At 63.5% G+C, this 113963-nt stretch carries 105 protein-coding genes and 1 pseudogene (1 of these 106 running past the window's edge); 42 read left to right on the top strand and 64 right to left on the bottom strand.

Annotation, left to right across the window (positions count from 1 at the left end; all coding sequences use genetic code 11):
- The 11 genes from LB541_RS13140 to LB541_RS13090 form a co-directional block, all read right to left on the bottom strand.
- A protein-coding gene (locus LB541_RS13140) for a carbohydrate ABC transporter permease (RefSeq protein WP_140498792.1) crosses the window boundary here: on the bottom strand, positions 1–715 show its 5' portion. The gene continues 152 nt to the left of window position 1, outside the view; 715 of the gene's 867 nt are visible here — the first part of the coding sequence; its start codon is at positions 713–715; the stop codon falls past the left edge of the window.
- Entirely contained in the window at positions 716–1783 is a 1068-nt protein-coding gene (locus LB541_RS13135; RefSeq protein ID WP_140498794.1) for an ABC transporter ATP-binding protein, read from the bottom strand.
- 10 nt (positions 1784–1793) lie between these two features.
- Positions 1794–2873, bottom strand: coding sequence for an ABC transporter ATP-binding protein (locus LB541_RS13130; protein ID WP_224618613.1), 1080 nt, complete (start codon positions 2871–2873; stop codon positions 1794–1796).
- 36 nt (positions 2874–2909) lie between these two features.
- Entirely contained in the window at positions 2910–4436 is a 1527-nt protein-coding gene (gene glpD, locus LB541_RS13125; RefSeq protein WP_140557749.1) for a glycerol-3-phosphate dehydrogenase, read from the bottom strand.
- Between the two features lie 124 nt (positions 4437–4560).
- A complete protein-coding gene (locus LB541_RS13120) occupies positions 4561–5328 on the bottom strand; it encodes a DeoR/GlpR family DNA-binding transcription regulator (RefSeq protein ID WP_140515319.1) in 768 nt (255 codons plus the stop codon).
- A gap of 128 nt (positions 5329–5456) precedes the next feature.
- Positions 5457–6866, bottom strand: coding sequence for a pyridoxal phosphate-dependent decarboxylase family protein (locus LB541_RS13115; protein WP_140557751.1), 1410 nt, complete (start codon positions 6864–6866; stop codon positions 5457–5459).
- A 99-nt stretch (positions 6867–6965) separates the two neighbouring features.
- On the bottom strand, positions 6966–7697 hold the full coding sequence (locus tag LB541_RS13110; RefSeq protein WP_140498804.1) for a peptidase: 732 nt from the start codon (positions 7695–7697) through the stop codon (positions 6966–6968).
- A gap of 133 nt (positions 7698–7830) precedes the next feature.
- On the bottom strand, positions 7831–8625 hold the full coding sequence (locus LB541_RS13105) for a transglutaminase domain-containing protein (RefSeq protein ID WP_140557753.1): 795 nt from the start codon (positions 8623–8625) through the stop codon (positions 7831–7833).
- Between the two features lie 7 nt (positions 8626–8632).
- The gene (locus LB541_RS13100; protein WP_140498807.1) at positions 8633–9574 is read right to left on the bottom strand and encodes an alpha-E domain-containing protein; all 942 of its coding nucleotides are present in this window, start codon (positions 9572–9574) and stop codon (positions 8633–8635) included.
- 139 nt (positions 9575–9713) lie between these two features.
- Entirely contained in the window at positions 9714–11126 is a 1413-nt protein-coding gene (locus LB541_RS13095; protein ID WP_181165357.1) for a circularly permuted type 2 ATP-grasp protein, read from the bottom strand.
- 170 nt (positions 11127–11296) lie between these two features.
- Entirely contained in the window at positions 11297–11533 is a 237-nt protein-coding gene (locus LB541_RS13090) for an Lrp/AsnC family transcriptional regulator (protein ID WP_010909609.1), read from the bottom strand.
- A 264-nt stretch (positions 11534–11797) separates the two neighbouring features.
- Here LB541_RS13090 and LB541_RS13085 point away from each other — a divergent pair, with 264 nt between their 5' ends.
- A complete protein-coding gene (locus tag LB541_RS13085; RefSeq protein ID WP_224618611.1) occupies positions 11798–12217 on the top strand; it encodes a DUF4864 domain-containing protein in 420 nt (139 codons plus the stop codon).
- Between the two features lie 4 nt (positions 12218–12221).
- Here LB541_RS13085 and tgt read toward each other — a convergent pair whose 3' ends face one another.
- The 7 genes from tgt to coaD all read right to left on the bottom strand — a co-directional run bounded on the left by tgt (position 12222) and on the right by coaD (position 16799).
- On the bottom strand, positions 12222–13352 hold the full coding sequence (gene tgt, locus LB541_RS13080) for a tRNA guanosine(34) transglycosylase Tgt (protein WP_224618609.1): 1131 nt from the start codon (positions 13350–13352) through the stop codon (positions 12222–12224).
- Positions 13345–13614: a hypothetical protein gene (locus tag LB541_RS13075; protein WP_224618605.1), complete on the bottom strand. Its 270-nt coding sequence runs from the start codon at positions 13612–13614 to the stop codon at positions 13345–13347. Before LB541_RS13075 ends, tgt begins: the two co-directional genes overlap by 8 nt.
- The gene (gene queA / locus LB541_RS13070; RefSeq protein WP_224618603.1) at positions 13604–14692 is read right to left on the bottom strand and encodes a tRNA preQ1(34) S-adenosylmethionine ribosyltransferase-isomerase QueA; all 1089 of its coding nucleotides are present in this window, start codon (positions 14690–14692) and stop codon (positions 13604–13606) included. Before queA ends, LB541_RS13075 begins: the two co-directional genes overlap by 11 nt.
- Positions 14692–15141, bottom strand: coding sequence for a DMT family transporter (locus tag LB541_RS13065; RefSeq protein ID WP_140515312.1), 450 nt, complete (start codon positions 15139–15141; stop codon positions 14692–14694). The genes queA and LB541_RS13065 overlap by 1 nt, the downstream gene beginning before the upstream one ends.
- A gap of 12 nt (positions 15142–15153) precedes the next feature.
- Entirely contained in the window at positions 15154–15666 is a 513-nt protein-coding gene (locus tag LB541_RS13060) for a peptidylprolyl isomerase (protein ID WP_140498821.1), read from the bottom strand.
- A 27-nt stretch (positions 15667–15693) separates the two neighbouring features.
- Positions 15694–16188: a peptidylprolyl isomerase gene (locus tag LB541_RS13055; protein ID WP_224518951.1), complete on the bottom strand. Its 495-nt coding sequence runs from the start codon at positions 16186–16188 to the stop codon at positions 15694–15696.
- Positions 16189–16298: 110 nt separating this feature from the next.
- Entirely contained in the window at positions 16299–16799 is a 501-nt protein-coding gene (gene coaD / locus LB541_RS13050) for a pantetheine-phosphate adenylyltransferase (RefSeq protein ID WP_140498825.1), read from the bottom strand.
- A 194-nt stretch (positions 16800–16993) separates the two neighbouring features.
- Here coaD and LB541_RS13045 point away from each other — a divergent pair, with 194 nt between their 5' ends.
- A complete protein-coding gene (locus tag LB541_RS13045) occupies positions 16994–17146 on the top strand; it encodes a hypothetical protein (RefSeq protein WP_140498827.1) in 153 nt (50 codons plus the stop codon).
- 67 nt (positions 17147–17213) lie between these two features.
- On the opposite strand, the gene gyrA is transcribed toward LB541_RS13045, so the two are convergent.
- Both gyrA and LB541_RS13035 read right to left on the bottom strand, forming a co-directional pair.
- Positions 17214–20012: a DNA gyrase subunit A gene (gene gyrA, locus LB541_RS13040; protein WP_224618600.1), complete on the bottom strand. Its 2799-nt coding sequence runs from the start codon at positions 20010–20012 to the stop codon at positions 17214–17216.
- A gap of 183 nt (positions 20013–20195) precedes the next feature.
- Positions 20196–21026 (bottom strand): helix-turn-helix transcriptional regulator, encoded by an 831-nt coding sequence (locus tag LB541_RS13035; RefSeq protein WP_140584367.1) that lies wholly within the window; start codon positions 21024–21026, stop codon positions 20196–20198.
- 87 nt (positions 21027–21113) lie between these two features.
- On the opposite strand from LB541_RS13035, the gene LB541_RS13030 reads away from it, so the two are divergent.
- A complete protein-coding gene (locus LB541_RS13030) occupies positions 21114–21650 on the top strand; it encodes a hypothetical protein (protein ID WP_140498831.1) in 537 nt (178 codons plus the stop codon).
- A gap of 173 nt (positions 21651–21823) precedes the next feature.
- A complete protein-coding gene (locus tag LB541_RS13025) occupies positions 21824–22453 on the top strand; it encodes a MarC family protein (RefSeq protein WP_140498833.1) in 630 nt (209 codons plus the stop codon).
- 5 nt (positions 22454–22458) lie between these two features.
- Here LB541_RS13025 and LB541_RS13020 read toward each other — a convergent pair whose 3' ends face one another.
- Genes LB541_RS13020 through LB541_RS13010 form a run of 3 tightly spaced genes read right to left on the bottom strand, consistent with a single transcriptional unit; the run spans position 22459 to position 23873 of the window.
- Positions 22459–22884, bottom strand: a complete 426-nt coding sequence (locus tag LB541_RS13020; protein ID WP_140498836.1) for an OsmC family protein — start codon at positions 22882–22884, stop codon at positions 22459–22461.
- Between the two features lie 22 nt (positions 22885–22906).
- Positions 22907–23320, bottom strand: a complete 414-nt coding sequence (locus tag LB541_RS13015; protein ID WP_140525355.1) for a DUF2306 domain-containing protein — start codon at positions 23318–23320, stop codon at positions 22907–22909.
- 40 nt (positions 23321–23360) lie between these two features.
- Positions 23361–23873, bottom strand: a complete 513-nt coding sequence (locus tag LB541_RS13010; RefSeq protein ID WP_140498840.1) for a single-stranded DNA-binding protein — start codon at positions 23871–23873, stop codon at positions 23361–23363.
- 236 nt (positions 23874–24109) lie between these two features.
- Here LB541_RS13010 and LB541_RS13005 point away from each other — a divergent pair, with 236 nt between their 5' ends.
- The 8 genes from LB541_RS13005 (at position 24110) to LB541_RS12965 (ending at position 32582) form a co-directional block, all read left to right on the top strand.
- Complete coding sequence (locus LB541_RS13005; protein WP_140656346.1) at positions 24110–24424, top strand: ArsR/SmtB family transcription factor; 315 nt, start codon at positions 24110–24112, stop codon at positions 24422–24424.
- A complete protein-coding gene (locus LB541_RS13000) occupies positions 24421–24924 on the top strand; it encodes an SRPBCC family protein (RefSeq protein ID WP_140515306.1) in 504 nt (167 codons plus the stop codon). The genes LB541_RS13005 and LB541_RS13000 overlap by 4 nt, the downstream gene beginning before the upstream one ends.
- 31 nt (positions 24925–24955) lie before the next feature.
- On the top strand, positions 24956–25561 hold the full coding sequence (locus LB541_RS12995; RefSeq protein WP_140498846.1) for an ATP-dependent Clp protease proteolytic subunit: 606 nt from the start codon (positions 24956–24958) through the stop codon (positions 25559–25561).
- Positions 25562–25657: 96 nt separating this feature from the next.
- Complete coding sequence (locus LB541_RS12990; RefSeq protein WP_140525407.1) at positions 25658–25939, top strand: hypothetical protein; 282 nt, start codon at positions 25658–25660, stop codon at positions 25937–25939.
- A 708-nt stretch (positions 25940–26647) separates the two neighbouring features.
- Complete coding sequence (uvrA, locus tag LB541_RS12985; RefSeq protein WP_140515305.1) at positions 26648–29569, top strand: excinuclease ABC subunit UvrA; 2922 nt, start codon at positions 26648–26650, stop codon at positions 29567–29569.
- A gap of 28 nt (positions 29570–29597) precedes the next feature.
- Positions 29598–30068: a GNAT family N-acetyltransferase gene (locus LB541_RS12980; protein ID WP_140498852.1), complete on the top strand. Its 471-nt coding sequence runs from the start codon at positions 29598–29600 to the stop codon at positions 30066–30068.
- 42 nt (positions 30069–30110) lie between these two features.
- A complete protein-coding gene (locus tag LB541_RS12975) occupies positions 30111–30923 on the top strand; it encodes a DUF72 domain-containing protein (protein ID WP_224618598.1) in 813 nt (270 codons plus the stop codon).
- Positions 30924–31430: 507 nt separating this feature from the next.
- Positions 31431–32582, top strand: coding sequence for a GGDEF domain-containing protein (locus LB541_RS12965; protein WP_140525359.1), 1152 nt, complete (start codon positions 31431–31433; stop codon positions 32580–32582).
- A 51-nt stretch (positions 32583–32633) separates the two neighbouring features.
- Here the strand turns inward: LB541_RS12965 and LB541_RS12960 are convergent, their stop codons facing one another.
- From LB541_RS12960 to urtA, 6 genes are all read right to left on the bottom strand, one after another.
- Positions 32634–32810, bottom strand: coding sequence for a hypothetical protein (locus tag LB541_RS12960; protein ID WP_140498860.1), 177 nt, complete (start codon positions 32808–32810; stop codon positions 32634–32636).
- Between the two features lie 230 nt (positions 32811–33040).
- On the bottom strand, positions 33041–33736 hold the full coding sequence (gene urtE, locus LB541_RS12955) for an urea ABC transporter ATP-binding subunit UrtE (protein ID WP_140557767.1): 696 nt from the start codon (positions 33734–33736) through the stop codon (positions 33041–33043).
- Between the two features lie 69 nt (positions 33737–33805).
- Entirely contained in the window at positions 33806–34552 is a 747-nt protein-coding gene (gene urtD / locus LB541_RS12950) for an urea ABC transporter ATP-binding protein UrtD (RefSeq protein ID WP_140625083.1), read from the bottom strand.
- A gap of 6 nt (positions 34553–34558) precedes the next feature.
- Entirely contained in the window at positions 34559–35788 is a 1230-nt protein-coding gene (gene urtC / locus LB541_RS12945; RefSeq protein WP_140584353.1) for an urea ABC transporter permease subunit UrtC, read from the bottom strand.
- Positions 35785–37401, bottom strand: coding sequence for an urea ABC transporter permease subunit UrtB (gene urtB / locus LB541_RS12940; RefSeq protein ID WP_140669988.1), 1617 nt, complete (start codon positions 37399–37401; stop codon positions 35785–35787). Before urtB ends, urtC begins: the two co-directional genes overlap by 4 nt.
- Positions 37402–37507: 106 nt before the next feature.
- Positions 37508–38818, bottom strand: a complete 1311-nt coding sequence (gene urtA / locus LB541_RS12935; RefSeq protein ID WP_224618596.1) for an urea ABC transporter substrate-binding protein — start codon at positions 38816–38818, stop codon at positions 37508–37510.
- Positions 38819–39131: 313 nt separating this feature from the next.
- Here urtA and LB541_RS12930 point away from each other — a divergent pair, with 313 nt between their 5' ends.
- A complete protein-coding gene (locus LB541_RS12930) occupies positions 39132–39530 on the top strand; it encodes a hypothetical protein (protein WP_140498872.1) in 399 nt (132 codons plus the stop codon).
- 66 nt (positions 39531–39596) lie between these two features.
- Here LB541_RS12930 and LB541_RS12925 read toward each other — a convergent pair whose 3' ends face one another.
- The 3 genes from LB541_RS12925 to LB541_RS12915 all read right to left on the bottom strand — a co-directional run bounded on the left by LB541_RS12925 (position 39597) and on the right by LB541_RS12915 (position 42214).
- Positions 39597–41168 (bottom strand): GMC family oxidoreductase, encoded by a 1572-nt coding sequence (locus tag LB541_RS12925; RefSeq protein ID WP_140564484.1) that lies wholly within the window; start codon positions 41166–41168, stop codon positions 39597–39599.
- Between the two features lie 47 nt (positions 41169–41215).
- Positions 41216–41746 carry a gluconate 2-dehydrogenase subunit 3 family protein gene (locus tag LB541_RS12920; RefSeq protein ID WP_140515296.1) on the bottom strand — a complete coding sequence of 177 codons (531 nt, stop codon included), beginning with the start codon at positions 41744–41746 and terminating at the stop codon, positions 41216–41218.
- A 72-nt stretch (positions 41747–41818) separates the two neighbouring features.
- Complete coding sequence (locus tag LB541_RS12915) at positions 41819–42214, bottom strand: VOC family protein (protein WP_140498876.1); 396 nt, start codon at positions 42212–42214, stop codon at positions 41819–41821.
- A 246-nt stretch (positions 42215–42460) separates the two neighbouring features.
- On the opposite strand from LB541_RS12915, the gene LB541_RS12910 reads away from it, so the two are divergent.
- Positions 42461–42766: a ribbon-helix-helix domain-containing protein gene (locus LB541_RS12910; protein ID WP_140498878.1), complete on the top strand. Its 306-nt coding sequence runs from the start codon at positions 42461–42463 to the stop codon at positions 42764–42766.
- 71 nt (positions 42767–42837) lie between these two features.
- Here the strand turns inward: LB541_RS12910 and LB541_RS12905 are convergent, their stop codons facing one another.
- From LB541_RS12905 to LB541_RS12895, 3 genes and pseudogenes are all read right to left on the bottom strand, one after another.
- Complete coding sequence (locus LB541_RS12905) at positions 42838–43560, bottom strand: DeoD-type purine-nucleoside phosphorylase (protein WP_140525366.1); 723 nt, start codon at positions 43558–43560, stop codon at positions 42838–42840.
- Between the two features lie 159 nt (positions 43561–43719).
- Positions 43720–43923 (bottom strand): annotated as a pseudogene (locus LB541_RS12900) (IS5/IS1182 family transposase); the annotation flags it as partial.
- An 82-nt stretch (positions 43924–44005) separates the two neighbouring features.
- Positions 44006–44848 (bottom strand): oxidoreductase, encoded by an 843-nt coding sequence (locus LB541_RS12895; protein WP_140515294.1) that lies wholly within the window; start codon positions 44846–44848, stop codon positions 44006–44008.
- Positions 44849–44897: 49 nt separating this feature from the next.
- Between LB541_RS12895 and LB541_RS12890 the strand changes: the two genes are divergently transcribed.
- On the top strand, positions 44898–45524 hold the full coding sequence (locus tag LB541_RS12890; RefSeq protein WP_140498884.1) for a TetR/AcrR family transcriptional regulator: 627 nt from the start codon (positions 44898–44900) through the stop codon (positions 45522–45524).
- A gap of 55 nt (positions 45525–45579) precedes the next feature.
- On the opposite strand, the gene cckA is transcribed toward LB541_RS12890, so the two are convergent.
- Positions 45580–48156, bottom strand: a complete 2577-nt coding sequence (cckA, locus tag LB541_RS12885) for a cell cycle histidine kinase CckA (protein ID WP_140898481.1) — start codon at positions 48154–48156, stop codon at positions 45580–45582.
- 244 nt (positions 48157–48400) lie between these two features.
- Between cckA and LB541_RS12880 the strand changes: the two genes are divergently transcribed.
- On the top strand, positions 48401–49138 hold the full coding sequence (locus LB541_RS12880) for a flagellar biosynthetic protein FliO (RefSeq protein ID WP_181169945.1): 738 nt from the start codon (positions 48401–48403) through the stop codon (positions 49136–49138).
- A gap of 134 nt (positions 49139–49272) precedes the next feature.
- Here the strand turns inward: LB541_RS12880 and dksA are convergent, their stop codons facing one another.
- Positions 49273–49689, bottom strand: a complete 417-nt coding sequence (gene dksA / locus LB541_RS12875; RefSeq protein ID WP_140498888.1) for an RNA polymerase-binding protein DksA — start codon at positions 49687–49689, stop codon at positions 49273–49275.
- A 271-nt stretch (positions 49690–49960) separates the two neighbouring features.
- Between dksA and LB541_RS12870 the strand changes: the two genes are divergently transcribed.
- The 4 genes from LB541_RS12870 (at position 49961) to LB541_RS12855 (ending at position 53765) form a co-directional block, all read left to right on the top strand.
- A complete protein-coding gene (locus tag LB541_RS12870) occupies positions 49961–50464 on the top strand; it encodes a SixA phosphatase family protein (RefSeq protein ID WP_224618594.1) in 504 nt (167 codons plus the stop codon).
- Positions 50465–50526: 62 nt separating this feature from the next.
- Positions 50527–52005: a YcjX family protein gene (locus LB541_RS12865; RefSeq protein WP_224618592.1), complete on the top strand. Its 1479-nt coding sequence runs from the start codon at positions 50527–50529 to the stop codon at positions 52003–52005.
- A complete protein-coding gene (locus LB541_RS12860; RefSeq protein ID WP_140498894.1) occupies positions 52002–53123 on the top strand; it encodes a YcjF family protein in 1122 nt (373 codons plus the stop codon). Before LB541_RS12865 ends, LB541_RS12860 begins: the two co-directional genes overlap by 4 nt.
- Before the next feature lie 90 nt (positions 53124–53213).
- Positions 53214–53765, top strand: coding sequence for a hypothetical protein (locus LB541_RS12855; RefSeq protein ID WP_140761822.1), 552 nt, complete (start codon positions 53214–53216; stop codon positions 53763–53765).
- 86 nt (positions 53766–53851) lie between these two features.
- Here the strand turns inward: LB541_RS12855 and LB541_RS12850 are convergent, their stop codons facing one another.
- On the bottom strand, positions 53852–54118 hold the full coding sequence (locus LB541_RS12850) for a hypothetical protein (RefSeq protein ID WP_140547541.1): 267 nt from the start codon (positions 54116–54118) through the stop codon (positions 53852–53854).
- 263 nt (positions 54119–54381) lie between these two features.
- Here LB541_RS12850 and LB541_RS12845 point away from each other — a divergent pair, with 263 nt between their 5' ends.
- Positions 54382–56217, top strand: coding sequence for a monovalent cation:proton antiporter-2 (CPA2) family protein (locus tag LB541_RS12845; protein WP_140515288.1), 1836 nt, complete (start codon positions 54382–54384; stop codon positions 56215–56217).
- A gap of 12 nt (positions 56218–56229) precedes the next feature.
- Positions 56230–56775 (top strand): DUF924 family protein, encoded by a 546-nt coding sequence (locus tag LB541_RS12840; RefSeq protein ID WP_140584347.1) that lies wholly within the window; start codon positions 56230–56232, stop codon positions 56773–56775.
- Here the strand turns inward: LB541_RS12840 and folK are convergent.
- The 3 genes from folK to folP are packed head-to-tail and all read right to left on the bottom strand — an operon-like array spanning position 56767 to position 58495.
- Positions 56767–57294, bottom strand: a complete 528-nt coding sequence (folK, locus tag LB541_RS12835) for a 2-amino-4-hydroxy-6-hydroxymethyldihydropteridine diphosphokinase (protein ID WP_140656374.1) — start codon at positions 57292–57294, stop codon at positions 56767–56769. The two genes, LB541_RS12840 and folK, sit on opposite strands and share 9 nt — an antisense overlap.
- On the bottom strand, positions 57278–57637 hold the full coding sequence (folB, locus tag LB541_RS12830; RefSeq protein WP_140498905.1) for a dihydroneopterin aldolase: 360 nt from the start codon (positions 57635–57637) through the stop codon (positions 57278–57280). Before folB ends, folK begins: the two co-directional genes overlap by 17 nt.
- Positions 57638–57640: 3 nt before the next feature.
- A complete protein-coding gene (folP, locus tag LB541_RS12825; RefSeq protein WP_140557791.1) occupies positions 57641–58495 on the bottom strand; it encodes a dihydropteroate synthase in 855 nt (284 codons plus the stop codon).
- 135 nt (positions 58496–58630) lie between these two features.
- Here folP and LB541_RS12820 point away from each other — a divergent pair, with 135 nt between their 5' ends.
- Together LB541_RS12820 and LB541_RS12815 are read left to right on the top strand one after the other, a co-directional pair.
- The gene (locus LB541_RS12820) at positions 58631–59248 is read left to right on the top strand and encodes a DUF922 domain-containing Zn-dependent protease (RefSeq protein ID WP_181168435.1); all 618 of its coding nucleotides are present in this window, start codon (positions 58631–58633) and stop codon (positions 59246–59248) included.
- 240 nt (positions 59249–59488) lie between these two features.
- Positions 59489–60964, top strand: coding sequence for an MDR family MFS transporter (locus LB541_RS12815; RefSeq protein ID WP_224618582.1), 1476 nt, complete (start codon positions 59489–59491; stop codon positions 60962–60964).
- Between the two features lie 11 nt (positions 60965–60975).
- On the opposite strand, the gene LB541_RS12810 is transcribed toward LB541_RS12815, so the two are convergent.
- The 3 genes from LB541_RS12810 to LB541_RS12800 form a co-directional block, all read right to left on the bottom strand.
- Entirely contained in the window at positions 60976–62010 is a 1035-nt protein-coding gene (locus LB541_RS12810; protein WP_140674544.1) for an NAD(P)/FAD-dependent oxidoreductase, read from the bottom strand.
- A gap of 331 nt (positions 62011–62341) precedes the next feature.
- A complete protein-coding gene (locus tag LB541_RS12805; protein ID WP_137931040.1) occupies positions 62342–62662 on the bottom strand; it encodes a 2Fe-2S iron-sulfur cluster-binding protein in 321 nt (106 codons plus the stop codon).
- A 98-nt stretch (positions 62663–62760) separates the two neighbouring features.
- Positions 62761–63129: an Hpt domain-containing protein gene (locus LB541_RS12800; protein WP_140525377.1), complete on the bottom strand. Its 369-nt coding sequence runs from the start codon at positions 63127–63129 to the stop codon at positions 62761–62763.
- Between the two features lie 272 nt (positions 63130–63401).
- Between LB541_RS12800 and LB541_RS12795 the strand changes: the two genes are divergently transcribed.
- Both LB541_RS12795 and LB541_RS12790 read left to right on the top strand, forming a co-directional pair.
- Positions 63402–69554 carry a kinesin gene (locus LB541_RS12795; RefSeq protein ID WP_224618580.1) on the top strand — a complete coding sequence of 2051 codons (6153 nt, stop codon included), beginning with the start codon at positions 63402–63404 and terminating at the stop codon, positions 69552–69554.
- A gap of 97 nt (positions 69555–69651) precedes the next feature.
- A complete protein-coding gene (locus tag LB541_RS12790) occupies positions 69652–70266 on the top strand; it encodes a 3'-5' exonuclease (RefSeq protein WP_140674540.1) in 615 nt (204 codons plus the stop codon).
- Between the two features lie 32 nt (positions 70267–70298).
- On the opposite strand, the gene LB541_RS12785 is transcribed toward LB541_RS12790, so the two are convergent.
- From LB541_RS12785 to LB541_RS12770, 4 genes are all read right to left on the bottom strand, one after another.
- Entirely contained in the window at positions 70299–70898 is a 600-nt protein-coding gene (locus LB541_RS12785; protein WP_224618578.1) for an ABC-type transport auxiliary lipoprotein family protein, read from the bottom strand.
- A gap of 94 nt (positions 70899–70992) precedes the next feature.
- Positions 70993–72366 (bottom strand): MCE family protein, encoded by a 1374-nt coding sequence (locus LB541_RS12780; RefSeq protein WP_140498920.1) that lies wholly within the window; start codon positions 72364–72366, stop codon positions 70993–70995.
- Between the two features lie 14 nt (positions 72367–72380).
- The gene (locus LB541_RS12775; protein ID WP_140498922.1) at positions 72381–73199 is read right to left on the bottom strand and encodes an ABC transporter ATP-binding protein; all 819 of its coding nucleotides are present in this window, start codon (positions 73197–73199) and stop codon (positions 72381–72383) included.
- A 1-nt stretch (position 73200) separates the two neighbouring features.
- Positions 73201–74388, bottom strand: coding sequence for an ABC transporter permease (locus tag LB541_RS12770; RefSeq protein WP_140525381.1), 1188 nt, complete (start codon positions 74386–74388; stop codon positions 73201–73203).
- Positions 74389–74465: 77 nt separating this feature from the next.
- On the opposite strand from LB541_RS12770, the gene dgcA reads away from it, so the two are divergent.
- Positions 74466–75449 carry an N-acetyl-D-Glu racemase DgcA gene (dgcA, locus tag LB541_RS12765; RefSeq protein WP_140557799.1) on the top strand — a complete coding sequence of 328 codons (984 nt, stop codon included), beginning with the start codon at positions 74466–74468 and terminating at the stop codon, positions 75447–75449.
- On the opposite strand, the gene LB541_RS12760 is transcribed toward dgcA, so the two are convergent.
- Positions 75420–76634, bottom strand: a complete 1215-nt coding sequence (locus LB541_RS12760; protein WP_140664274.1) for an MFS transporter — start codon at positions 76632–76634, stop codon at positions 75420–75422. The two genes, dgcA and LB541_RS12760, sit on opposite strands and share 30 nt — an antisense overlap.
- Before the next feature lie 129 nt (positions 76635–76763).
- Positions 76764–77546, bottom strand: a complete 783-nt coding sequence (locus tag LB541_RS12755; RefSeq protein WP_181168637.1) for a UDP-2,3-diacylglucosamine diphosphatase — start codon at positions 77544–77546, stop codon at positions 76764–76766.
- A 150-nt stretch (positions 77547–77696) separates the two neighbouring features.
- On the opposite strand from LB541_RS12755, the gene LB541_RS12750 reads away from it, so the two are divergent.
- From LB541_RS12750 to LB541_RS12740, 3 genes are all read left to right on the top strand, one after another.
- Positions 77697–78476: an SDR family oxidoreductase gene (locus LB541_RS12750; protein WP_224618576.1), complete on the top strand. Its 780-nt coding sequence runs from the start codon at positions 77697–77699 to the stop codon at positions 78474–78476.
- Between the two features lie 161 nt (positions 78477–78637).
- Entirely contained in the window at positions 78638–80962 is a 2325-nt protein-coding gene (locus LB541_RS12745; protein WP_140498933.1) for an NADP-dependent malic enzyme, read from the top strand.
- 77 nt (positions 80963–81039) lie between these two features.
- Positions 81040–82236 carry a DUF2865 domain-containing protein gene (locus LB541_RS12740; RefSeq protein ID WP_224618574.1) on the top strand — a complete coding sequence of 399 codons (1197 nt, stop codon included), beginning with the start codon at positions 81040–81042 and terminating at the stop codon, positions 82234–82236.
- Here the strand turns inward: LB541_RS12740 and gltX are convergent.
- Entirely contained in the window at positions 82154–83527 is a 1374-nt protein-coding gene (gene gltX / locus LB541_RS12735) for a glutamate--tRNA ligase (RefSeq protein ID WP_140525387.1), read from the bottom strand. The two genes, LB541_RS12740 and gltX, sit on opposite strands and share 83 nt — an antisense overlap.
- Before the next feature lie 199 nt (positions 83528–83726).
- Complete coding sequence (locus LB541_RS12730; protein ID WP_224618572.1) at positions 83727–85532, bottom strand: ABC transporter ATP-binding protein; 1806 nt, start codon at positions 85530–85532, stop codon at positions 83727–83729.
- Here LB541_RS12730 and LB541_RS12725 point away from each other — a divergent pair.
- A complete protein-coding gene (locus LB541_RS12725; protein ID WP_181169335.1) occupies positions 85429–85881 on the top strand; it encodes a hypothetical protein in 453 nt (150 codons plus the stop codon). The two genes, LB541_RS12730 and LB541_RS12725, sit on opposite strands and share 104 nt — an antisense overlap.
- A gap of 27 nt (positions 85882–85908) precedes the next feature.
- Here the strand turns inward: LB541_RS12725 and LB541_RS12720 are convergent, their stop codons facing one another.
- The 3 genes from LB541_RS12720 to LB541_RS12710 form a co-directional block, all read right to left on the bottom strand.
- Positions 85909–86322: a GNAT family N-acetyltransferase gene (locus LB541_RS12720; protein ID WP_140525389.1), complete on the bottom strand. Its 414-nt coding sequence runs from the start codon at positions 86320–86322 to the stop codon at positions 85909–85911.
- Positions 86323–86370: 48 nt separating this feature from the next.
- Entirely contained in the window at positions 86371–88047 is a 1677-nt protein-coding gene (locus LB541_RS12715; protein WP_140515270.1) for an NAD+ synthase, read from the bottom strand.
- 62 nt (positions 88048–88109) lie between these two features.
- Complete coding sequence (locus tag LB541_RS12710; RefSeq protein ID WP_140525391.1) at positions 88110–88826, bottom strand: DNA-3-methyladenine glycosylase I; 717 nt, start codon at positions 88824–88826, stop codon at positions 88110–88112.
- A gap of 87 nt (positions 88827–88913) precedes the next feature.
- Here LB541_RS12710 and LB541_RS12705 point away from each other — a divergent pair, with 87 nt between their 5' ends.
- Both LB541_RS12705 and LB541_RS12700 read left to right on the top strand, forming a co-directional pair.
- Positions 88914–89474, top strand: a complete 561-nt coding sequence (locus tag LB541_RS12705) for a DUF1003 domain-containing protein (RefSeq protein WP_140625066.1) — start codon at positions 88914–88916, stop codon at positions 89472–89474.
- Entirely contained in the window at positions 89471–90058 is a 588-nt protein-coding gene (locus LB541_RS12700; RefSeq protein ID WP_140498949.1) for a DedA family protein, read from the top strand. The genes LB541_RS12705 and LB541_RS12700 overlap by 4 nt, the downstream gene beginning before the upstream one ends.
- A 22-nt stretch (positions 90059–90080) precedes the next feature.
- Here the strand turns inward: LB541_RS12700 and LB541_RS12695 are convergent, their stop codons facing one another.
- Both LB541_RS12695 and LB541_RS12690 read right to left on the bottom strand, forming a co-directional pair.
- On the bottom strand, positions 90081–90440 hold the full coding sequence (locus LB541_RS12695; RefSeq protein WP_140557810.1) for a diacylglycerol kinase: 360 nt from the start codon (positions 90438–90440) through the stop codon (positions 90081–90083).
- Positions 90441–90517: 77 nt separating this feature from the next.
- Entirely contained in the window at positions 90518–90937 is a 420-nt protein-coding gene (locus tag LB541_RS12690) for a GFA family protein (protein ID WP_224618569.1), read from the bottom strand.
- Positions 90938–91263: 326 nt separating this feature from the next.
- Here LB541_RS12690 and LB541_RS12685 point away from each other — a divergent pair, with 326 nt between their 5' ends.
- Complete coding sequence (locus LB541_RS12685) at positions 91264–92334, top strand: GGDEF domain-containing protein (RefSeq protein WP_140656395.1); 1071 nt, start codon at positions 91264–91266, stop codon at positions 92332–92334.
- A 46-nt stretch (positions 92335–92380) separates the two neighbouring features.
- Here LB541_RS12685 and LB541_RS12680 read toward each other — a convergent pair whose 3' ends face one another.
- The 3 genes from LB541_RS12680 to LB541_RS12670 form a co-directional block, all read right to left on the bottom strand.
- Positions 92381–93754: a class II 3-deoxy-7-phosphoheptulonate synthase gene (locus LB541_RS12680; RefSeq protein WP_140515265.1), complete on the bottom strand. Its 1374-nt coding sequence runs from the start codon at positions 93752–93754 to the stop codon at positions 92381–92383.
- 135 nt (positions 93755–93889) lie between these two features.
- Positions 93890–97387, bottom strand: coding sequence for a transcription-repair coupling factor (mfd, locus tag LB541_RS12675; RefSeq protein ID WP_224618567.1), 3498 nt, complete (start codon positions 97385–97387; stop codon positions 93890–93892).
- 11 nt (positions 97388–97398) lie between these two features.
- A complete protein-coding gene (locus LB541_RS12670) occupies positions 97399–97686 on the bottom strand; it encodes a succinate dehydrogenase assembly factor 2 (RefSeq protein ID WP_140498959.1) in 288 nt (95 codons plus the stop codon).
- Between the two features lie 92 nt (positions 97687–97778).
- Here LB541_RS12670 and recG point away from each other — a divergent pair, with 92 nt between their 5' ends.
- Positions 97779–99887 carry an ATP-dependent DNA helicase RecG gene (gene recG, locus LB541_RS12665; RefSeq protein ID WP_140879621.1) on the top strand — a complete coding sequence of 703 codons (2109 nt, stop codon included), beginning with the start codon at positions 97779–97781 and terminating at the stop codon, positions 99885–99887.
- Here recG and LB541_RS12660 read toward each other — a convergent pair.
- From LB541_RS12660 to LB541_RS12645, 4 genes are all read right to left on the bottom strand, one after another.
- The gene (locus tag LB541_RS12660) at positions 99839–100591 is read right to left on the bottom strand and encodes a DUF502 domain-containing protein (RefSeq protein WP_140557815.1); all 753 of its coding nucleotides are present in this window, start codon (positions 100589–100591) and stop codon (positions 99839–99841) included. The two genes, recG and LB541_RS12660, sit on opposite strands and share 49 nt — an antisense overlap.
- A 93-nt stretch (positions 100592–100684) precedes the next feature.
- Complete coding sequence (gene glmS, locus LB541_RS12655; RefSeq protein WP_140560900.1) at positions 100685–102508, bottom strand: glutamine--fructose-6-phosphate transaminase (isomerizing); 1824 nt, start codon at positions 102506–102508, stop codon at positions 100685–100687.
- 174 nt (positions 102509–102682) lie between these two features.
- Positions 102683–104041, bottom strand: coding sequence for a bifunctional UDP-N-acetylglucosamine diphosphorylase/glucosamine-1-phosphate N-acetyltransferase GlmU (gene glmU / locus LB541_RS12650; protein ID WP_140515262.1), 1359 nt, complete (start codon positions 104039–104041; stop codon positions 102683–102685).
- Positions 104042–104198: 157 nt separating this feature from the next.
- Positions 104199–104945 (bottom strand): cytochrome c biogenesis CcdA family protein, encoded by a 747-nt coding sequence (locus LB541_RS12645; protein WP_140498969.1) that lies wholly within the window; start codon positions 104943–104945, stop codon positions 104199–104201.
- A gap of 157 nt (positions 104946–105102) precedes the next feature.
- Between LB541_RS12645 and LB541_RS12640 the strand changes: the two genes are divergently transcribed.
- From LB541_RS12640 to LB541_RS12610, 7 genes are all read left to right on the top strand, one after another.
- On the top strand, positions 105103–105480 hold the full coding sequence (locus LB541_RS12640; protein ID WP_140525400.1) for a hypothetical protein: 378 nt from the start codon (positions 105103–105105) through the stop codon (positions 105478–105480).
- A 346-nt stretch (positions 105481–105826) separates the two neighbouring features.
- Complete coding sequence (gene topA, locus LB541_RS12635) at positions 105827–108448, top strand: type I DNA topoisomerase (protein ID WP_224618564.1); 2622 nt, start codon at positions 105827–105829, stop codon at positions 108446–108448.
- 6 nt (positions 108449–108454) lie between these two features.
- Positions 108455–110773 carry a ribonuclease R gene (gene rnr, locus LB541_RS12630; protein WP_224618563.1) on the top strand — a complete coding sequence of 773 codons (2319 nt, stop codon included), beginning with the start codon at positions 108455–108457 and terminating at the stop codon, positions 110771–110773.
- Positions 110773–111219: a DUF983 domain-containing protein gene (locus tag LB541_RS12625; RefSeq protein WP_140633479.1), complete on the top strand. Its 447-nt coding sequence runs from the start codon at positions 110773–110775 to the stop codon at positions 111217–111219. Before rnr ends, LB541_RS12625 begins: the two co-directional genes overlap by 1 nt.
- A gap of 73 nt (positions 111220–111292) precedes the next feature.
- Positions 111293–112033 carry an NUDIX hydrolase gene (locus tag LB541_RS12620; RefSeq protein ID WP_224618561.1) on the top strand — a complete coding sequence of 247 codons (741 nt, stop codon included), beginning with the start codon at positions 111293–111295 and terminating at the stop codon, positions 112031–112033.
- Positions 112034–112056: 23 nt separating this feature from the next.
- A complete protein-coding gene (locus tag LB541_RS12615) occupies positions 112057–113232 on the top strand; it encodes an MFS transporter (protein WP_140501562.1) in 1176 nt (391 codons plus the stop codon).
- Between the two features lie 149 nt (positions 113233–113381).
- Positions 113382–113840, top strand: coding sequence for a hypothetical protein (locus LB541_RS12610; RefSeq protein WP_140501560.1), 459 nt, complete (start codon positions 113382–113384; stop codon positions 113838–113840).
- The last annotated feature ends 123 nt before the right edge of the window (positions 113841–113963 follow it).

Below are 113963 nucleotides of genomic sequence, written 5' to 3'. Positions count from 1 at the left end.
TCGAATTGCCCGGACCGCCGCCGGTGACGACGAAGGGCTCGGTGTAGATCATGAAACTGTCCATGAAACGCAGCAGCACCGCGATCAGAAGCACGCGCTTCATCTTCGGCAACTGGATGTAGCGGAACACCGCCCAGCGCGAGGCGCCATCGATCTTGGCCGCCTGGTAGAAGGCGTCGGGGATCGAGACCAGGCCGGCATAGCAGAGCAGCACGACGAGGCTGGTCCAGTGCCAGACGTCCATGATGATGACGGTGACCCAGGCGTCGAACGGATCCTGCACGTAATTGTAGTCGATGCCGAGCGCGTTGACGTAATAGCCGAGCAGGCCGATATCGTTGCGGCCGAACACCTGCCAGATCGTGCCGACGACATTCCACGGGATCAAGAGCGGCAGCGCCATCAGCACCAGGCAGACCGGCACGCCCCAGCCCTTTTTGGGCATGTTGAGGGCAATGAAGATGCCGAGCGGCACTTCGATCGCCAGGATGATGAAGGAGAAGATCAGGTTGCGCACCATGGCTTCCCAGAAGCGATCGGAATGCAGCAACTCCTCGAACCATTCGGTCCCCGCCCAGAAGAAGACGTTATTGCCGAACGTGTCCTGTACCGAGTAGTTGACGACGGTCATCAGCGGGATAACGGCCGAGAACGCCACCAGCACGAGCATCGGCAGCACGAGGAACCAGGCCTTGTTGTTCCAGGGCTTTTCCATTTACGCCCCCATCTCGACACGCCAGGAATCGGCATAGATGTTGATGCCGGCTGGATCGAACCGCACTTTTGGATCGGCGGGAACGGTTTCGTCCTCGCCGATGACGGCGGCGATCTCGCGGCCTTCCAGACTGGCGCGCACGACCTTGTGGCGGCCCACATCCTCGACCTTGCTGACGTGGACGGCCATGCCATCGCGGCCGAGCCTGACATATTCGGGACGGATGCCGAGTTCGACGACGCCGCTTCCGGCCTTCGGCGCGCCTGGCAATTGGATGCGCTGGGAACCAAGCGTCGCTGTCTTGCCATCGATCGCTACCGGCATGACGTTCATGCCGGGCGAGCCGATGAAGTAGCCGACGAAGGTGTGGCGCGGCCGCTCGAACAGCTCGGCCGGCGTGCCGATCTGCACGATGCCGCCATCATACATGACGACCACCTGGTCGGCGAAGGTCAGCGCCTCTGTCTGGTCATGCGTGACATAGACCATGGTGTAGCCGAAGCGGCGGTGAAGCTGCTTCAATTGCGAGCGCAGCACCCACTTCATGTGCGGGTCGATGACGGTCAGCGGCTCGTCGAACAGGATCGCATTGACATCCGAGCGCACCAGTCCGCGGCCGAGCGAGATCTTCTGCTTCTGGTCGGCGGTCAGGCCCCTCGCCTTCTTCCTGGCCCAGTCTGCCAGGTCGATCATGTCGAGCGTCTCGCGCACCTTGCGGTCGACGTCGGCCTCCGGAACGCCGCGGTTGCGCAGCGGGAAAGCCAGGTTGTCGTAGACGGTCATCGTGTCGTAGATGACCGGGAACTGGAACACCTGCGCGATGTTGCGCTCCTGCGTCGACAGTCTCGTGACATCCCTGCCGTTGAACAGCAATTGGCCGTGCGAGGGGTGGAGCAGGCCGGAAATGATGTTGAGCAGCGTGGTCTTGCCGCAGCCGGATGGGCCTAGCAGCGCATAGGCGCCACCGTCCTCGAAAGTGTGGTGCACCTCCCGCAGCGCGAAATCCGCATCGGTGCGCGGGTTCGGCAGATATGAGTGCCTGACATGGTTGACGTCGATGCGCGCCATCGTTTTCTCCTCAGGCCGCCAGCTTTGCCGCGGCCACGGCGACGCCGTGTTGGTCGAAAACCATGATGTGACGCGGGTCGATGAACACTTCGACCGCTTCGTCGGTCTCGAAATCGCGGATGCCATGGGTCAGCATCACCCAGCGCGCGTCGGCGAAATCAAGATGGATGAAGCTTTCCGAGCCGGTGATCTCGGTGATGGTGACCTTTGCCCGCACCGGCACGGCACTCGCATTCGGACGCTCGAGCGACAGATGGTGCGGCTGGAAGCCGATCGTGTAATTGCCGTCGGCAATGCCGACAAGTTCCGGCGGCACCGGCAGCTTGACGCCGCCCTCCAGCAGGAAATCGGGCCCGTTCTTGGCCAGCACAATCGTGTTGAGCGGCGGATCGGCGAAGGTCCTGGCCGTCACCAGGTCGACCGGTTTGCGGAACACTTCGATGGTCGGGCCGAACTGGGTGATGCGGCCTTGCGACAGCGTCGCCGTATTGCCGCCGAGCAGCAGCGCCTCGTGCGGTTCGGTCGTGGCATAGACGAAGATGGTGCCGGCGGCGGCGAAAATCCTCGGCAGTTCGGCGCGCAGTTCCTCGCGCAGCTTGTAGTCGAGATTGGCGAGCGGCTCGTCGAGCAGCACCAGGCTTGCGTTCTTGACGATGGCGCGCGCCAGTGCGGTGCGCTGTTGCTGGCCACCGGACAGGCTGAGCGGCGTGCGGTCGAGATAGGGCGTCAGCTTGAGCAGGGCAGCGGCTTCACGTACCTGGCTGTCGATCTTGGCCTTCTCGACTCCCGCCACCCGCAGTGGCGAAGCGATGTTTTCGTAGACGCTCATCGCGGGGTAGTTGATGAACTGCTGGTAGACCATGGCGATCTTGCGCTTTTGAACAGGCTGGCCGGTGACGTCCTTGCCGTCGAACCAGACCGAGCCGGAAGTCGGCGCGTCGAGGCCCGCCATCAGCCGCATCAGGCTGGTCTTGCCGGACAGCGTCGGCCCGAGCAGCACGTTCAGCGAGCCATGCTGGAGCGTCAGCGACACGTCGCGGATATGCTCCACCGCGCCGACCGTCTTGGTGACGTTCCTCAGTTCCAGCATGATGCCTCCTCCCAGGCCGTGTGCATCAGCAGCCCTTCATTCCGCGGCCGCGACGTGGCGGCGGCTTATGCCGCGCATGAATTCATCCAACGCCGCCGTCTGCTCGCGGCTGAAATGCAGGCCGCGCTTGGTCCGACGCCACAGCACATCTTGCGATGTGACGGCCCATTCGTTCTCGACGAGGTAGCGCACCTCGGCCTCGTAAAGGTCCGCGCCGAAATTGCGGCCGAGGTCGGCATTCGATTTGGCAAGGCCAAGCAACATCTGCGCGCGCGTGCCGTAGAGCCGCGTGAGCCGGCGCGCCAAACGCTGGTCGAGAAAGGGATAGGCGCTCTTCAGCCTCGCCACTTGCGCATCAAAACCGGTCGCCGCGAAATCGCCGCCCGGCAGCGGCGCATTTGCCGTCCACGGCTTGCCGCGCCTGCCGAGAAAGCCTTCGATCTTCTCCAGCATCGATTCCGACAGCCGGCGATAGGTGGTGATCTTGCCGCCGAACGTGTTGACGATCGGGGCTGTGCCCTCGCCGCCATCGGCCTTCAGCACATAGTCGCGTGTCGCCTCCTGCGCCTTCGAAGCGCCATCATCATAAAGCGGACGCACGGCCGAATAGGTCCAGACGATATCCGAGCGCCTGACGGGTTGGGCGAAGTACTCGCTTGCCGCCGCGCAGAGATAGTCGATCTCGGTGTCGCTGATCTTCACGTCGTGCGGATCGCCGGGATAGTCCTGGTCGGTGGTGCCGATCAGCGTGAACTCGTCCTCGTAAGGAATGGCGAAGATGATGCGGCCATCCTTGTTCTGGAAGAAATAGGCGCGTGGATCGTCGAATTTCTTCGCGATGACGATGTGACTGCCCTGCACGAGGCGGACATTGTGCACATCGTTGAGGCCGACGACGCCGGAAAGCACATGATCGACCCAGGGGCCCGCGGCATTGACCAGCAGCCGCGCCTTGACCTCTTCGGTCTCGCCGGTCCGCAGATTTTCGATCCTGATCGTCCACAGCCCGCCTTCGCGGCGCGCCCCGACCACCTTGGTGCGGGTGCGGATGGTCGCGCCCCGGTCGGCGGCGTCACGCGCGTTCAGCGTCACCAGCCGCGCATCGTTGACCCAGCCGTCGGAATATTCGAAGGCCTTCTTGAACAATGGTTTCAATGGCTTGCCGGCAGGGTCGGTGGCCATGTCCAGGGTCCTGGTCGCCGGCAGCAATTTGCGCCCGCCAATATGATCGTAAAGGAAAAGGCCGAGCCTGATCAGCCAGGCCGGACGCAGGCCCTTGGCATAGGGCAGCACGAAGCGCATCGGCCAGATGATGTGCGGCGCGTTCTTCCACAGTACCTCCCGTTCCATCAGCGCTTCGCGCACCAGGCGGAATTCGTAGAATTCGAGATAACGCAGGCCACCATGGATCAGCTTGGTCGAGCCTGAGGAGGTCCCGCTGGCGAGATCGTCCATCTCGGCCAGAAATACCGAAAACCCGCGGCCGGCGGCATCACGGGCAATGCCGCAGCCATTGATGCCACCGCCTATGACGAAAATGTCACGGATCGAAGATGCGTCCACCAATTCCTCCAGCGATTTCGCATTGCACCATTTGGCTCTTTTGCGAAACCGTGGCGGAATTATTTCGAACTCATAACGAATGTCAAACGAAATATCACAAGCTCGTGAAAGCGCTGCAACGTCCTCAATCGAGCGAGGTTTCGATCAGTTGAACCTCGGCCTCCTGGCAGATCTTGCGCACCGAGGGGATATCGCAGCGGTCGGTGATGAAGGTGTTGACCTGCGACAGATGGCCGATGCGAACCGGCGCCGTGCGCTCGAATTTGGTCCGGTCGGAGACCAGGATGACGTGCCTGGCATTGGCGATAATGGCTTGCGCGACCTTGACCTCGCGGAAATCGAAATCGAGCAAGGCCCCGTCATGGTCGATCGCCGAGGCGCCGATGACGGCGTAGTCGACTTTGAACTGCCTGATGAAATCCACCGCCGCCTCGCCGACGACGCCGCCATCCGAGCCGCGAACCACCCCGCCCGCGATCACCACCTCGATCGAAGGATAGATGCGCATCCTGTTGGCAACATTGATGTTATTGGTGATGACCATGAGGCCGCTGTGATCCAGCAGCGCCTTGCTGACCGACTCCGTCGTGGTGCCGATATTGATGAACAACGAGGCGTTGTCCGGAATCAGCCTGGCGGCCGCGCTGCCGATCGCCTCCTTCTCCTCGGCGGCGATCTTGCGCCTGGCTTCGTATTCCATGTTCTCGATGCCGGAAGGAAACAAGGCGCCGCCATGGATGCGCGACAGCAACCGCTGGTCGCAAAGATCGTTGAGGTCCTTGCGGATGGTCTGCGGCGTGACGTTGAAGTGGGTGGCCAGATCGTCGACCAGAACGCGGCCGTGATCCTTGGCCATTTGGACGATTTCGGCATGGCGCGGCGACAGATACATCTGAAGACCTTTTGCTTTCGTTTTTCTTGATCATAGACGAAAACGAAAGCAATGAAAAGGCGTAAGCCGGCTAATGGAAACCGCATGATAGCAAAGGCAAACTTGGTCGCAGTTCCGACTCAGCAGCCTCAGGTTAATCCGCGCGCGATTTCGGTGATGGCGGCAAAAGCCGAATCGACATCCGCCGCGGTCGCCTCGAACTGGCCGACCTGGAAGCGGATGGCGACGCGCCCGTTCACCCTGGTCTGTGTCAGGTAGATGCGTCCGTCATCATTGATCGCATTGACAAGCCGGAGATTGTGCTCGTCGGCATCGGCTCCCTCCGCCTTGTGCCGGAACGAAAACAGCGACAGCATCGGCTCGGTGACGATCTCGAAATCCGGCTCGTCGGCCAGGCGCGCTGCCAGGCCTTCGCTCCAGGCGACATGGTTGCGGATCATCGTGCGCAGGCCTTCCAGTCCATAGGCACGCAGCAGGAACCACAGTTTCAGCGCGCGGAAGCGGCGGCCGAGCGGCACCGACCATTCGGAATAGTTGATGATGCCGTCATGACCGTGCGTCTTCAGATAATCCGGCTTGATGGCAAGCGTCCTGACATGGCTTTCGGGGTCGCGCAGGAACTGGATCGAGCAGTCGAACTGCGCGCCCAGCCATTTATGCGGGTTGAAGACGATAGAATCCGCCTGCTCCACACCGGCCCAGAAATGCCGGTATTCCGGGCAGATCATCGCCGATCCCGCCCAGGCGGCATCCACGTGAAGATAGACCCCGTGGCGTTTGGCGATCGCGGCGACGCCGGCGATATCGTCAGTGCCACCGGTGCTGGTGCCGCCGACGCAGGCGACGATACCCGCCGACAGCAAGCCTGCCTTCTTGTCGGCGACGATCGCCGCCTCGAGGGCCGCTATGTCCATGGCGCGAAAGCGGCCGGCGACCGGAATGCGCACGAGATTGTCCTCACCGATACCGGCCACCCAGATCGCCCGGTCGATCGAAGTATGCACCTGATCCGACGAGTAGATGCGCAACCGCGCCTGCCCCGCCAGGCCCTTTTTGTTGCCCTGCCAGTCGAGCGCGCGTTCGCGCATCGTCAGTACCGCCGCCAGCGTCGCGGAGGAGGCAGAATCCTGGATGACCCCGGAAAAGCCTTCCGGCAGGCCGAGCGCCTGGCGCATCCAATCGACAGTCCGCGTTTCGAGCTCCGTCGCCGCCGGCGAGGTCTGCCACAGCATGCACTGCGCGGCCATCGCAGAGACCAGATACTCAGCCACCACAGAAACTGGTGCCGCGTTGGCCGGAAAATAGGCGAAGAAGCGGGGATGCTGCCAATGCGTCATGCCCGGCAGGATCTTCTCCTCGAAATCGGCGAAGATCCTGTCCATCGGCTCCGCGTCTTCGGGCGGCGAGGCTTCTATGCTCCTGAATATGTCGCCGGGCTCGACCAGCGGCCGCACCGGGCGCTGGCGCAGCGTTTCGCGGTAGTCGGCGGCCCAGTCGGCGGCCCGCCGCGACCATTGCCGGAAATCGTCACTGTTCATCCTGTCCTCCCGACATGATCGCTTCACCGGCGCCCTTCGCCCCGGTTGTCAAAAACCACTGTTAAACATTTGCAACCACCGGAGAAATCCGGCGCGTCCTTATCCCGGAAAATCCGGCAGACTGGCAAACGCCGTCTTCAAGGCGCTCGACCATCCCTCGGAGATCGTGCGGTAGTACGGGTCGTCATGACCGATCCGTTTCTTCAACCCGACCTGGAAGGCATCCTTTTCCAGGAAAAGCAGATCCAGCGGCAGCCCAACCGACAGGTTCGACTTCAGCGTGGAATCGAACGATACCAGAAGCAGCTTCACGGTCTCCGCGAGACTCATCGACCGGTCATAAGCGCGAATGATGATCGGCTTGCCGTATTTGGTCTCGCCGATCTGGAAAAAGGGCGTGTCATCGGTCGATTCGATGAAATTGCCCTCGGGATAGATCATGAACAGGCGCGGTGCGCTGCCCTTTATCTGGCCGCCCAGGATGAAGGAGGCGTTGAAGTAGGAATCGGCCTTGTCGCCGGCGGGCGAGGAATGGGCGATGACGTCCTTGACGGTTTCGCCGACCAGCCGCACCGTCTGGTACATGGACGGCGTTTCGAGCACTGCCGCGTGCCGGTCGCCAACCGCCTTGGTGCGCTCGTCGAGCACGCTGATCACGGCTTGCGTCGTCGCCAGATTGCCGGCCGACATCAGCACGATGACGCGCTCACCGGGATCTTCCCAGACATGCATCTTCTTGAAGGTGGAGATCGAGTCCATGCCGGCATTGGTGCGCGTGTCCGACATGAACACGAGCCCGCGATCGATCTTGAGGCCGACGCAATAGGTCATGGTTTACTCTTCCGGCAGCGAACCGTAAAAACCGCGTCGCGTCGGAACGGATCCATGCGGCGCGCTCAGGTCCTTGTTTTCATGCATGTCGTCACCCAAACCAAGGTGGCGTTGGACGACCTGCATCGGGTGACTACTGCTCCACCGTGACGGTGACGGCAAGCCGCTCTTGCGCCTCTCCCAGCAGAATCCCCGAAACCGGCGACGCATCGCGATAGTCGCGCCCCGTCGCCACTCTCACATAGCGCTCATCAGGAGAGATACCGTTGGAGGGGTCGAAGGCAACCCAGCCGAGGCCCTGAACATGTGCTTCGGCCCAGGCATGGCTTGCCGCCTGCTCGATGGCCGCGTCCATCATCAGATAGCCGCTGACATAGCGTGCCGGGAAACCCATGGCGCGGGCGGTGGCGGCAAAGATATGGCTATGATCCTGGCAGACCCCGGTTTTCAGCGCGAGAGCCTCTTCAGCCGGGGTCGTCGCATTGGTGGTGCCCGGCGCATAGGCGACCCGCTCGGAGATGATAGCCATCAGACGGTGCAGTCTTTCGATATCGGTGCCCTTGCCGGCTGTCTCGGCGAGTGCGCGAATGCCATCGCCGATCATGGTCAAAGGCGTCTCCTGTGCGAACAGCCAGAGCGGCGCGAATCCCTGATGCGGCCCACAAACCCCCGATGTATCGCGCGTCACCACCTCGCCTGACGCCTCGACCGTAATGAAATCATGGTCACCCTCGACGCTCAACAATCGGGTGTCATTGCCGTAGTGGTCGGCAAATCGCACTTCCTCGCGCGCGCCTTCTACCTTCAGGGCCCAGGACAGCACGGTCTGCGTGCGCCCGCTCACCGGAAGCAGCCGCAGCCGCTGCAGCAGGTACTGCACCGGTGCGTCGTAACGGTATTCGGTCCGATGGGTGATCTTGAGCCGCATGGCCTCCTCAATAGAACCTGTAATCCTGCGCGATCTCGTCGCCGAGCCTGGTGTTGTCGCGAATGAAGCCGGCAAGGAATTCATGCAGGCCGGCGTCGAAAATATCCTTGATCGAGCCTGCCTGCAGCATGGCCTGGGTCTTTTCCGCCGTCGCATGGCAGGGATGGCGCCCGCCATAGTCGTCGCCGAGGAACTTCAGGTGCTCGGCCAGGAAGCGATAGCAGAAGGTCAGCGATCGCGGCATGCGCACATTGAGGATCAGATAGTCGGCGATGTTGGTCGGCTTGTAGTCGGCGTCGTAGACCCATCGGTAGGAGCGGTGCGCCGATACCGAGCGCAGGATCGATTCCCACTGGTAATTGTCGAGCGTCGAGCCGACCCAGGAGATCGACGGCAAGAGCACGTAGTACTTCACGTCGAGGATGCGCGCCGTATTGTCGGCGCGCTCGACATAGGTGCCGAGCTGCGAGAAATCGAAGATCTCGTTGCGCAGCATGGTGCCGTAGAACGAGCCGCGGATCAGCGCCGTTTCGCGCTTGATCGCATCGAGCACGTTTGGCAGGTCACGCTCGTCGATCGGCCTTGCCAGCATGCGCTTCAGCGCCATCCAGGCCTCGTTGATGCTTTCCCAGGTCTCCCGCGTCAGCGCGGTACGCACCATGCGGGCATTGTTGCGTGCCGTCTCGATCGACGACATCGTGCTCGACGGGTTCGACGTGTCGCGCAACAAGAAGTCGGCTACATCGGCCGCCGTATAGTCCTGATACTTCTGCGTGTAGGCGACGTCGGAGCCGGCGCTGAGCAGCACCGAATTCCACTCTTCCGACGCGCTCTGCGTGCGCGTCAGCGCCATGCGCAGGCCCGCATCGACCAGGCGCGCCATGTTTTCCGCACGCTCGATATAGCGGTTCATCCAGTAGAGCCCGTTGGCGGTACGGCCGAGAAGCATGGAGTGGCCCTTCGGGCTAGTGAGTAGGGAATAGTGAGTAGCGAGTAGGGAATGTTCGAGTTTCGATTGGATACGGCATTGTTCTGTCCCCTCTGATACCAACTACTGCCTACTGCCTACTGCCTACTGACTACTCATCTCAATCATCCAGCACCCAGGTATCCTTCGTGCCGCCGCCTTGCGAGGAATTGACCACCAGAGAGCCCTCCTTGAGCGCGACGCGCGTGAGCCCGCCCGGCACGATCTGGATGCGGTCGGAGACCAGCACATAGGGTCTCAGATCGACATGGCGCGGCGACAGGCCCTTTTCGGTCAGGATCGGACAGGTCGAGAGCGCCAACGTCGGCTGGGCGATGTAATTGGACGGCTTGGCCTGCAGCTTCTTGGCGAAATCCTGGCATTCGTTCTTGGTCGCCGCCGGTCCGACCAGCATGCCATAGCCGCCTGAACCGTGCACTTCCTTGATCACCAGCTCATCGATGTGTTCGAGTACATATTTCAGGCTGTCCGGCTCCGAACAGCGCCAGGTCGGAATATTGCCGAGGATCGCCTTGCGGCCGGTGTAGAATTCGACGATCTCGGGCATGTAGGAATAGATCGCCTTGTCGTCGGCGATACCGGTTCCCGGCGCATTGGCGATCGTAATGTTGCCGGCCCGGTAGACATCCATGATGCCAGGCACGCCGAGCGCGGAGTCCGGCCGGAAAGTCAGCGGATCGAGGAAGGCATCGTCCACCCGGCGATAGAGCACGTCGATCTGCTTGTAGCCTTCGGTCGTGCGCATCGCGACATGACCGTCCACCACGCGCAAATCCTGCCCCTCGACCAGTTGCACCCCCATCTGATCGGCCAGGAACGCATGTTCGAAATAGGCGGAGTTGTAGCTGCCGGGCGTCAGCACGGCGATGGTCGGCGTGCCCTTGGCGTTCTGCGGCCGCACCGCCGCCAGCGACTGGCGCAAAAGCTGCGGATAGTTCTCCACCGGCCGCACCTTGATTTGTTGGAACAACTCGGGGAAGAGCTGCATCATCGTCTCGCGGTTTTCCAGCATGTAGGAAACGCCCGATGGGGTGCGCGCATTGTCCTCCAGCACGTAGAACTCGTTTTCGCTGATGCGCACGATGTCGACGCCGATGATGTGGGTGTAGACGCCGGCGGGTGGCCTGACCCCGATCATCTCGGGCAGGAAGGCTTCGTTCCTGGCGATCAGGTCGCGGGGAACGCGTCCGGCCCGCAGGATTTCCTGGCGGTGATAGATGTCGTCGAGAAAGGCGTTCAGTGCCTGCACGCGCTGCTCGATGCCTTGCGTGAGGCGGCGCCACTCATTGCCAGAAATGATACGCGGAACGATGTCGAAGGGGATAAGCCGCTCGGAGGCTTCCTGCTCGCCATAGACGGCGAAGGTGATGCCGGTTTTGCGGAAGACGCGTTCGGCGTCCTGCATTTTCTCGGTAAGCCTGGCCGGGTCCTGCTCTTTCAGCCAGCGATCGTAAGCCGAATACGGTCTTCTAAGTCCGGAGACCTCCGGAAGCATTTCATCGAACGCTGCCAATCGCATACTCCCCTGTGACGCCATTTCACTGGCGCCGCTGGAGAAAATCAAGCGTAATCGGTGATTTGAGGGATGCGGACGATCAGTATGTCGCCCCTGCCTAAAATTGAGGCAGCTGAAATATGAGCTTGGTCAGGCTTTGCCTCATGCTCGGGCAATGGGTTCCGACGCTAGAAGGCGCGAAAAGTGACGACGGTGAACGTGTCCTTGATGCCGGGAAGAATCTGCACCTTCTCGTTGACGAAGTGGCCGACATCCTCCTCGTCGTCGACATAGAACTTGGCGAGCAGGTCGTAATTGCCGGCAGTGGAGTAGATTTCCGAGGCGATCTCGGCGTCGGCGAGCGCGCTGGCAACCTCATACGACTTGCCCAGCTCGCATTTGATCTGCACGAAAAACGCCTTCATGGCTCCGCCCTGCTAAACGTCCAATCCAAGCGGCCCTTCTGGCAGACTGGAGGCGGGCTTTCAAGCGCTGGAACGGTACTTAGCCGGTTCGAGCGTTGGCCACGCCTCCCGCAATTCCGCCAAGGCTGCCTGGACTTCGTCGCGCAACAACACTGAATATTCGCCGCCGGTGAAACCCTGAAGCGCCACCAAACGTATGTTAGGATGCCTGCACGGGCAGGATCTTTCGAAAGGCAAGTTCTCGAAAGACAAGGGAAACAGGCTATGCGCCGCACGCTTTTCGCATTCGCATTCCTTCCTCTCCTCCTGCCCTTGTCGGCGTTTGCCGGCGAGGCTGAGATCAAGGCGGCGCAAGCGGCCATTGACGGCCAGCTGAAAGCGTTCCTCGCCGACGACGGCGTCACCGCCTACAGCTTCGCCGCACCGAACGTGAAGCGGATCTTCCCGACCGTCGACACCTTCATGAACATGGTGACCAACGGCTACGCGCCGGTGCGCAACCCACGGAGCTACTCGTTCGGCAAGGTCGAGGAGACGGGTCCGACCTCGATCATCCAGCAGGTGCTGATCGTCGGCCCTGACGGCAAGGACTACGAAGCTGTCTACACGTTGGAGCGACAGCCCGACGGCACGTTCCAAATCACCGGCTGCAGCCTGCGCGCGTCGAATTCGCTGAGCACCTGAACCGTCACAGCGCCGGGATATCGCCCCTCGCCCAGCCCTCGGTAATTTCGGCAGCGCGTGCCTCGAAAGTGCCGGTCTCTATCGCGGCGCGTATGTCCTGCATCAGCTTCTGATAATAGGACAGATTGTTCCAGGTCAGAAGCATCGCACCGAGTGCCTCTTGCGAGCGCACGAGATGGTGCAGATAGGCGCGGGAATAATCGCGTGCCGCCGGGCAGTCGCTTTCCTCATCGAGGGGGCGCGGATCGTCGGCATGGCGGGCGTTGCGCAGATTGACCTTGCCGCGCCTTGTATAGGCAAGCCCATGCCGGCCGGCCCGCGTCGGCATCACGCAGTCGAACATGTCGATGCCGCGCGCCACCGATTTCAAGATGTCGTCCGGCGTGCCGACCCCCATGAGATAGCGGGGTTTGTCATCAGGCAGTTCCGGGCAGGTGATGTCGAGCATGTCGAGCATGACCGCCTGCGGTTCACCGACGGCAAGACCGCCAACCGCATAGCCTTTCAGATCCATCGCGCTCAGCGCTTGCGCCGAACGCACGCGCAAATCCGCATTGTCGCCGCCTTGCACGATGCCGAACATCGCCTTGCCGGGCTGGTCGCCGAACGCCGTCTTGCAGCGCTCAGCCCAGCGCAGCGACAATTCCATGGCGCGCTCGATCTCCTTGAGCGCGGCCGGTAGCGCCGTGCATTCGTCGAGTTGCATCTGGATGTCTGAATCGAGCAGGCCCTGGATCTCGATCGAACGTTCCGGCGACATTTCGTATGCAGCGCCATCGATATGGGAGCGAAATGTGACGCCCTTCTCGGTCAATTTCCGAAGCTTTGACAGCGACATCACCTGGAAGCCACCGCTGTCGGTCAGGATCGGATGCGGCCAGCGGGCGAATTCGTGCAGGCCGCCAAGCTTCGCCACACGTTCGGCGCCGGGCCGCAGCATCAAATGGTAGGTATTGCCCAGAATGATGTCGGCGCCGACGCCGCGCACCTGATCCATGTACATCGTCTTGACCGTGCCGCCGGTGCCGACCGGCATGAAGGCAGGCGTGCGGATTTCGCCGCGCGGCATGCTGATCAAGCCGCGCCGCGTCTTGCCTTCGGTCGCCAGCACCTTGAAGGTGAACGTCTCAGCCATTGAATTCCTTGTCGTGTGCCGGTGCGCCCGGAGCCTGTTCGTCCAGCGACTGGCGACAGTGGATGCAGCCGCGCATGAATTTTGGCCAGGGCGGCACGGCGATTGCCGGATCGATCTTCTCGGGCAGCAGGTCCCACAAATCGGGATGATGCCAGCAAAGATCGTGCCCCGATGCATTGCGATGCTGGCGAATGCCGGCGCGCAATTTTTTGACTTCGGCGATCAAACTGTCGCGGTCCAGCCTGTCGAGGTCATCGTCCATCGCTCATCTCCGCTCGATACAGCAGGCTTGCATCTCCGTAGGAGTAGAATCTGTAATCGTGCTCAATGGCGTGCGCATAGGCGGCGCGCATCGTCTCGAGGCCGCTGAAAGCCGAAACCAGCATGAACAGCGTCGAACGCGGCAGATGGAAATTGGTCATCAGCATGTCGGCGGTGCGAAAACGGTAGCCGGGCGTGATGAAGATGTCGGTCGGCCCGGACCATGCAGCCAGCGCGCCATCCTCTCGCGCCGCGCTTTCCAGCAGGCGCAGCGAGGTCGTACCGACGGCAATGACGCGCCCACCCCTCGCCTTCGCCGCATTCAACGCGTCGGCTGTTGCCTCGCTGACCGAGCCGATCTCCGCATGCATCTTGTGGTCGGCGGTGTCGTCCGCCTTCACTGGCAGGAACGTGCCGGCGCCGACATGGAGCGTGACGAAGCGGCGTTCGATCCCCTTGGCGTCGAGTGCGGCAAACAGCTCCGGCGTGAAATGCAGGCCCGCCGTGGGTGCTGCGACGGCGCCTTCCTCCCGGGCATAGATGGTCTGGTAGTCGGCCCGGTCGCGCTCGTCGTCGTCGCGCTTCGAGGCGATATAGGGCGGCAGTGGGATGTGGCCGACCGCATGCAGCGCCTCGTCGAGGAAAGGGCCCGACAGGTCGAAGCCGAGCAGCGCCTCGCCCGCCTCGCCCTTTTCGATCACCGTAGCGTCAAGCTGGCCGAGGAAGCACGAATTGCCGTCATGGCCGAAATGGATGCGGTCGCCGACGGCAACGCGCTTGCCCGGCCGCATGAAGGCCAGCCAACGGTCCGGCGCCATCCGCATGTGCAATGTGGCTTCGACCTGCGCCGCCGCCTCGCCGCGCCGCCTGATACCTTTGAGTTGCGCCGGGATAACCTTGGTGTCGTTGAAGACCAGCACGTCGCCGGCCTGGAGCAGGGAAGGCAGGTCGCTGACCGCCCGGTTCGAAACCCCCTCGACGGGCCTGACCACCAGCATCTTTGCGCTGTCGCGCGGCTCTGCCGGGCGAAGCGCGATACGCTCTTCCGGCAGGTCGAAATCGAACAGATCGACACGCATCAGAAGAGCCTGATAAGCAGCGCCCCGGCCAGAAGCAGCACCGCGCCGGCCACGCGGCCGAGCGAGATTTCACGAACCGCGACGCCGAGGAACCCGACGCGGTCGATCAGCATGCCCGCCAGCAACTGGCCCGCCACCAGGAACGCCATCAGTGCGGCGGCGCCGATGCGTGGCGTCAGGATGGTGGACAGTGTGACGTAGAAGCCGCCCAGCATGCCGCCGGCGATGAACAGCCAGGGCGCGGGCGCCTTCCAGTCGAGCGAGATGCCTTGCAGCCTCACCACCGCGACGGCAATGATGCCGAGCACGATGGCGCCCGACAGGAACGAAAACGCGGCAGCCGCGACCGGGAGCCCCAGGCCGCGCGCCAACTGCGAATTGATCGGCGCCTGAATGGCAATGAAGGCGCCGGACAAGATGCCGAGAAGCGACCAGACGACGCCCATCATTGTCCTGCCGCCTTACTTGACGTCGGCCGCGACCTTCAGCGACACGATCTTGTCGGGATCCTGCACCGGCTCGCCGCGCTTGATCTTGTCGACATTGTCCATGCCTTCGATGACCTGGCCCCAGACCGTGTACTGGCGATTGAGGAAGGCTGCATCGTCGAAGCAGATGAAGAACTGCGAATTGGCCGAGTTCGGATTCTGCGAGCGCGCCATCGAGCAGGTGCCGCGGCTGTGGTTGGCATTGGAGAATTCGGCCTTGAGATCCGGCTTGTCGGAACCGCCCATGCCAGCGCGGGAAGGCGCGAAAGAGGGCTTGCTCGAATTGCCGAACTTGACGTCGCCGGTCTGCGCCATGAAGCCCTCGATGACGCGGTGGAAGACCACGCCGTCATAGGCGCCTTCGCGGGCCAGTTCCTTGATGCGGGCGACATGGCCGGGCGCCAGGTCGGGAAGCATTTCGATGACGACCTTGCCCTTGGTCGTTTCCATGATGAGCGCGTTTTCGCGATCCTTGATGTCGGCCATGTCTGATATCCTTTTCAAAAAACAGAACTATTTGTCGGCGGCGATGCGCACCTTGATCATCCGGTCGGGATCGGTGACCGTGCCGTTGTCGGCCTCGTCGCCCTTCTTGATGTGGTCCACGAGTTCCATGCCGCTGACGACATTGCCCACGATGGTGTACTGGCCGTCGAGCGGCGGCGCCGGCGCGAACATGATAAAGAACTGCGAGTTTGCCGAATTCGGATCCTGCGAGCGTGCCATGCCGACCACGCCGCGCTTGTAGTGCTCGGTCTGCGAGAATTCCGCCGGCAGGTCCGGCAGGTCGGAGCCGCCGGTACCGACAGCCTGGGCGTTGAAGCCCTTGTTCATGTTGCCGAATTTGACGTCGCCTGTCTGCGCCATGAAGCCGTCGATGACGCGGTGGAAGGCGACGTTGTCATAGGCATGCTCGCGCACCAGCTTCTTGATCTGCGCGACATGCTTGGGCGCGAGATCGGGACGCAGTGCAATGGTCACGTCGCCGTCCTTCAACGTTATGATCATGGTGTTTTCCGGGTCGGCGGCATAGGCTGAGACCGATGCGGTCACGAGACCGGCAAGCACGACGAGGAACGAGGCGAGCTTTTTCAGCTGCATGGTCTTCTCCGAGAAACCTATTTTGCGAATTTAGCGGTGAGCGCACCGGCGACCGCGGCCGGCACGAAGGGGCGGATGTCGCCGCCCATCGAGGCAATCTGGCGGACAAGTGTGGCGGTAATGGTTCTAACCGAGGGGCTGGCGGGCAGAAAAACCGTTTGCAGCTCAGGCGCCATCGTTTCGTTCATGCCGGCCATCTGCATCTCGTAGTCGAGATCGGTGCCGTCGCGCAGGCCGCGGATCATGATCGAGGCTCCCTGTTTCCTGGCCGCATCGATGACCAGCCCGTCGAAGGCGACCACCTTGATGCGTGTGCCGTCGCGGCCGAATTCGGCCTTGGTCGCGGCCTCGATGAGTTCGACCCGCTCCTCGAAGGAAAACAGCGGCTTCTTGCCGGGATGGATACCGATCGCCGCATAGACGATGTCCGCCACGGCCAGCGACGCCTTCAGCACGTCGAGATGGCCGTTGGTCAACGGGTCGAAGGAGCCGGCATAAAGGGCGATGCGCTCGGTCATGCCGGTGCTTCTAACGGGCGCGCGGACGGAAGGCAAATCTCATTGATGCGATCCCCTTGAACCTTTTTGCAGGGATGAACGACAGATGAATGCGCCGATCACGAACGCTTCACGCAGCGTTCACTACCTTGCCCCTTTAAGAAGATGAAACCAAAGTCCCATGTAAGCGTTGTAGAGCGCAGGAGAACACGCACATGCTGATCTACATGCTCGCCACTGCAATGACCGTCGCCATGCTGATCGCCACTGTATTCGGGCTGCATCAGGAGGCCCAGCGCGTCCGCATCAAGACCAACGCCAAACGCTTCGAAGGGTTCGGGCCCCGCAAGCCTCACCGTCACTATTGAGTTAGCCTGAATTTGTTGCGACGCGCCGGCCGATTGGCCGGCGTTGCCATGTCTGTCCAAGCCAGACTTATTGCGCATCATCCAGGCCGGCATCGGCCGCCGGATCGATCTCGGCACCAACCTCGACGATTTCTTCCTCGTCCGATTGCGGCTCGGAAATCCGCTCGACCGAAACCACCTTCTCGCCTTCCGCCGTGTTGAAAATGGTCACGCCCTTGGTGGCGCGGCTGGCGAAGCGGATGCCATTGACCGGCACCCGGATAACGGTACCGCCGTCGGACACCAGCATGATCTGGTCGTCATTGCCGACCGGGAAGGTTGCCACCAGCCTGCCGATCTCGGCCGTCTTCGACACGTCGGTGGCCCGAATGCCCTTGCCGCCGCGTCCGGTCAGACGGAAATCATAGGACGATGAGCGCTTGCCGTAGCCGTATTCCGTCACCGTCAGCACGAACTGCTCATGCGCCTTGAGGAACTCATAGCGCTCGTCCGACAGCTCCGCCTCCTCGCCGACCTCTTCGTTGGTCAACGCGATCTCTTCCTCCTCACCTGCCGGAATGCCGGCGGCCAGGCGCCGTTCGGCCACCACGCGCTTCAGATAGGCGGCGCGTTCGGCCGGCGGCGCATCGACATGCTCGATGACAGCCATCGAAATGACGCGATCGGTTTCGGCCATGGCGATGCCGCGCACGCCGACCGAGTTGCGGCTCTGGAAGACGCGCACATCGCCGACGGAAAAGCGGATGCACTGGCCGGAGCTGGCGGTCAGAAGCACGTCGTCATTGTCGGTGCAGGTCTCGACGCCGAGGATCTCGTCGCCCTCCTCCTCCAGCTTCATGGCGATCTTGCCATTACGGTTGACTTGGACGAAGTCAGAGAGCTTGTTGCGGCGCACCGTGCCGCGCGTGGTGGCGAACATCACGTCGAGCTCGCCCCAGCTTGTCTCGTCCTCCGGCAACGGCATGATTGTGGTGATGCGCTCGCCCTGCTCCAGCGGCAGCATGTTGATCAGCGCCTTGCCGCGTGACTGCGGATTGCCGATCGGCAGGCGCCAGACCTTCTCCTTGTAGACGATGCCGCGCGAGGAGAAGAACAGCACCGGCGTGTGCGTATTGGCCACGAACAGGCGGGTGACGAAATCCTCTTCCTTGGTCGACATGCCCGAGCGACCCTTGCCGCCGCGGCGTTGCGCCCGGTAGAGCGACAACGGCACGCGCTTGATGTAGCCGGAATGGCTCACCGTCACGACCATGTCTTCGCGCTGGATCAGGTCCTCGTCTTCCATGTCCGCGCCGCCTTCGCTCAGCTCGGTGCGGCGCGGCGTGCCGAATTCGTCGCGCACGGCCGCGAGCTCGTCCTTGACGATCTGCTGGACGCGGGCGCGGGACGACAGGATATCGAGATAATCGACGATCTCGGCGCCGATCGTGTTCAACTCGTCGGCGATTTCGTCGCGGCCGAGTGCCGTCAGGCGCTGCAGGCGCAACTCCAGGATCGCGCGCGCCTGTTCCTCGGACAGATTGTAGGTGCCGTCCTCGTTGATGCGGTGGCGCGGGTCGTCGATCAGGAGGATCAGCGATTCGACGTCGCCGGACGGCCAGCGCCGCTCCATCAACTGCTCGCGCGCGGTCTGCGGGTCCGGCGCGGTGCGGATCAGTTTTATCACTTCATCGATGTTGGCGACGGCGATTGCGAGGCCGACCAGCACGTGGGCCCGGTCGCGCGCCTTGCGCAGCAGGAACTTCGTGCGTCGGGTGACCACCTCCTCGCGGAAGGACACGAATGCTCTCAGCATGTCGGTCAGCGTCAGCAGTTCGGGCTTGCCGCCATTGAGCGCCACCATGTTGGCGCCGAAAGAGGTTTGCAGCGGCGTGAAGCGATAGAGCTGGTTGAGGATGACGTCGGCCACGGCGTCGCGCTTCAGCTCGACGACGACTCTATAGCCCTGGCGGTCGCTCTCGTCGCGAATGTCGGAAATGCCCTCGATGCGCTTGTCGCGCACCAGTTCGGCCATCTTCTCGATCATCGACGACTTGTTCACCTGGTAGGGAACTTCGGTGATGATGATCGATTCGCGGTCATTGCCGCGGGCCTCGATGTTGACCTTGCCGCGCATGACGATGGAGCCGCGGCCGGTCGAATAGGCGCTGTAGATGCCGGAGCGGCCGAGCACGATGCCGCCGGTCGGGAAATCCGGCCCCGGAATGATTTCCATCAGCGTCGGCAGGTCGATGGCCGGATTGTCGATGATCGCGATCGCGGCGTTGCAGACTTCGCCCAGATTGTGCGGCGGGATGTTGGTGGCCATGCCGACGGCGATGCCGCCCGAGCCATTGACCAGCAGATTGGGAAAGCGCGCCGGCAGGACCTTCGGCTCGCTGCCGGAAGCATCGTAAGTGTCCTGGAAATCGACCGTATCCTTGTCGATATCCTCCAGCAGTTCATGCGCGACCTTGGTCAGCCGCGACTCGGTGTAGCGCATGGCCGCCGGCGGATCGCCGTCGATCGAGCCGAAATTGCCTTGCCCGTCGATGAGCGGCACGCGCAGCGACCAGTCCTGCGCCATGCGCACCAGGGCGTCATAGATAGAGGCGTCGCCATGCGGATGGTATTTACCCATCACGTCGGCGACCGGGCGCGCCGACTTCACATATTTGCGGTTCCAGTGATAGCCGCTCTCATGCGCGGCGAAGAGAATGCGGCGATGCACCGGCTTCAGGCCGTCGCGCACGTCGGGCAGCGCGCGGCTGACGATCACGCTCATGGCGTAATCGAGATAGGATCGCTGCATCTCCTCGATGATCGAAATCGGCTCGATGCCGGTGGGGCCGCCGTCGGCGCCGCGCGGTGTTTTTTGGTCGGTCAAATCGGATCACAATCTAAACAGGAATCACTTGCCGTATATATAGGAAGCCGGGCCGAAACTCCAATGTCGACGGCACTTTTCCAGTGTCGATTTTGGCGGTGATTTCAAAAGGATACCGGTGATTGCGACGATATGGCCGATGTGCTTTTCGGAGCCGTCGACGCAAAGGCCCGCCATCTCGTGTTAGCGGCGGCCCGCGCGGCGGGCGCGATAGCTGCCGGGCGTCTCGCCCATTTCGCGCCGGAAGCGGCGATTGAAAGTTGACAGGTCGTTGAAGCCCGCCTCGAAGGCGATCGTCGAGATCGCCTTGTCCGAAGCGTGGAGCCGCACTGCTGCCCGGTGCAGCCTGGTCCTCAGCAGAAACCGGTAGGGGGTCATTCCGGCAATCTGCCGGAATGTGCGCAGGAAATGATACGGACTGGTCGCCGTCTCCCGGGCCAGCACGGCCAGCGAAAGCGGCTGATCGGCATCGATCTCGATACGCCGAACCGCCTCCGCGACCCGTTTTTGGTCGCGGCCGCTGGGTGTCCGCGCCATCTTGGTGCGCCCTGAGCTTGCGGCGACTGCTGCGCTGGCAATGCGCAAGCCGAGTTCCTCGAAAGCAGCGGTTTCGCCCACATCGCGCGCGGCCTCCGCTTCGGCCAGCAGCGGCATCAGCGCCGGCAGGGGCGGCAAGCGCGGCGTCTTGAAGGCCAGCATTCTGGCGCCCGGTACGTCCTCCACGATCCGTTCCATATAGGCCGGAGCAAAATGGAAGGAGAGGCAGCGGTCACCGGCGCCGTGCTCGTGGCCGCATTCGTAGCATGTGCCGGGATTACCGAGCAGCACCGCGCCTGGCGCGAGCATCGCGGTACCCTGGCTGGCGCGATAGCGGAAGGTGCCGCTGGTCACCGCGGCGACGCAGAATGTCCGGTGCTCCTCCTCGAACGGCCGGTCGCCGGCGCCGGCCGTGCACACCACGTCCGACACCTGCCAGCCTGGCCCCGAGGCAATGATCCTGTGGCTCGTCGTCATAGCCTGAAAGATAGCAATTTTTCCCAAGCGCAGAACCCTGCCCCGGCCTATCGCTTGCGGCCTCCTGACAGCATGAAGGCACCAGCCATGACCAACCAGCCCACTTTTACCGAAGCCCTGCACAGCGACGGGCCAGCCCCCGGCTTTGCCGAGAATTTGGATCTCTACGGCCGCTTCGTCGGCGCCTGGACTTTCGATGCCAGCCGTCATCTCGAGGACGGCACCGTGCTGACCGGACGCGGCGAGGTGCATTTCGGCTGGGTGCTGGAAGGCCGCGCGATTCAGGACGTCTGGATCCTGCCCGCGCGCGATGCCGGCCCCTCGCCTTCTCTCGGCAAATGGACCTTTTATGGCACGACCTTGCGCGTCTACGATCCCGGCGCAAATGCCTGGCATATTTTCTGGAGCGATCCGCGCAACCAGTATTACAGCCGCCAACTCGGTCGCGCCGAAGGCGACACGATTGTCCAAGTGGGCGCCGACGGCACCGGTTCCTCCGTACGTTGGAGCTTTTCACGAATAACCGAAAATTCCTTCCGCTGGCTCGGCGAGCGCTCGCACGACAATGGCGCGACATGGCGGCTCGAAGTGGAGTTCCTGGCGCGGCGCTCTGGCCGTACCTGATCAAGCAAGCCCGCGACGCAAACTCAGGCACTCCCTGCGTTCTTTCGCGTCTCCCTCGGCCCAGCCGGCTTTCGCAGAGTTCGCGAGCCGCCTCTCCCCAGCCGGTTTCCTCCGTCCCTGCTTTGCTCTACCAATGTCGGGATGCGGGCTCGGCCCGGCGGGAGGGGTGAGAGATGCCGAGTTTCGACAGCCTGTTCAACGCCTTCGTCACCATTCTGGTGACCATCGACCCGCCCGGGCTGGCGCCGCTGTTTCTGGCGATAACGCGCGGCATGAACCGCGAGGAGCGCCAGCAGGTCTCGGTCCGCGCTTCGGTCATCGGCTTCCTGGTGATGGCGCTGTTCGCCGTTGCCGGCGCCTCGATCCTGTCGGTGTTCGGCATCACGCTGCCGGCCTTCCGTGTCGCCGGCGGCTTTTTGCTCTTCTTCATCGCTTTTGAAATGGTGTTCGAGCGCCGGCAGGACCGTAAGGAGAAGATCGGCGACGTGGCCATCACCAAGGACATGATCCACAACATCGCCGCTTTCCCGCTGGCGATCCCGCTGATCGCCGGCCCCGGCGCGATTTCGGCGACTGTGCTGCTCTCCGGCTCGTTTCAGGGCTTTGGCGCCCAGGCGGCACTGGTCGGCATCATCTTCGTCTGCCTCGCCATCACCTATCTCGTGTTCGTGCTGTCGGAGCGCATAGACCGCATCCTCGGCCAGACCGGCCGTTCGATCCTGACCCGCCTGCTCGGCGTTATCCTGGCGGCACTTGCCGTCCAGTTCGTGGCTGACGGCATCAAGGCGCTGATGGCCTCATAGGCCGCTTATTTTGCCGTCGTGTCGATAATTTCGAAATCGTGGGTAATGGCGGCGGTCTTGGACATCATGGCCGAAGCCGAACAGTATTTTTCGATCGAGAGATCGATCGCCCGCTTCACCTTGTCGGGCGACAGCGCCCTGCCCTTGACGATGAAATGCATATGAATGCGGGTGAACACCTTGGGATCGGTCTCGGCTCGGTCGGAATCGAGCTCGACCACACAGTCCTCGATCGCCTCGCGCCCCTTTTCGAGGATATGGACGACATCATAGGCCGAGCAGCCGCCGGTGCCGATCAGCACCAGTTCCATCGGGCTCGGCCCCGGCGTTCTCCCTTCAGGGCCGAACGCGGTCCCCAGTACGACCTTATGGCCTGTGCCGGACTCGCCGACGAAGGTGCGTTCCTCGACCCATTTGATGCGTGCTTTCAACTGATATTCCTTCCACTCGGGATCACGGTCTGGCTTGCGCGACGCCGAAGACCACGTCGTGCAAGATTCTGCCGGGCACCAGCGTAAAGACACCGGCACCCACCAGTGCAAAGATATACAACGCAATCATCGCCTTGCGGTGCTTGGCGACGCGGTGATTGCGTGCATGCCAGACCGCCAGCGGCACCGTGACCAGCACCAGGATCGACAAGAGATGGATCGGGCTGAAAGGGCCAATGAGCCGTATCTGCTGGATCCAGAAACTCGAGATGGCGACGGCCAGCATCAGCGCCGCCCAGAGATAGCCCATCGCGCGGTGGCGCAGCGTGCCTTTCGGCAGCGCCAGCTGCACGCCGCCTATCGCCAGCGCGGCAAAGGCCGCGAGCGCATGCCATGGGATCGGAGGACGTGCCGATAGGAGCGGTCCGAGCGACATCGCGCCCTCTCCTCAAATGCCCGTCACGCCGTGTCGATGCTCAGAACGGAATTTCGTCGTCCAGCTCGCGCGACGAACCGCCGCCGCCCTTGGGAGCGCCGCCGCCACGATTGAAGCCTTCGTTCGGGCCGGACTGGCCGAAATCGGAACCACGGCTGCCGCCGCCGGAATAACCCCCGACCTGGCCGCCCTCACCCTGGCCGCGCGCGTCCAGCATCTGCAGCTCGCCGCGGAATCTCTGCAGCACGACTTCCGTCGTGTATTTGTCGGCACCGGTCTGGTCTTGCCATTTGCGTGTCTGCAACTGGCCCTCGACATAAACCTTCATGCCCTTCTTCAGATACTGCTCGGCAACCTTGGCGATGCCCTCATTGAAGATGACGACATTGTGCCACTCGGTCTTTTCCTTGCGCTCGCCGGAATTCTTGTCGCGCCAGCTTTCCGATGTTGCGATGCGGATGTTGACGACCGGCTCGCCCGAATTCAGGCGGCGGATCTCCGGATCCGCTCCGAGATTGCCGACCAGAATGACCTTGTTGACGCTACCCGCCATGATACTTCTCCGCGCTCGTCCGAAACAAATTTTTGTCGCAGCACCTTACAGGTTGCGCACACCCGTTGCCTGCTGTGGCTGCCTTTTCCCACAAGGTTTTTGTTCTCTTTTCGTTCCTATATGCATCGCCGCTCATTGTCAAGGAATAACAGTAATGCCGGAGCCGCCAGCTTCCCTTCATATGGGCCGTAAAACATCGCTTGCCAAACCGATAAGTATCGACTTATGCTTTCGCCATGATCGAAGCGGAGATTTTCCGGGCGCTGGCCGACCCCACCCGACGCGCCGTCTATGAACGCCTCGCCACCAGCGAGATGACGGTGTCGCAGCTGCGCACCGGCATGACGGTGTCGCAGCCGGCTGTGTCGCAGCACCTGGCGGTGCTGCGCAGCGCAGGCCTGGTGGTCGAGCGGCGGGCGGGCCGCAACGCCTATTACCGCGCCGATCCGCAAGGGCTCGACCCGCTGCTTGGCTGGATCGAACGCTACCGGACGTTCTGGCCCGAGCGCATCGAAAAACTAAGGACGGTTCTCAAGGACATGGACCAATGACGCACGCACCAGTGACCGACGAAAGCCCTGCGCGGACCGCCCCCGACGCGATCGAGTTCGAGTGCGATCTCCCCGAGCCGCCGGAAAAGGTATGGCGGGCGCTGACCGTGCCCGAATTGCTTGCGGCCTGGATGATGCCCAACGACATCAATCCTGAGATCGGCAGCAATTTCGCCTTTGCCGGGCCGGATGCGCCGATCGAATGCGAGATCCTCGATGCCGAGCCCGGAAAAAGGCTTCGCTATTCCTGGCGGGAACAGCCGCGGCCCGACGAGGAACGGAACCCGCTCGACAGCATCGTCACCTTCACGCTCGCCCGCACCGTTTCGGGCGGCACGCATCTGCATATTATACATGAAGGCTTTGCCCGTGCGGCGACATCCGCCGCCAGGCCCATGGTGACCATGGCAGGCGCCGGCTGCCGGCTTTCATTCGCTGCGCGTGCCTCCGGCCGCCGCCCCGCAGCCAATTCATTTTGCCTTCTGCAGCGCGCCGCTTGAGTGGCCGACACATGAAAAACGGAGAGAGACGATGACCGGTTTTGCCAATCTGGTGCCGATGGTGATCGAGCAGTCGAGCCGCGGCGAGCGCGCCTTCGACATTTTCTCGCGGCTGCTGCGCGAGCGCATCGTCTTTATCAACGGCGAGATCAACGACGGCATGTCGGCGCTGGTCTGCGCCCAGCTTCTGTCGCTGGAATCGGATAATCCCGACAAGGAGATCTCGCTTTACATCAACTCGCCTGGCGGCGTGGTGACCAGCGGCTTCGCCATCTACGACACGATGCAATATGTCAGCTGTCCGGTGTCGACGGTGTGCATGGGCTTTGCCGCCTCGATGGCTTCGTTCCTGCTGATGGCTGGCACGCCGGGACGGCGCATCGCGCTGCCCAACGCCAGCCTCGTCCTGCACCAGCCGCTGGGCGGCTTCCAGGGTCAGGCATCGGACATCCAGCGTCACGCCGAAGGCATTCTGCGCACCAAGCGGCAGATGACCGAGCTCTATGCGCGCCATTGCGGCCGCACCTATGAAGAGGTCGAGCGCACGCTCGACCGGGACTATTTCATGACCGCCGAGGAAGCGAAGGCATGGGGTCTCGTCGATCATGTCTACGACACCCGCAAAAAGGCGGCGTGACCGGCACAAGCACGATGAATTGCGACGGCCCCGCCGTCCGGCGATTTGATGACCGCCGGTCTGGCCACCTCGGCGGGGCGGCGCTATAACCGACCGATGATCGACAGCCGCTTATTCCGACCTTGGCGTCTTGCCGTCACTATTTTCGCCGGTGCGCTCATGCTGGCCGGCGACGCCTTTGCCAACGACAGCCAGAAAGGCAGCCTGCCCGGTGTGGCCGGCGATTATCGCATCGCCAAGCCGGCCCCGCAGCCCGAACCCGATGACGCCTTCCCCGCCAACGGCAACGGCCGGTTCAAGATCGGCGATACCGATGTCAGGATTTCCGGCAGCATCACGGTCGATGTCGGCGCCGGCGGGATCAAACCGCCGCGGTAGCTGACATGTCGGGGCCGTCAGTACCTGCGCGTTCCCCCAAAAGAGCAGCCCCGCCGTGCTTTTAGCAAACGGACGGGGCTTTTCTGGATCTATAATCCAATCTTTCGCCGGGAATGTTTTACCGGCTTTCGATTTCGGATGCTTCGCGGCGTTCAGCCGACGATCCGACCAGTAGTCTCTGATTTTGGTGCATCCGGCAGGGTCACGTCGGAAGGCGCTCGCGTCTCCCTGGCATTCATGCCTGCCGCGGCTCCAGTCACTGCTGGAGCCTCAAGGGACTGTCCGGTGGCGTCATGCTCCACTCCTGTGTCCATTGCGACAATCGTCGTCAGAAGCACTGATCGCAATAGCCCGCGGCGTCTCGCAGACCGCCTTTGGGCGGCGAGGCCATCGAAAGACAGCCGGCTTCATTGACGTGTGGAGTCTGCTCCCCTCAGCCAGGGACGTCAACCGCTCGATGTCCGATCGGAAAAAATGTGATCGAGCGACATATCCCCTGATGGGAACCACGCCGCCTGCTCCACCGCTTTTGTCAGGAGCGTGTTCGGTCTTTGTTCTTTCCGCTTGCCCGTTCGTGCGAAAGACGGTTAAACGACTTGGTCGAGAATTGTGGCGTCTCTCGACGCGGCGGCAAAAATACCTACATAGGGGACGGCCGGGGAAAACCCGCCGATCCCACAAATTCCAGATCTGAGGCGGCGACCGGCAATGGCCGACCATAAATATCTTTCCATTCGCGGGGCGCGCGAACACAATCTGAAGAATGTCGATCTCGACCTGCCGCGTGACAGCCTGATCGTCATGACGGGCCTGTCGGGCTCCGGCAAATCGTCGCTTGCCTTCGACACCATCTATGCCGAAGGCCAGCGCCGCTATGTCGAGAGCCTGTCGGCCTATGCGCGGCAATTCCTCGAAATGATGCAGAAGCCGGATGTCGACCAGATCGACGGCCTTTCGCCGGCCATCTCCATCGAGCAGAAGACCACTTCGAAGAACCCGCGCTCGACGGTCGGCACCGTCACCGAGATATACGACTACATGCGGCTTCTATTCGCGCGTGTCGGCGTACCCTATTCGCCCGCCACCGGACTGCCGATCGAGAGCCAGACGGTGTCGCAGATGGTCGATCGCGTGCTGGCGGTCGAGGAAGGCACGCGCCTGTTCATCCTGGCGCCGATCGTGCGCGGCCGCAAAGGCGAGTACCGCAAGGAATTGCTCGAGCTGCAGAAAAAGGGATTTCAGCGCGTCAAGGTCGACGGCGTCTTCTATGAGATCGCTGATGTGCCGCCACTCGACAAGAAATACAAGCACGACATCGACGTGGTCGTGGACCGCATCGTCGTGCGTGGCGACCTCGCAACGCGCCTTGCCGATTCCATGGAGACCGCGCTGAAGCTCGCGGAGGGGCTGGCGGTGGCGGAGTTCGCCGACAAGCCGCTCGATGCCAGTCAGACGGGCGAGGATTCGGTCAACAAGTCGAAGAACGAGACGCATGAGCGCATCCTGTTCTCGGAAAAATTCGCCTGTCCGGTCTCCGGCTTCACCATTCCCGAGATCGAGCCCAGGCTGTTCTCGTTCAACAACCCGTTCGGCGCCTGCCCGACCTGCGACGGGCTGGGCAGCCAGCGCGCCATCGACCCCAATCTGGTCGTCCCCGACGAGAACGTCTCGCTGCGCGACGGCGCCGTCAGCCCATGGGCGAAATCGACTTCACCCTACTACGTGCAGACGCTGGAGGCTCTCGGCAAGGCTTACGGCTTCAAGCTCGGCGACAAGTTCAAGGATTTGACCGGGGAAGCCCAGGAAGCCATCCTGCGCGGCACAGGCGAGCGCGAGATCACCTTCCAGTATGATGACGGCCTGCGCTCCTACAAAACGACCAAGACCTTCGAGGGCGTCATCCCCAACCTCGAGCGGCGCTGGAAAGAGACCGAATCCGCCTGGATGCGCGAGGAGATCGAGCGCTTCATGTCGGCCACCCCCTGCCCGGCCTGTCGTGGCTACAGGCTGAAGCCGGAAGCGCTGGCGGTGAAGATCGCCGGCAAGCACATCGGCGAAGTGACCGAACAGTCGATCCGCAAGGCCGACCAGTGGTTCACCGACCTGCCGGCGCAGCTCAACGACAAGCAGAACGAGATCGCCGTGCGCGTGCTCAAGGAAATCCGCGAGCGGCTGCGCTTCCTCAACGACGTCGGCCTCGATTATCTCACCCTGTCGCGCAATTCCGGCACGCTGTCGGGCGGCGAGAGCCAGCGCATCCGGCTGGCATCGCAGATCGGCTCCGGCCTCACCGGCGTGCTCTACGTGCTGGACGAACCGTCGATCGGCCTGCACCAGCGCGACAATGCGCGCCTGCTCGACACGCTGAAGCACCTGCGCGACATCGGCAACACGGTCATCGTGGTCGAGCATGACGAGGATGCCATCCTGCATGCCGACTACGTCGTCGACATCGGCCCGGCCGCCGGCATCCATGGCGGCGAAATCATTGCCCAGGGCACGCCTCAGCAGGTGATGGCCAACCCGAATTCGATCACCGGCAAATACCTTTCGGGCGAGCTCGAAGTGGCGACACCTGCGGTTCGCCGCGAGGCGAAGAAGAACCGCCGCCTGAAAGTCGTCGGCGCACGCGGCAACAATCTGAAGAACGTCACCGCCGAAATTCCGCTCGGCACCTTCACCGCCGTCACCGGCGTATCGGGCGGCGGCAAATCGACCTTCCTGATCGAAACACTTTTCAAGGCGGCCTCGCGCCGCATCATGGGCTCGCGCGAGCATCCGGCCGAGCACGACCGCATCGAGGGCTTGGAGTTCCTCGACAAGGTCATCGACATCGATCAGTCGCCGATCGGACGGACCCCGCGCTCCAACCCCGCCACCTATACCGGCGCCTTCACGCCGATCCGCGACTGGTTCGCGGGCCTGCCGGAAGCCAAGGCGCGCGGCTACCAACCGGGCCGCTTCTCCTTCAACGTCAAGGGCGGCCGCTGCGAGGCCTGCCAGGGCGACGGCGTCATCAAGATCGAGATGCACTTCCTGCCCGACGTCTACGTCACCTGCGACGTCTGCCACGGCAAGCGCTATAACAGAGAGACGCTCGACGTGCTGTTCAAGGGCAAGTCGATCGCCGACGTGCTCGACATGACAGTCGAGGAAGGCGTTGATTTCTTCGCCGCGGTGCCCGGTGTGCGCGACAAGCTCGACACGCTGAAGCAGGTCGGCCTCGGCTACATCCATATCGGCCAGCAGGCAACCACGTTGTCGGGCGGCGAGGCGCAGCGGATAAAACTCGCCAAGGAGCTGTCGCGCAAGGCGACCGGCAAGACGCTCTATATCCTGGACGAGCCGACCACTGGCCTGCACTTTCACGATGTCGCCAAGCTGCTGGAAGTGCTGCACGAACTGGTCGACCAGGGCAACACGGTGGTGGTGATCGAGCACAATCTCGAAGTGATCAAGACCGCCGACTGGGTGCTCGACCTCGGCCCCGAGGGTGGCGATGGCGGCGGCGAGCTGGTCGCCTCCGGCACGCCGGAAGCGATCGTGCGCGAAAAACGCAGCTACACCGGCCAATTCCTCAAGGAATTGCTGGAGCGACGCCCCGGAGGCAAGCGCGAAGCAGCGGAGTGATGGCGGGCTGGCGTTGGGAATCTCCGGAATGAAGATCAGGAAAGCCCTCGCCCCGGATGTCACCGCCGTCATGACTCTGACCACGGATGCCTACGCGCCCTACACCGCGCTGTTGGGCGCGCCGCCGATCCCGGTCACCGAAGACTATGCGCCGCGCATCGAACGCGGCGAGGCTTGGCTGCTGGAGAGCGGCGGCGACCTGGCCGGGCTGATCGTCCTGGAGCGGCACGAAGACCACGCGATGATCTTCTCCGTCGCGGTGGCGCCAGGATTTCAGGGCAAGGGCTTCGGCATCGCATTGTTGAAACATGCGGATCAGCAGGCGCGCCTGTGGGGCGTGCCGGAGGTGCGGCTCTACACCAATGCGAAAATGGAGCGCAACATCGCGCTCTATTTGGCCTACGGCTATCGCGAAACGGGTCGCCGGCCCAATCCCTATCGGCCAGGATGGGTGCTCGTCGACATGGCCAAGCCGGTCGACGAGGTCACGGCGGCCTGATTTTTCTGAACGCGGCCAGATTTCTGAAACGGGAGGACGACAATGAGCAAATCGGGAACAATCCGCGCCGGCATGGGCGGCTGGACCTTCGAGCCATGGGACACGTCCTTCTACCCGGAAAAACTCCCCAAGGCCAAGCAGTTGCAATACGCCAGCCGGCAGGTACCGAGCATCGAGGTCAACGGCACCTACTATTCCAGCTTCAAGGAACCGACCTTCGTCAAATGGGCCAATGAGGCACCCGAGGGTTTCGTCTATTCGCTGAAGGGCAACCGCTTCGTCACCAACCGCCGCGTGCTGGGCGAAGCAGGTGAATCGATGATGCGTTTCCTTGGCTCCGGCGTCGCCGCGCTGGGCGACAAGCTTGGACCGATCCTTTGGCAGTTCGCGCCGACCAAGAAATTCGATCCCGACGATTTCGAGGCGTTTCTGAAGTTGTTGCCGGAAAGCCAAGACGGTATCGCGTTGCGCCACGCGCTCGAAGTTCGCAACGACAGTTTCATCGTGCCGGAATTCCCGGCGCTCGCGCGCAAATACAAGGCGGCCATCGTCTATGCCGATCACGCAAAATATCCTGATATCGCCGATATCACCGGCGATTTCATCTATGCGCGGCTGCAGACCGGCTCGGATGACAATCCCGACTGCTACACGCCAAAAGGCCTCGATGAATGGGCGGCGCGGGCCAAGGTCTGGGCGGAAGGCAAGCGGCCAACCGGTTTGCGGCGCGCCGACCCTGCCACCGACGCACCGGTGCAACCGCGCGACGTGTTCGTCTACTTCATCACCGAGGGCAAGGTGCGCGCGCCCTTCGGCGCCATGGCGCTGATGAAGCGAGTGACAGAAACCAGCTAAGCGGCAAGCCTCTGCGGCTATCTCCATTTGCATGAATTGCCGGCGTCAATAGCCTCTGTCGGAACCTCAAGGCGTCATCGTCGTTTTGCCTTGGTGGCGGGTTCCCGCGCGGGAAAACCAGCAGAAAAGCGAGGAAGGATGGCTGTCATCCTTATCGGTGCGTTTCTCATCGTCGCCGGCGTTGTGTATACGGCGGGCGCAGCTCTCAGGCGTGGACGGCTCAGCGATCCGGCACCTGCAGCTTCGGATCGACGGATGCCAGATCTCGCAACGCAGGCCCCGACGCTTGAGCCACGCCGGCGCGGCCTCGGTTTCCTAGGCGTGTCACAGAATTGGCCGGGTCTGCTGATGATGGCGGTCGGTGCCGTTCTGCTCCTGTCGGCGGTAGTCCTCTAACGCCGTGCAAGCTTGGCTTTTTCGCCGCGATCGTAACCTTATCGACACTTCCTTGCGTCATGACTCCAGCAACGTCAGGCTGCAGGGTCGTCGCGGGCAAGGAACGAGGGCATGTCGCTCGACTACAACTCACTTCTGCTGGCGGTCGGTTTCTCCGCTGCCTGCCTGAGCCTGACGTTGTTCGGCACATGGCTCACCGCCCGCACCGACAAGTTCCTGCTCACCTGGGCGCTCAGCGCCATGCTGGTGGTGGGCGAGGTCTTCACCTATGACGCCTATATCGACGCGCCCAGGCGCGGCCTCGGCATCGCCACCTTCACCTTGCTGCTGGTCGGCTTCTCCATGATGCTGGGCGCCGCATACCAATTCAGAAGCGGCGGCTCGCCGATCCCCAGAGTTTTGATCGGCAGCGGCATTTCGCTCGCAGTGGCGCTGCCGCCCATGGCTCTCGGCTATGACGGGCTCGGCTTCATGTTCGAGAATCTGTTCGCGGCCCTGCTCCTGTTCGCAACCGCCGCCGAATACTGGAAGGGCCGCGCCGAGGCCCCAGCGCTTACCATCGGCGCCGCCGCACTCTATTCAGCGACCGCCATGTCCTTCCTGCTCTGCGCGACGGTTTTGGCATGGGACGGCAAGCTGATCCTGAGCCATGCGCCAAGGAACTGGGCCGAGGATCTCAGCCTCATCGTCGTCATCGCCAGCATGACCGGCATCGGCGCCTTGTCGCTGGCCCTCAACCAGGGGCGTCTAGCGGGGCATCACCGCCGCAACGCGCTGACGGATCAGCTGACCGGCCTGCTCAACCGCCGCGCGCTGTTCGACCTCTTTGGCGATTCTCCCGTCGGCGCCTTTACCGCCGTGGTCGTGTTCGACCTCGATAGCTTCAAGGCCATCAACGACCAGTTCGGCCACGCGACGGGCGATGAGGTGCTGAAAGTGTTCGCCAAGGAGCTTGCCGGCAACCTTCGCCCGACCGATGTCGCCGCGCGCATGGGGGGCGAGGAGTTCGCGGTGGTGCTGAAGCGGACTTTGCCCGAAACAGTGGAAAACACGGCCGAGGCGATACGAACCTCGTTCGCCGCGCGCCGCATCGACACCGAGAACGGTCCCCTGACGTGCACCGTCAGCGCCGGCTTTGCTTTCGGCACCAAAGAGGGCCTGAGCTTCGACAAGGTGCTCAGCGCCGCCGACAAGGCGCTCTATGCCGCCAAGCGCGGCGGCCGCAACCGCGTCACCGCCTCTCCATTCCGGCGCGCTAGCTGACCAAGCGCATCAATGCCGTGCCCATCATTGTTGAATGGCCGAATGCGGCTTTTACGCCGCCATGACAATTTCATTGAAGGCATCGAGGTCGACATAGAAGACCTTGGTGATCTCCTCGATCAGCTCGTCGTGGTCATAGCCCTGGGACTTCAGAATGTTGATGGCTGTGATGATGTCGACGCGCTCTGTGAGCCGCCGCTTCTGGTAGTCCTCGACGTAACGTTCCATGGCTGCCCCTTGGCCTGTATGCCCAAACGCGTTGAACGACAGAGATCGCAGGGAGGATGCTAGGAACGCATGCTTGCGCGGAACTTGCCCGTCGCCCACCTCGATCTGCGACAAACCAGACTGATACGGAAACGGCCGACTCACAAAGCCATCAGAAGACTAGCATGTAGTATTGAGCGTGCCAGCGGGTGTTGAAGAAAGATTGAGCAATCTTTCATCAGGAGATGGATTTACACCGTCAGGAACTTCCTGACATCCGCCCGGTCGAGATCTTCGGCAGGACCAGTATGGACGATCTGGCCGCGGTCCATGATGTTGACCTCGTCGGCGAGTTCGCGGCAGAAGTCGAGATATTGCTCCACGAGAAGAACCGCAATGCCGGCCTGGTCGCGCAAATAGCGGATGGCGCGGCCGATGTCCTTGATAACGGACGGCTGGATACCTTCCGTCGGCTCATCGAGCACCAGAAGCTTGGGCCGCATCACCAGCGCCCTGCCGATGGCGAGCTGCTGCTGCTGGCCGCCGGAGAGATCGCCGCCGCGGCGGCCAAGCATCTGCTTGAGCACCGGAAACAATTCGAAGACATGCGCCGGCACGTTGCGGTCGGCCCGTTTCAGGGGCGAGAATCCCGATTCGAGGTTTTCCCGCACGCTGAGCAGCGGAAAGATCTCCCTGCCCTGCGGCACGAATGCGATGCCCGACCGGGCGCGGTCATACGCCGCGCTCCGGTCGAGCGCCTTCCCCTCGAAGGCAACGCTTCCGCTCGTCAGCCTGTGGTGGCCGACGATCGATCTCATCAAACTGGTCTTGCCGACGCCATTGCGGCCGAGCACGCAAGTGATCTTGCCGGCGCCCGCCTTGAGCGACACGCCGCGCAGCGCCTGGGCGGCGCCGTAGTGGAGCGTGGCATCGGAAACTTCGAGCATGTCAGCGCCTTCTCCAGAACCGAAGGAAGGCAAGATCGAAGCGATGGAATTGCACCCGCCAAACCATGCTCATCTCCCCAGATAGACTTCGACGATGCGTTCATCGGCAGATACGAAATCGAGCGTGCCTTCTGAAAGCACCGAGCCCTCATGCAGGCAGGTGACCTTGACGCCGAGCTCGCGCACGAAATGCATGTCATGCTCGACGACGATCACTGAATGGTCGCGGGCGATCTCCTTGAGCAGGCGCGCGGTTTCCTCGGTTTCGGCGTCGGTCATGCCGGCGACCGGCTCGTCGACCAGCAGCAGCTTCGGGTCCTGCGCCAGGAGCATGCCGATCTCCAGCCACTGCTTCTGCCCATGGCTGAGATAGGCGGCGAGCTCGTCGCGTTTGTCGCCGAGCCGGATGGTCCCGAGGATGTCATCGATCCGCCGCGTCTCGGCGGGCGAGCGTCGATGGAACAGCGCCGGGAAGATCGAGCGCGGCCCCTTCAGCGCCAGCATCAAATTTTCCTCGATGGTGTGGCTTTCGAAAACCGTCGGCTTCTGGAATTTGCGGCCAATGCCCATCATGGCGATCTCGGCCTCGTCATGGCGGGTGAGATCGACCTGGCCGTCGAAGAACACCTCGCCCTCGTCGGGCCGTGTCTTGCCGGTGACGATGTCCATCATCGTGGTCTTGCCGGCGCCGTTGGGGCCGATGATGGCGCGCATCTCGCCCTTGTCGAGCACCAGCGACAGATTGTTGATGGCGCGAAAGCCGTCGAAGGAAACCGAGACGCCGTCGAGATAGAGAATGGTGTTCGACTTCGACATCGCTCGTTACTCCGCCGGCTGTGGTTCGAGGCTGGACGAGGACCATTCGCCGGGTGTTCTGGCCGCCGCCTGCACGACTTTGGACGGCGCGATTTCACCATCGGCGCCGGCCTCCTCGGCCAACGATGCCGCGCGCAGCGCCTTGGCGTTGCCGCGCCAGCTATCCCACATGCCGATGATGCCTTTCGGCAAGAGCAGCGTCACGGCGACGAACACGCCGCCGAGTGCGAACAGCCACAGTTCAGGCAGCACGCCGGTGAACCAGGATTTTCCGGCGTTGACCAGCAGCGCACCGATGATCGGCCCGATGATGGTGCCGCGCCCGCCGACCGCGGCCCAGATCACCACCTCGATCGAATTGGAGGGTTCGAATTCGCCCGGATTGATGATGCCGACCTGCGGCACGTAAAGCGCGCCCGCGACGCCGGCCATGACAGCTGAAACCGTGAAGGCGAACAACTTCACATTCTCAGCCCGCCAGCCGAGGAAGCGGGTGCGGCTTTCGGCATCGCGCACCGCCATCAGCAGCTTGCCGTATTTGGAGCCGACGATCGCCCAGGTGACGAAGACGCCGAGCGCAAGCATCACCGCGCTGGCCGCGAACAGCGCCGAGCGGGTCACGTCGGCCTGGACGTTGAAGCCCAGAATGTCCTTGAAATCGGTCAAGCCGTTGTTGCCGCCGAAGCCCATGTCGTTGCGGAAGAAGGCGAGCAGCAGCGCATAGGTCATCGCCTGTGTGATGATCGAGAGATAGACGCCTGTGACGCGGCTGCGGAAGGCGAACCAGCCGAAGACGAAGGCGAGCAGGCCAGGCACCGCGAGCACCATGATCGCGGCGAACCAGAAATGGTCGAAGCCGGTCCAGAACCAGGGCAGTTCCTTGTAGTTCAGGAACACCATGAAATCAGGCAGGACCGGATTGCCATAGACGCCGCGCGAGCCGATCTGGCGCATCAGATACATGCCCATCGCGTAGCCGCCGAGCGCGAAGAAGGCGCCGTGGCCGAGCGAGAGGATGCCGCAATAGCCCCAGACAAGATCGAGCGCCAAGGCAAGCAGCGCGTAGCAGAGATATTTGCCGGTCAGCGCCACGATATAGGGCGGAATGTAGAAGGCGCTCGTCGGTAATACCGCAAGATTGAGCAGCGGCACGATGATGGCCGCCGCCAGCAGGATGAGGATGGTGATGGCGATGCGGCGGTCCGCGCCCGCGGCGAAGAAGCGTCCCGACATCATGCTTCCACCGCCCTGCCCTTGAGCGCGAACAGGCCGCGCGGGCGCTTCTGGATGAACAGGATGATCAGCACCAGCACGACGATCTTGCCGAGCACGGCGCCGGCATAGGGTTCCAGGAACTTGTTGACGATGCCCAGCGAAAAGGCGCCGACCAGCGTGCCCCACAGATTGCCGACGCCGCCGAAGACGACGACCATGAAACTGTCGATGATGTAGCCACGGCCGAGATTGGGCGAGACATTGTCGATCTGGCTGAGCGCCACGCCGGCAATGCCGGCAATGCCGGAGCCGAGCGCGAAGGTCAGCGCGTCGACCCATGGCGTCCTGATGCCCATGGAGGCGGCCATGCGGCGGTTGGCGGTGACGGCGCGCATCTGTAGGCCCCAGGGGGTGCGCTTCATCACATAGAGCAGCACGGCAAAGACGCTAAGCGCGAAGACCAGGATCCAGAGCCGGTTCCAGGTGATGGCAAGCTGGCCGACATCGAACGAACCCGACATCCAGGAGGGATTGCCGACCTCCTGGTTGGTTGGCCCGAAGATCGAGCGCACTGCCTGCTGCAGGATCAGCGAAACGCCCCATGTCGCCAGCAGCGTCTCCAGCGGCCGGCCGTAGAGGAAGCGGATAATGCCGCGCTCGATGGCGAGGCCGACAAGCCCCGCGACCAGGAAGGCAAGTGGCAGCGCGATGACCAGCGACCAGTCGAACAGGCCGGGAAACGACGTGCGGATCACCTGCTGGACGACGAAGGTCGTGTAGGCGCCGAGCATCACCATCTCGCCATGCGCCATGTTGATGACGCCCATGACGCCGAAGGTGATGGCAAGCCCGATCGCTGCCAGCAGCAGCACCGAGCCCAGCGAAATGCCATACCAGATGTTCTGTCCGGCGTCCCACAGGGCCAGCGTCGAATTGATGTTGGCGATAGCCGCCGTCGCGGCTTCCTGCACTGCGCCCAAGGCATTGGCCCCTGCCGAGGTGAGCAGCGATACCGCATCGCGGTCGCCGCGCGCGCCGATCAGGGCGATTGCCGCGAGCTTGTCGGCATCAGGCCGATCCGAGCTCAGGATCGACGCGGCACGAGCCTGTTCCAGCAAGGTCTTGACACTGGCGACCGTCTCATTGGCGATCGCAGCGTCGAGCGGCTCGATGTTTGCGGAATCGGGCGTCTTGAACATGGTGTCGGCGGCGGCGAGCCGCACGGCCGGATCCTTGGCGCCAAGCGTCAGCGTGCCCAGCGCATCGCGGATGGTGCGGCGCAGCGTGTTGTTGACCTTGATCTTGGTGATGTCGTCCTTGGCTGCTTCACCGGATGGCTCACCGCTCAGCGGGTCGAAAAGCTGGACCCGTTCGCCGCCTTCCTTGCCGACGAAGACCAGGGAATCGATCTTGTGGATGTAGAGATTGCCATCGGCGAGTGCCGCAAGAGGCCGCTCCACTGCCGGATCGCCGGTCGCCGCCAGGTCGTGAACGACAGCTCCCGTCTCCGAGAAACCCTTGGCGGCGGCGAACTTGGCGATGATGCCACGCAGATCGGCTTCGCCGGCGCCCGATGACGACAGCGTCGCCAGCAAGAACAGCAGTGTCAGGCCAAGTGCGCGGAAAAGGTTCATCGGCGTCAGGCGACTCTTCAGGGTTGAGTTGGACGTCCGGACGGCGAAGGAACCGTCCGGACGCTCGCGGTCATGGGCATGGACCTGAAGGTCCAGCCCGGGAGGATCAGTTTGTGCCCTTGCCGCCGCATTTGCCGGTGGCGACATTGAAGTTGCCGCAGGACAGAGGCGCCCGCCAATCGGAGATCAAGTCCTTGGAGTCGGGCAGGTAATCCGACCACTCGTCGCCCATCACCAGCCCCGGCGTGCGCGAGACCGTCTCGAACTGGCCGTCGGCCTGGATTTCACCGATCAGCACCGGCTTGGTGATGTGATGGTTCGGCATCATCGTCGAATAGCCGCCGGTCAGGTTCGGCACCGAGACGCCGACCATGGCGTCAATCACCTTGTCCGGATCGGTGGTGCCGGCCTTCTCGACCGCCTTCACCCACATGTTGAAGCCGATATAGTGGGCCTCCATCGGGTCGTTGGTGGTGCGGTTGTCGTTCTTGATGAACTTGTGCCAGTCGGCGATGAACTTCTTGTTCTCGGGCGTGTCGACGCTCTCGAAGTAGTTCCAGGCGGCGAGATGGCCGACCAGCGGCGCCGTGTCGAGACCGGCAAGCTCCTCCTCGCCGACCGAGAAGGCCATGACCGGGATGTCCTCGGCCTTGATGCCCTGGTTGCCCAGTTCCTTGTAGAACGGCACGTTGGCGTCGCCGTTGACGGTGGAGACGACGGCGGTCTTCTTGCCGGCCGAACCGAACTTCTTGATTGCCGAGACTTCGGTCTGCCAGTCCGAGAAACCGAACGGCGTGTAGTTGACCATGATGTCTTCCGCCGCGACGCCCTTGGCCTTCAGATAGGCCTCGAGGATCTTGTTGGTGGTGCGGGGATAGACATAGTCGGTGCCTTCCAGCACCCATCGCTTCACCGAGCCGCCATCCTCGCTCATCAGATAGTCGACGGCCGGAATGGCCTGCTGGTTCGGCGCCGCGCCCGTATAGAACACGTTGCGCTCGCTCTCCTCGCCCTCATACTGGACTGGATAGAACAGGATGTTGTCGAGTTCCGAGAACACCGGCAGCACCGATTTGCGCGACACCGAGGTCCAGCAGCCGAACACCGCCGCGACCTTGTCCTTGGAGATCAGCTCGCGCGCTTTCTCGGCGAAGAGCGGCCAGTTGGACGCCGGATCGACGACGACCGCTTCGAGCTTCTTGCCGAGCAGGCCGCCCTTGGCATTCTGCTCGTCGATGAGCATCAGCATGGCATCCTTCAGCGTCGTCTCCGAAATCGCCATCGTGCCGGACAGCGAATGGAGGATGCCGACCTTGATCGTGTCGTCGGCCGCCTTCGCGGGCGCCGACATCGACAGGCCGGCAGCGACCACGCCCGCCGAAAACATTTTTGTTATTGTCGAGAAATTACCCCTCATGCCTGACACTCCCAAGCTGATTGATTGCAACGCAACACTACGAAGCAACCCCCATGCCAATCGCCGAGGCGGTTTCGTGGAAGGAGTTAATGCTCAATATTATCAGTGGATTGACATATCGTGCTTAGAGAAAGCGTGAGGGCCGGTTAAAAATTGGTTGAGGGAAATTTGCGCAGCGCACACGGTTTTTGCCTAATTTTCGTCCAATTTCTCCAAATGCCTAGATTTTGATCTCCGGACGCGGGCCGCACGCGACAAATATTGCGGTACGGCACACAAATGGGGCAAGTTCGCCCCTCAACCGAGCGACGTCATGGCATCCGGAATTTCACGCATCTCTACCGGCCTATTGTTTCTGGCGGCGGCGACCGGGGCGGCGCGAGCCGACTTCAGCGACGGCAAGATGCCCGACGGCATTTATCATTGCGAGGTCTACCTGCTCGGCATGTTCCTCAACCTCGGCGACATCACCATCAAGGGAAACGTCTATACCGGCCCAGTCACCTTCGGGACCGCCCAGCAGGGCTACAATTACCAGATGGACGCAAATGGGGTGATCTCCTGGCTGGGACCGCTCGGCGGCTACACCGCCGGCGGCAACTCGTTGTCCCTCACTCAGGCAACTCTGGATGGTCAGGGCCCGCCCTCGTTCGACATCATCATGAGACAGCCCGACGGCGCCTTCACCGCCTCGACCTGCACCAAGGGCTGAAAGTCGAGAAAAATGGCGCGGAACCCCGGTCGGGGCTCCGCGCCAGCAGGCAGTCGGGAGGTGGAACTAGATGCTTCTCGCTGACATTTGGCTGGCGATGTAATCGGCCTGCCGGATCGCCAGCGAGACGATCGTCAGCGTCGGGTTCTCGGCCGCGCCTGTCGTGAACTGGCTGCCGTCGGAAACGAACAGGTTCTTGATGTCGTGCGTCTGGCCGTGCTTGTTGACGACGCCTTCGGCCGCCTTCTCGCTCATCCGGTTTGTGCCGAGATTATGGGTGGAAGGATAAGGCGGCGTCGGGAAAGTACGCGTCGCTCCAACCACATCGTAGAGCGCCGTGGCCTGTTTGTAGGCATGATCGCGCATCGCCGTATCGTTGGGATGATCGTCGAAATGCACATCGGCGATCGGCATGCCGTGCTCGTCCTTTTCGTCGGCATGCAGCGTGATGCGGTTTTCTTCGCGCGGCATGTCCTCGCCGACGATCCACAGCCCTGCCATGTGGTCGTAGTGGTCGAGTGCGGTGGTGAAGGAGCGGCCCCAAGCGCCGGGATCGAGGAAGGCCGCCATAAACGGCAGGCCGAGCGAAAGCGTCTCGAATTCGTAGCCGCCGACGAAACCGCGCGATGGATCATGCCGCGCCTCGTCGCGGATGATGCCGGCCATCGTGGTGCCGCGATACATGTGCACCGGTTTGTCGAAGATGGCATAAACCGAGCCGGTGGTGTGGCGCATGTAGTTCTTGCCCACCTGCCCCGATGAATTGGCGAGGCCGTCAGGGAACTTGCTCGAAGCCGAATTGAGCAGCAGGCGCGGGCTTTCAATCGAATTGCCGGCGACGGCGACGATGCGGGCCTTCTGCTCCTGCAGCTTGCCGTCCTTGTCGGCATAGACGACGCCGGTCACCTTTCCCGAGGCGTCATGGTTGATCTTGACGGCCATGGCGTTCGGCCTCACCTCGAGATGGCCTGTCGCTTCGCCTTTCGGGATCTCGGTGTAGAGCGTCGACCATTTGGCGCCCCATTTGCAGCCCTGGAAGCAGAAGCCGGTCTGCTGGCAGGACATCCGGTCGTCACGCTCGACCGAATTGATCGCCATGTTGCCGGTGTGGCATTCCTTGTAGCCGAGCTTGTCGGCGCCAGCCTTCAACAGCTTGAAATTATTGTTGCCCGGCAGCCTCGGCCAGTCATTGGTGCCGGTGACGCCCATCTTGGCTTCGGCCTTGGCGTAATAAGGCTCCATCTCGGCCAGTGTCACCGGCCAATCGAGCAGGTTCGCGCCCTCCACCTTGCCGTAGGTCGAGGCGGTCTTGAACTCATGCTCCTGGAAGCGCAGCGAAGCGCCGGCCCAGTGCGTGGTCGAGCCGCCGACCGATTTCACGATCCAGGCCGGCAGGTTCGGAAAATCCCTGGCTACGCGCCAGTCGCCCGAAGTCGTGCGCTTGTCTTTCCAGGCGAGTTGGGCAAAGGAGTCCCACTCGTCATTGATGAAGTCGTCGAATTCGTGGCGAGCGCCGGCCTCCAGGATCACGACGTCGATGCCCTTCTGGGCGAGTTCATTGCCGAGTGTGCCGCCGCCGGCTCCCGAGCCGATGATGACGACCAAATTGTCGTTTTTCAGATCAAATGCTGCTGCCATGGTTTCCTCCCATGATTTCGATTTTGCTGGGTGGCGAGAGGAGCGGCTCAGAGCCACTCGATGTCGTCGAAGCCGCGCGCGATATAGCCGCCCTTGGAATAGGATTCGCCCTCATAGCCAAAGACCGGCCAGACCTCCTTCTGGTTGTAGAGGCTGACGACGAGGCCCCCGCGCACCGCCTGGAAGAAAGGCGTGGCTTCGACCTGCTTCAGCACTGCGACACGCTGATCCTCCCAACCAAGGTTCCGGTAGCCGCCCTTGCCGGACCTCTTGTCGAGATCGGCGATGCCGTTCTCGATGAGATCCCTATGTGCGGCATCCTTGCCGGCCTGATCGTCATGGCTCTTGACCGCGATGGCGTAATATTTGTCGGGAAGCTGATCGTGCGGGTAGACGTCCCGCCCCATTTGGATCAGCGTCGCCATCGTCTCCGGCTTCAGCGCCGACGTTTCGAGGCCCCAGGCATGTTCCGGGCTGATGACCGCGCTGCCGGAAATGACGAGCAAGGCTCCGACGCCGCCGCGCTTCAGAAGCTCGCGCCGCGAAAGCCCGGGCCTGCTTTCATAGATCGTGACCATATTTTCCTCCCTGCTTGCTGGTTGCATCCATGGGATGCCTTGGCTGGCGCCGCGCACACGCGGCCGCGATCTCTACTGGAACCTGCCTCCTCGTTGCAGAACCTCGATCCTGTAGCCGTCCGGATCCTCGATGAAGAAGAAGCGTGCGATCAGCGAACCGTCACGGTTGAATTCGACGATCTTCTTCGGGTTGAGGCCGAGCGCGCCGAGCCGGTCGTGCTCGCCGTCGAGATCGACGACCGAAACCGCGAGATGGCCGTAGCCATCGCCAAGCGCATAAGGCTCCTGCCGACCCTTGTTCACGGTCAGTTCGACTTCGAATTGCGTCTCGGCATTGCTGAGGTAGATGAGCGTGAACGTGTCGAAATCCAGCCTTTCGGCGACATCGAGGCCGAAGGCATTTCTGTAGAAATCGACGGAGCGGGTCTCGTCGAGAACCCGGATCATGGTGTGGATTGCCTTCGCCAAATCAGTCCTCGCCACTCGATGCTTCGAAGATGATTATGCGCGGCGACGGCAAAAGATGGTGGCAGCCGGTTACCACGCTCCGAAGATCGACTCGCCTGACAATCGCAAGGACGAAAGTCCGATTGCTGTTCAGCCGATTTTGCCGGAGAATGCTGTTGGGGACAAAGGCCGCGTCGCCTCTGGCGGCAAAAGCATCTGTCCACCCAAAATCAACGCCAAAAATCAACGAACGTGGGAGGTTGTCGGATGTGCAGGGTATTTGCGGCCCAGGATCCCGAAGGTTATCGTCAGATCAACCGGTCGATCCGCATCGACGGATATTCGACCAGCATCCAGCTTGAGGCGACGTTTTGGGCACTGCTCGACGAAATCGCCGAAAGCCAGGACCTGACGACGCCGAAATTCATCTCGAAACTCTATGACGAGGCCATCGAGATCAATGGCGAGATTCCCAACTTCGCCTCCATGCTGCGCACCACCTGCGCGCTCTATCTGCGCAGCCACCGGCCGGGTATGGAAGACCAGATGCCGCCGAAATGGGAAGCCGCCTGAAGAATCCAGAAAAGTGCCCCCCGGCTTTGTGTTCGGAATGCATCAGGAACTGGGGCGGCTCGGCGGGCCTATCACGCACCGGGCCGATCGGCGGCGGCGATTTCCAGCGCCAGCCGCGTCATGTCGGTAAAAAGATCCTGGCGCTCTGCATATTGGGTCTGTTCGCCGCTGTCGATATCGTCGACCACCGTGCAGATCGATAGCGCACGGGCCCCGAAATGCCTGGAAATGCGATAGAGCGCACTGGTCTCCATGTCCACGGCCAGCGCGCCGGCTGCCTGCGCATCGGCAAAACGGGCGCGTCCCTGCGGATGGTGGAAGACGTCGCTGCATGCCGTCAGCCCGGCACGATGGTCGATGCCGAGTTCGGCCGCCTTCGCCAATGCGCGAGCAAACAGCGCCGGGTCCGGCCCGGCTGCAGCGTCATAGAGGCCGAAAACCTGACCGCTTCGGGCGCTTTCGGGCCGCACCGATTGCGAGATGACGAGGCTGCGTAGTTTTACCTCAGCGGTCAGCCCGCCGCAGGTGCCGGTACGGATCAAAGTCCGCACACCGTAGCCGTCCAGCAGCTCATGCGCATAGATCAGAAAGGAGGATACGCCGATGCCGGTCGCCTGGATGCTGACCGGCTGACCACGAAACAGGCCAGTGAAGCCAAGGGCACCGCGCCGGCGGTTGATGCAGCGTGGGGCCTCCAGGAATGTCATGGCCATCCATTCGGCGCGCTGGGGGTCGCCCGGCAACAGCACAATGTCGGCGTAGTCACCCTCGCTGGCTTCGATGTGTGGCGTCAACAGCTCGTCCCTGCCGTTTCATCCACAATCATGGCCTTGTCGCAGTATTGCGCAAGAGGCATTCGGGAACGCTAATACACGGAAACTTCGTTTCAGGACGACAATATCACGAAAACAAAGAGTTAAAGCGGCCGGCGACTCTATCAAAGCTGAACTGTTCTAGGACGTAGACTCACAAGCGCGGAGCCACAGCCGCATTGAGGCGAGCTGGACCATGGCGAGGAAGTTGGCGGCGAGCTTGTCGTAGCGGGTGGCGACACGCCAGAAGTGCTTCAGCTCAGAGAAGAACCGCTCGATCAGGTTGCGCTCGCGATAGCCGCTGAAGCAAGGCTTCACTTGGTTGCTCTTCGGCGGGATGTTCGGCCGGCGGTCAGGCCGAGCCGCCCCAATTGCAGGCTGATGAAGACGCGCGGCGCGTCTTCATCAGCCGACGCACTCCAAGCGCTCATGATGCGAAGCTGGTTGATCGCGAAAGCTCCTCCCACGCGCTGATTTCGCTCCGCATCGCGTCGAGCTTCTGGTCGACCAGCCCCAGTGCGTCGTCGCCCAGGAACAGCCGTACCGGCGGGTTCGCGGCATCGACCAGCACGAGCAACGCCTGCGCGGCCTTGGCCGGATCGCCCGGTTGGTTGCCGCTCTTGGCCTGTCGCGCGGCGCGGATCGGGTCCATGACCGCGTCATAGTCGGCAATGCTGCGCGGCGTGCGATCCATCGAGCGTCCGGCCCAATCCGTGCGGAATTGGCCGGGAGCGAGCGCCGTCACCCGAATTCCAAAGCCTGCTACTTCCTTGCCGAGCGCTTCGGAAATGCCTTCGAGCGCGAATTTGCTTCCGCAATAGAAGGTGATCCCGGGCATGGTGATGAAGCCGCCCATGGACGTGACGTTGATGATATGGCCGCGACGCCGCTCGCGCATGCCCGGCAGCACCGCCTTGATCATCGCGACGGGCCCGAAGACGTTGGCGGCGAACTGGCGCTGGAGATCGTCCATGGAGGACTCCTCCAGCACGCCCTCATGGCCGTAACCGGCGTTGTTCACCAGCACGTCGATTGGACCCGCCTGCCGTTCCGCCGCGGTGACAGCCGCCGGGACCGTCTCGAAATCGGTCACGTCCAGCAAGAGCGGGTGGGCGCGATCGGGCGCGAGCGCGGCGAAGATCTCGGCGTCGGCTTCCCGCCGCACGGTGCCGATCACCCGATGACCCGCTTCAAGCGCGCCTCTTGCAAATGCTCGCCCCAGCCCGGAGCTGACACCGGTGATGAGGAATGTCTTAGGGGTGGAAGTCATGGTTCACTCCGGGCTATGATTGAAACTATATCATGATATAGATCACAGCATGACACCAAACAAGACCAAGGTTGCTCCGACCGCCACGCGGGGTGAGCCGCTTCGCCGGCGTGTGATCGATGCGGCGGAGCGACTGCTCCGACAGGGTAAGGCCGATTTCTCGATGCGCGACCTCGCCACCGAAGCCGGAGTCAGTTTTGCGACGCCGTTCAATCAGTTCGGGAGCAAGGCCGCGATCATGCATGCCCTTTCGCGGCGGCGGATCGATACGATGGCCCAGCGCTTTGCCGGGATGTCACCGCCTGCCGATGCCGCCGGCCGCGTGCTGTTGGCCATCGATACCGCGGTCGAGGTGATGCTGGAGGAGCCGGAGATAAACCGGGCCGTGATGGGATGGATCGGCACGGCCGGCCCGTCCCCCGGAAAGGTCCTAGCGCACTCCACAACCTTGTGGTCGCTGGCCCTTGGAGCGGGCGAAGGCTTGATCGCGGCCGGCAGGCAGGAGGCGCTGCGCAGTTTGCCGGAGCAGCTCGCATTTGCCTTTCGTGGGGTCCTGTCATTCTGGACCGCCGGCGAACTGCCGGATGAGGCGCTTGCCTCGAAGGCGCGAGAGATCGCAAAAACCTTGCTGCTCGGATTTGCTGAACGGCCGCTATTCGGCGATTCCGCCTCCTAAGCTGCCCTCCGGGAACCACCAATCTCGGCCATTTCCCGATTTATGGGTTCACGGCCTAAGACTCCAGCATGTCCTTGACGATCGTTGCCAACTGCTTGAGCGAAAACGGTTTCGGCAGGAATCCGAAATGCGCGTCCGCCGGCAGGTTCCTGGCGAATGCATCCTCGGCATAGCCGGACACGAAGACGAACTTGATGTCCGGCTGGCGCTTGCGCAACTCGCCGAGCAGCGTCGGCCCGTCCATCTCCGGCATCACCACATCCGAAACCACAATGTCGACCTTGCCGCCGAGCGCTTCGAACACTTCCAGCGCCTCGACCCCGGAGGACGCCTCGTGCACGGTATAGCCGCGCGAGGTCAGAGCCCGCATGCCGCCCATGCGCACCGCATCCTCGTCCTCGACCAGCAGCACCGTGGCCGACCCGGACAAATCCTTGCCTGTCTCGGCCGACTTGGCAGGCACCGCTGCCGGTGCTTCCCCAGGTTCGCCTGCCTTCTTTGCCTCGGCAATGTGGCGCGGCAGGAAGATGCGGAAGACCGAACCCTTGCCGACCTCGGAATCGCAGAAGATAAAGCCGCCGGTCTGCTTGATGATGCCGTAGACCATGGACAGGCCAAGGCCGGTGCCCTTGCCGACCTCCTTGGTGGTGAAGAACGGTTCGAATATCTTCTTGAGCACGTCGGGCGCGATGCCGCTGCCGGTGTCCTCGACCTCGGCCACCACATAGTCCGCCGGGGTGAGTTCGCGGTAGGGGAAGGTCTTGCACTCCTCGGCGGTCACATTGCGGGTGCGCACCGTGAGGTCGCCGCCCGCCGGCATTGCATCGCGCGCGTTGACCGCCAGGTTGACCACCACCTGCTCGAACTGGCCGATATCGACCTTGACCGGCCAGAGATCGCGACCGTGGTCGATCTTCAGCTTGATGTCGTTGCCGACCAGACGGGCGAGCAACATCCTGAGATCGGCGAGCACGTCGGTGAGGTTCAGCACTTCCGGCCGCAGCGTCTGCTTGCGCGAAAAGGCCAGCAACTGCCGCACCAGCGAGGCTGCCCGGTTGGCGTTCTGCTTGATGTTCATGATGTCGGGGAAGGATGGGTCCGACGGCCGATGGTTGGTCAGAAGCAGGTCCGACGCCATGATGATGGCGGTCAGCACATTGTTGAAGTCGTGCGCGATGCCGCCGGCAAGCTGGCCGACCGCCTGCATCTTCTGGCTTTGCGCCATCTGCCCTTCGAGCGCCTTCTGCTCCGTCGTCTCGACGGCGTAGACGATGGCCGACTCCTCGGCCCCCTCGCCGCCTGTGCCGTCGGCGACCGCATTGACGTAAAAACGGATGTGGCGCTCCTCATTGCCGGGCAGGAGCGTGTCGATCGGCTCGATATCGGCCTGCCGCTGCCTTGCCTTTTCGAAGGCCGCGGCAAAGGCCGGGCGGTCACGTTCGTGGATGACCGTGTCGAGCCGCATGCGGCGGTCGACGGCGTCCCGATCGACGACCGATGAAAACAGCGAAAGGAACGGCGCATTGGTGCGCAGTATGCGCCCGCTGGCGTCGACGCCGGCGATCGCCATCGGCGTCGAATTGAAGAAACGGGTGAAGCGCACTTCCGAGGCGCGCAGGTCCGCCGAGGCGTCCTCGCCTTGCGTGCGGTTGAGCACGATCGTGCGCGTCGGACCGTTGAGGCCTTCGCGGCTGGCTGAAACGCGATGCATGAAGCGCACCGGCAGCGCCTCGCCCGTCATCGTCGTGAGGTCGAGATCGATGACCGCGTTGCGCGTCGTACCGGGGTCGGCCTTGACCGAGCGCACCAGCGCCATGCCGTCGCCGGCGACGATCTCCGGCAGGGACACGGCGCCGGGCGTGAAGCTGGCAAGGTCGATACCCAGCCATTCGGCGAGCGTGGCGTTGATATAGGTGACGCGGCCTTCCTGGTCGGCGGAAAAGAAGCCGGCGGGCGCGTGGTCGAGATGATCGATCGCCTTCTGCAGGTCCAGGAAGAAACGCTCCTGCTCGGCGCGTTCCTGCGAAATATCGGCAAGTTGCCAGGCGAGCATCGGCAGCCGTTGGCCCGGCACGCTGAAGGTGCGAGCGCGGGCGCGATACCAGCGCGCGCCGGGCTCAGCACCAGGCTTGATCGACTGCGCGAGTCGGAATTCGCCGTCGCCCGGCTGGCCGTCACGCAGGCCGGAGGCCAGTCGGTAGATGGTGACCGAAGCTTCCGGAACATCCGAAAGCAGCCCTTCGACCGTCTTCAGGTCGGCCGCGGAAGAGGCTCCGGTCATGTCGGCATAGGCGCGGTTTGCATAGACCACGCGGCCCTTGGTGTCCGTGACCAGAAGGCCTTGCGACATCGAATCGACGAATGCCTTCGACAGTTCGTCGCCCGTCGAGCGTGGCGTGATCTGCACGAAGCCGATCGCCGTGGCGAACAGGAAGCCGACGCCGATCATCGCCAGCACGCCGAGCATGCCGAGCAGGAAAGGGTCGCCGAGCCGCTCGCGAAACAGGCCGAAAACGATCGCGGCCCCCGTCAGGACGGCAATGAAGATGACGAGCCGGGTAACGGCGCCCGGCCGCGTGTTCTGATCGACGATCGGTACCGGATAGAAATCGCCGCGCGTTTCCTTGGCCATGTGCCCCCTGCTCTTGAAGTCCGGTGTTCCGATACTCGCCGCAATGTGTGCCGACGCCCGCCCCTGTCGGGTTGAATCACATTCTCCTGGTCCCGAAAAGGCCCGGGCGGCAAATGTCAGATAAAAATGACGTCGGCCAGCCCTCCAGTGTTTCAAGCTGTTCATGAAGCGTGAAAGGCAACTTGCGGTAGCCCGCCGCAACGGTCTAGTGTCGCGTCACTTCCAAACCGATCAGGGGGAACCAATGCTGCAATGGCTGGATAGCGTAGCGGGCCCCGGCTATGTAGCGGCACTGCTGTGGACCTTCGCGGCGCTGGTCCTGCTGGTCATCGTCCTCATCATCGTCAAACTCGTTCGCAACCTGACCTTCGGCACCTTTGTCGCGGGCGGCCGGAACCGCAAGACGCGGCTTGCGGTCATGGACGCCACCGCCGTCGACAGCCATCGCCGCCTGGTGCTGGTGCGCCGCGACGACATCGAGCATCTGCTTTTGATCGGCGGCCCGACCGATGTCGTCGTCGAGCGTGACATCCGCCTTTCTGCGCCACGCCGTCCCGCGCTGACCGGAGACGGCGGTTCGCAGCAGCCTGTCGCGGTGGCAAAGCCGCGTGCGCCTCAGCCCACCCCGGCGCCGGCGAGACAGGCACCTGCTCCGCAGCCGGTGAGTGCAGCGCCACCCGCCCGCCAGCGCGCTCCGGAGCCGGTGCCGAAGCCGGCGGCGCAGGGTTATCAGCCGACCAATGTCACGCCGCTGCCTTCCTACGGCTCCGCAAACGTCAATGCCGTCCGGCATGCCCCGCCGCCGGCTTCACCACCGCCGGGGCAGGAAAGCATCGATGAAACGCTGATGAAGGAACTCGAGGTTTCGCTCGACCAGCCCCGCTCGAGCAGTCCGGCGAATAAGCCGGTGGCAAAAACACCGCCGTCGCTCGACGACGAGATGACCAGGCTTCTGGGCGAACTCTCCAGCCAGAAAAGATGAGCAGCGCTTGCGCCCGGGCCCGAAAACCGATCGGGGTTTTTGAGCGCATCGCCCGGATCTCAAAAAGAAATGGCCGGAAAACCGGCCATTTCGACAGTGATGTCGCTGAAATCTTCTTGAATGCAGACCGCAGGCTAGTCGTCGCGATAGACCTTCTCGCGGCGCTCGTGGCGCTCTTGCGCTTCGATCGACAAGGTTGCGATCGGGCGGGCATCCAGCCGCTTCAGCGCGATCGGTTCGCCGGTCTCCTCGCAATAGCCGTAAGTGCCTTCCTCGATGCGCTGCAAGGCCGAATCGATCTTTGCGATGAGTTTCCGCTGGCGGTCGCGCGCCCTGAGTTCGATGGCGCGGTCGGTTTCCGAAGAGGCGCGGTCGGCTAGATCGGGATGATTGGCGTTTTCCTGCTGTAGGATTTCGAGGGTTTCGCGCGCTTCGCGCAATATGTCGTTCTTCCAGGTGACGAGCTTTGAGCGGAAGTAGGATTTCTGCCGCTCGTTCATGAACGGCTCGTCTTCGGAGGGTACGTAATCGGCGGTAACGGCATCGTTCATTCGACTCACCCAAACAGCCCCAAATTTGGCGCCTATATATTCGCGGTCAAACGCCTGCACAAGCGCAATCGATTACCGATTCACGCAATTGTTAATCTGCCTCGATGAGCGCGATTGAGGTGATTCGGGCTGGTCTTAGGTACCGGATCCTTCGAACTGGCAGCCGCCGGCTGATGATTCGTCATGTCCGAAAAACGACTGCCATTGTGCGCCACGCCGTTCTTATGGCTAATCACAGCAAGGTTCGGGCTGTTGGCACGGTGGAGGTTGGGTGAGCAGGCTTTATCTGTTGAGGCACGCCAAAGCCGGATGGGCGCTGCCCGGCATGCGTGATTTCGATCGCCCGCTCGATGCGTCCGGCCGCGCTGATGCGGAGGCGATGGGCATCGCCATGCGGTCGCGCTCCTATGTGCCCGATCTGACGCTTTGCTCCACAGCCCGGCGCGCGAAGGAGACGCTGGAAGGCGTGGCCGGTCGGGCCGACACCGGCCGGGTTCTGTTCGTCGACGCGCTCTACAGCGAGGACGCGGCCGCGTACCTCACCCTCATCCGGGACAATGGTGGGGTGGGTTCGATGCTGCTCGTCGGCCACAATCCGATGACGGAGGATCTCGCCATGGCGGTGTCCGGCGATGGCGAGGAAAGCGCCCGCGCCATGCTCAATCATGGTTTCCCGACCTCGGGCCTGGCGGTCGTGCGCTTCAGCGGCGATCTTGCCGGGGCCGCCCAGGGTGCCGGCTATCTCGAGGCATTCCTGACGCCGGCTGACCTCTGACGCCATTTCAAACCAGCACGGCAACGCCTATATCGGACCTGTCGCAGCATCGAGAGACAATTTTGGCGTCATCGCTGACCACTTTCACCGACGAGGCGAGAATTGCGCTCGACACGCTTTCGGGCCGCGCCAGCGGGCTATTTTCGCCGTCGCTGCGGCTGGGCGTCACGGGCCTTTCCAGGGCGGGCAAGACGGTTTTCATCTCGGCGCTGGTCCACAACCTTATTCATGGCGGGCGCCTGCCGCTGTTCGAGGCGCAGAAATCCGGGCGCATCGCGCGCGCTTTCCTCGAAGAGCAGCCCGACGACGCGGTGCCGCGATTCCAGTACGAGGACCATATCGCCGCCTTGGTGAACGACCGCGTCTGGCCCGATTCGACACGCGCCATCTCCGAATTGCGGCTGACCATCGAATATGAATCGGCTTCCGGCTGGAACAGGATGTTTTCCTCCGGAAAACTGTCGGTCGACATCGTCGACTATCCCGGCGAATGGCTGCTCGACCTGCCGCTGCTCGGAAAATCCTTCGCCGATTTTTCGCGCGAAGCCCTTGAAATGGCTGCGTTGCCGGTGCGCGAGGATCTGTCGCGGGCCTGGCGGGCGCTATCGGCCGAGATCGACCCGAACGCCGATGCCGAGGAGATGACGGCGCGCCGCCTGGCCGAGGATTTCGCCGCCTATCTCAAAGCCTGCAAGCTCGACGAGCGGGCGCTTTCGACTTTGCCACCGGGCCGTTTCCTGATGCCTGGCGATCTCGAAGGCTCGCCCGCATTGACCTTCGCGCCTCTGGCCAGCCTGGGCGACAAGCGCCCGCGCAGCGGCTCGCTGCATGCGATGATGGAAAGGCGCTACGAGGCCTACAAGACCCATGTCGTCAAACCCTTCTTCCGCGAACACATCACCCGGCTCGACCGCCAGATCGTGCTGATCGACGCCATGCAGGCGCTGAACGCCGGCCCCGGAGCCATGGCCGACCTGGAGCGCGCGGTGACCGAGATCCTCGCCTGTTTCCGTCCTGGACGCGGCAGCTTCCTCACCGATCTTTTCTCGCGGCGCATCGATCGTATCCTGATCGCCGCCACCAAGGCCGACCACCTGCATCACGACAGCCATGACCGCTTGCAGGCGATCGTGCGGCGGCTGGCAGACCGCGCCGTGGCGCGGGCGAATTTCACCGGCGCCGGCGTCGACGTCGTCGCCATGGCGGCGGTGCGCGCAACACGGGAAGGCACCGTCAAACAGGGCCGCGAGATATTGCCGGTCATCATCGGCACACCGCTCGCGGGCGAGACAATCAATGGCGACACCTTTGACGGGAAAGCTGAAACGGCCATATTTCCCGGTGATTTACCGGAGAAAATTGATGCTGTCTTCGAAGCTCCCGGGGGAGCGCACAGGCAGGACAATACCGACCCGGCGATCCGCTTCGTGCGCTTTCGCCCGCCAAAACTCGAGCGCACGGCCGAGGGCGTCATGCTGTCACTGCCGCATATCCGGCTCGACCGTGCCTTGCAGTTCCTGATCGGAGACCATCTGGCATGACCGCGCCCCGCAAGCCGGCGGCATTCCGCATCGAACCGGAGGCCACATCGCAGCAGGACGCGGCGCAGGCGCGCCGTGCCCAGGCCGGGGCGCCGGAGGCGCGCCGTGTCCAGACCGACACACAGCGCAAGCCCCGCGCGGTGAAGAGCGATGTCGCGCTGGTCATCCCGTCGGAGATCGACGTGTTCGACGAGCCGGACATCGTCGCTGCCGAACCGCCGCCGGCGGTCGCTCGCAGGAAACGTTCATTGCTTGGCTCCATCTTCTTCGGCGCGTTCGGGGTGCTGGTTTCGCTGGCCATCGGCCTGTGGACCGATCAGCTCATTCGCGATCTGTTCGCGCGCGCCGAGTGGCTGGGTTGGCTGGCGGCCGGCATGGCTGCCGTCGCCGTGCTGGCGCTGGTGGTGATCCTGATTCGCGAGTTCCTGGCGATCGCCCGGCTTGCCGAGGTCGAAAAGCTGCAGAAACGTGCGCTCGATGCGATTGCACGCGACGATCCCAAGGCGGCGCGATTGGTGGTCGACGAGCTGTCGGCCTTCGTCGCGGCCAAACCCGAAACGGCTGCGGGCAGGCGCGCGCTGGCCGATCTGCGCGACGAGATCATCGATGGCGCCAATCTGGTGCGTCTCGCTGAGGCGGAGATCCTTGGCCCTCTCGACGCCAGGGCCAAGATCATGATCCTGGAAGCCGCCAAACGCGTGTCGCTGGTGACGGCCGTCAGTCCGCGTGCGCTCGTCGACGTAGCCTATGTCGTGTTCGAGGCCGGGCGCCTCATCCGGCGCCTTTCGGAACTCTATGGCGGGCGGCCGGGAACACTGGGTTTCTTTCGCCTGGCGCGCAGCGTGCTGGCGCATCTGGCGGTCACCGGTTCGATCGCCGTCGGCGACAGTTTCGTCCAGCAGATCGTCGGCCACGGCCTGGCTGCGCGCCTCTCCGCCAAGCTCGGCGAAGGCGTCGTCAACGGCATGATGACGGCGCGCATCGGCATCGCCGCGATGGAGACGGCGCGCCCCCTGCCCTTCAGTGCGGCAAAACGGCCGGGACTGGGTGATTTCCTCTCCGCGCTGACATCGTTCGCAAGCAGGAAGGAAAGCGAGAACACCCCGCCTGGCAAGTGAACGACGACCTTGGCAGTGACGAAGCATTAACCAATCTTGTTCATGGTCGCACTGGTTCCAAAACAGCCTCTTTGTTGCCGGGTGTCGTCGATGAAAAGCGTAATTCTGTCCAGCCTGTTGCCCCTGGCGGTTGCGATCACCACTGTCGCCGGCATTGCCGCACAGGCGTCCGCGGCGGAGCCGGACAAGCAGTTCTTCCGGTCCGCCGAAGGCAAGTGGGTGGGCCCGGGCGAGATCGTCGCCGGCAAATACAAGGGCACGAAGTTCAATTGCAGCTTCACCGGCTCGACGCCCGACGGCAAGATGGGCATGACGCTCGACGGCGGCTGCCGTGTGGGCATGTTCACCCAGCCGATGTCGGCCAAGATCGAGCGCAAGGGGCGCGATTACAAGGGCTCCTTCATGGGCGGCGCGGCCGGTGCCGGCCTCGATATCATCGGCGGCAATGTGGTCGATGCCCGCAAGGTGGTGTTCACCATCAACCGCAACCAGCTGCGCGGCGTCATGCAGGCACGCATCCCCGACGACAATTCGATGACGGTGACGGTTGCAGTGCGCGTCGCGGACCAGCTGGTGCCGGTGATCGGCATGAGCCTGAAGCGGGTCGACGCGATCGAAGTCGGCTCCATCGTGCCGAACTGAGCGCGTATCAACCGCCTGTAACCAAACACAAAAAGAGACGGCGGCCCATCGCCACCGCCTCCTTTTGAAGACGTCGATAGGAACGATCAGCCCTTGATCGCCGCCGTCACCTCATCATAGGCCTTGCAGGCGTCGGCCAGGGTCGTGGTGCCCTGATATTTGGTCGTCACCTCTTGCACCTTGGCCGTCAGATCGGCCGCCTTGGACGGATCCTTGGTAACCGCCTCCTGCAGCGCGGCGGCCATGTCCTGCGCCTTCTTGGTGGCGACCTCGGCCGTGCACTCAGGCGCCTTGGAGCAAGCCGAGCCGGCGAGCACCGCCAGGCCGACGGCAACGAGCAAAAACTTCTTCATGTCAGTCATCTCCTCAAAAAGGGCGCGGCTTGATCGCCACACCCTCCACTGGCCGAAGCCGAGCGTGCTTAACCTCCGATTGCAGCCAGACGCAACGCGGCCTCGCGCTCAACTTGTGTAACGTGCCTGCAACATTGCCCGCCGCAGGATTCGGGCTGTTACATGCCCGCCGAAGCCCCTATCCTTGGGGCGCTGGCGCCTGATCCGAGGCGTCTTGACCCGACCGCACAGGCTGCGGTCCTCAAACGAGCGGAATGGCGGGAATGGCGGCAGAGGCAGCGGGCAGCGAGCTTGTTCAGGTGGTGGCGCTGCTCGCCGCGGGTGTTGTCGCCGTTCCGATCTTCAAACGTATGGGCCTGGGTTCGATTCTCGGCTATCTGGCCGCGGGCGTGGTGATCGGCCCGTTCGGCATCGGTGTGTTTTCCGAATCGGGAGCCATCCTCCACGTCGCCGAGCTCGGCGTCGTGATGTTCCTGTTCATTATCGGGCTGGAGATGCAGCCGTCGCGGCTCTGGGGCTTGCGCCGCGAGATCTTCGGCCTGGGCGCGCTTCAGGTCGGGGTCTGCGCGGTCTTGCTGACCGGTGTGGGAATAGCCGGAGGCTTTTCCATCGCGCAATCCTTCGTCGCCGGAGCCGGCTTCGTGCTGACCTCGACGGCGATCGTCATGCAGCTTCTGGAAGAGCGCGGCGAAATCGCCTCGCCCAAGGGCCAGCGCATCGTCTCCATCCTGCTGCTGGAGGATCTGGCGATCGTGCCGCTGCTGGCCCTGATCGCGTTCCTGGCGCCAGGCGGCACCGACACCAGCCTGTCGGAGCGGCTGGCCGAGGTCGGTATCGGCCTTGCCGCGATCATCGGCCTGGTGCTGGCCGGACGTTTTCTGCTCAACCCTTTCTTCCGTATCCTGGCGGATGCCCGCGCTCGCGAGGTGATGACGGCGGCCGCCCTTCTGGTCGTTCTCGGATCCGCCCTTGCCATGCAGCTCAGCGGCCTGTCGATGGCGATGGGCGCGTTCCTGGCCGGCGTGCTGCTGTCCGAATCGACCTTCCGCCACCAGCTCGAAGCCGATATCGAACCGTTTCGCGGCATCCTGCTCGGCCTGTTCTTTCTCGCCGTGGGCATGTCGCTCGACCTGCATGTGGTGGTTCAGAACTGGCGGCTGATCGCCGTCTATGTCGTTGCCTACATGGTCATGAAGGCGCTCGGCATCTACATCGTCGCCCGCATCCTGAAGTCGGGCCATCGCGAGGCGCTGGAACGCGCCGTCTTCATGGCGCAAGGCGGCGAATTCGCCTTCGTCCTCTATTCGGCCGCCGCTTCCGTCGGCATCATCGACGGCCAGGCCAACGCGACGCTGACGGCCATCGTCATCATCTCCATGGTGCTGACGCCGCTGGCGATCGTCGCGTTGCGGTATCTGACGCCGCGCGACGAGCTGTCGCTGGATGGCGTCGACGTCGCCGAAGGGCTGACCGGCAGCGTGCTGATCATCGGATTCGGCCGCTTCGGCCAGATCGCCAGCCAGCCATTGCTGCTGCGCGGCATCGACGTGTCGATCATCGACAACGATGTCGAGATGATCCAGGCGGCGGCCGATTTCGGCTTCAAGGTCTACTACGGCGACGGCACGCGGCTGGACATCCTGCACGCTGCCGGTGCCGGGCGCGCACGCGCCGTGCTCATCTGCGTCGACAAACCCGATGCCGCCGTACGCATCGCCGAGCTCGTCAAAGCCGAGTTTCCCTTGCTCACCGTGCTGGCGCGCGCCTTCGACCGAGGCACCGCGCTACAGCTCATCCGCACAGGCGTCGACTATCAGCTGCGTGAAACATTCGAATCGGCGCTGGTTTTTGGCGGTTCGACGCTGGAGGCCCTGGGCGTCGACCCGGAAGACGTCGCCGAGGTGGTCGAAGACGTCCGCCGCCGCGACACCGCCCGCTTCGAGACGCAACTCGCCGAAGGCATCCGCTCCGGACAGCGCTTCCTGAAGGGCAATATCGGCACGCCGATCCCGACGCCGCTCTCCACGCCGCGCCGCCCCGGTCAGGCGCTCAACGAGGAAACGGCCGGCGTTCTGCACAAGTCCGAGCCGGCGGATTGATAGGAGAAAAGCATGGATTTGGACAGCGGAGCCCTGTCGGTCACCAGATTCTGGCGTGATGCCGGAGCGGACGCATGGTTCGAGAAAAGCGATGTTTTCGACGGCGATTTCCGCAACCGCTTTCTTGAGCTGCATTACGCGGCCGCACGGCGCGAATGCGACGGCTGGTCGGAGCATGCCGAAGGCTCGCTGGCGTTGATGATCCTGCTCGATCAGTTTCCGCGCAACTGCTTTCGCGGCACCGGCCACATGTACGCCACGGACCCGCTGGCGAAGCATTTCGCCCAAAAAGCTGTAACGGCCGGCCAGGACCTGGTGCTCGAACCGGAATTGCGGGTGTTCCTGTATCTGCCGTTCGAACATTCGGAATTGCTCGCCGACCAGGAACGGTCGGTCGAGCTCACCGCGGCCAATGCGCCGGACTACCTCAAATACGCCGAAGAACACCTCGACATCATCCGGCGCTTCGGCCGTTTTCCGCACCGCAACAAGATGCTCGGCCGCGAAACCACGCCGGAGGAAAAAACCTTTCTGGACGATGGCGGGTTCTCAGGCTGACGCTGGTCTATCCAGCCACCAGTCGCGGCCCGACGGCAGGCGTTCGATACCGGCCGCATCGACGGCGGCCAGCCGCTCCGAGACGCTTCGCCCGCTTACCGCAAGATCGGGCGCGATCTCGGCCAGCGGCGCCAGCACGAAGGCACGTTCAAGCATGCGCGGATGCGGCACTTCCAGGCCGGTTTCGTGGATGACGCGGTCGCCGAAAACCAGGATGTCGATATCGATGAGGCGCGGCCCCCAGCGCTCCTCACGCACGCGCTTCAGCTTGCGCTCTGCATCGAGGCACAGGTCGAGCAATGCCCGCGGCGAGAGCCGTGTCGAGAGTTCGGCGGCGGCGTTCAGGAAGTCGGGCTGGTCGAGCTTGCCCCAGGGCGGCGTGCGGTAGAGCGAGGACACCGCGGCCACGCGAGCGGCGGGATCGGCGTCGAGCAGGCGCAGCGCCGCCGCCATCGAACTCGCCGGATCGCCAAGATTGCCGCCAAGGCTGAGATAGACGGTGTTACTGCGGCCAGACAACTGTCACCTCGACGTAATCGAGCACGCCGGGCACCGGCGCATTCGGCTTGCGGACCGTGATTTCGGCTTTCCTGATCTGCGGGAAGCGTTCCGTCAGGGCTTTTGCGACTTCCAGGGCCAGCGCCTCGATCAGGAAGCGCCTGTGTCCGGTGATGATCTCCTCGATCACCGTGAAGGCAACACCGTAATTGACGGTTTCCCCGATGGCATCGTCGACCAGCGCGCGCCCGGGCTCCACGGTGAGCGAGGCGTCGACATAGAAGCGCTGGCCGAGCGCCTCCTCCTCGTCCAGCACGCCGTGCCGGGCAAAGAAGGCGCAGTTCTTCAGGCGGATGACATACATGGTTCAGCGTCCCGAAGCGGCGGCGGTTTCGCGCGCCAGCATAGCATCCGCCACGGCCAGCGCGTCCACGTTGATTGCGACATCGTGGACGCGAAACAGGTCGGCGCCCTTCAATCTAAGTATGACGCTTGTCGCCGCGGTCCCAGCCCCTCTTTCGGCGGCATCGCGGCCAGTGACGGTGCCGATGAAGCGTTTTCGCGAGGTTCCGGCCATCAGCGGAAATCCGAGGGCGTTGAGCTCGGAAAACCGCGCCATCAGGTCGAGGTTATCCTCGGCCGTCTCCTTGGCGAAGCCGAAGCCGGCATCGAGAACGATATGATCGTCGGCGATGCCGTGTCGGCGGGCGATTTCAAGCGATTTTTCGAGGAACGCGAACTGGTCGGCGATGACGTCGGGCAGTTTCCGGCGATCCCGCCCGGTATGCATGATGATGAGCCCCGCGCCGGTTTCGGCTGCGACACGCGCAATGTCCGGCTCGCGCTGCAAGCCCCAGACGTCGTTGACGATATGCGCCCCGGCCGCGACGGCCAGCCGCGCGGTCTCCGCACGATAGGTGTCGACCGAAATCAGCACCTCGCCGGAACGCGCCAGCGCCTCGATCACCGGCAGGATGCGCGCCTGCTCCTCGCCCGCCGTGATCGCGGACGCGCCCGGCCTGGTCGATTCACCGCCGACATCGACGACCAGGGCCCCTTCGCCCAGCATGCGGCGCGCCTGGACCAGCGCGGTTTCGGCGGCATCGAACAGACCGCCGTCGGAAAAACTGTCGGGCGTGACATTGAGAATGCCGACCACCACGGCCTTGTCGCCAAGGTCGAGATGACGCCCGTGCGCCAACTGCCATCGCCTCGCCGTCATTGCTCATCAACCATGGGGCTCATCAACCGTGTGGCTCATCAACCGTGGGGCTCATCAACCATGTGTGATCCGCACCAGATCAATTCCGTTGCGCCGGCAATGGCCGTAAAGCAAGGTAGGACGAGAGGCAACCTGATGAAACGAACCCTGCTTTGCGCATTGCTGCTTGCCGCCACCGCCGTTCCGGCGGGCGCGGCCAATCTCGTCAAGACATATAGCTACTTCGCCGTCGGCGGCAGGACGCTAGAAGACATCGAGGCACAGCTTTCCAAACGTGGTCCGCAGGTGAAGAGCACGGGCTCGCGGCATCCCGGCGCCACCCAGATGGCCTTCACCACGCGCATCAGCTATGCCGGGCAGTCCGGCTCTTGCCGGATCGCCGACGCCGCCGTGACCGTCAAGGTCAAGGTCATCCTTCCCGAATGGCGCCGCCCACGCAAGGCCGACGCGGATGTGCGGCTGTTCTGGGACACGCTGTCGGCCGACATCAAGCGCCATGAGGAACGCCATGTCGAGATCGCCAAGAATCACGCCCGCGAACTGGAAGACGCGCTGAAAGCCGCTTACCCGCAGAAGGACTGCGATGCGGCGAAGGCCAAGGCCGCCCAGATCACCGCCGCCATTCTCGCCAGACACGACCGTGCCCAGGTGCAGTTCGATCGTGTCGAAAGCGTCAATTTCGAAAGCCGCATCCTGCGGCTCCTGCGCTATCGCGTCGAGCGCATCGGCAACGGCCGGTTGCCGCCGACCTGAATGTCCTGATGCATGTCGCCTAAAGGGGCGGCGGTGCGAGCCAACCGGGCCGAAGCGTAGTGCCAGCTTCGAAAAATTTTCGGGCAACGGTCGAAATCGGCCTATACGGGACGACATATCAGGGGTTGGCAAGGGCACGACCTTCAAACACGAGCATCACGACCGATCGCGCCGCGGATGCAACCCGGCTAGCCCAGCCGACGCACCGGACGGCGCGCGCAAGCATATGGACGAAAGATTATGGACCAGGCTGTCGACAAGCAGGCCGTGGCGGCCGCGAGCGCGCCGCTGACGGAAAGCGAAAAGAACGCCATCATCGGCGGCGTTCTCCTGTCGATGCTGCTGGCAGCACTTGACCAGACCATTGTGGCGCCGGCCATGCCGACCATCGCGCGAGCGCTCGGCCACGCCGAGTACCTGCCCTGGATCGTGACCGGATATCTCCTGACCGCAACCGCCATGGCGCCGCTCTACGGCAAGATCTCCGACGTCTACGGCCGCCGGCCGACCGTCTATGGCGCGATCCTCATCTTCCTCGCCGGCTCGCTGGTCAGTGCGATGGCGCCCAACATGTTCGTGCTGGTGATCGGCCGCGCGATCCAGGGCGCCGGCGGCGGCGGGCTTTTTGCCCTGGCGCAGACCGTCATCGGCGACCTTGTGCCGCCACGCGAGCGGGCACGCTATGCGGCCTGGATCTCGGGCACATGGGCAGTCGCCAGCATCGCCGGGCCGTTGCTCGGCGGCACGTTCGCTGAACATCTCCATTGGTCGCTGATCTTCTGGATCAACATTCCGCTCGGCATCCTGGCCATGGCCATCATCAACAAGCCGCTGCGCAAGCTGCCGGTCGCGGCAAGACGGCATCGCATCGACGGGCCCGGCGCGCTGCTTCTCGTCGCCGCCACGGCCCTGCTGCTTCTGGCGCTGAACTGGGGTGGCAGCGAATACCCCTGGCTATCGACGGAGATCCTCGGGCTCGTCGCCAGTTCCTTGGTCCTGTGGGGCGCCTTTGCGCTGCGGCTGCTGCGCGCAACCGAGCCGCTGATTTCGCTCGAGGTACTGAGCAACCCGATCGTCCTTGCCGGCACGCTCTCCATGTTCCTTCTGCAGGCGGCCAATATCGGCCTGTCTGTCTACCTGCCGGTCTATCTCCAGTCGGTCATCGGCCTGTCGGCGAGCGAATCCGGCACCGCCCTCCTGGGGCTGATGCTTGGCACGGTGGCCGGCGCGACATTCAGCGGGCGCACCATTCCGCGTTTCGTCCATTACAAGCGGATCGCCATCTTCGGATTGGCCTTCGCCGTTCTATGCCTCGGCGTCCTCAGCCTGGTGGCGGGGCACGCCTCGCTGCTGGTTGTCGAGATCCTGACGACATGCGTCGGGCTCGGCAGCGGAACCACCTTTCCGGTGGCCACGGTGTCTGTCCAGAACGCAGTCGACCCCAGGCACCTTGGCGTCGCCACCGGCGTTCTGACGTTCCTGCGCTCGCTGGGCAGTGCGCTCGGCGTTGCTATCCTCGGTGCGGTCGCCCTGGGCAACGGGCTGCCGCTGGCGGGCGAAGGCGCGCAGGCGACCGGCGCCGGTGCCGAAGCTGCCGCCTTCGGGCTGATCTTCGTCGCCGCCGTGGTGATGTTGATCATGGCGCTGCTGACGCTCAGCCTGATGCCGGAGAAACCGTTGCGGGGCCGTCCCGAAGCCCCCGTGCTGGCGGACTGAAGCGGCACGCCTCAAGAGGCCTCCACCACGCCGAGCTTCTTCTGCAGGCTGGTCGACGAGGTCGTGTATTGGAAGACGATGCGTTCGCCCGGGCTGACGATGCGCTTCGCCGCCTGTGCCATCAGCGCGACCTCGTGAAAGCCCGACAGGATGAGCTTCAGCTTGCCGGGATACCAGTTGATATCGCCGACCGCGAAGATGCCCGGAACCGATGTCTGGAACTTCTCGGTGTCGACCGGAATCAGGTTCTCGTGAAGATTGATCCCCCATTGTGCGATCGGTCCGAGCTTCATGGTCAGGCCGAAGAAGGGCAGCATCCGCGTGCAAGGGACTTCGATGTCGCCGTCCTGCCCCTTGATCAGGGCGGATGTCAGTTGGCCCTCGGCGCCGGTCAAGCCGGTCACTTGCCCGACCTGGAAGTCCAGCTGCTTCATCTCCTGCATGGCGTACATCTTGTTGACGCTGTCGGGCGCGGCGCGGAACTCCGGGCGCCGGTGGACCAGCGTCACGCTTTTTGCCACCGGCTGCAAATTGAGCGTCCAGTCCAGCGCTGAATCGCCGCCGCCAACGATAACGAGGTCGTGGCCGCGAAAATCTTCCATTCGGCGCACCGAATAGAAGACGCTCTTGCCCTCATAGGGTTCGATGCCCGGGATGGGCGGGCGTTTTGGATGGAAGGAGCCGCCGCCGGCGGCGATCACCACCACCTTGGCCTCGAACACCTCGTTCTCGTCGGTGGTGACGCGAAAGCCGCCGTCCTCCAGTCTCTCGAGACTGGAGACCATGCGATTGTAGGTGAAATCAGGCTTGAACGGCGCGATCTGCTCGAGCAGCTTGTCGACCAGGCCTTGCGCCGAGATCGACGGCCAGCCGGGAATGTCATAGATCGGCTTTTCCGGATAGAGTTCCGCGCATTGGCCGCCGGGCCGATCGAGGATGTCGATCAGGTGGCACTTCATGTCGAACAGGCCGAGCTCGAACACGGCGAACAGGCCGACCGGCCCTGCCCCGACAATGAGTACGTCTGTCCTGGTGATGCCGGTCATGGTGCGCGCCTCGCTGCTGGATTGGCGTGAGACTGCATGACCACCGGCTTGCTGCCAAGCGGTGGCGGCAAAAATCAGAGCTGCGAACCGGATTAAGAAAGGCTGGACGACCGCCAGTCCGGCTGCGCCGGCAATTTTTTATGGCCGGCATCTCCCAAGATAGGAATTTTTTCTTGACGGGGTGCCCGCAACTATGGTAGATATTTGGTTATGGTGCTGAGTTGCGCCGGAGGCCCGCCGCACAGGCGGGTTTTCCATTCAAGGCGACGTCAACAGCCGGCCCCCAAGGAACCCCCTGCCCGGATTCATTGCCTCGGGCAAAAATCGGCTTTTAGCCTTGGCGCTCGGGCACCCGCACCACCAGTCCGTCGAGCGCGTCGCGCACCTTGATCTGGCACGATAGCCGCGAATTCGGCTGGACGTCGTAGGCAAAGTCCAGCATGTCCTCTTCCATTGCTTCCGGCTCGCCGACTTCCGCCGTCCAGGCCTCGTCGACATAGACGTGGCAGGTTGCACAGGCGCAGGCGCCGCCGCACTCCGCTTCGATACCCGGCACGGCATTGCGGATGGCGTTTTCCATGACCGTCGAGCCGTTCTCGGCATCCACGTCGAAATGTGTGCCGTCATGGGCAATGAAGGTCAGTTTGGTCATTTGTCACCTGAGGGAGTTTCCGCCGAGATAATCACTCGGGCACACAAGTCAACTGCGGCGAGAAAGCGCCGCTCGGTGACGTTTTTCCGCAAACGGGTCTAGCGGTTGATGGCGGCGATGAAATCGCGCACTTCGTCGATCAGTTTGCCGAGCCGCGTAAGCGTCTGGCTGTCTTCCGGCTGCCGTTCTATCTCGGTGGCGCAATCGGCAATGGCAAAGGCCCCGACACCACGCGCCGAACCCTTCAGGCCGTGCGCCAGGAGCAGCCGGTCCTTGATGTCCGCATCGACTATCCTGTCGCGCACCGACAGCGCCTGTTGTACAAAGAGCGCCAGCACCTCCTGTTCGAGGCCGCGGTCGCCCATCGTCTGCCGCGCAAGGTGTGCCAAATCGACCGGTCGGGACCGCCTCGTTCCCGATACATCGCCCCCGGGCATTGAGAAGGCAATGCCGCTTTCGCCACGCATGAACTCGAACTCCGCTTCTTCGGCCGCCTGAAAAACTAGGCGAATCCAATGGACAACGGGTTAATGGATGGCCGGAAAAAATGTTGCGAAAGCGGCGCCGGAATCACGCTTCCGTTAACCTTATATTTAAAGTTTTACGTATCCCGCGGAATGCATGTTTTCTTTACCCCCCTGTGTCATTACGATACGAGGGGTCCATTTTCAGCCTCCTGCGCGTGGGTGCGACAACCAAAATCATAAGCCCGCGGCAGCTAGTACAGGGTAGCGAAGGCATGGCGAAGAAAACAACGACGACCAGATCTCTGGACAACGATGTGGCCAGGGAACTCGAGAAGGCACTCGATCTCGACCTCAGCGGCGACACCGGCAGCGGCGACCTCGATATAGCGGCCTCGATGGAAGATCTGGAAGCGCAGATATCCCAGGCCGCCGACGAATTGGCGCGCGAGGGACGCAATCAGACGCAGGCACCCGTCGTCAACCAAGCCCAGGCCGCGAATCCCGCGCCAAAGACCAGACCCGCCGAACTGCGCCCCGTCGAAACACGCAATGGCGGTCAGCCCGCCGGCTTCTCGCCGGCCAATGACGATCGTCAGAAGGATTACAAGACGCTTCTGCACAGCCTCAACCGGCGCGCCTCGAACACGATCTACTGGGTTATCGCCTTCGTTTCGCTGGCCTGGATCGCCGGCGCGGGCGGATTGGCCAACCTCCTCTTCGGGCCGAGCATCTGGAGGATCCGCACGCTCGACCAGTTCTTCGCCCGTCCCGAACTGATCGGCCTTGCTGTCGCGGCCATCGTGCCGGTCATCCTGTTCTGGGCCTTCGCCGCCATGATTCGCCGCGCGCAGGACATGCGCATCGCCGCCCAGTCGATGACGGAAGTGGCCTTCCGCCTCACCGAGCCGGAAAACATGGCCCAGGATCGCGTCATGATGATCGGCCAAGCCGTCCGCCGCGAGGTGGCCGCCATGGGCGAAGGCATCGAACGCACGCTGGCCCGCGCCGTCGAACTGGAAACGCTGGTCCACAGCGAGGTCAACCAGATCGAGCGCTCCTATTCGGAAAACGAAACCCGCATCCGCTCGCTCGTCGACGGGCTCGGCAGCGAGCGCGAGGCGGTCGTCAGCCATGCGGAGCGGGTTCGCGCTTCGATCGCCGGCGCGCACGACACCCTCAAGGACGAAATCGGCGCTGCCAGCGACCTCATCCGCGACAGCATTCTCAATGCATCGACCAAACTGTCGATGACCATCACCAATTCCGGCGACACGCTTATCGACCGCATCAACGAAAGTTCGCTGTCGATCTTCGATTCGGTGGAAGGACGGCTCGACACCATAACCGACAAGCTTTCGACTTCCGGCGAGGCTTTCGCCAGCCTGCTCGACACGCGCATCGCCAAGCTGACGGACACGACAGACGGCCTGACCCGGTCGTTGACCGACCTGCTCGACGATCGCACCAACGGCATGGTGTCGCTGCTTGGTGGCGCCGCGCGCACACTCAATTCGGAATTCGAGGCCAGCCTCAACGGCATCGAGCGCACGCTCGCCGAGCGCGGCCAGGCGCTGATCAGCGAGTTCCAGACCCGCGCCGAGGCTCTCGACACCGGCACGCAGAAGCTCAACGCAGCACTCGAAGCCCGCGCCCGGCAGATCAACGAAACGCTGGTCGAACGCGCGCGCGAAATCGCCCACACCTTCGCCGAGAGCAAGGACACGCTGACGGCGATGATCGACCAGGGCAAGACCCAGATCGGCGCCGACATGGCCGATATCGTCACGTCGACCTCGTCCATGCTCGAAGCGCGCGCCAGCGATTTCGCCGGACGCATGGAAGCGGCGCGCCACGTCGTCTCGCGCTCGTTCGATGCCGATATCCAGCGGCTTGCCGATGCCCGCGTGGGCATAGAGGAAGCGGTCGAAAATCACAGCCGCAGCCTTTCCGAGAGCCGCGAGCGCATGGCGGCCGCGATGCAGGCCGATCTGGCCAAGTTCGCCGAGAGCCGTGCCGGCATCGATGCCGCGGTAACCGACCAGGTGCAGAAGCTGGCCGAAGGCCGCAGCCTGATCGCGCGCGCTCTCGAAGAAGATCTGCGCAAGGTCAACGAATCGCGCGCTGCCATCGACGCTTCGCTCGGCAGCCACCTCGAAAGGCTGGAAGAAGGTCGCAACCGGCTCTCCCAGGCTCTCAACGAAGACTCCGGAAAGCTGGTGCAAGCCCGTACAATCATTGACGAAATGGTTGCTGGGCATGTTGGCAAGCTGGCCGAGGGCCGCAACATTCTCTCGCGCGCGCTCGAAACCGACCTCGGCAAGCTCGTGGACACGCGCGCCGATATCGATGGCCTTGTCGCCGGTCAGGTCGAGAAGATCGCCGAGGGCCGCGCGGTACTCGCCAAGGCGCTGGAGAACGACATCGCCGGCATCAAGGATCTCATCGAGGCGCATTCGGCCAAACTGGCGGAAGACCGCTCGCAGCTCGGCCGTTCGCTGGAGGACGATCTGTCCAGCATACGCGGGCTGATCGAGGACCATTCGGGCCGCCTGGCCGAGGATCGCAGCCTGCTGTCGCAGACCCTCGAAGCCGACCTTGCCAAACTCGCCGAGAGCCGCTCGAGCATCGACGGCCTGGTCGCCGGTCAGGTCGAGAAACTGGCCGAAGGCCGCGATATTCTCAGGCGGGCGCTGGAATCCGACCTCAACGCGATCAAGGGCGTCATATCGAGCCAATCCGAGAGGCTGGCCGAGGACCGTGGGCAGCTGTCGCGGGTTCTCGAGGCCGACTTGCAGAACGTGAACAGCGTCATTGCCGACCACATGAACAAGCTGGTCCAGGACCGTTCGACCTTGTCGAAAGCGCTTGAGGAGGATCTCGCCAAGCTGGCCGAAAGCCGCTCGAGCATCGACGGGCTGGTGGCCGGCCAGGTCGAGAAGCTGGCCGAAGGCCGCGACATCCTGCGCCGTGCGCTGGAAGCCGATCTCAATACGATCAAGAGCACCGTCGCCGACCAGTCCCAGAAACTGGTCGAAGATCGGGGACAATTCGCCCGGGCGCTCGAAGCCGACCTCGAAAACGTCAACACTCTCGTCAACAGCCACTCCGAAAGGCTTGTCCAGGATCGTTCGGCGCTGTCGAAGGCACTCGAAGACGATCTGGAAAACGTCAACGGACTGGTCAACAGCCACTCCGAGCGGCTTGTCCAGGAGCGTTCGGTGCTGTCGAAGGCACTCGAGGACGATCTCGCCAAGCTGGCCGAAAGCCGCTCGAGCATCGACGGCCTTGTCGCCGGCCAGGTCGAGAAGCTGGCCGAAGGCCGCGACATCCTCAAGCGCGCGCTGGAGGCCGATTTGCAGAGGCTGTCGGAGAGCCGTGGCGATCTCGACGGCATCATCGCCGGACATGTCGGCAAGCTGGCCGAAGGCCGCGACGTGCTGAGCCGCGCGCTGGAAGACGATCTCGGCAGGCTCGCCGAGACCCGCAAGGATATCGATCGTTCGCTGTCGGGTCACATCGACCAGATCGCGGCCAGGAGCACCGACATCTCCGCTGCGATCGCCGCCGACGTGGACAAGATCGAGCAGGCGTTCAGTCGCCAGACCGGCATCATCGAGGAGCGTGCGGGCACCATGGAGCGTGCGCTGTCGACAGGCGTCGACAATGTGCGCAACGTGCTCGAGAAGAGCGCCGTCTTCGTGGCCGGCGCCTTGCGCGAGAAGGTCCTGGAAGTCACCAGCGTCCTGCATGAGCAGGCGGGCCAGGCCTTCTCCGATGCGGATCGCAAGATCGCCGAGCGCGCCGAGCAGACCTCGGCCGCCCTGCTGGCTCGGGCTGAAGACATCGCCCGCACCTTCGAGGAGGCGGATCGCCGTCTCCACGCCCGTGCGGAAGACACGTCGAGCGCCTTGCTTGCCCGCGCGGACGATGCGTCCAGTTCCTTGCTGGCGCGAGCCCATGAAACCGCCGATCAGCTTGCCGCCCGTGCAAGCGAAATCGCCGGCACGTTCGACGCGGCCGACCAGAAGCTGGCCGCCCGCGCCCAGGAGACCGCCGACCAGTTGGCGGCTCGGGTGAGCGAGATTGCCGGCACCTTCGACGCGGCCGACCAGAAGCTGGTTGCCCGGGCCGTCGAAACGGCACAGTCGCTAGCCGCGCGCGCCGGCGATATCCTGCGCAATTTCGAAGGCGCCGATCAGCGGCTCGGCATGCGCATCGGCGAATCGGCCGAAGCTCTTGCCGCGCGTGCAGCGGATCTCGGCCGCATCTTCGACGCCGCCGACCAGCACCTGGTCTCGCGCATCGCCGAAGGTTCGGAAGCGCTGTCAGGCCGCGCCTCCGAAATCGCCCGCATCTTCGATGATGCGGACAACCGACTGGTTTCCCGCATCGCCGCCAGCACCTCGACCATCGGCGAACATGCTGAGAGCATCGTTGGCGCCTTCACCAGCACGGAGCAGAGGGTCGCCGACCGTGCGCGCCAGACCGGCCAGGAACTGGCCGCGCATGCCCGTGAAATCGAGCAGGCGCTCGCCGGCGCCGACGAGCGGCTCGCATCGACCGCGGCAACGGCTGCTGCCCGCGTCGAAGAGCAGATCGCCAGCGTCGAGAACCGGCTAGCCCATACCGCCGAGACGATGGGCCAGAAGCTCAGCGAGCAGGTGTCGAGCGCCGAAGCGCAACTCGTGTCGCGCGCCAATGTCATCGCGGAGACCTTCACCGCAGTCGGCCAGCATATCGGCCAGAGCACCAACGACGCCGCCAAGACGATCGGCGCCAACACCCGCGAGCTCAACACCATGCTCGCGGCACGGTCGGCGGAGATGTCGAAGATCCTCGACGAGACCGCGCGGCCGCTGGTCGAGCGTTTCGCCCAGGGCGGCTCGGAACTGCAAAAGAGCATGGAAGAGGTCACCGAACGTGCCGCCGAGAAGCTGCGCAGCGAAAACGCAGCCCTCGTCAACGCGCTCGCCAGCCGCACCGCCGAGACCCTTTCGGCGGTCGAAGGTGCCCGCTCGTCGCTATCCGACAGTGTCGCCGACCTGATCGGCCGAATGACCACGTCGAGCGCGCAGCTCGGTCAGCTGATCGAACAGGCCGCGGCCAATCTCGGCCAGGTCGACGAACGCCTGACCGGCAGCACGCAAAGCTTCGCGGCAACTACCGAGAAAGCGGCGCAGACCTTCGCCAGCTCGGCAAGGCTGGTCGATTCGAACACGACAAGGCTGACGGAACTGTCGTCGTCGACCTTGCGCGAGGTCGCGTCGATCGCCACCAAGTTCGATGAACACAGCCGCCTGCTCGCCGGTGCTTCGGACCTCCTGAGCTCGGCCCAGAGCAACCTCGAACACACGCTCGAAAGGCAGTCTTCGCTTGAGGATCTCGCTGTCGGCCTGGTCAAGAAGTCGGAAGATCTCGAAAGGGTCATGCGCTCGTTCGAGAATCTGGTCGGCCAGACGCTGCAAAATGCGGAAGGCAGGACGCTGGAATCGGCCGACAAGATCCGCAACGCCATCACCGACGTCGTCGATTCGGCGACCAAGCGCTTCTCCGACGCGACCGAGGAGATGCGCCGCACCGCCGGCGCCATCAAGAGCGAGCTCGACCTCACCCGCGCCGAGCTCAAGAAGGGCGTCATCGAGATGCCGGAAGAGGCCAAGGAATCGACATCGGCCATCCGCCGCGCGGTTTCCGAGCAGATCAACGCCCTGAAGGAGCTTTCGGACATCGTTGCGAAGTCCGGCCGCAGTGGTGGAGAGCCCTCGGAATCGCGCAATTTGCGCCCGGCGCCGCAAGCCCCGGCAGCGCCCCGCGCGGCAGAGCCGCCGCGCCGCGCTCCCGCGCCACAGCCGGAACTTCGCGCGCCGCAGGCGCCGGCGGGCGGCACGGCGCTACGCGGCACGCTTGACCTGGAGCGCCCCGCCGACACGGCGCCGCGCCAGCGTCCCGACGCCGGCGCCCGCACGCAACAGGGCGGCTGGGTGCGCGATCTGCTGAGCGGGGCGTCACGCGAGGACGAAGCCAAGCCGGCAACACCCGCCGACGCACCGCGCGCCGCCCCTGCCCAGCGTTCGCCGCTTCACGTCGTGGAATCACTGAACTCGCTGTCCGTCGACATCGCACGGGCCATCGATCACGATGCGTCGATCGAACTGTGGAATCGGTACCGGCGCGGCGAGCGTGACGTGTTCACGCGGCGGCTCTATACGTTGAAGGGCCAGCAGACGTTCGACGAGATCCGTCGCAAGTACCAGACGGAGGCAGAGTTCCGCGCCGCCGTCGACCGCTATTGCGATGATTTCGAGAAGCTGCTGAAGGACGTGTCGCGCAACGACCGCGACAACATCATGGCGCAGACCTACCTGACCTCGGATACAGGCAAGGTCTACACCATGCTGGCCCACGCCAGCGGCCGCCTGCACTAGGCAGCGGCAGACAGCCAATGAAAAAAGGCGGGGGACTTGTCTCCCGCCTTTTGGCTTGGAAGGGTGGACGTCGCATCCGGAACTGGATCTCTGACTTGTGAAGACGGCGATCATATTCGACTGCGAGTTTCTTTGCCTTGAGGGCTCGCAACGCAGATTCTGGTGCGCGGCCCACGATCCCGACCCGGTCATCGCGCAGATCGGCGCGGTCAGGCTTGGGCTCGAAGACGACTTTCCCGTCCTGGGCACGCACAAGGCCTATGTCAGACCGATCGACCGGTTTGGCAGGAGATACGCGCTCGACCCTTTCTTCACCGAACTGACTGGCATCACAGAAGAAAAGCTGGAGATCGAGGGGGTCGCGCTAGGAGAAGCCCTTGTTGACATCGATCGTTTCTCGGGTGGGGCGCGATTCTGGTCCTGGGGCAAGGACGAACTGAACATGATAGCCATCAGCTGCTATATCGCAGGCATTCCTGCTCCCTTCCCGGCGGCCCGCTTTGACAATGCCGTAAAGCTGCTGATCTCGGCCGGGATGCCGATCGAGGACCTGGCAAGGACGCCGAGCAACAAGCTTGCCGACTATTATGGCGTTCAACACCCGCCATTGCAGGGACACGATGCGCTCGATGACGCGCTGTCCGTAACCTACACCCTGCAGCACCTGATGAAGGCCGGAAAGCTGCGGCCGGACGCCTTCGACCGCTTGTAGCCTGGTGGCTGGCGCCCGCCCGGGATCGCCGCTCAGACCGCCGAATCGGTCCAGCGCACGATCTGTTTGGCCGCGTCGCCGAAAGCAGCATCGAGCGCGCCGACATAGCCTTGGTTGCCGCTGCCCGAGACGGGCGCGGTCGCCGTAAAGCTCTTGGACGCACGCACCTCGCCGTTGCGGTCGTTGAGGATGCGCACGAACAGGTCGACCTCGGCATGATCGCCGCCGTCGACACGGACTTCGAACGAACGGATCTCGACGATGACCTGGTAATCGATCGCCAGTCCCTCGCCCGGCTTGCCCACGCCGGCGAAGCTGCCCGAGCGCTGGAACGTCTCGGCCAGCCGAGCCTGCACGATCAGCGGCAGCCGGTCCGCCCATTGCGCGCCCTTGAGGTACTGGATCGAGCGCGGGGACGGTTTTATGACGATGTTCTGGCTGTCCAGCGCCTTGAGCGCGGATGGCTGGGCGATCAGGATCTGGCGACGGCTGTGGCCATGCGCCTCGACCGACGGCGCCGACAGTTCGAATGTGTCAAGCGGCGCAGGCCCGCCGCCCGGCAGCGCGGCACAACCGGCAAGGGTCAAGGCAAGCAAGGCCACGCCCGATCTGAACACAATCGTCGACTTCACGCGCGATCCCTGCTGTCCCCGGCCTCACTATCCCTGGATTGTAACAACAACCCGCGGATGCAGACACTGTTTCTGGGGCGAGCCGAGACCGAAGTCAACGCCGCGCCCTGCCATCATACTGCCGAACCTCGCCCTCGCCGCCCGACAGGATGCGCTGCGGATTGCGGCTGAGGTCGGTAACCGCCTCCTCGATGCGGCTGATCGAACGGCGGCTGTCCTGAACCAGCGCCTCGACATTCGAAAGGCCCTGGCCGGAAAACCGGGCTATATTGTCTGTGATGACGCCAAGCCGCGAATTCAGCGTATCGGCAACCTGCTTGAACGACCTCAGCGTGTCCCTGGCGTCCGCCATCACGCCGTCCGCCTGGCCCGAGCCGAGCAGCTTGTCGACCTTGGCCAGGATGCCGTCGACGCGCACCGAGGCGTCGTTGAGCCGCTGCGCGAGCTGCCTCGCATCCTTGATCGTCTCGTCTATGTCGTCCGCCCTGTTCGCGAATTTGCCGGTCACCTTGGCGATGTCCGAGGCCGCCTTGTCGGCGCTTTCGCTTGCCTTCTGGATGTTGGCCAGAGCCGTGCGCACTTGCGCCGGATCGATGCCGTCGAGCACGCCGTCGACCTTGGCCAGCGTACCTTGCGTCTGCTTGGCGAAATCATTGACCGATCCCACGGCCGTATCGACATTCCTGATCACGCCATCGAGCTGTTTGGACGTTTCCTTGAGGTTGCCGGTCACCGTATCGACATTGGCGACGATGCTCTTGATCTTGTCCTTGTCGACGGCATTGAGCAGCCCTTCGGCCGCCTTCAGCGTGCCGTCGAGCTTGCCCGAGACGCCCTTCAGCTCATCGGACAGCGCGCTGACCGCGGACAGGAACTTGTCGACGCCATCGGAATTCCTGGCCAGCGCGTCGGAGAACGTCTGCACATTCTGCACGGTCTGCGTCAGCGGCCCGCGCACATCCTTGGTGAACCCCTCCAGCTGCGTCAGCACCGTGTCGGCGCGCGTGAAGATGTTCTGCGCCGTCTGCAAAAGATTGGTCACCGCCGACGGGTTGGCCACGATCTCGGCGACCTTGCCTTCCTTTTCGGCCTGGTCGAGAAGTTTTACTTCCTTGGGGTCGGCCCCTTTGAGTTCGATATTGGCCTGTCCGGTCAGTCCGGCCAGGCCGATATCGGCCTGCGTCGATTTGGTGATCGGCGTCATGCGGTCGATCTCGGTGTCGGCGATGGCGACCGTCGGATTGTCGACATCGATATAGACGCGCCTGACGTCGCCGACCTTGACGCCGTTGAACAGCACGAAGCTGCCGCGGCCAAGTCCGGAAGCCGAGCCCGGGATACGCACGCGCAACAACGTGGTCTCGCCTTTGTCGCCGATCGCCGCCGTCCAATAGACGAAGCCGAACGCCGCCAGGATCGCCACCAGCGTGAAGATGCCGACAATAACGTAGTTGGCTCTGGTTTCCATTGCTTCACTTATGGCTATGCGCGCGCGGCAAGATCAAGTTGCCGGGCTCGTTTTCCGCGGAAATACGATTTTACCCACGGTTCTTCACTCTTCAGCATGTCGTCGATGGTGCCTTCGACCAGCACTTTCTTCTTGCCGAGCACGGCGACGCGGTCGCAGGCGGTGAAAAGCGTGTCGAGATCGTGGGTCACCATGTAGACGGTCAGGTCCATCGTATCCCGCAGCTTGACCACCAGCTCGTCGAATTCCGCCGCGCTGATCGGATCGAGGCCCGAGGTCGGCTCGTCGAGGAAGACGATGTCGGGATCGAGCGCCAGCGCGCGAGCCAGTGCCGCGCGCTTGATCATGCCGCCCGACAGCTCGGACGGGAATTTCTGCGCCGCGTCCGGCGGCAGCCCGACCAGTTCGACCTTGAGCATCGCCAGTTCGTCCATCAGCTTGCGCGGCAGGTCGAGATATTCGCGCATCGGCACCTGGACGTTTTCCAGCACGGTCAGCGCCGAGAACAGCGCGCCGTGCTGGAACAGCACCCCAAGGCGCATGTCGATGCGCAGCCGTTCGGCATCGTCGGCCTTTTCGATATCCACGCCGAACAGCTTGATCGTGCCGGACTGCTTGCGCGTCAAACCAAGGATGGTGCGCAGCAGAACTGATTTGCCGGCGCCCGAAGCGCCGACGAAACCGAGGATCTCGCCGCGCCAGATATCGAGCGACAGTTTGTCGAGGATCAGGTTGTCGCCGAAGGAAACGGTGATGTCATGCGCCGAAAGCACGACCTCGCTGTCATCCGCGCCCTCCTTGGCCCTGGTCTCGATGCCGTTTCCCATCGCCATTTCAGAACTCGATCGCTGCATAGAACATGGCGAAAAGCCCGTCGAGGATGATGACGACGAAGATCGATTTCACCACCGAGGCGGTCACGTGCTGACCAAGCGATTCGGCGCTGCCGCCGACCTTCATGCCCTCGACCGAGGCGATGGTGCCGATGATCATGGCCATGAACGGCGCCTTGATCAGGCCGGCGAAAATGGTGCTGAGGTCGATGGCGACGCGCAGCCGGTCGATGAAGGCGGCGGGTGCGATGTCGGAATAGAGCCAAGCCGCGAGGATACCGCCGCCGAGTGCGGCAAAATTGGCGATGATGGTCAGGCAAGGCAGGGCGATCACCAGCGCCACCAGGCGCGGAAAGACCAGCACGCCGATGGGGTTAAGCCCGATGACCTTCAGCGCATCCACTTCCTCGCGCATCTTCATCGAGCCGATTTCGGCGGTGATGGCGCTGCCCGAGCGGCCGGCGATCATGATTGCCGTCATCAGCACGCCGAGTTCGCGCAGGATCAGCACGCCGACGAGGTCGACGACGAAGATGTCGGCGCCGAAATAGCTGAGCTGGTAGGCGCCCTGCTGGGCAACGATGGCGCCGACGATCGCCGACATCAGCACCACCACCGGAATGGCTCCGACGCCCATGCGGTCGATCTGGTTGAAGATCGCCGCCGGATTGACGGCATGGCCGCGGCCGAGCTTCATCTGCGCGCCACGGATCGTGGCGCCCAGTATGTTCATCGAGGCGAGAAAATCGTCGCGCATTTCGTAGACGCGGCGGCCGACCGCCTCCAGCGTGCGAATGACGATGTTGGGCGGCCCGACCGGCCCCGATTCGGGCTCGCGCCGCACCGCGTCGCCGACCGCGCCGAGCAGGATCGAGGCGACGTCACTCTGGCCCTGCAGCCTGACCTCGACACCTTTTTTCTCGAAAGCGCTGACCAGGCGGTCGATCAGCCACGCGCCGGCGGTGTCGATCTTCTCGATGTGCGAAAGATCGAGCGCCAAAGTCTTGAAACCGCTCCGTTTCTCGATTTTGCGCATCTCTGCGTCGATCGCGGCCACGGTGCGCGTCGTCCAGATTCCCGAGAAGGCGCACCCGAGAACGCCTGCTTCCTCACCGACCGACACGCGCGGTTCGTGGTCAGCCTCCGAGGCGGTCTTGCCGCTTGCGTCGCGCTTGCCGATGGTCAACATGGCGTCCTGTTTAGCCTGACGGGTCCGGCCTTGTCGATTTGCCGACGACCCTTCTCGCACAGCCGGAGCAGAAAATTATGGCGCGTGTCATTTCGGTCGAGGCCGAGCGTTTTCCGATCGCCGGCACCTTCACCATTTCGCGTGGTTCGAAGACCGAAGCCGAAGTGATCACCTGCACGATCAGCGAAGGCGATTACACGGGCCGTGGCGAATGCGTGCCGTACAAACGCTATGGCGAGACCATGGATGGGGTTCGCGCCGCGATAGAGGCCATGCGCGGGCAAATCTCTGCTGGCATGGACCGGACAGCCCTGCTCGGCGCCATGCCGGCGGGCGCGGCGCGCAACGCCATCGATTGCGCCTTGTGGGACCTGGAAGCCAAAATCGGCGGCAAGGCGGTGGCTGACGCGGTCTGGCCGGCTCCTTTGCATCAGCTCGAGACGGCCTACACGCTGTCGCTGGGCGAACCCGAGGCGATGGCGGCGCAGGCCCGTGCCAACGCGGCGCGCCCGCTGCTCAAGGTCAAGATCGGCGGCGACAACGACATTGCGCGCATCCGCGCCGTCCGGCAGGCCGCGCCCGACAGCCGCATCATCCTCGACGCCAACGAGGGCTGGAACGACGACACCATCGCCGCGAACCTCGCCTTCGCCGCCGAGCAAGGCATCGCGCTTATCGAACAGCCGCTGCCGGCGGGCCATGACGGCATCCTGCGCCACATCGCGCATCCGGTGCCGATCTGCGCGGACGAGAGCGTGCATGAGGCGGGGGATCTGGCCGCGCTCGCCGGTCTCTACGATGCCGTCAACATCAAGCTCGACAAGTCGGGCGGGCTGACGGCGGCGCTCGTGCTGCGCGACCGCGCCCGCGAACTGGGTTTCGGCGTCATGGTCGGCTGCATGGTCGGCACGTCGCTGGCGATGGCGCCGGCGGTGCTGCTCGCCCAGGACGCCGATTTCGTCGACCTCGACGGACCGCTGCTGCTTGCGCGGGATCGTGTGCCCGGCCTCGCCTATGAGGGATCCTTGGTTTCACCGCCCGATCCGGCGCTTTGGGGCTGAGCGCGCCGCGAGTCCGACCAGCACCAGGCCGATGATCGCGATCGGGATCATGGCCAGGAAGCCGTCGACCCCGAAACGGTCGTAGAGCGGGCCGGAGGCGAGCGTCACGGCGGCCATGAAGAAGCCGTTGAAGAAATAGGCGATGCCCTGTGCGGCACCGGTGCGCTCTTCCGAGACCGTTTCGCCGATCATTTTCTGCAGGCCGATCAGCACCATGGCCACCGACACCGAATGCAGGGTCTGGACGCCGAAAAACCCGGCGACGCCGAGGCCAAGCGGCCAGATCAGCGGAAAGGCGATCCAGCGCACGACCGCGCCGATGCCGGCAATCACCATCACCCTGACGACCGACACGGAGGCGAATATGCGGTTGAAAAACACGAACATGCAGACTTCGGCCACCACGCCCCACGCCCACAGAAGCCCGACGACGGTGTCGCCGATGCCGATCGACTTCCAGTAGATCGACACGAAGCCGTAAAGGAAGGCGTGGCTGGCGGTGAGGATGCCGACACCCAAGGTGAAATAGACGAAATAGGCATCGAAGAGACTTGGTGCCGAGTGCTGGATCTCCGCGGCCGAAAGCGGTGAGGCAAGGCGCGGCCGGCCAAGACGCGGCGCAAGCAGCGCGGCAAAGAGCGCGGCACCCAGTGCCGCGAAAATGATCGCCGGGACGGCTTGCGCCCCTGCCGCGGTCAGGATGAAACCACCGGCCACGTTGGCGCAGAGATACGAGATCGAACCCCACTTGCGCATGCTGGTGTAGTTGGAGCCGAAGCGGCGCACGCCCGAAAGCGCGAGCGAATCGGCCATCGGCGAATGCGGTGTCCATACGATCGTCAGCGCCAGCGACACCGCAAGCACGACGGCGTAGGAGGCCGGCAGAAAATAGCCGGCGGAAATGATCATCGATGCCGCGACGAGCGCGATATAGACGTCGGCGCGGTCCCTCGCCCGGTCCGCGAGCGCGGTGAGCAGCGGCGTCGTCACGACGCGCAGGAACATCGGAGCCGCCAGGATGACGGCGATCTGCTCGGCGTGAAAACCTTTCGCCTGCAGCCACAGCGGGAAGTAAGGCAGATGCGTGCCCTGCGACACGAACAATGTCGCGAAGATCAGGCTCATGCGCAGTTCGAAATGGCGAGGCTTGACGAGCTGTTCGGGTGAAAGCGGCGGCAGCGGCATGAATCGATCCAATAACGCTGCCGTCCACGAACGGCGAGCAGTGTGGATTGACCCTTAACATGAGGAAAAACCGGACGAAACCGATTGGCCTAATCGATTAACACCGGAATCTGTGCCTGGCACCCGCAGTCAGGCGGCCTGCACCACCCGGTCCTCGATCAGCATCGGGATGAAGGGTTCGTCCGGCGCGTCGGGCAAGACATGCGCCCAGGTCAGGATTTCCATCCGGCCGTCGAAATGTTCGACCACCGCCGTGCAGCTTTCCACCCAGTCGCCGGTGTTGATGTACTGGACGTCGCCATAGTTTTCGATCGCGGCATGATGGATATGGCCGCATATGACGCCGTCGACATGGGAGCGCCGCGCCTCGTCGCTGAGCACCATCTGGAACGAGCCGATGAAGTTCACCGCCTTCTTGACCTTGACCTTGGCCCAGGACGAAAACGACCAGTAAGGCAGGCCGAGCAGCTGGCGCAGCCGGGTGATCACACGGTTGACCTGCATGGCGGCGTCGTAGGCGTGGTCGCCGAGATAGGCGAGCCAGCGTTGATTGTGCACGACCGTGTCGAACTGGTCGCCATGAATAACGAGCAGCCGCCTGCCGTCGGCGGTTTCGTGAATGGCGCGGTCGGCTACGACGATGCCGCCGAAATGCACGCCCTGGAACTGGCGGGCGAATTCGTCGTGGTTGCCGGCGATGTAGGTGATGGTGGCGCCCTTGCGCGCCTTGCGCAGCAATTTCTGCACGACGTCATTGTGGCTCTGCGGCCAGTGCCAGCTGCGTCTCAGGCGCCACCCATCGACGATATCGCCGACGAGATAAATGATGTCGGCATCATGATGTCTAAGGAAATCGATCAGGAAATCGGCCTTTGCCGCCTTCGACCCGAGATGGACGTCGGAGATGAACATGCTGCGGAACGTGCGGGGCTCTTGGCCGGACATCGCGAATTCACCGTTGCTTTCGCGAGCCTATGCCCCGATTCATGCAACAACCGTATGACGGTTGCGATTGGTCCAGCCCAAGAGCTAGCCTGCCGGCGAATCACAGGAGAAATCGTCATGGATCTCGGTATCCGCGGAAAGAAGGCCATCGTCTGCGCTTCGAGCAAAGGGCTCGGAAAAGGCTGCGCCATGGCTCTGGCCGAGGCCGGCTGTGACATTGTCGTCAACGGGCGCAACGCCGAGCTGGTGGCCAAAACCGCTGCGGAGCTGCGCGAGCGTTACGGCGTGACCGTCACGGAAGTCGTCGGCGACGTATCGAAGCCCGAGGTGCAGAAGGCGCTTCTCGCCGCTTGCCCCGAACCCGACATACTGGTCAACAATAATGGCGGCCCGCCGCTGCGCGATTTCCGCGAGCTCGATCGTGCCAAGATGCTCGAAGGCGTGACCCAGAACATGGTGACGCCGATCGAGCTGGTGCAGGCGGTGATCGACGGCATGGCCGTGCGCGGTTTTGGCCGCATCGTCAACATCACTTCGCTATCGGTCTATGTCCCCATCCCCGGCCTTGATCTGTCGTCCGGCGCGCGCGCCGGCCTGACCTCCTTTCTTGCCGGCGTGGCGCGCACGGTGATCGACCGCAACGTGACCATCAACAGCCTGCTGCCCGGCAAGCTGGATACCGACCGGCTGCGCGGTCCGCACGAGGCCGGCAGCGTTGAAGACCCGACCGCGGCAGCCGCCCGCAAGGCGCGCATCAGTGCCGACGTGCCGGCCAAGCGGCTCGGCACGCCGGAGGAGTTCGGCCAGATCTGTGCCTTCCTGTGCTCGGTCCATGCCGGCTACCTGACCGGCCAGAACATACCGGTGGACGGCGGCCTCTATGTCAGCGCCTTCTGAGACCCGGTAGCGCCGGCGCCGAAGAAATTCCGCTCAAACCGTTGAAATAGATCGCTTATCCCGGCTTCGTCGATGTGAATGGCGATTGCGTCATTTGGCGTCGCGAAAAATCTCGGCCGCATGCTAAGAAGGCGGCACGCAGGATCGCAGGGAGGCCCGGAATGAACGGCGAGAGCAAGAAAACGGCACGTTCGGACCTCGACGAAGCCGCGCTCTACTTCCACAAGCACCCGACGCCGGGCAAGCTCGAAATCCAGGCCACCAAGCCGCTTGGCAACCAGCGCGACCTGGCGCTCGCCTATTCGCCCGGCGTGGCGGCCCCTTGCCTCGAAATCCGCGACGATCCGGCGACCGCGGCCGACTACACGGCGCGCGCCAATCTGGTCGGCGTCGTTTCCAACGGCTCGGCCGTGCTCGGCCTGGGCAATATCGGCCCGCTCGCTTCCAAGCCGGTCATGGAAGGCAAGGCGGTCCTGTTCAAGAAATTCGCCGGCATCGACGTCTTCGACATCGAGATCGACGCGCCCGAGATCGAGCGCATGGTCGAAACGGTGGCGGCGCTGGAACCGACATTCGGCGGCATCAACCTCGAGGACATCAAGGCGCCGGAATGCTTCGAGGTCGAAGAGCGACTGAAGGCCCGGATGGGCATACCGGTTTTCCATGACGACCAGCACGGCACCGCCATCATCGTCGCCGCCGCAGTGCTCAACGGCCTGGAATTCGCCGGCAAAACCATTGCCGACATCAAGATCGTCACTTCGGGCGCGGGTGCGGCGGCATTGGCCTGCCTCAACCTGCTGGTCTCGCTCGGCGCCAAGGTCGAGAACATCTGGGTCACCGACCGTTTCGGCGTCGCCTATAAGGGGCGCACGGATGAGATGGACCGCTGGAAAGACCCTTATGTGAAGGACACGGAGGCGCGCACGCTGGCCGACGTCATATCGGGCGCAGACGTGTTCCTCGGGCTTTCGGCCGCCGGCGTGCTGAAGCCGGAATTGCTCCAGCACATGGCGCCGAAGCCATTGATCCTGGCGCTGGCCAATCCCAATCCGGAAATCATGCCGGAAGTGGCGCGGGCGGCGCGCCCCGACGCGATGATCTGCACGGGCCGGTCCGATTTTCCAAATCAGGTCAACAACGTACTGTGTTTTCCTTACATCTTCCGCGGCGCGCTGGACTGTGGCGCCAGCGCCATCAATGAGGAGATGAAGATGGCCGCGGTGCGGGCCATCGCCGCCCTTGCCCGCGAAGAACCTTCGGATGTCGCCGCGCGCGCCTATTCCGGCGAGACGCCGGTGTTCGGACCCGAATTCCTGATCCCCTCGCCCTTCGATCCGCGCCTCATCCTGCGCATCGCCCCGGCCGTCGCCAAGGCGGCCTGCGACACCGGTGTCGCGACAAGGCCGATCAGCGACTTCTCCGCCTATATCGACAAGCTCAACCGCTTCGTCTTCCGCTCCGGCCTGGTGATGAAGCCGGTGTTCTCGTCGGCCAAGGCGTCGAGCGCCAAGCGCGTCATCTATGCCGACGGCGAGGACGAGCGCGTGCTGCGCGCCGCGCAGGTGGTTTTGGAGGAAGGCATCGCCGAGCCGATCCTGATCGGCCGTCCGCACGTCATCGAGGTGCGATTGAAGCGCTACGGACTGCGCATCAAGCCCGGCGTCGACTTCGGCCTGATCAACCCGGAGGACGATCCGCGCTACCGCCATTACGTCGACCTCCTGATCGAGCTGGCCGGCCGGCGCGGCGTGACGACGGAGGCCGCGCGCACCATGGTGCGCACCGACAACACGGTGATCGCGGCCCTCGCATTGAAGCGCGGCGACGCCGACGCCATGGTCTGCGGCCTCGAAGGGCGTTTCGAGCGGCACCTGCGCAACGTCACGCTGATCATCGGGCCACGAACCGGCATCAAGGACCGGGATCTGTCGACGCTGTCCATGCTGATCTCGCAACGCGGCATCATCTTCCTGACCGACACCCATGTTTCTGTCGACCCCACCGCCGACGAGATCGCCGAAATGACCGTGCTGGCGGCCGAGGAGATCCAGCGCTTCGGCATCGAGCCCAAGGCGGCGCTGCTGTCGCATTCGGATTTCGGCTCGCGCGATTCGCCGAGTGCGCTCAAGATGCGGCAGGCGGCGGCGATCCTGGCGCGCATCGCGCCCGAGCTGCAATGCGACGGCGAGATGCATGCCGATTCCGCGCTGTCGGAACATCTGCGCCAGCGCGTCTATCCGCATTCGCGTCTGAAGGGCGAAGCCAATCTCCTGGTGTTCCCCAACCTCGATTCCGCCAACATCACGCTGACAGCGCTCAGGACCATGATGGATGCCCTGCATGTCGGCCCGATCCTGCTCGGCACCGACAAGCCGGCGCATATCCTGACGCCCTCGGTGACTTCGCGCGGCGTCGTCAACATGACAGCGCTGGCGGTGGTCGAGGCCGCCCACAAGGCGCAAGCTGTCGTCGATCTGGGCTGAACACCAATTCGGGGGTAAACTGCGGTTTAACCACGAGCACGTAGCGTGCGGCGAACAACCAAGCAGGGTTTCGGCGGATGATGGGCAAAGGGTGGAAGCAGGCGCATCTCGCCGTGCTGCTTGGCCTGCTGCTTTCGGGCGCCGCCGTCTCCGAGCCGCAGGCCGCCTCGCGTGTCTGCCGCCAGCTCGAGACCGATCTTGCCGCGACCTCGCGCGGCAGTGGCGGTCCGGCCCTGATCCGGAAATATGACGCCGCGATCGACCGGCAACGCGAGCAGATTTCAAAGGCGCGCGGCCAGTCCAGCAGCGCCGGCTGCGGCTTCTCTCTATTCAGCCGCAATGTCAGCCAATGCGCTGGGTTCAACGCCACCATCGAGCGCATGAACGCCAATCTCGATAGCTTGCAGGCCAAGCGCGCCCGCCTCGCCGGCGGCGGTTCGCGGCGCGATCGCGCACGCATCCTGGCCGCGCTCGACACCAATGGCTGCCGCGAGGACGCGGTGGCGCCCCGCCGCGAACTCTTGCGCGAAGCGAAACGGGAACAAGGCAACGGCAATCTGTTCGACCAGCTGTTCGGCGGCGACACACGCCGGCTCGATACGCTCGACCAGTCTGACGATCCCGACGAGGAGCGCAATATCCGCCGCGTGCCGGGCCGGTCCGGCATACCGGATTTTCCGGGCGTCGGCGGCGAGTTCCGTACCACCTGCGTGCGCACCTGCGACGGCTACTTCTTCCCGATGTCGAATGCCGCCTCGGTCGGCGATTTCGAGCGCGACCAGAAGAACTGCGAATCGAGCTGCCCCGGCACCGAGATCCAGGTCTTCTATTCGCGCGGCCTGGACGACGATTCAGCCGACATGACATCGTCGGTCACCGGCCGGCCGTACAGCGAGCTGCCCACGGCCTATCTTTACAAGCAACCCAATGTGTCGCGGCCGCCGGCCTGCGGCTGCAACGCCGCGCAGAACTTCCAGATCATCGGCGGCAATCCGCCAAGCCAGCAACAGTCGCGGCCGCGAACGGAGGGCGCCCCGTTCATTCCGGTGCCTGCCTCCAAACCCGATCCAGGTGCCGATCCCGAGACGCTGGCAAACGCCGCCGGCGGGCTGGACCGCGACACCATCAAGCGGCTTGCGGTCAAACCGGTCACATCGCCGGTCTCGGTGTTGCCGCCGGAACAGCGGAAGGTCAGGGTCGTCGGGCCAACGTTCCTTCCCGACCCATCAGCGGCAATAGATCTGCAAGCTCCGGTCCCGAAGTCAATCCGGTAAGGGCGAGCCTCAGCGGCATGAACAGCGCCTTGCCCTTGCGGCCGGTCGCTTCCCTGATCTTGGCCGTCCAGTCCTTCCAGACGGTCCCGTTCCAAGGCTCCTCGGGCAGCAGATCGATGGCCTGGTGAAGAAAATCTCGATCGGCGTCGGAAAATTCCGGCTTCTCCTGCGGCCCTTCGCGCAGGATGCGCCACCAGCCGACAGCATCGGCCAGCCTGTCGAGATTACCGCGCACAGCCAGCCAGAACGGTTCCGCCTGCTCGCCCGATATGCCGAGCACCACCAGCCGATTCTGCGCTTCGGAGAACGGCATTTGGTGCAGCAGCGTCCGGTTGAGCACGAAAAGCTCGTCCGGATCGAACTTTGCCGCCGACTTCGAGGTCGCAGCCGGGTCGAAACGGCTGGCGAGTTCGGCCAGGTCGTGCGCGGCGGCGACATTTTCCGACGTGCCGACCAGCACGGCCAGCGATGCGACCGCCATCGGCTCGATGCCGTCCTCGCGCAGGCTTTCGATGGAGAGTGCGCCGGTGCGCTTCGACAGCCCCTCGCCCGAAACGGTGGTCAGCAGGTTGTGGTGGCCGAATTCCGGCGGCTCGGCACCCAGCGCCCGGAACAGCGCGATCTGCACGCCGGTGTTGGTGACGTGGTCGTCGCCGCGGATGACATGGCTGACGCCCATCTCGATATCGTCGACGACGGATGGCAGCGTATAGAGATAGGTGCCGTCCTCGCGCACCAGCACCGGGTCCGACAGCGAGGCGAGATCGACGGTTTCCTGCCCGCGCACCAGGTCGTTCCAATGGATTTCGGTGCGCTCCGGCTGCTGCGGATCGCCGGTGAAATTGGGCAGCAGGAAGCGCCAGTGCGGCCGGCGGCCATCGGCCTGATATTCGGCGATCTGTTCCGACGTCAGCGTCAGCGCCTCGCGGCCATAGACCGGCGGCAGGCCGCGCGTACGGCGCACCTTGCGCCTGAGGTCGAGCTCCTCCGGCGTTTCATAGCAGGCATAGAGAACGCCCGCCGCCTTCAGCCGCTCGACCGCCGCGTCATAGATCTCGAAGCGACGCGACTGGTATTCGGTGGTGTCGGGAAAGATGCCAAGCCAATGCAGGTCGTAAAGGATGGCGTCGGAAAATTCCTGCTTCGAGCGCGCGACATCGGTGTCGTCGAAGCGCTGGATGAAGCGCCCCTTATGGTTCATGGCGAACAGCCAGTTGAACAGGGCGGTGCGCGCATTGCCGATATGGATGCGGCCTGTCGGCGAGGGGGCGAAACGAACGGTAACTGTCATGAGCGGGGCGTACCGGATGCTTTTGTGATTGACAAGACGCGCCCCCGTGCCGTGCCGCAGACATAGAACATGGCGCAAGCAATGAAAAGACTTGGCGGACGCGGCTCCGCCAGCAATCGCATGTCCCGCGCCGCCCGCCCGTCAGGCCGCCGGCGCCTGATGGGATGGCCTCCGGGCCAGAGCCGGAGGCCATCCCCGATCAGGTGACAAGTCCCTTGGTCAATTCGAGCGCCTGGCGCTCGAACAGGCGGCGGTAGATGCCGCCCGGCAGCCGGATCAGCGCGTCATGCGAGCCTTCCTCGGCGATCTTGCCGCGATCGAAGACCAACAGCCTGTCGAGCGCCCGCACCGTCGAAAGCCGGTGCGCGATGACCAGCGTGGTGCGGCCGACCATCAGCCGCTCCATCGCCTGCTGGATCAGCACCTCCGATTCTGAATCGAGGCTCGACGTCGCCTCGTCCAGGATCAGGATGCGCGCATCGGCGAGGAACGCGCGTGCGATCGCCACGCGCTGGCGCTCGCCGCCCGACAGCTTCACGCCGCGCTCGCCGACGAGCGTGCCGTAGCCCTTCGGCAGGTTGACGATGAAGTCATGCGCGCTCGCCAGCTTCGCGGCGTGCTCGATCTCGGCCTGCGTGGCGCCGGGCCGGGCATAGGCGATGTTTTCGGCCAGCGAGCGGTGGAACAGGATCGGCTCCTGCTGCACGATGGCGATCTGCGCACGCAGCGACGCCTGCGCCACCTCCGAAATGTCCTGGCCGTCGATCAGGATCCGGCCGGCGTTCACATCATAGAGCCTCTGGATCAGCTTGACGAAAGTCGTCTTGCCCGACCCGGAATGGCCGACCAGCCCGACCCGCTCGCCCGGCGCGATATCGACCGAGAAATCGCGATAGAGCGGCGAACGGTGACTGCCGTAGTGGAAGGTAACGTCGTCGAAGGCGATGCCCCCTTGCGTGATATGGATCGGCCCGGCGCCGGGCCGGTCCTCGATGCCAAGCGGTTCGGACTGGAAATCGACCAGTTCCTCCATGTCGTTGATCGAGCGCTGCAGGTTTCGGATATGCGTTCCGATATCCCTGAGATAGCCTTGCAGGACGAAGAAAGAAGTCAGCACGAAGGCGACGTCGCCGGCCGTTGCCTGTCCCCACGACCACAGCATCAGCGCCAACCCGATGACCGCCGCTCTCATCACCAGCAGCAGCGCCCCTTGCGTGGTTCCGTTGATGGTGCCGCGAACCCAGGTGCGCCGCGTGCGGGCACGCCATTTGGCGACGACCCTGGCAAGCCGGTTCTCCTCGCGCTCCTCGGCGCCAAACCCTTTGACCACGGCGTTGCAGCTCACCGCGTCGGCCAGCGAGCCGCCAAGGCGTGTGTCCCAGGTGTTGGCGAGCCTGGCCGCCGGCGCGACATAGCCCAGCGACAGCATCGCCGTGACGGCGATGAACAGCACCGAGCCGGCGGCGACAACCGCTCCCATCAGCGGCCAGAACCAGCCCAGCAGCAGCGTCGAGCCGACCAGCATGACGACCGACGGCAGCAGCGCGATCAGGATCGTGTCGTTGAGCAGGTCCAACGCCCACATGCCGCGCGTCACCTTGCGCACGGTCGATCCGGCGAAGCTGTTGGCGTGCCAGTCGGTGGAAAAGCGCTGGACACGATGGAAGGCGTCGGCGGCGATGTCGGCCATCATCTTCAGCGTCAGTTCGACGATACCCATGAAGGCCAGATTGCGCAGGACGACACCTGCCAGCGCCAACGCCATCAGCATGGAAAACGCGGTCATCGCGGCATTCCAGGCGATCTCGTCGGCGCCGGCGCTGCTGGCGACGGCATCGACCAGCCGGCCGGAATAGAGCGGCGTCAGCACATCGGCCAGCGTCGACAGCAGGAAACCAGCCATGATCAGCGAAAGCCGCCAGGGCTGGCGCCGCCAGTGGGTGAAAGTAAAGCCAAGAACGCTGCGAAAGGCGCTCGCGCGCAAATCGATTCGAAAACGAGCCATGATGTCATTCGGGCGCAAAAAGCCCGATCCCGGTAAGGTCGAAAATGAAAAAACCGCGCAAGGGGCTCAATGCCCGGGAATGCGGAGGTTCGGTTATGAATGGCCGCTTGCCCGAAGGCGGCGACCGGCATCGGCAAAGGCCTGTTCTCGATCCGGCTTCGTTCCGAGGGTGAAAACCCTGCGGCGCGCCGGTCGGGACCTAGGCTTCGCGGCCTCGCATAACGATGTCAAATCCTGGCATTCGGTCCTCCCTAAAGGGAATCGCGGAGAGGCCCTTATAGAGATGCCTCATCGCATCGCCAAGGCTGGCGGTCACCAAAAACGGCATCTGGTCCAAGCACTGGGATAAATTTGCAACAACGGCAATGGCGCTCGGTCAGCGGATCGGCTTACGATCGAGGCGCATGTACCGGCCATCGGTCGATGCCTTGAATCCCAGTCTTTCATAAACCCCATGCGCGTCGCTGGTCGATAGGCTCCAGTGCGAAACGGTGCGGAGCTCGGGGTGATCGATCAGTGCCTGCACCAGCCGCGAGCCGATGCCCTGCCCGCGATGCTGCGGCCAGACGATGATATCGGCCAGATAGGCGAACACCGTGCGGTCGGTGATCGCCCGGCCGAAGCCGACCTGTTTGCCTTCGACATAAGCGCCGACGCAGAGCGAATTCGCGAAGGCGCGGCGGTGGGTCTCGTCACTGCGCCCGCCGCCCCAATAGCTTGCCATCAACAGGTCGGATGTCGCCCTGAAGTCGATCCGTGACAGGTCGAAGCTGATTTCACACTCAGGCATCGCTACCCTCGCCTGCGGCATGACGCGAATTTTCGGCCGGAACGGTGTCTAGCCGCGATCCCTGAACCGGTTGGTGATGGGATAACGGCGGTCGCGGCCGAAATTCTTCCTGGTGATCTTCACGCCGGGCGCCGCCTGCCGGCGTTTGTATTCGGCGACGTAGAGCAGGTGCTCGATGCGCGTCACCGTCGCCCGGTCATGGCCGCGCGCGACGATGTCGTCGACGCCCATCTCGTTCTCGACCAGGCATTCGAGGATGTCGTCCAGCACCGGATAGGGCGGCAGCGAATCCTGATCGGTCTGGTTCTCGCGCAGTTCCGCCGACGGCGCCTTGTCGATGATGTTCTTCGGGATCACCTCGCCCGACGGTCCGAGCGCGCCCGGCGGCACGTGGCTGTTGCGCCAGCGCGACAGTGCATAGACCTGCATCTTGTACAGGTCCTTGATCGGATTGAAGCCCCCATTCATGTCGCCATAGAGCGTGGCATAGCCGACCGACATCTCGCTCTTGTTGCCTGTCGTAACCACCATCGAGCCGAATTTGTTGGAAATCGCCATCAGGATGGTGCCGCGCGCGCGGCTCTGCAAGTTCTCCTCGGTGATGCCTTCCTTGGTGCCTTCGAAAAGCTGCGTCAGCGCATGAAGGAAACCTTCGACCGGCTCGAAGATCGGCACGATGTCATAGCGGCAGCCGAGTGCGCGGGCACAGTCTTCAGCATCCTTGAGCGAATCCTTCGACGTATAGCGGTAAGGCATCATTACCGCGCGCAGCCGCTCCTCGCCCAGCGCATCGACGGCAAGGGCCGCGCAGATGGCCGAATCGATGCCGCCCGACAGGCCGAGCACGACGTTCTTGAAACCGTTCTTGTTGACGTAATCGCGCAAGCCCAGCATGCAGGCGCGGTAGTCGGCCTCCTCCCGTTCGGGGATCTTCGACATCGGTCCTTCCGAACAGACCCAGTTTTCGCCCCGTCTCCTCCAGGTGGTGATGTCGACCGCCTCCTCGAACTGGCTCATCTGGAAAGCGAGCCGCTTGTCGGCACCTATGGCAAACGACGCGCCGTCGAAGATCAGCTCGTCCTGGCCGCCGAGCTGGTTTGCGTAGATCATCGGCAGCCCGCATTCGATGACCTGGCGGATGACGACCTGGTGGCGCACATCGATCTTGGCGCGGTAATAGGGCGAGCCGTTCGGCACCAGCAGGATTTCCGCGCCGCTCTCGGCCAGCGTCTCGCAGACGCCGATGTCGCCCCAGATGTCCTCACAGATCGGGATTCCCAGACGCACGCCGCGGAAATTGACAGGCCCCTGGATCTCCGGTCCGGCCTGGAAGACGCGCTTCTCGTCGAACTCGCCATAATTCGGCAGATCGAGCTTATAGCGCTCGGCGATGATCTTGCCCCCATCGGCGAAGACGATCGAGTTGTGGGTTCCGGTCTTGCGCTTCAGCGGCGTGCCGATGATGACGCCGGGACCGCCATCGGCGGTGTCGGCGGCGATCTCCTGCGCGGCCCGCTCGCAGGCCTTCAGGAAGGCGGGCTTCAGCACCAGATCCTCAGGCGGATAGCCGGCGAGGAAAAGCTCGGTGTAGAGCACGAGATCGGCGCCTTGACGCGCGGCATCCGCCCTCGCCTCGCGGGCCTTGGCGAGATTGCCGGCGACGTCGCCGACTGTCGGATTGAGCTGGGCAACGGCGATGCGCAGTATGTCGGGCTTCTTGGTCATGCTGCTGACTTAGCGCAGCAAAATTCGCCCCGCAATGGCGTTTGCTTGGGCCAATTTCGACATCAGTCGTTGCCCATATAGTCGCGCAGCGCCTGCGGCGAATGGTTCTCCCCGATCGACATCGCCAGGATGCGCGAAATGTGCCGGCGCGGCAGGCCGGTATCCGCAACCCAACGGTTGACCTGGGCCTGGATCTTGTCGAGATCCTTCTTCGACGTCGGGCTTTCGGCGATATCGAGCCCGGCATCGCGAAGGGCGGCCGCCATGTCGGCCGAAATGACGAAGGCGTCCCAACCCAGCCAGCGCAGGAAATACTGGCCGGTATTGCCGCCGAGCCGGCTGCCATGCTTGCCGAGATAGGCCATCAGCCCGACCTGGTCGTCGGCGGGCCACTCGGCGAGGAATGTGCCGAAGCCGCCATGCTCTTTTGACACGCGCTCGACGAAGGCAGCGTTGTCGCGAACGGATTTGATCTTCTGCGGATTGCGCACGATGCGCTGGTCGGATGCCAGTTCATGCCAGAAATCGTCAGGCTGGAACAGCAACCGCTTCGGCTCGAAGCGCAGGAACGCCTCTTCGAATCCGGGCCATTTCTGCTCGATGACGCGCCAGACGAAACCGGCGGCGAAGACGCGCTCGGCCATCGTCGACAGGATACGGTCATCGCCGATGTCGGCCACGGCGGCGTTGTCGGGAATCGGCCCGAGCAGCGAGACCAGTTCCTCCTCGCCGCCCTTGCGCTTTGCGGCGCGAGCGCGAATTTTCTTGAAGTCGACCATAAGTCCCTCCGGTTCCCTCAATCTAGCACTTCCCGCGCGGCCCGGCAGCCTCTACCTCTATCGCCAGCCAAGCCCTTGGAGACGGCCATGAACAAGACAATCGACGATCTGGCGAACCGCTGGCTGAGACGAAAGCCAGACGGTCTCAGTGCCCTGGAGAACCGGGTGCTGCAGTCGACGCTCGAGCGCACCACGATCTCGAGGGACACCAACAAGGCCGTCGCCTTCCACCAGACCTTTGGCGACCGCCTTGCCGATAGCATCGCCCGCATCGGCGGTTCCTGGTCGTTCATCCTTGGCTTCATTGCCTTCCTGATCGTCTGGACATCAGCCAATGCCTGGCTTCTGGCGCGCGACGCCTTCGACCCCTACCCGTTCATCTTCCTCAATCTCGTCCTGTCCATGGTCGCGGCGCTGCAGGCGCCGGTGATCATGATGGCGCAGAACCGCCAGACCGAGCGCGACCGCATCGATGCCGCCCACGACTACGAGGTCAATCTGAAGGCCGAGATCGAGATCATGGCGCTGCATGAAAAGCTGGACGAAATGCGCCACGGCCAGATCATCGGCATGCGCGACGAGATCGTGCGGCTGGCCGAACTGGTCAAGCGGATCGACGAGAGGCTGTCGCAGCAATCGCCGTCATGAGCGACGCGATCCATCATTTCATCGAACAATACGGGCTGATCGCCGTTTTTCTGGGCTGTGTCGCCGAGGGCGAGAGTGCCGCCATACTCGGTGGCTTCTTCGCCCATCAGCATATCTTCGTCCTCTGGCAGACTGTCGTCGTGGCAGCGCTTGGGGCCTTCGCCGGCGACACCTGCTTCTTCATCCTGGGGAGAAGTTTCGCGGACCATCGCTATGTCGTCGGGTTGCGCAAGCGGCCCGGCTTCCGCCGCGCCTATCGTCTGCTCAACACCCATCCCAACATCTTCGTGCTGTCGAACCGCTACGTCTATGGCATGCGCCTGGTCGGTGGCATCGCGGCCGGCCTGTCGAACATCGCCGCACCCCGCTTCATCGTCTTGAACGCCATTTCCTCGGCAGTCTGGGCGGTGCTGTTCAGCACCATCGGCTATGTCTTCGGGTTGGGCGCCGAGCATTTCATCGGCCAGGCGCTGCTTCGCCATGAGCGGATATTGGTGGGCCTGGCTATCGGCCTGGCCGTGGCCGTACTCGCCTGGCTCATCGCCCGCCATTTCGCCCGAAAGGAACGCGCCAGGGAAAACTGACCGCCGGCCGGCGGTCGAAAGCTCAGATCGGCAGCCCGACGATACGCTCGATGATCGCGATGCCCCAGACGCCGGCGACGATCGCCACGGAGATCAGTACCGCCAGCGAACCGCAGTCCTTGGCCAGCTGGATGTCGACATTGAATTCGCGGCTAAAGGCATCGCAGGCCGCTTCGATGCCGGTGTTCAGCACCTCGACCATGATCAGGAGCAGCACCGCGCCGATCAGCAGCGCGTAGCCGCGCCACGACACCGAAACGAACCAGCCGATCGGAAGGGCAAGGGCGAGCAGCGCCAGCTCCTGCTGGAAAGCTTTTTCAGTTGCGGCCAGCTTGCGGAACGCCCGCAGCGAGTTGAAATAAGCGTCGATCAGCCGCTGCATGCCAAACCCCTTTGCGAATCACCGGCACGGGATAAAGCAATGGCCCGATCAATGGAATAAGCTGGCTCACCCAAAATTCATTCGTCGGCGACCTTCACCGATGGGGTCGACTTCTCGAATTGAGGCAGCGCGTCGTCGATCGAATAATAATCGCCCTTGTCACCCACGAATATGTGGCATTGGCCCTCGAGGCCTGTCGGTTCATCGAACGATCCCGCCAGAACCGAAACATAGGCGTTGTCCCGCGGTTTCCAGAAAAGCAGCGATCCGCATGTCTTGCAAAAACCGCGCCCGGCGAAGGCGGACGCCTCATACCAGCTGATGTTGTCGGCGCCGTCGATATCGATATTGGCGTCCGGGACATTGGTTGCGGCATAGAAATGTCCACTCTGCTTGCGACATTGCGAGCAATGGCAATAGATGACGCCGCGCAACGGCCCTCGCGTCCTGAAGCGAACCGCTCCGCAGAGACACGATCCCGTATGATTTTCACTCATCGCACCATCCCAAAAGAAATCGCTGCTGACAGGATCCCAGCTTTTCGGTGGCTGCGCGCAAGAAAATGCGACATGCATTTGGCGCGCTCGGGAATTGTTTGTTCACGGATGAAGGCGTGTAAAGCCGGAATCAGCGAAAAACAGGCCGGATTCAGCGGATTAAGGAAACTTTAGCGCTGCTGCATCTATGATCCTCGCAAGCGAAAGTCGTGAGTGGGGACGCGCCTTCTTCGCAAGATGGACTGGAATGGCCAGCGTTCCCCAGGTCGGCGACATTGGATGCCTGCGAATGCCGCAGCGTGTTCCCGGGGAAGAGTGAACAGAACATGCAGCCGGCAGCCGCCCAGAGCGAACGAAGCACCGATATTGCGAGCACTGTCCTCGCCACAATGCGCCAGCTCGGCGTGCTCGGCCTGCCACGCAACTACGAGATCTTCTACGAGGCCTTGAGCGGATCCAATCGCGAGCTCAGCCTTGCCGTCGTGTCGCTGAGCGGCCGACCGACACAGGACGACATCGACCAGATCGGACGCGCCTTCTTTGCCCAGAACCATGGCTCCGGCATCGTCGAGCATGCCAGGGAAGTCATCGCCAACGAACTCGAGGACATCGCTTCGCTGCTGAGGAGCGAGCGCAGCCACATCGAGAAATACGGCAGGATCCTCAACGAAACGTCGAGCGGACTCGGCAGAAACAGCCTGCTGTCGCCGGATGTTCTGCAAAAGATCGTCAACGCCATGGCGGTCGCCACCAATTCGACGATCGATCATGGCCGGCAAGTTGCCTCGACGCTCAGCGACAAGACCGCGGAACTGGAAAGCGTCAAGTCGAAGCTCGAGGAATACAAGCGCCTAGCCGACACCGACCCCCTGACGCAAATCTGGAACCGTCGCGCCTTCGACAAGGAAATCACCAGGATCTACAATAGCAACAAAGGCATCCTGTTCAATGCATTGATCCTCGCCGACATCGATCGGTTCAAGGACATCAACGACAGGTACGGCCATCCCGTCGGCGACAAGATCCTCCAGATCATCGCCGATATATTCCAGACCAGCATTCGCGCCGACATGTTCGTCGCCCGCACCGGCGGCGAGGAATTCGCGCTGATCGTCGAGGGCGCAAGCGAGGACGCCACCTACGAAATCGCCGAACGCATTCGCGCGCTGATCGAGCAGTCGCCTTTCACCAGCAGCCAGACCGGCATGAATTACGGCACCGTCACCGTCTCGATGGGCATCTGCATGGCATCCGAAGCCGAGGGCCCTGAAGACCTCTACAGCAAGGCAGACCGGGCGCTTTACCGCTCAAAGGTCAGCGGACGTAACCGCGTGACCAGGCATTCGACGATGGCGGGCCGCGCCGGCAAGAGCTGGCTGCTCTACAAGCAAGACTGATTTTTCGGCAGGAAGCGCTTTTCCTGTGAACTGCTTTGGACGGGGGTCAGCCGTTGGCGACCTGCTTGTGTTGCACCGGATGGCTTTTCTTGAGCAGGTCCGACACCAGGAACGCCAGTTCGATGGCCTGGTCGGCATTGAGGCGCGGGTCGCAATGGGTGTGATAGCGGTCCTGCAATTCCTCGGCGGTGATGGCGCGGGCACCGCCAGTGCATTCAGTCACGTTCTTGCCGGTCATCTCGACATGGATGCCGCCCGGATGCGTGCCTTCGGCGCGGTGCACCTCGAAGAACGTCTGCACCTCCTTCAGGATGCGGTCGAACGGCCGCGTCTTGTAGCCGGCCGCCTCGATCGTGTTGCCATGCATCGGGTCTGACGACCAGACGACGCTACGGCCTTCCTTCTGCACCGCCCGCACCAGCTTCGGCAGATGCTCGGCGACCTTGTCGGAACCGAAGCGCGCGATCAGCGTCAGCCTGCCTGGCTCGTTCTCGGGGTTGAGCAGGTCGATCAGTTCCAGCAAGCCGTCCGGCGTCAGCGACGGGCCGCATTTCAGGCCGAGCGGGTTCTTGATGCCGCGGCAATATTCGACATGCGCATGGTCGGGCTGGCGGGTGCGGTCACCGATCCAGATCATGTGGCCAGACGTCGCGTACCAGTCGCCGGAGGTCGAATCGACACGCGTCAGCGCTTCCTCATAGCCGAGCAGCAGCGCCTCGTGGCTGGTATAGAAATCAGTCTCGCGCAGCGCGAAATTGGTTTCGGAGGTGATGCCGACCGCGCGCATGAAATCCATCGTCTCGGTGATGCGGTTGGCAAGCGACTCGTATTTTTCGGCCTGCGGGCTGTCGGAGACGAAGCCGAGCATCCAGCGATGCACATTCTCCAGGCTGGCGTAGCCGCCCTGCGCGAAGGCGCGCAAAAGATTGAGCGTTGCCGCCGACTGACGGTACGCCATTTCCTGGCGGGCAGGATCGGGAATGCGCGACTTGAGGTCGAATTCGATGCCATTGATGATGTCGCCGCGATAGCTCGGCAGCGTCACCTCGCCCTTGGTCTCGTTGTCGGACGAGCGTGGCTTGGCGAACTGGCCCGCAACGCGGCCGATCTTCACCACCGGCTGCGCACCGGCGAAGGTCAGCACCACCGACATTTGCAGGAAGACGCGGAAGAAGTCGCGGATGTTGTCCGCGCCATGTTCGGCAAAGCTCTCGGCGCAGTCGCCGCCCTGGAGCAGGAACGCCTCGCCGGCAGCGACGCTGGCCAGTTGCTTCTTCAGCTTGCGCGCCTCGCCGGCAAAAACCAGCGGCGGAAAGGTGGCGAGCTGGGCCTCCGTGTTCTTCAGCGCGGCAAGGTCCGGATAAGCAGGGACCTGCTTGATCGGCTTTGCCCTCCACGAATTCGGCGACCATTTCGTCATCGCTGCACCCAACGCTCTTTCCGGCAAGCACCTCGCCCGCCATTTCCAGCCCCCATGTGGGGTGGCGGCTCCATACACGAAGCCGATTTCCTATTCTAGACCGGAATTTCAGCGCTGGCGAATGGGCCGGGCTGGCTACGCCGCCTTCTCTACCAGCCGCGCCAGTTGCGTCATGACGACAGCCGAGCCCGCCAAACGCTTTTCCGCCGTTGGCCAGTCGCGGGTGAAGACGACGCTTTGGTCCGGCCGGATCTTTGCCAGCGAGCCTTGCTCGCCGATAAATTTGACCAGTCCGACCGGGTTGGAAAACTCGCGCTTGCGGAAATGGATGACCACGCCCTTCGGCCCGGCATCGAGCTTCTCGACATTGGCCTTGCGGCAGAGGGCTTTGATGAAGACGATCTTGAGCAGATGCTTCACCTCCTCCGGCAGCGGGCCGAAACGGTCGATCAGCTCGGCGCCGAAAGCATCGATTTCCTCGGTGCTCTCGAGGTCGCCGAGGCGCCGATAGAGCGCCAGCCTGAGCTGCAGGTCCGGCACATAGCTCTCCGGGATCATCACCGCCGTGCCGACGGCGATCTGCGGCGACCAGCCGCCATCCAGCACCTCGCCGGAATCCTTCACCTCCGCGACCGCCTCCTCCAGCATCTGCTGGTAGAGCTCGAAGCCGACTTCCTTGATGTGGCCGGACTGCTCTTCGCCGAGCAGATTGCCTGCGCCTCTGATATCGAGATCGTGGCTGGCGAGCTGGAAGCCGGCGCCCAGCGTGTCGAGCGACTGCAGCACTTTCAGTCGACGTTCGGCGGTGTCGGTCAGCTTGCGGTTGGCCGGCAGTGTGAACAGTGCGTAGGCGCGCACCTTCGAGCGCCCGACACGGCCGCGCAACTGATAGAGCTGTGACAGGCCGAACATGTCGGCGCGATGGACGATCAGCGTGTTGGCGGTCGGGATGTCGAGGCCGGATTCGACGATGGTGGTCGACAAGAGAACGTCGTACTGGCCGTCGTAGAAGGCGTTCATGATGTCGTCGAGTTCGCCCGGCGGCATCTGGCCATGGGCCACCGCCACCTTCAGTTCCGGCACGGATTGGTTCAGGAAATCATGGATTTCCGCCAGATCGCTGATGCGCGGCACGACATAGAAGGAATGGCCGCCGCGATAACGCTCGCGCAACAACGTCTCGCGAATGACCAGCGGATCGAAGGGCGAGATGAAGGTGCGCACCGCCATGCGGTCGACCGGCGGCGTGGCGATCAGCGACAGTTCGCGCACGCCGGTCAATGCCAGTTGCAGCGTGCGCGGGATAGGCGTCGCCGACAGCGTCAGCACGTGGACGTCGGTCTTCAGGTCCTTCAGCCGTTCCTTGTGCTTGACGCCAAAATGCTGCTCTTCATCGATGATCAGTAGGCCGAGATTCTTGAACGAGATCGCGCTGCCGAGCAGCGCGTGGGTGCCGACCACGATATCCACCGTCCCTTCGGCAATGCCCTTCTTGGTCTCTGCCAGATCCTTTGCGCCGACCAGCCGCGATGCCTGGGCGACGCGGATCGGCAGGCCGGAAAAGCGCTGCGAGAACGTCTTGAAATGCTGGCGGGACAACAGGGTTGTCGGCACGACGACCGCCACCTGGAACCCTTCCATCGCCGCGATGAAGGCGGCGCGCAGCGCCACCTCGGTCTTGCCGAAACCGACATCGCCGCAGATCAGCCGGTCCATCGGCTTGCCGGTCGCCAGATCGTCCCTGACGGAATCGATCGCCGTCTGCTGGTCATCGGTCTCCTCATAGGGGAAGCGCGCGGCGAACTCGCCGTAGAGGCCTTCCGCCGGCACCAGCGGAGGTGCAGCGCGCATCTGCCGTTCGGCGGCGATGCGGATCAACTGCCCGGCCATGTCCAGCAGGCGTTTCTTCAGCCGCGCCTTGCGCGATTGCCAGGCGCCGCCGCCGAGTTTGTCGAGCGTCGCCTCGGCCGTGTCAGAGCCGTAGCGCGACAGGAGCTCGATGTTTTCCACCGGCAGGAACAGTCGGTCGTCGCCGGCATAGTGGATTTCCAGGCAATCATGCGGCGCCCCGACGGCTTCGATTGTGCGCAGGCCGATGAAGCGGCCGATGCCGTGGTCGGCATGGACGACGATGTCGCCAGCCGACAGGGCCGAGGCTTCGGCAATGAAGTCGGACGCGCGCTTCTTGCGCTTGGAGCGCCGGATCAGCCGGTCGCCCAAAATGTCCTGCTCGGCGACGACGACCAGTCTTTCGGTCTCGAAACCGGATTCCAGCGGCAGCACCGCCAACGCCGCTTGCCCCGGCTCGAGTTTCTCCGCCTCCGCCAAGGTCGCCACCGGCGCAAGATTGCCCAGACGATGTTCAGTGAGAATCTGGCCGAGCCGGTCGAGCGAGCCCTCCGTCCAGCCGGCGACGATGACACGGCGGCGTGCCGCGCGTTCGTCGGCGATGTGCTTTACCGCCACGTCGAAGACATTGACGTTGGGGTCGGCGCGCTCTTCCGCGAAGCTGCGGCCATGGCGCGAGCCGGCGTGGAAGACCTTTCTCGCTCCCGCATCCGGTGCGTCGAAGGCGGTGAAGTCGATCGCTTCGCGCGGTCCGAGAGAAGCGACGAGATTTTCCGGCGAGAGGTAAAGCAGGTCCGGCGCCACCGGCTTGTAGGGCACCGCGTCCTTCAGCGCACCTTCGGCCTGCTTTTTGCGCGCCTCGTAGTGATCGAGGATCAGCGTGTGGCGTTCGGCAAGCGCTTCATGCGCCAGATGGTCGAAAACGACAGGCGTGTCCGGCAGATAGTCGAACACGGTCTCCAACCGCTCGTAGAAGAACGGCAGCCAATGTTCCATGCCCGCGAAGCGCCGGCCTTCGCTGACCGCGGCGTAAAGCCCATCGTCCCGCGACGGCGCGCCGAACGCTTCGATATAGGCGCGGCGGAAGCGGCTGATCGTCTCCGGCGTCAGCGCCACCTCGCTCATCGCCTGCAGCGCCATGGACTTGCGCTGCCCGGTGGTGCGCTGCGTGGCCACGTCGAAGACGCGGATCGATTCCAGCGTATCGCCGAAGAAATCCAGCCTCAGCGCCTCGGCCCAGCCGGGTGCGAAAAGGTCGAGGATGCCGCCGCGCACGGCGAACTCGCCGATGCCGCGCACCGTCGGCACCCGCTCGAAGCCCGATGTCTCCAGCCGCGACACCAGCGCGTTCATATCGATCTGGTTGCCAGGTTTGGCGTGGAAGGTCTGCGCCTCGATGAGATCCGCGGGCGGAATGCGCTGGAGCAGCGCATTGGCGGTGGTGAGAATGACGGCGCGATGCGGCTTCCTCGCCAGCGCGATCATGGCGGCGAGCGCGTCGAGCCGCCGGGCGGCCGCATCCGAGCCGGGCGAGACGCGGTCATAGGGCAGGCAGTCCCAGGCGGGCAGTTCCAGCACGGGCAGGCCGGGAGCGGCAAAGGCCAGCGCCTCTGTGATTGCCGGCAGGCGCTGCCCGTCGCGCGCCACGAACAGCACCGGCTTGTCGGGCGCGATCTCGCGCGCCGCCTGCACCAGCGCGAAGGCTTCATAGCCGTCGGCGACGCCGTCGACGATGAACTGGCCGGCACGGCCTTTCGGCAAGCCGATGGTGGGAATGAGGCTCATGGAAGCGTTCTTCAAAAGGTCATTGTCCGGCGTGAAGCCATGATTTTTTGCAGGACCGCACAATCAATTTCGGCGGGAACAGGACGTTCGCCGGTGATCAAGGGCAGGAACTCGGTGTCGGGAATATCGAGGAGCTTTTCATATTGGTCGATTTCATCGCCGGTCAAGGCGCCGATCTCAGCATCGGCGAAGGTGCCAAGGATAAGGTCCATCTCGCGCATGCCGCGGTGCCAGGAGCGAAACAAGAGCTTGCGGCGGCGGGCGTCGAGCCCCTCGCTTGATCGTTTCGTTCCCGTCATTGTGCCGCATCCTCGCTTGCTGCGGCGCATATAGCGTGGATAGAAGGGGCTGTCAGCCTTGCGCTGCAGCCGTCGCGACATAAGCTGACATCATGCGTCCTTCCATCCTTGACCCGCTTTTCGTCCCGATCACGTCGCTCGCCGGTGTCGGGCCGAAGGTCGGCGCGCTGATCGAAAAAGTCGTCGCGGCCGATCTCGGCGACCGAGCGGCGCGCGCCGGCGATCTTCTGTTCGTGCTGCCGCATACCGTCATCGACCGCCGCAACCGGCCGGGCATTGCCGGCTCGGCCGAAGGCGCCATCGTCACGCTCGACCTGCGCATCGACCGCCACCAGCCGCCGCCGCGCGGCAACAGGTCGGTGCCTTACCGGGTCTACGCCCATGACGATACCGGCGAAGTGGCGCTGACCTTCTTCCACGCCCATGCTGCCTATCTGGAAAAATCGATGCCTGTGGGCGAGCATGTCGTGGTCTCCGGACGCATGGAATGGTTCAACGGGCGCCCGACCATGGTCCACCCGGATCATATCGCCTTGGCCGGCGACGCCGAAAACCTGCCGCTGGTCGAGCCGGTCTATCCGCTCACGGCGGGGCTGTCCGCCAAGGTGCTGCGCCGCGCCATCGGCCAGGCGCTCGGCCGTCTGCCGGAACTGCCTGAGTGGCAGGATGGTGCTTTCATGCGCCGCCAGAGTTTCCCGTCTTTCGGTGACGCGCTGGCCCGCATCCATCATCCCGCGGACCCGATCGATGTCGCCATCGAAGGCGCCGCATGGCGGCGCCTCGCCTATGACGAGTTGCTGGCGGGCCAGGTGTCGCTCGCCCTGGTCCGGTCGAGGGTCCGCAGGCTGTCCGGCCGGCCGCTCACCGGCGACAGCCGGATCGTCGACAAGCTGCGCGCGGCCCTGCCCTACACATTGACCGCGTCCCAGGAATTCGCGCTCGCCGAAATCAATGCAGACCTCGCCGACCCCGAGCGCATGCTGCGCCTCCTGCAAGGCGACGTCGGCTCCGGCAAGACGGTCGTTGCGCTCCTGGCCATGGCGCGTGCCGTCGAGGCTGGCGGCCAGGCTGCCCTAATGGCGCCGACAGAGATCCTGGCGCGCCAGCACGTGGCGACGATCGCCCCTTTGGCGGAACGGGCAGGCATGCGCACGGCCATCCTCACCGGTCGCGAAAAGGGCCGCGAACGCACCGAAACGCTGGCGGGACTGGCCAGCGGCGAGATCGACATCGTCATCGGCACCCACGCGCTGTTCCAGGAAACGGTGGCGTTCCACGACCTCGTCCTTGCCGTCGTGGACGAGCAGCATCGCTTCGGCGTTCACCAGCGGCTTGCCATCACCGCCAAGGGCGACGCGCCAGACATGCTGGTGATGACAGCAACCCCCATTCCGCGCACGCTGGTGCTGACCGCCTTCGGCGACATGGACGTCTCCAAGCTGACGGAAAAGCCGGCCGGCCGGCAGCCGATCCGCACCGTCACGCTGCCGCTTGAGCGGCTGGACGAACTCGTCGATCGCATGGTGGAAGCGGTGGCCGGCGGCCAGAAAATCTACTGGATATGCCCGCTTGTGGAAGAATCCGAAGAGATAAAGCTGATGTCGGCCGAGGACCGCTTTGCTTCCCTGAAGCCGCTGTTCGGCGACCGGATCGGCCTCGTCCACGGCCGCATGAAGGGCGCCGAGAAGGACGAAGCGATGCGCGCCTTCAAGCAGGGCGAGACACGTATCCTGATTGCCACAACCGTCATCGAGGTCGGCGTCGACGTGCCGGACGCGACCATCATGGTCGTCGAACACGCCGAACGTTTCGGCCTCGCCCAGCTGCACCAGTTGCGCGGCCGCGTCGGGCGCGGCGACAAGCCTTCGTCCTGTGTATTGCTCTACAAGGATCCGCTCGGCGAAACGGCCAAGCGGCGCCTGTCGGTGATGCGCGAGACCGAGGATGGCTTCGTGATCGCCGAGGAGGACCTGAAGCTGCGCGGCGAAGGCGAATTGCTTGGCACCCGTCAGTCCGGCACGCCGGGCTTCCAGGTCGCGCGCATCGAGGCGCATGCGGACCTGCTCGAAGCGGCCCGCGATGACGCAAGACTGATCCTGTCGCGTGATCCGGACCTGCAGACCGAGCGCGGCGAAGCGCTGCGCCTGCTGCTCTACTTGTTCGGCCGCGACGAGGCGGTGCGGCTCCTGCGGGCGGGATAAGGCCCGAGCGGCGGATTGGCCAGGGTGCCCGTGATCGGCTCGCCATTCAGCATCACCAGCTTCGTTTTCACCTCCGGCGCCACCAGCCCGGCCGAGACGATCAGCTTGGCGCCATCCTCGATCGTCATGTCGAGCAGCACGATGTCCGATTTCGGCACATACATCAGGAAGCCCGTCGTCGGATTGGGCGTACAAGGCATGAAGACAGCGGTCAGCGGATCGCCTTCCTGGTCAAGCTTCTGGTTGATCTCGGTTTCCTTCTCGCTGGCCACGAACACCAGCGACCACACCCCCTTGCGCGGATATTCGACCAAGCCGACCTGGCGGAACATGTCACCTTTGTTCGACAGCACGGTTTCGAAAATCTGCTTCAGCGAGCGATAGATGCCCCGCACCAGCGGCATTCGGCCAAGCAGGCGCTCGCCGAAATTGACGATGGCGCGGCCGACGATATTGGCGGTCATGAACCCGATCAGCGTGATCAGGACAAGCGCCACGATCAGCCCGAACCCCGGAACCGGGAACGGCAGATAGGTATCGGGACTGTAGCGTGCCGGAATATAGGGTTTGACCCATGAATCCACCCAACCGATGAAGGACCACGCGATATAGGCGGTGATCGCCAGCGGCGCGCAGACGACGAAGCCTGTGAGGAAATAGTTCCTCAGCCGGGTCATGCCGGAGGTCTTGAGAGCATCTGACATGGTTCACCGGGGCGCGAGTTGCAGCGCAAACATTAGTGAACCGGAAGGCGCTTTGGAACTGCGAAGTTTTTAAAGCACCTGTTTAAAAAACGCCTACTCCACCGTCACCGATTTCGCCAGATTGCGCGGCTGGTCGACGTCGGTGCCCATGAAAACGGCGGCGAAATAGGCCAGCATCTGGATCGGCAGCGCGTAGATGATCGGCGAGATGATTTCCGGCACGTCCGGAAGGATGATCGTCTCCATCGTCTTCACGCTCGCCTGCGCGGCGCCCTTGGCGTCGGTGATCAGGATGATCTTGCCGCCGCGCGCCGCCACTTCCTGCATGTTGGACACCGTCTTCTCGAAGATGCGGTCATGCGGTGCGATGACGATGACCGGCATGTTCTCGTCGATAAGCGCGATCGGGCCATGCTTCAACTCGCCCGCGGCATAGCCCTCGGCGTGGATGTAGGAGATCTCCTTGAGCTTCAGCGCGCCTTCCATGGCGAGCGGGAAATTGGTGTCGCGTCCGAGATAGAGCACGTCCTTGTAGCGCGACAGGTCCCGCGCGATCCGTTCGATCTGCTCTTCGAGTTTGAGCACCTGGTTGGCATAGCGCGGCGCCTCGGAAAGCGCCCGCACCAGCGACTTTTCCTCGTCCCGCGAAATCGTGCCGCGCGCCACGCCCGCCCGGACGGCTAGCGAGGCCAGCACCGACAACTGGCAGGTGAAGGCCTTGGTCGAGGCGACACCGATCTCCGGCCCGGCCAGCGTCGGCAAGATGACGTCGGATTCGCGCGCCATGGTCGATTCCCGCACGTTGACGACGGCGCCGATCTTCATGCCGGCCTTGCGGCAATAGCGCAGCGAGGCCAGCGTGTCGGCGGTCTCGCCCGATTGCGAGATGAAGAAGGCGGCGTCGTTCTTCGACAGCGGCATTTCGCGGTAGCGAAATTCGGAGGCGACATCGATGTCGACCGGGAGCCGAGCGTAGCGCTCGAACCAGTATTTGCTGATCAGTCCGGCGAGATAGGCGGTACCGCAGGCCGAAATCGCCAGCCGGTTAATCGTAGCAAAGTCGAACGGCAGGTCGAGCGGCTTGGAGACGCCGGAAACAAAATCGACATAATGCGCCAGCGTGTGCGAGATCACCTCCGGCTGCTCATGGATTTCCTTCTCCATGAAGTGGCGGCGATTGCCCTTGTCGACCATGAAGCTGGTCGAGAGCGACTGCTGGCGCTTGCGGTCGACCTTTTCGCCGTCAATGTCGAAGATGGCGACACCGCTGCGGCGCACCACCGCCCAGTCGCCGTCTTCCAGATAGGTGATCGAATTGGTGAACGGGGCAAGCGCGATGGCGTCGGAGCCCAGGAACATCTCGCCGTCGCCATGGCCGACCGCCAGCGGTGGGCCGTTGCGAGCGCCAACGATGAGGTCCTCGTCGCCCGTGAACATGATCGCCAGCGCAAAAGCGCCTTCCAGCCGCTTGAGCGCCTTGTGCGCGGCATCGACCGGCTTCAAGCCTTTCGCGACTTCCCGCGCCACCAGATGCGCGACGACCTCGGTGTCGGTCTGCGACGAGAAGGAATAGCCGTCGCGGATCAGTTCGTCGCGCAGCTCGGCGAAATTCTCGATGATGCCGTTGTGGACGATGGCGACGCCATTGGAGAAATGCGGGTGCGCGTTGGTCTCGTTCGGCACGCCATGCGTGGCCCAGCGGGTGTGACCGATGCCGATCGTGCCGTCGAGCGGCTCGTCCTTCAGCCGGCGTTCGAGATTGACCAGCTTGCCTTCGGCGCGGCGGCGGCCAAGCGCCCCCTTCTCTATGGTGGCGACGCCGGCCGAATCGTAGCCTCGATATTCAAGCCGCTTCAGCGCATCGACGATGAGCGGCGCAACCTGCGAATGGCCGACAATTCCAACGATACCGCACATGCAGACAGTCCCCAATCCCCGGCAGAACCCGGGCGCTATCTACGGATTGCCGGGCTCTCGCGAAAGTTACTTTGCGTTTCGTTCCGTGTAATGGGAACAGTCTCGTACGCATGCATCATGACACAGCGCACTTGCAATCCAGTTACTGCAATCGTTCAGTTTTTGAGACCGGTTTTACCTCTTTTTGGCAACCGCGGCCGACGCGAAGCGCTCGCGCAATTCCTTGCCTTTGCCGGGGATCGTCTTCTGGCGGGCACGCCCGAAGGCCAGCGCATCGTCGGGCACGCTTTCGGTGATGACGCTGCCCGAGGCGATATAGCCGCCCTTGCCAATGGTGACCGGCGCGACAAGCGAGGAATTCGATCCGACGAAGGCGCCCTCGCCGATATCGGTGAAGTGCTTCAGATAGCCGTCATAATTGCAGGTGATCGTGCCGGCGCCGATGTTGGCCCCGGCGCCCACCCGCGCGTCACCGATATAGGTCAAATGGTTGACCTTGGCGCCCTCCTCGATGACGGCCTGCTTGACCTCGCAGAAATTGCCGACCTTGGCTTTCTGTTTGAGATCGGCGCCCGGCCGCAGCCGCGCGAAGGGGCCGACATCGCAATGAGCGGCGACGATGGCGCCTTCGATATGGCTGAAGGCGTGAATCCTGGCGCCGCCTGCAATCTTCACACCCGGCCCGAACCAGACGTTCGGCTCGACAATGGTATCGGCGCCGATCTCGGTGTCGTGCGAGAAATACACCGTTTCCGGTGCGATCAGCGTCACGCCCGAAAGCATCGCTTCCTGCCGGCGGCGTGCCTGCCAGATGCCTTCGGCCTGCGCCAGCTCGGCGCGGTTGTTGATGCCGAGCGCATTCTCGAAGCTGGCTTCCTTGGCGACGACATCGAGGCCCTGGTTGCTGGCAAGCTCGACGATATCGGTGAGATAGTATTCGCCCTTGGCGTTCTTGTTGCCGACGGCGTCGAGCAGTTTCAGCGCCTGGCTGCCGGCAATCGCCATCAGCCCGCCATTGCAGAAGGTGATCTTCTTCTCCTCGTCGGAGCAGTCCTTTTCCTCGCGGATGGCGACGAGCTTGCCACCTTTTTCGATCAGGCGGCCATAGCCGGTGGGGTTCGCCGTGCGGAAGCCGATGACCACGACGGCAGCACCTTGCGCCAGCTTCAGGCGTGCGGCCGTGAGGGCGTCCGGATCGATCAGCGGCGTATCGCCGAACATGACGAGGATATCGTCGTAACCTTTTGATATAGCAGCGCGCGCGGCAAGCACCGCATGCGCGGTGCCGAGGCGCTTTTCCTGCACGAAAGCCTCTGCCTTCGGCGCGAATTTCTGCGCCGCCTTGCGCATCTCCTCGGCGCCGTGGCCGATCACCAGCGCAAGATCGCCGGCGCCCGCTGCCTCGGCCGCCTTGACCACATGCGCGACCATCGGCAGCCCGGCGATCTGGTGCAGCACCTTGGGCAGCGCGCTCTTCATGCGCGTGCCTTCGCCGGCGGCGAGGATGACGGATAGGCATGTTCTCTGGTTCATGGAAGGACAACCATAGGAAAAGCGTTGGGAATCAAATCATGCTAGCAGTGGGCGCCATGCTGCACCAATGCGGTTAAATTCCGGTGAGATGGTGAGCAGCCGACTCTTAATCAGCGGGTCACAGGTTCAATCTTGTGCGCACCCGATACCGACAGCCTTATCCCAGCCGGCCCAGCAGCGGAAAATTCTCCAGCAGCCAATACGACACGGCCTGCACCCCGCCGGTGAGGAAAAACACGCCGGCGACGACCAGCAATGCGCCGATCGCCTTCTCGACGCGGCCGAGATGGACGCGGAATTTGCCGAGGAAACGCATGAAGGCGCCGGAAAACAGTGCCGCGATCAGGAATGGGATGCCGAGGCCGAGCGAATAGGCGGCGAGCAGCAATGCGCCTTCGCCCACTGTCTCGCGGCCGCCGGCCAGCGTCAGGATCGGCCCCAGCACCGGGCCGATGCACGGCGTCCAGCCGAAGGCGAAGGCCAGTCCCATGACATAGGCCGCAACCGCGCTTGCCGGTTTGCCCTGCGACTGGAAGCGCGCCTCGCGCGACAAAAGCGGAATGCGCAGGATGCCGAGGAAATTCAGCCCCATCAGGATGATCAGCACGCCGGCGCCCATTGCCAGCGGCTCCTGCCAGACGCGCAGGAGGCGGCCGATGCTCGAGGCGCCGGCGCCCAGCGCGACGAACACGGTCGAGAAGCCGAGCACGAAGGCAATCGAGGAATAAAGCAGCGCGGTACGGGCGCCGGCTTTGGCGGCTGCCCCGGCATTGCCGCGAAAATCGTCGACCGACACGCCGGCCATGTAGCAGAGATAGGGCGGCACCAGCGGCAGCACGCAAGGCGACAGGAACGAGATCGCCCCTGCCCCGACCGCGCTGACATAGCCTATATCCAGTGCCATTCCAGAACTCCGACTTTACGGCGCCGATATAGCGACGCCCGGGCCCCTCTGCCAATCACCATTGTGTTGGCATGCCCGGGAATAAACGTCGGTGCCTGCGCGTTGATCGAGCGAGGCCGCGATTGCCGCGCATCCTCGGATCAGCAGGGAGATTTCGATGAAAACCGTGACACTAGGGTTGGCCGCGCTTTTGCTCAGCACCGCCGCGTCTTTCGCAGCAGAGGCCTGGAAGGAGGCCGAGGTCGGCGGCACCAAGATCTACACCGATGCCAACGGCATGACGCTCTACACCTATGACAAGGACGAGAAGGGCAAGACCAACTGCTATGACAAATGCGCCACAAACTGGCCGCCGCTGAAGGCCGAGGCCGGCGCCAAGGCGGACGATGAATGGACCGTCGTCGACCGCACCGACGGCACCAAGATGTGGGCCTATGACGGCAAGCCCGTCTACACATTCATCAAGGACAAGAAGGCCGGCGATGTGTCGGGTGATGGCGTCGGCGGCGTCTGGCATATCGTCAAGGCCGACTAAGGCTGCCACCTTAACTTCGACGTTGCTGCCGGGCGTGCCTTCAACGCCTGGCAGTCCGCATCAGACGCGCTGGCGCGGCATTTGACTCGGTCCACAGGGTCGCCGGCGACCTCATCGGCGCCAATTTGAGCCGCTCCTCACCGCTCCAGCCATTTGTCTTAGTTACCCCTCAACAATGTGATCTTCTCCATACACTCTTAGAGTGTATTGCTGCCGGCACTCTTGCAATTTGGCCGCTTCCCCTTGACCGGATGCAAAAGCGCGGCCATGTGAGCGACGAACAGAACCGAGATTTCGTCGCGCGCAGCGGAATTCTTCTGCCGCATCACAGCTGATATGAGCCCTCATGGACGTCGTCGTCGTCGAATCGCCGGCCAAGGCGAAGACAATCAACAAATACCTCGGCAAGAACTACAAGGTCCTGGCCTCGTTCGGCCATGTCCGTGATTTGCCGGCCAAGGACGGCTCGGTGCGACCGGACGAGGATTTCGCCATGTCCTGGGCGGTCGACACGGCATCCGGCAAGCGCCTCGCCGACATCGCCAAGGCGGTCAAGGACGCCGACGGCCTGATCCTCGCCACCGACCCGGACCGCGAGGGCGAGGCCATTTCCTGGCACGTTCTGGAAGTCTTGCGGCAGAAGCGCGCGCTGAAGGACAAGCCGGTCAGCCGCGTCGTCTTCAACGCCATCACCAAGAGCTCGGTGCTCGAGGCGATGGCCAATCCGCGCCAGATCGATGCGCCGCTGGTCGACGCCTATCTCGCCCGCCGGGCGCTCGACTATCTCGTCGGCTTCACTCTTTCGCCGGTACTGTGGCGCAAGCTCCCCGGAGCCCGTTCCGCCGGCCGCGTGCAGTCGGTCGCCTTGCGGCTGGTCTGCGACCGCGAATCCGAGATCGAACGCTTCATCCGCGAGGAATACTGGCAGATCGCTGCCATCCTCGGCACGCCGCGCAACGAGAACTTCGAGGCGCGCCTGACCGCTTTCGAGCGCAAGAAGTTGCAGAAGCTCGACATCGCCAACAAGGCGCAGGCCGACGACATCAAGGCCATGCTCGAGGGCGCGGCCTTCAAGGCGCTGTCCGTCGAAGCAAAACCCACCAAGCGCAATCCGGGCCCGCCCTTCACCACCTCGACATTGCAGCAGGCCGCCTCGTCGGGCCTCGGCTTTTCGGCCAACCGCACGATGCAGGTGGCGCAGCGCCTCTATGAAGGAATGGAGATCGGCGGCGAAACCACCGGCCTGATCACCTATATGCGAACCGACGGCGTGCAGATGGCGCCCGAGGCGATCGACGCCGCACGCGATGCCATCGCCAAGGAGTTCGGCCCGAAATACCTGCCGGAGAAGCCGCGTTTTTACACGACCAAGGCCAAGAATGCCCAGGAAGCGCACGAAGCGATCCGCCCGACAGATTTCATGCGCACGCCGGCATCGGTCAGGCAATATCTCGATGCCGACCAGATGCGGCTCTACGAATTGATCTGGAAGCGCGCCATCGCCAGCCAGATGCAGCCGGCCGAGATCGAGCGCACCACGGTCGAGATCGAGGCGGTCAACGGCGCGCGCACAGCCGAGTTGCGCGCCGTCGGTTCAGTCGTGCGCTTCGATGGTTTCATCGCTGCCTATACCGACCAGAAGGACGACGATTCCGAGGACGAGGAAAACCGCCGCTTGCCCGAAATCCGCGCCGGCGAGCAGCTTGCCCGCCAGGCGATCAACGCCACCCAGCACACGACCGAACCGCCGCCGCGTTATTCCGAAGCTTCGCTGATCAAGAAGCTGGAGGAGCTCGGCATCGGCCGGCCGTCGACCTACACGGCGATCCTAAAGACGCTCGAGGACCGCGACTATGTCACCATCGACAAGCGCCGGCTAGTGCCGCAGGCAAAGGGCCGGCTGCTGTCGGCCTTCCTGGAGAGCTTCTTCGAGCGTTATGTCGAATATGACTTCACCGCATCGCTCGAGGAAAAGCTCGACGAGATCTCCGACGGCAAGCTCGCCTGGAAGGACGTCCTGCGCGATTTCTGGAAGGATTTTTCCGGCGCGGTCGCCGACATCAAGGAACTGCGCGTCACCGACGTGCTCGATGCGCTGAACGAGGAACTGGCGCCGCTGGTTTTCCCTGCCCGGGAGGACGGCTCCAATCCGCGCATCTGCCCCAAATGCGGCACCGGCAATTTGTCGCTCAAGCTCGGCAAGTTCGGCGCCTTCGTCGGCTGCTCGAACTATCCCGAATGCTCCTTCACCCGCCAGCTCGGCGACGCCGCCAACCCCAATGGCGAGAATGGCGGCGGCGAAGACGGCACCAAAGTGCTCGGCAAGGATCCCTACACGGCTGAGGAGATCACGCTGCGCAGCGGCCGCTTCGGTCCCTATATCCAGCGCGGCGACGGCAAGGAAGCCAAGCGTTCCAGCTTGCCCAAGGGCTGGACGCCCGATTCGATCGACCATGAGAAGGCGCTTGCCCTGCTTTCCCTGCCGCGCGATGTCGGCAAGCATCCGGAAACCGGCAAGATGATCTCGGCAGGGCTTGGCCGCTACGGGCCTTTCGTGCTGCATGACGGCACCTACGCCAATCTCGACAGCATCGAGGATGTGTTCTCGATCGGCCTCAACCGCGCCGTTTCGGTGATCGCCGAGAAGCAGTTGAAGGGCAAGGGCGGCCGCAATGGCGGCACTGCGGCAGCCCTCAAGGAGCTTGGCGATCATCCCGACGGCGGCGGCAAGATCGTCGTGCGCGACGGCAAATACGGGCCTTATGTCAATTTCGGCAAGGTCAATGCCACGCTGCCCAAGGGCAAGGATCCGCAATCGGTGACGATGGAGGATGCGCTGGCGCTGATCGCCGAGAAGGAAGCCAAGGGCGGCGGCGGCAAGAAGCCTTTCCGCAAGGCGGCGGCGGCCAAGGCGCCCGCTGCCAAGAAGACGGCGGCCAAGAAGCCTGCCGCCAGGAAAAAGGGATAGAACGGCGTGGCGCGCAGGATCTCCGCAAGAACCCACGGCGACCCGCGCACCGCCGACACAACGGCCAAGGTCAAGGGCGATTACAGGCCCTCGCGTGACGAAATCCTGCGCTACATCGCCGAAAATCCGGATCGCGCTGGAAAACGCGACATCGCCAAGGCGTTCGCGCTGCGCGGCCCGGACCGCATTTGGCTGAAGGATCTCCTGCGCGACCTGCAGGACGAAGGCGTCCTGACCAAGGAGCGTAAGCGCCTGGCCCGCGTTGGCGCCCTGCCCCATGTCACTGTGCTCGATATTTTCGACCGCGACGCCGACGGCGTGCTGCTGGCGCGTCCCACCGAACACACCGCCAATGGACCGCCCCCCATCGTTTCCATCCGCCTGTCGCGCAGTGGCGGCGGACCGGCGCCTGGCATTGGCGACCGCGTGCTGGCCAAGACCTTTCCCGCGGACGACACGAACGTCGCCTTGGGCGGCCCGGCCTACACAGGGCGGGTGATGAAGATATTCGAGAAGCGCACGGATGCCGTTCTCGGCGTCTTTCGGGTGCTTCAGGACGGCAGCTTCCGCATCGAGCCGGTGGAGCGCCGGCAACCCGAACTCATCGTCGACAAGGAATTCCAGAACGGAGCCAGGAACGGCGATCTCGTCGAGGTCGAGCCCGCCCGGGCCTCGCGCTATGGCTTGCCGAGAGCAAAAGTGCTCAACGTGCTGGGCTCGCTGACCAGCGAAAAGGCGGTCTCGATGATCGCCATCCACGCACATGACATTCCGCATGTCTTCCCGGCCGACGTCATCGCCGAAGCCGAAGCCGTCAAGCCTGCGACGATGGCCAACCGCGAGGACTGGCGCGAACTGACGCTGGTCACCATCGACCCGGCCGACGCCAAGGACCACGACGACGCGGTGTTCGCTACGCCCGATCTCGATGAGAAGAACCCCGGCGGCGTGGTCATCACGGTCGCCATCGCCGACGTGGCTGCTTACGTCCGCTACGGCACTCCACTCGACCGTGAAGCGCTGAAGCGCGGCAACTCGGTCTATTTCCCGGATCGCGTCGTGCCGATGCTGCCCGAGCGCATCTCCAACGATCTCTGCTCGCTTCGCGAAGGCCAGGATCGCCCGGCACTGGCCGTGCGCATGACCTTCTCGGCGGACGGGCGCAAGGTCAGGCATTCCTTCCATCGCGTCATGATGAAGTCGGCGGCCAAGCTCGCCTACCCACAGGCGCAGGCGGCGATCGACGGCGTGCCGGACGACAAGACCGGGCCGATCCTCGACGCGGTGCTGAAGCCGCTATGGGATGCCTATGCGATCCTCAAGCGCGGACGCGATGGCCGCCAGCCGCTCGAACTCGACCTGCCCGAGCGCAAGATCCTGCTGAAGCCCGACGGCACGGTCGATCGCGTCGTCGTGCCGGAACGGCTCGATGCCCATAAGCTCATCGAAGAATTCATGATCCAGGCCAATGTCGCCGCCGCCGAGACACTCGAGGCGAAGAAGCAGGCGCTGGTGTACCGCACCCACGACGCGCCCTCGCTGGCCAAGCAGGAATCGCTGCGCGAATTTCTGCAAACCCTGGGCCTGTCGCTGGCGCGCGGTGCGCAGATGCGGCCCGCCCAGTTCAACGGCATTCTCGAGCGCGTGCGCGGCGCCGACAATGAAGGTCTGGTCAACGAGGTGGTGCTGCGCTCGCAGAGCCAGGCCGAATATTCACCCAAGAACATCGGCCATTTCGGCCTCAACCTGAACCGTTACGCGCATTTCACCTCGCCGATCCGCCGTTACGCCGACCTCATCGTGCACCGCGGGCTTATCGCCGCACTCGGCCTCGGCCCAGGGGGCCTGACGCAGGAGGAGGAAGCGCGGCTGGAGGATGTTTCGGTGCTGATTTCCGGCACAGAACGCCGTGCAATGGCGGCCGAACGCGACACGGTCGACCGGCTGATCGCCGCTTATCTCGCCGAGCGCATCGACGACCGTTTCGACGCCCGCATTTCGGGCGTCACCAAATCGGGACTATTTGTCCAATTGCCGCAGTATGGCGCGGATGGTTTCATCCCTGTGTCAACTCTGGGCGGCGATTACTATATATACGACGAAACGGCCCGCTCGCTCTACGGAGAACGCTCGGGCAAGGGTTATCAGCTGGCGGACCGTGTCGAGGTCCGTCTCGTCGAAGTGGCGCCGATGGCCGGCGCGATGCGCTTTGAGATGTTGACCGACCCGAAGCCCCTGCCTGGCTCCGTCAGGTCGTTTCACAAGGCAAAAGGCCGCGCCCGTGCGTCACAATCGCGCCCAGGCTCGCGTGGCAGGAGACGATGATGGCAAGAGTCACGGAAGAACAGGTTTTCGGCGGTGAACATCACTCGGGCCGGGTCGCGCGTCCGCTGTGGACGGCGATGAAGCGCGGCATGCTCGGCCGCTGCCCGCATTGCGGCGAAGGCAAGCTGTTTCGCGGCTTCACCAAGACCGTCGAGACATGCAGCGCCTGCGGCGAGGAGATACACCATCACCGCGCCGACGATCTGCCCGCCTATCTGGTCATCGTCATCGTCGGCCACATCGTGCTCGGCGCCTTCATGGGCGTGGAGGCGACGTCGACCCTTTCCACCTGGCAGCACATCGCCATCTGGGTACCCTTGACGATCCTGCTGTCGGTTGCCCTACTGCAGCCGGTGAAAGGTGCCGTCATCGGATTGCAATGGGCATTCTATATGCACGGTTTTGCTGGCGAACACGACGTGGCCGAACCCCATCCCGGTGCCTGAGGTGCTGGCTGGCGCAACATGCCAACCGTCAAGGCTACTTTCGCATGCAAGACGTTTCCGCTAGGTCCTGCGCATGGAAGGAATGACCAAGGCGGACGTCGACAGGATCGACAAGGGTCTGGCCACGCATGGCGGCCGGGCGCTTCGTCTACGTGATGCCGCGACCCTGATCCTGCTCGACGGCAAGGCCAACGACTTGCGGGTCCTGATGGGTCGCCGTCATGCCGGTCACGCCTTCATGCCAGGCAAGTTCGTTTTTCCCGGCGGCCGTACCGACCCGGCGGACAGCCGCATCCCCACCGCCACCGCGCTGCATCCCGAGCAGGAAGCAAAGCTCATCGCCGGTCCCGGCCGCACGAGCGAGGCGCGTGCCCGCGCCATCGCCTTGTCGGCCATCCGCGAGACCTATGAGGAAGCCGGGCTGCTGATTGGTCGCAAAGGCGCCTTCGCCACGACAAGGTCTGATTGGCAAGGCTTTGCCGAACATGGGGTGCAACCTGCCCTGGACATGCTGCGCTTCATTGCGCGCGCCATCACGCCGCCCAACCGGGTGCGCCGCTTCGACACCCGCTTCTTCTGCGCGTGGCGAAGCGACGTCGCCGTCGAACTGCCGGGCGGCGGTCCGACCAACGAACTAGAGGAACTGGTCTGGCTGCCGCTTGCCAAGGCCAGGGAAGCCGACATTCCCGACATCACCCGGATGATCCTGGACGAGCTGGAAAGCCGCCTCGCCCATGATCCGCTATTGCGTCCGGGCGGTCCCGTGCCCTTCTACCGGCTTGTCCGCAACCGCTTCACCCGCGAAATTCTGTAGAACATCGAGTATTCAGACATAACATGACGGTCGATACCCAACCAAAGGGCGACGAGCGCGTACACTGGCTGCCGATGGTGGCGGCGATCTCGTCGATCAGCGTCGTCGGCATCGCCATCGGCCTGGGCATGCCCCTGCTCAGCGTCATCCTGGAAACGCGCGGCCATTCGGCCTCGATGATCGGCCTCAACACGGCCGTCGCCGGCCTGGCCTCGATCGCCGGCGCCCCTCTGGCCACGCCGCTCGCCATGCGCTTCGGCGTTGCCTGGACGATGATCGCCATGATTGCCGCCGGTGCGCTGGCCTTCGTCGGCTTCCACTTCGCACCCGATTTCTGGATGTGGTTTCCGCTGCGCGTCGTGCTGCACATCGCGCTGACGGTGCTGTTCATCCTGTCGGAATTCTGGATCAGCACCTCGGCGCCGCCGCACCGGCGAGGTCTTGTGCTCGGCATCTACGCCACCGTGCTGTCGCTCGGCTTTGCCGCGGGGCCGTGGCTGTTCGCCCATCTCGGCAGTTCCGGCTTCAGGCCTTTCGGAGTCATCATCGCATTGGTGGCGCTGGCCGCGATCCCGGTGCTGGCGGCGCGTAACGAGAGCCCGACGATCGTATCTGACGGCGAGACCAGCAATTTCCTGCGTTATATCTGGCTGGTGCCGACCGCCACCGCCGCCGTACTGGTGTTTGGAGCCGTCGAAACGGGCGGTTTCGCCCTGTTTCCGGTCTATGGCAACCGCATCGGCTATTCCGAAGCCGACGCCGCCTTGCTGCTCACCATGATCGGCCTCGGCAACGTGCTCTTGCAGATCCCGATCGGCATGATCAGCGATCGCGTCTCGGACCGCCGCTATCTGCTTCTGGCCTGCGCCACTGTCGGACTCGCCGGTACGATCTTCATGCCGCATCTGGCCGGCAACTGGCACCTGATGGCGGGCCTTCTGTTCGTCTGGGGCGGCGTGGTCGCGGCCATGTACACGATCGGCCTCGCCCATCTCGGCTCGCAGCTTTCCGGCCATGAACTGGCTTCCGCCAATGCCGCCTTCGTGCTGTGCTACGGCGTCGGCATGGTGCTCGGCCCGCAGGCGATAGGCATCGGCATGGATGCGTTCGGTCCCTCTGGCTTCGGCTGGTCGCTCGGCCTGTTCTTCGCCGCCTACATGGTTCTTGCCAGCGTCAGGTTGGTCCGCAAGATCTTGTAAGCCGCCACCGGCGCAAACCGGATTCACGATCGCCCACTACCGGCTGGCCCATAACTGGCTACCCCCGGATGACTGGCTGCTGACAGAACCGTGTCAGCAGCCACGGTTTATACGGAGACCTCAAAACACCTGAAGTTGAGGAGACTCCGATGATCGACAGCGGCTTTGAAACCACATCATTGCGGATGACGCTGCTCCTGCTTGTCACTTTCCAGGCGCCGGCCGCGGATGTCGACCGCATCATGGACGCCGTGGTGGCGCTGGCGCCGCTGGCCATGGGTAAATATGACCGCAACGCCTACCAGTCGGCGCATGGCATCGAGCGCTACCGGCCACTTGACGGCGCAGCCGCCGGCGCCGAGACCGAATTGCGGCGGCGCCCCGGCACGGTCGAGGTTTCGTTCGAATTGCCCGATGACCAGGAATTGGCGGCGCGCGTCGTCGAAGCGATCTTCCAAGCGCACAGCTACCAGGAGCCGGTGATCCGCATTCAGCCGGTCCTTGCCAGCCGTTCCAAGGGGTTGGACGACCGCGCCAATCCGAATCGCTGGTGGAACACCACGGGAGATTGGAAGAAAACCATCGTTCTGGAGGCGGAACACGTATGAATGCCGACAGGCATTGGCGTCCGTGACGGCCGCAAGGCGCGTCGGGCTGTCGGTAGCTAATCAAGTTGTCCGGTTTGGTAGCACATGATCTGTCCGCTTCTGTTTTGGCGTCGAAGCGGTTCA

Source organism: Mesorhizobium sp. BR1-1-15, assembly GCF_020165475.1.
In the GTDB taxonomy this organism is placed as follows: Bacteria; Pseudomonadota; Alphaproteobacteria; order Rhizobiales; family Rhizobiaceae; genus Mesorhizobium.
This window is presented reverse-complemented; position numbering and strand designations above follow the sequence as displayed.

Excerpts from the sequence above, each read along its gene's own strand:
- LB541_RS12705 (WP_140625066.1), top strand. The coding sequence starts at position 88,914 with ATGAACAAGACAATCGACGATCTGGCGAACCGCTGGCTGAGACGAAAG.
- urtE (WP_140557767.1), bottom strand. The coding sequence starts at position 33,736 with ATGCTCGAAGTTTCCGATGCCACGCTCCACTACGGCGCCGCCCAGGCG.
- LB541_RS13000 (WP_140515306.1), top strand. The coding sequence starts at position 24,421 with ATGACGCACGCACCAGTGACCGACGAAAGCCCTGCGCGGACCGCCCCC.
- LB541_RS12690 (WP_224618569.1), bottom strand. The coding sequence starts at position 90,937 with ATGAGTGAAAATCATACGGGATCGTGTCTCTGCGGAGCGGTTCGCTTC.
- LB541_RS12660 (WP_140557815.1), bottom strand. The coding sequence starts at position 100,591 with ATGTCAGATGCTCTCAAGACCTCCGGCATGACCCGGCTGAGGAACTAT.
- dksA (WP_140498888.1), bottom strand. The coding sequence starts at position 49,689 with ATGAACGATGCCGTTACCGCCGATTACGTACCCTCCGAAGACGAGCCG.
- LB541_RS13120 (WP_140515319.1), bottom strand. The coding sequence starts at position 5,328 with ATGTATCTGTCGCCGCGCCATGCCGAAATCGTCCAAATGGCCAAGGAT.
- LB541_RS13005 (WP_140656346.1), top strand. The coding sequence starts at position 24,110 with ATGATCGAAGCGGAGATTTTCCGGGCGCTGGCCGACCCCACCCGACGC.
- LB541_RS12645 (WP_140498969.1), bottom strand. The coding sequence starts at position 104,945 with ATGGCACTGGATATAGGCTATGTCAGCGCGGTCGGGGCAGGGGCGATC.
- topA (WP_224618564.1), top strand. The coding sequence starts at position 105,827 with ATGGACGTCGTCGTCGTCGAATCGCCGGCCAAGGCGAAGACAATCAAC.
- gltX (WP_140525387.1), bottom strand. The coding sequence starts at position 83,527 with ATGACAGTTACCGTTCGTTTCGCCCCCTCGCCGACAGGCCGCATCCAT.
- LB541_RS12840 (WP_140584347.1), top strand. The coding sequence starts at position 56,230 with ATGGATTTGGACAGCGGAGCCCTGTCGGTCACCAGATTCTGGCGTGAT.
- LB541_RS12855 (WP_140761822.1), top strand. The coding sequence starts at position 53,214 with ATGAAAAGCGTAATTCTGTCCAGCCTGTTGCCCCTGGCGGTTGCGATC.
- LB541_RS12895 (WP_140515294.1), bottom strand. The coding sequence starts at position 44,848 with ATGACTTCCACCCCTAAGACATTCCTCATCACCGGTGTCAGCTCCGGG.
- LB541_RS12740 (WP_224618574.1), top strand. The coding sequence starts at position 81,040 with ATGATGGGCAAAGGGTGGAAGCAGGCGCATCTCGCCGTGCTGCTTGGC.
- recG (WP_140879621.1), top strand. The coding sequence starts at position 97,779 with ATGCGTCCTTCCATCCTTGACCCGCTTTTCGTCCCGATCACGTCGCTC.
- LB541_RS13065 (WP_140515312.1), bottom strand. The coding sequence starts at position 15,141 with ATGATGGGCGTCGTCTGGTCGCTTCTCGGCATCTTGTCCGGCGCCTTC.
- cckA (WP_140898481.1), bottom strand. The coding sequence starts at position 48,156 with ATGGCCAAGGAAACGCGCGGCGATTTCTATCCGGTACCGATCGTCGAT.
- LB541_RS12710 (WP_140525391.1), bottom strand. The coding sequence starts at position 88,826 with ATGGTCGACTTCAAGAAAATTCGCGCTCGCGCCGCAAAGCGCAAGGGC.
- LB541_RS12770 (WP_140525381.1), bottom strand. The coding sequence starts at position 74,388 with ATGTTGACCATCGGCAAGCGCGACGCAAGCGGCAAGACCGCCTCGGAG.
- LB541_RS12780 (WP_140498920.1), bottom strand. The coding sequence starts at position 72,366 with ATGGAAACCAGAGCCAACTACGTTATTGTCGGCATCTTCACGCTGGTG.
- LB541_RS13075 (WP_224618605.1), bottom strand. The coding sequence starts at position 13,614 with ATGGACGATGACCTCGACAGGCTGGACCGCGACAGTTTGATCGCCGAA.
- LB541_RS13055 (WP_224518951.1), bottom strand. The coding sequence starts at position 16,188 with ATGATCATAACGTTGAAGGACGGCGACGTGACCATTGCACTGCGTCCC.
- uvrA (WP_140515305.1), top strand. The coding sequence starts at position 26,648 with ATGGCCGACCATAAATATCTTTCCATTCGCGGGGCGCGCGAACACAAT.
- LB541_RS13130 (WP_224618613.1), bottom strand. The coding sequence starts at position 2,873 with ATGCTGGAACTGAGGAACGTCACCAAGACGGTCGGCGCGGTGGAGCAT.
- LB541_RS12615 (WP_140501562.1), top strand. The coding sequence starts at position 112,057 with ATGACGGTCGATACCCAACCAAAGGGCGACGAGCGCGTACACTGGCTG.
- tgt (WP_224618609.1), bottom strand. The coding sequence starts at position 13,352 with ATGGCTGAGACGTTCACCTTCAAGGTGCTGGCGACCGAAGGCAAGACG.
- LB541_RS12815 (WP_224618582.1), top strand. The coding sequence starts at position 59,489 with ATGGACCAGGCTGTCGACAAGCAGGCCGTGGCGGCCGCGAGCGCGCCG.
- LB541_RS13135 (WP_140498794.1), bottom strand. The coding sequence starts at position 1,783 with ATGGCGCGCATCGACGTCAACCATGTCAGGCACTCATATCTGCCGAAC.
- LB541_RS12685 (WP_140656395.1), top strand. The coding sequence starts at position 91,264 with ATGCAGCCGGCAGCCGCCCAGAGCGAACGAAGCACCGATATTGCGAGC.
- LB541_RS12800 (WP_140525377.1), bottom strand. The coding sequence starts at position 63,129 with ATGCGTGGCGAAAGCGGCATTGCCTTCTCAATGCCCGGGGGCGATGTA.
- LB541_RS12755 (WP_181168637.1), bottom strand. The coding sequence starts at position 77,546 with ATGTTCATCTCCGACGTCCATCTCGGGTCGAAGGCGGCAAAGGCCGAT.
- LB541_RS13010 (WP_140498840.1), bottom strand. The coding sequence starts at position 23,873 with ATGGCGGGTAGCGTCAACAAGGTCATTCTGGTCGGCAATCTCGGAGCG.
- dgcA (WP_140557799.1), top strand. The coding sequence starts at position 74,466 with ATGGCGCGTGTCATTTCGGTCGAGGCCGAGCGTTTTCCGATCGCCGGC.
- LB541_RS12960 (WP_140498860.1), bottom strand. The coding sequence starts at position 32,810 with ATGGAACGTTACGTCGAGGACTACCAGAAGCGGCGGCTCACAGAGCGC.
- LB541_RS12820 (WP_181168435.1), top strand. The coding sequence starts at position 58,631 with ATGAAACGAACCCTGCTTTGCGCATTGCTGCTTGCCGCCACCGCCGTT.
- LB541_RS12640 (WP_140525400.1), top strand. The coding sequence starts at position 105,103 with ATGAAAACCGTGACACTAGGGTTGGCCGCGCTTTTGCTCAGCACCGCC.
- LB541_RS13060 (WP_140498821.1), bottom strand. The coding sequence starts at position 15,666 with ATGGCCGACATCAAGGATCGCGAAAACGCGCTCATCATGGAAACGACC.
- LB541_RS12620 (WP_224618561.1), top strand. The coding sequence starts at position 111,293 with ATGGAAGGAATGACCAAGGCGGACGTCGACAGGATCGACAAGGGTCTG.
- LB541_RS13110 (WP_140498804.1), bottom strand. The coding sequence starts at position 7,697 with ATGACCTATTGCGTCGGCCTCAAGATCGATCGCGGGCTCGTGTTCATG.
- LB541_RS12720 (WP_140525389.1), bottom strand. The coding sequence starts at position 86,322 with ATGCCTGAGTGTGAAATCAGCTTCGACCTGTCACGGATCGACTTCAGG.
- LB541_RS13030 (WP_140498831.1), top strand. The coding sequence starts at position 21,114 with ATGACCAACCAGCCCACTTTTACCGAAGCCCTGCACAGCGACGGGCCA.
- LB541_RS12610 (WP_140501560.1), top strand. The coding sequence starts at position 113,382 with ATGATCGACAGCGGCTTTGAAACCACATCATTGCGGATGACGCTGCTC.
- LB541_RS12995 (WP_140498846.1), top strand. The coding sequence starts at position 24,956 with ATGACCGGTTTTGCCAATCTGGTGCCGATGGTGATCGAGCAGTCGAGC.
- LB541_RS12725 (WP_181169335.1), top strand. The coding sequence starts at position 85,429 with ATGATCAGCGAAAGCCGCCAGGGCTGGCGCCGCCAGTGGGTGAAAGTA.
- LB541_RS12715 (WP_140515270.1), bottom strand. The coding sequence starts at position 88,047 with ATGACCAAGAAGCCCGACATACTGCGCATCGCCGTTGCCCAGCTCAAT.
- urtB (WP_140669988.1), bottom strand. The coding sequence starts at position 37,401 with ATGAACCTTTTCCGCGCACTTGGCCTGACACTGCTGTTCTTGCTGGCG.
- LB541_RS13035 (WP_140584367.1), bottom strand. The coding sequence starts at position 21,026 with ATGACGACGAGCCACAGGATCATTGCCTCGGGGCCAGGCTGGCAGGTG.
- urtC (WP_140584353.1), bottom strand. The coding sequence starts at position 35,788 with ATGATGTCGGGACGCTTCTTCGCCGCGGGCGCGGACCGCCGCATCGCC.
- LB541_RS12805 (WP_137931040.1), bottom strand. The coding sequence starts at position 62,662 with ATGACCAAACTGACCTTCATTGCCCATGACGGCACACATTTCGACGTG.
- LB541_RS13105 (WP_140557753.1), bottom strand. The coding sequence starts at position 8,625 with ATGCGGCTCAAGATCACCCATCGGACCGAATACCGTTACGACGCACCG.
- LB541_RS12890 (WP_140498884.1), top strand. The coding sequence starts at position 44,898 with ATGACACCAAACAAGACCAAGGTTGCTCCGACCGCCACGCGGGGTGAG.
- LB541_RS12810 (WP_140674544.1), bottom strand. The coding sequence starts at position 62,010 with ATGACCGGCATCACCAGGACAGACGTACTCATTGTCGGGGCAGGGCCG.
- LB541_RS12700 (WP_140498949.1), top strand. The coding sequence starts at position 89,471 with ATGAGCGACGCGATCCATCATTTCATCGAACAATACGGGCTGATCGCC.
- LB541_RS12930 (WP_140498872.1), top strand. The coding sequence starts at position 39,132 with ATGGCATCCGGAATTTCACGCATCTCTACCGGCCTATTGTTTCTGGCG.
- LB541_RS12730 (WP_224618572.1), bottom strand. The coding sequence starts at position 85,532 with ATGGCTCGTTTTCGAATCGATTTGCGCGCGAGCGCCTTTCGCAGCGTT.
- LB541_RS12850 (WP_140547541.1), bottom strand. The coding sequence starts at position 54,118 with ATGAAGAAGTTTTTGCTCGTTGCCGTCGGCCTGGCGGTGCTCGCCGGC.
- queA (WP_224618603.1), bottom strand. The coding sequence starts at position 14,692 with ATGCGTGTCGATCTGTTCGATTTCGACCTGCCGGAAGAGCGTATCGCG.
- LB541_RS12745 (WP_140498933.1), top strand. The coding sequence starts at position 78,638 with ATGAACGGCGAGAGCAAGAAAACGGCACGTTCGGACCTCGACGAAGCC.
- LB541_RS12920 (WP_140515296.1), bottom strand. The coding sequence starts at position 41,746 with ATGGTCACGATCTATGAAAGCAGGCCCGGGCTTTCGCGGCGCGAGCTT.
- LB541_RS13100 (WP_140498807.1), bottom strand. The coding sequence starts at position 9,574 with ATGCTTCTCGGCCGTACCGCCAACGGGCTCTACTGGATGAACCGCTAT.
- LB541_RS12695 (WP_140557810.1), bottom strand. The coding sequence starts at position 90,440 with ATGCAGCGGCTGATCGACGCTTATTTCAACTCGCTGCGGGCGTTCCGC.
- LB541_RS12625 (WP_140633479.1), top strand. The coding sequence starts at position 110,773 with ATGGCAAGAGTCACGGAAGAACAGGTTTTCGGCGGTGAACATCACTCG.
- LB541_RS12910 (WP_140498878.1), top strand. The coding sequence starts at position 42,461 with ATGTGCAGGGTATTTGCGGCCCAGGATCCCGAAGGTTATCGTCAGATC.
- glmS (WP_140560900.1), bottom strand. The coding sequence starts at position 102,508 with ATGTGCGGTATCGTTGGAATTGTCGGCCATTCGCAGGTTGCGCCGCTC.
- folB (WP_140498905.1), bottom strand. The coding sequence starts at position 57,637 with ATGTATGTCATCCGCCTGAAGAACTGCGCCTTCTTTGCCCGGCACGGC.
- LB541_RS13085 (WP_224618611.1), top strand. The coding sequence starts at position 11,798 with ATGCGCCGCACGCTTTTCGCATTCGCATTCCTTCCTCTCCTCCTGCCC.
- urtD (WP_140625083.1), bottom strand. The coding sequence starts at position 34,552 with ATGTCGAAGTCGAACACCATTCTCTATCTCGACGGCGTCTCGGTTTCC.
- LB541_RS13090 (WP_010909609.1), bottom strand. The coding sequence starts at position 11,533 with ATGAAGGCGTTTTTCGTGCAGATCAAATGCGAGCTGGGCAAGTCGTAT.
- folP (WP_140557791.1), bottom strand. The coding sequence starts at position 58,495 with ATGACGGCGAGGCGATGGCAGTTGGCGCACGGGCGTCATCTCGACCTT.
- LB541_RS13115 (WP_140557751.1), bottom strand. The coding sequence starts at position 6,866 with ATGAACAGTGACGATTTCCGGCAATGGTCGCGGCGGGCCGCCGACTGG.
- glmU (WP_140515262.1), bottom strand. The coding sequence starts at position 104,041 with ATGAACCAGAGAACATGCCTATCCGTCATCCTCGCCGCCGGCGAAGGC.
- LB541_RS13045 (WP_140498827.1), top strand. The coding sequence starts at position 16,994 with ATGCTGATCTACATGCTCGCCACTGCAATGACCGTCGCCATGCTGATC.
- LB541_RS12980 (WP_140498852.1), top strand. The coding sequence starts at position 29,598 with ATGAAGATCAGGAAAGCCCTCGCCCCGGATGTCACCGCCGTCATGACT.
- LB541_RS12880 (WP_181169945.1), top strand. The coding sequence starts at position 48,401 with ATGCTGCAATGGCTGGATAGCGTAGCGGGCCCCGGCTATGTAGCGGCA.
- mfd (WP_224618567.1), bottom strand. The coding sequence starts at position 97,387 with ATGAGCCTCATTCCCACCATCGGCTTGCCGAAAGGCCGTGCCGGCCAG.
- LB541_RS12860 (WP_140498894.1), top strand. The coding sequence starts at position 52,002 with ATGACCGCGCCCCGCAAGCCGGCGGCATTCCGCATCGAACCGGAGGCC.
- LB541_RS12795 (WP_224618580.1), top strand. The coding sequence starts at position 63,402 with ATGGCGAAGAAAACAACGACGACCAGATCTCTGGACAACGATGTGGCC.
- coaD (WP_140498825.1), bottom strand. The coding sequence starts at position 16,799 with ATGACCGAGCGCATCGCCCTTTATGCCGGCTCCTTCGACCCGTTGACC.
- LB541_RS12975 (WP_224618598.1), top strand. The coding sequence starts at position 30,111 with ATGAGCAAATCGGGAACAATCCGCGCCGGCATGGGCGGCTGGACCTTC.
- LB541_RS12680 (WP_140515265.1), bottom strand. The coding sequence starts at position 93,754 with ATGACGAAATGGTCGCCGAATTCGTGGAGGGCAAAGCCGATCAAGCAG.
- LB541_RS12760 (WP_140664274.1), bottom strand. The coding sequence starts at position 76,634 with ATGCCGCTGCCGCCGCTTTCACCCGAACAGCTCGTCAAGCCTCGCCAT.
- LB541_RS12670 (WP_140498959.1), bottom strand. The coding sequence starts at position 97,686 with ATGACGGGAACGAAACGATCAAGCGAGGGGCTCGACGCCCGCCGCCGC.
- LB541_RS12965 (WP_140525359.1), top strand. The coding sequence starts at position 31,431 with ATGTCGCTCGACTACAACTCACTTCTGCTGGCGGTCGGTTTCTCCGCT.
- LB541_RS12775 (WP_140498922.1), bottom strand. The coding sequence starts at position 73,199 with ATGGCGATGGGAAACGGCATCGAGACCAGGGCCAAGGAGGGCGCGGAT.
- LB541_RS12845 (WP_140515288.1), top strand. The coding sequence starts at position 54,382 with ATGGCGGCAGAGGCAGCGGGCAGCGAGCTTGTTCAGGTGGTGGCGCTG.
- LB541_RS12750 (WP_224618576.1), top strand. The coding sequence starts at position 77,697 with ATGGATCTCGGTATCCGCGGAAAGAAGGCCATCGTCTGCGCTTCGAGC.
- urtA (WP_224618596.1), bottom strand. The coding sequence starts at position 38,818 with ATGAGGGGTAATTTCTCGACAATAACAAAAATGTTTTCGGCGGGCGTG.
- LB541_RS13015 (WP_140525355.1), bottom strand. The coding sequence starts at position 23,320 with ATGTCGCTCGGACCGCTCCTATCGGCACGTCCTCCGATCCCATGGCAT.
- LB541_RS13025 (WP_140498833.1), top strand. The coding sequence starts at position 21,824 with ATGCCGAGTTTCGACAGCCTGTTCAACGCCTTCGTCACCATTCTGGTG.
- LB541_RS12990 (WP_140525407.1), top strand. The coding sequence starts at position 25,658 with ATGATCGACAGCCGCTTATTCCGACCTTGGCGTCTTGCCGTCACTATT.
- LB541_RS12925 (WP_140564484.1), bottom strand. The coding sequence starts at position 41,168 with ATGGCAGCAGCATTTGATCTGAAAAACGACAATTTGGTCGTCATCATC.